Here is a 112,897-nt window from a genome sequence, read left to right on the forward strand (position 1 = left end):
CGAACACCGCGATCGCGATGGCGACACCCAGAATCGTGTCCATCAGGACCGTTTCGAGCGACGAGTGCAACGCGACGGCTGAAGCGATCGTACCCCCGAGAACGAAGCTTCGGACGAACATAGGCGTAGTTCGAACCACCGTTATATAAACGGAGATCCTCTTTTTCAGTCGCTGGGAGAGGGGGCGTACAGAATCGGGGCGTTGAAACGGACCTGCCCCCAACGGAGAGACGAGCATGGACGCCGACCGACGTATCGTCGACACCGAGGCCGTTCCCGACGACGGCACCGTGCTGTTCACCATCGTCGACGGGAGCGAACGGAGCGAGGGGATCTTACTGCGACTGTCCGACGGCATCGTCGCCTTCGAGAACTACTGCCCACACTGGCGAGACGTGCGTCTCGACAAGGGGTCGGGGGCGACGCTACGGGGTGCCGAACTCGTCTGTGAGAAACACGGCGCGACCTTCGAGACCGACACGGGCTACTGTAACTTCGGTCCCTGTGAGGGCGCGACACTCAGCGAGGTCGACGTGACCGTCGCGGACGGCGGTGTCTACCTCACCGAAGACGGCTGCGAGTTCGGCGGACTGGGGCCGGCCGACGACGGTGACCTGTCCTCGGGGAGTCGGATCGGCTTCTCGGGGAACTGAAGCCGTCGGGAACCGGTCACTCGATGCGATAGGCGGGCTCGGAGATCGCCTCGCTCTTGCACTCGGGGCACCTGCTGGGCCGGTTGGTCAGATCGTCGAAATCGTCGAATCCACACTCTTCGCAGGCCGGCGGTGCGACGAGCAACTGCTCGTCTGTCGACTCCAGCGAGCGAGCGATGTGTTCGACGTGATCGAGCGCGTCGCTGGTCCGTATTTCGAACTCTCGAGCGATCGCGCCCGCGGCGAGCGCCTCGGCCCGGAGTCGGTCGGCGATGCGCTGGCGCGTCGTCCGACTTGCCTCGCGCATGGTATTCTTTGGCACACTATCGGTAAAATACTTTTTGTCTCCGGAATCGCCCGGCGACGACGGTTCCGACACCGCAGTTGTACTGTGATTGTTACGAGAGGCCGCGCTTCCGGTGGGAGCGGGCAACACAGACGAACCGCGCGCAGTGCCAGCCGACGACGCTGTCCTCCCGAAACCCCCAGCGGAGCACCCCGGGAGTCCCAGCTACCCGAAGTTCTCGATCTTGGCGTCGTCGGTCGTCCCGCCGGCATCCTCGACGGCGGCCGTCGCCGCGTCGATGAAGTCGGCGAACCCGTAGACGAACAGCTGGCCGCCGTCTTCGAGCGCCGCGGCGGTGGCGTCGGTCAGGTCCTCGTCGGCGTCCAGGAGTCGCACGAAGGCACCGGCGTCGTCGAGCGCCGCCAGTCGCTCCTCGTGAACCGGCTCGTCGTCCCGGTAGACGATCGCCGCGTCGTTACCCTCGGCCAGCGCACGCTCGGCGATTCCGACGGCGGGGCCGACACCGGGACCGCCGGCCAGCACGACCGCTCGTGACTCGTCCTCGTAGTAGTCGCTGCCGAAGGGACCGGCCACGGTGACGGTGTCGCCGGCCGTCAGATCGCCAAGCAGCGGTCCGACCGTTCCGTCGGGATCGATCCCGACCGTGATCTCGAACGTCTCGGTCACCTCGGGCGAGGAGATCGTGTAGAATCGCGGTTCGGTCTCGCCGTCGACTTCGAAGGTGAGCTTGACGAACTGTCCCGGTCGAGCCGAGAAGTCCGCTGGCGTCTCGATGTCGATCGCCACCGTGTCGGGGCCGACCGCTCGGACGGCCGCGACGCGACAGTCGGTGTCGTCCATGGGGTCGCTTGGTGGATCGGCGGCAAGCCGGTTTCGATCCCGGCGACGCAACGTGTGACGAAAATTGTGACTCGGAATCGTGTATATATCCCCGACGCTACGATTGCAGAATCGCTCCACCCGATAGTCGACGGTTTACAGAAGGTTTTTCCTTTGGCGACGGGTACCCGAGGCTAGAATGCCCGAAGACCTCAACTGGGCCATCGGCGGCGAAGCCGGCGATGGAATCGACTCTACCGGGAAAATCTTCGCCCAGGCACTCTCACGGGCAGGTCGACACGTCTTCACGTCCAAGGACTTCGCGTCGCGTATCCGCGGTGGGTACACGGCCTACAAGGTCCGGACGGCTGTCGACCGCGTCGAGAGTGTCGTCGACAGACTGGACGTACTCATCGCACTGACAGAACGTACCATCGACGAGAACATGAACGAGCTCCACGAGGGCTCGGTCATCATCTACGACGGGGAGCGGACGACGATGCAGAACGTCGAGATCCCCGACGAGATGATCGGTCTCGAAGTGCCGCTCAAGCGACTCGCCGAGGAGGCCGGCGGCGCGATCATGGCCAACGTCGTCGCGCTCGGTGCCGCCTGTGAAGTGACCGGCTTCCCCATCGAGAACTTAGACGAGTCCCTGGAGAAGCGCTTCGGCGACAAAGGCGAGGCGATCGTCGAGAACAACAAGAAGGCAGCCCGCGCCGGCCAGGAGTTCGTCCAGGCGGAGTACGACCACGACTTTGGCTACTCGCTGGAGACGACGGACAACGACTACGTGCTTCTCAACGGCGACGAGGCCATCGGCATGGGCGCGATCGCCGCCGGCTGTCGGTTCTACTCCGGCTACCCGATCACGCCCGCGACGGACGTGATGGAGTACATGACCGGCCGCGTCGACCAGTTCGGTGGCAAGGTCGTCCAGGCCGAGGACGAACTCGCCGCGATCAACATGGCGCTTGGCGCTGCCCGTGCCGGCGCGCGTGCGATGACGGCCACATCCGGCCCCGGGATCGACCTGATGACCGAGACCTTCGGGCTCGTCGCGACCACCGAGACGCCGCTGGTGATCTGTGACGTGATGCGCTCTGGCCCCTCCACGGGGATGCCGACCAAACAAGAACAGGGCGACCTCAACATGGCGCTGTACGGCGGCCACGGCGAGATTCCGCGGTTCGTCGTCACGCCGACGAACATCTCGGAGTGTTTCTGGAAGACCGTCGAGGCGTTCAACCTCGCCGAGAAGTACCAGACGCCGGTCTTCCTCGTGTCCGACCTCGCGCTGGCAGTGACCGAACAGACGTTCGCACCCGAGACCTTCGACATGGACGAGGTCGAGATCGAGCGCGGGAAGGTCGTCGACGAGGACGACATCGACGGCTGGCAAAACGAGAAGGATCAGTTCCAGCCACACTTCCCCAGCGCCGACGGCGTCTCGCCGCGGACGTTCCCCGGAACGAGCGGCGGCGCACACATGACGACCGGCCTCGAACACGACGCGCTCGGTCGCCGGACCGAAGATACCGAGGTCCGCGAGGAACAGGTCGAGAAGCGCGAACGCAAGGTCGAGACCGCCCGCGAACAGGAAGACTGGGACTACCGCGAGTTCGGCGATCCCGACGCCGACACGCTGGTCGTCTCGTGGGGCTCGAACGAGGGCGCGATGCGGGAAGGACTGGAGATGCTCGCCGACGAGGGCCTCGACGTGCGCTTCATCTCGGTGCCCTACATCTTCCCGCGACCCGACCTCAGCGAGGAGATCGAGGCCGCAGAGCAGACGATCGTCGTCGAGTGTAACGCCACCGGGCAGTTCGCCGACGTGATCGAACACGACGTGCTCGAACGCGTCGACCGCGTCAACAAGTACGACGGCGTCCGCTTCAAGGCCGACGAACTGGCCGAAGAGATCAAAGACGCCGTCGCCGCAGAGACGGAGGTGTCAGCATGAGCTCAGACATTCGCTTTACCGACTTCAAGTCCGACAAGCAACCGACCTGGTGTCCCGGCTGCGGTGACTTCGGCACCATGAACGGCATGATGAAGGCGCTGGCCGAAACGGGTAACGACCCCGACAACACCTTCGTCGTCGCCGGCATCGGTTGTTCGGGCAAGATCGGAACGTACATGCACAGCTACGCGCTCCACGGCGTCCACGGGCGCGCGCTCCCGGTCGGCATCGGCGTCAAGCTCGCCAACCCCGACCTCGAAGTGATGGTCGCTGGCGGCGACGGCGACGGCTACTCCATCGGTGCCGGCCACTTCATCCACGCCGTCCGCCGGAACGTCGACATGACCTACGTGGTCATGGACAACCGTATCTACGGGCTGACCAAGGGCCAGGCCTCGCCGACCTCGCGCGAGGACTTCGAGACCTCGACCTCGCCGGACGGTCCGAACCAGCCGCCGGTCAATCCCAAGGCCCTCGCGCTCTCGGCGGGCGCGACGTTCATCGCTCAGTCGTTCTCTTCGAACTCCCAGCGCCACGCCCAGCTGGTCCAGGAAGCGATCGAACACGACGGCTTCGGCTTCGTCAACGTCTACTCGCCGTGTGTGACGTTCAACGACGTCGACACCTACGACTACTTCCGCGACACCATCCAGGACTTGGAGGAGACCGACCACGACGAGACCGACGCCGATCAGGCCAAAGACAAGATCCTCGACGGCGACAAAGAGTACATGGGCGTGCTCTACCGCGACGACGACTCCGTGCCCTTCGACGAGCGCGAAGGGTTCGACCAGAACATGAGCGAGATCCCAGACGGCGCACCCGACGGTGCGATGGACCTCGTTCGAGAGTTTTACTAGACCACCTTTTTCCGCTTCGGGTTCGCGCTTCGCGCGAACCGCTCGCGCAAAAACGTGGGCGAAAAAGGCGCGAATCGCCGACGGCGATTCGCGTGAACCGGGCGACCTACCGGGTTCTTCGAACCGCTCGGTCGCCCGGATGCTGACCGTATAGCAATGGTCGGTTCAGGCCAACAACGACTCATTCTGCGTCGGCGTCCGCGCCCATCGCCGCGAAAGGGCGGACTACACGACGTCGTTGCCGAGACCGATCACGAGATCGACAGCCGACGGACCGACGAACAGGGATTCACCTACGCCTACGTCTACGACGGGCCGATGAGCACGGTCCACATCGACTATGACTGCAGTACCCACCGGGAGAAGGGGATGCGAGGCGTGATCGCAGTGGGCGACGGTGCGAAGCTGTAGCGTCGCTTGATCGTGCTCAGGGTTTGCCCGGCAGTACGTCGGGTTCTCCAGACCGATAGATGTCCTGGCAACCACCTTTTTCGTGGTCGGGTTGTTCGCCCCGTCTGCTCACGGGCCGCAGGCCCGTTCGCATGGTATGCGGGACCGCTGGTCCCGCACTACTCACAACCGCTCCCCGAAAAACGTGGGCGAAAAAGCGGGATTCGCGCACGACGCGAATCCCGTGGCTCAGGGCTTGCCGGGGAGTACTTCTGGGTCACCAGACCGATAGATGTACTCCACAGCCACGCCGGTCAGCGGCGAGTCGACGGCGGTCGCGTACTCCTTGGCCAGATCGAGGTACTGTTCGGTGATGTCGACGACCCGGCGGTAGGCCGCCTCGTCGTCGGGTGCCAGCAGGTACTCGGCGGTGACCGGCGTCAACTGTCCCTCACGACGGTCGTCGGCGTAGTCGTCCACGTCGTCGAGCCAGATCTGTGCGCCGACGATCGCGAGCACGATGGCGCGGGCGAACTCGTCTTCGACGTCGAGGCCGGCGAGTCGGTACAGGTCGAGCATCCCGTCGTACAGCACGCCGACGCGGGCGTACTGAGTCTTCATGTACGGAAGTTCTCGTTCGGCCTCCGAGAACAGTTCGGCGACGTCGTCGTCGGTGAACGCGGCGAACTTGTACTCGTCGCGAACGTCCGCGAGTGCCGCGTCGTCGCCGTCTTCGGCGGCGTCCATGAGGTCGCGAAAGTGGGCGTCCCGGTCCTGGTGGGCCTCGCTGTAGTCGACGGCCCACTGGTAGCGCTGGGCGACGATCGGCGGGAGCCCGTCGAGGATCTCGTCGAGGTGGTCCTGGAGCGCGCCCTGTGCGACCTCGGCGACGCGGCGCATCTCGTCGGGCTCGAAGTCGACGGCGAAGTCCGCGAACTCGGCGTCGTTGATCGCATCGCGCATGTCGCCGTCGATCAGCGCCTCGATGGAGAGGCGGGTCATCTGCTCGGCCCGAACGACCATCTCACGGGGCGACAGCTCCTGTGCGGGGCCGGCCTGGAGCGCCGTCTCGTCGACGTCGGGGACGCCGCTGGCGATCTCGTCGGTCACGGGGTCCTCGCCGGCCCGCTGGCGCGCACGGCGGTAGACGTAGCCAAGCGTCAGCTGTGCGGGCAACACGAGCTTCGTGTCGTACTCGAAGCTGACGCTGTCGCGGTCGAACGCCTCCGCGAGGGCGTCCTCGACGAGCGCGAACACGTCGTCGATCATCCGCTCGGTCCGATCGTCGATCTCGCCTTTCAGCGACAGACTCCCGTAGTCGAAGACGCCAGCGTCGGCGTAGTAGCCAAGCACCGCTCTGACTGCCGTCGGGAGCCGACCGCTGTCGGCGAGTCGCCCTGCACCTGTCTTGAGCATTGAGACCACCTGCGGACGAAATCGCCCGCGCTATCGAAGTGCTGTGCTCGGCGGGGGCTTTACGCTTTCGAGAGACGCGGCGACGACGTTCAGCAAGACTCATTACCGGCACGTCGTATCACAGGATATGAGTGAGCGTTTTGACGTGGTCGTCGCCGGTGCCGGGCCAGCGGGGGCCCAGTGTGCCAGGGACCTGGCTGCGCGGAACTACGACGTTCTCGTCCTCGAAACGGAGCCAGAAGACGGGTTCCCACGTCAAAGCAACAAGTCGACTGCGGGTACCTTCCCCTCGATGATGGCGTCGTTTTCGATCCCCGACGACGTGGTCATGCAGTACACGGACAGCGTCGTCCTCGAATCGCCCAACGATTACTACGTCCAGGACCAGGCCGGCGCGGTGCTCGAATTCGCCGAGTTCAAGCAGTTCCTCGTCGCCGACAGCCGCGAGAAGGGCGCAGAGTATCGCTTCGACTCGCGGGTGACCGCGCCGATCACCGAGGACGGCGAGATCGTCGGCGTCAGCTACAACGGCGATCGGGAGGTCTACGCCGAGATCGTCGTCGACGCGACGGGACCAGCCGCGCCGCTGGCGAAGAAACTCGACGTGTGTGACCTGAAGCGCGAGCACCAGGCCATCGGGATCGAGTACGAGTTCGAGAACGTCGACGTGAACCACCCCGAGTACGCCGACCTCCGGGACGCGATGATGCTCCGGCTGGACCACGACCTCGCACCGGGTGGGTACTCGTGGATCTTCCACACGGGCGGGCGGTCGGCGAAGGTCGGGCTCTGCTACATCCAAAACGACTCCCACAGCCAGCGAGCGAAGGAGGGAATGGGCATCGACGACTATCTCGACTACTGGCTCGACCGCGATCCCCGATTCGACGACGCCGAGAAGCTCGAATCGAAACAACACCGCGGCTCGGCACACATCCAGCGGCCGTCCTCGATGAGTACGGACTCGTTCATGGCGATCGGCGACACCGTCCCGACGATCGATCCGCTGTGGGGCGAGGGGATCCACAAGGGGATGAAGTCGGCCCGGATGGCCGCGATCACCGCCGACGCCTGCCTCACGCCCGAGACGCCAAACACCGACGCCGAGACGATGGCGACCTACGACAAGCTCTGGCACAGCGAGGTCGCACCGCGGGCCCGCGAGCGGCTGTTGATGACGGAACTGCTCTATCTCGTCCCCAACAGCCGCTACGATCAGCTGATGGCCGACCTGAAAGAAGTCGGTGCGGGGACGCTCGCACGCGTCAACGCCGGTGAGAAGCGCGCGATCAGCAAGCTGTTGCACCTCTCGGACCTGCCGACGCTCGTGAAGTACGCCCGTCGGCGACTGAGCGCCTGACTGTCGCGGTCGTTCAGCAGCTTTTTTGCCGGCCACTCGGATGCACTACCAATGAGTTCTGGGGCACCAGTCGTCGGTGTCGTCGGTGAGATCGGCGACGATCTCGTCGACGCAATCGAAGACGCAGGGGGGCAGGTGCGAACCGGCACGGCCGAGGCCGTCGTCGCAGACGCCCCCGACGTAGTGGTCGCTGTCGGTGAGCCTGCGACGCTCGCGGTCGCACGCCAGCGACCGTCGATGGCGGTCGTTCCCGTCGAGGCGGGTCGTGGACTCCGCTCGGTTCCCGGAGACGCCGCCGTCGAGGCGGCCGACTCGATCGTCGCCGGAGAGTGGACGACTGAATCCCACCCGCTCGTCGCCGTCGAGCTAGACGGCGAGCGAGTCGACCGCGCCCTGCTGGACGTGACGCTCGTCACATCGGAGGCCGCCCGGATCTCCGAGTTCGCCGTCACCGCACGGGCGACTCGCGTCGGGCAGTTCCGGGCCGACGGCGTCGTCGTCGCCACGCCGGCCGGAACGCCCGGGTACGCACGGCAGGTCGGCACGCCGGTCGTCGCTGCCGAGACCGGCGTCCTCGCGATCGCTCCGATCGCACCCTTCGCGACCAACCCCGACCACTGGCTCGTGGGCGACGAACGGATCGCCCTCACCGTCGAGCGAGACGAAGCCGACGTGACGCTGTTCGCCGACGATCGGTCCGTCGCCCCGGTCTCGCCCGGAGAGACGGTGGCACTGACGACGGATCGATCGGTCACGGTCGCCGTGCTCCCGGCGAGCCGACCCAGATTCCCGTAGCCCGGACCGAGAATTGGAAAGACACTAATGGGCGTCGGACGGATTTGCTTCTATGGAGCCGTTCGTCAACATCTTCGGGCAGCTGGACACGCTCCACAGTTTTATCGAGCCTGTCCTGCTCGCGCTCGTCGTCGCCAACATGGTGACGCGATACCTCGCCCACAACCGTCACGTCGAACAGTACGAGGACGGCGGTGCGGACGCGATCAGCCGCTTTATTCCTCACGAGGCGACCAACGTGCTGTTGATGCTGGCCTCGTTTTACTACCTCACCGTCAACCACCACGGGGGGATGGTCCTCTCGATGTTCGTGGCGGGACTGTTCATCACCGACCTCTTCGAGTTCGAGTCCCGGAAGGTCGAAGCCCGTCGTGACATCCCGCTGGACCGACCGAAGGCGTCGCTGAGCCTCTGGACGCTGTCGCTTCTGTACCTGGGCTTCCAGATGCTCTTTACCGGGACGCTCGGAACGATCCTCTGAGACGGATTATTGTAGATCTTTACCGGATTGACCGCACACCGTGGTGCGGTCGACCGGGAAAACGGCTACAATAATCCGTATGAGACGGGCCGTCGCCGTCTTCCGGTCAACCCACGTGGCGTGTGGCCGGCCGTGATTGCTACCGATCAGTGGTGGGTCCGACAGTCGTCGCTTCGTCTCCGATCGGCCACACGCACTCGTGGCCACGTTTCTGTTCTGTGATTGGCAGCTCCCGTTTCGACGCCGGCAGCGCGCTCGCCGGCTCGGCGACGACGCGATGCAGTCGGCAGTCACCGTCACGAGCGGGGCGCTACGCTCAATACATCACAGACAGCACAGACAGTGTTACCCGCGTCGCCCGGCCCGCGTACGGGGAAGCGGAGGCACGACGATTGAACGGAAGAGAGCAAAGCAGCTGTCGATCTCACGTGCGGGAGCAGCGAGAACGACGCCGTCGATCAGTTGCTACGCTCGGCCCAGACCTGGCGGCCTTCCTCGACCAGCGGGATCAGGAGCCAGAACGTGAGCGCGCCGATGATGGCGAACCAGAAGAACGCGTCGCCCATGAACAGGGCCACCTGGTCGTAGACCGTCAGTGCCTCTGCGGGGGGCGCTTCGCCGGTCAGCTGTGCGCCTTCGAAGCTCGGAGTCCTGTACCAGCCGGCGACCGTCATCCAGCCGAGACCCCCGATCACGAGGGCAGATAGCCCTTTGATGAACTCGTCAGCCATTACCTGAATCTTCGGCAGCGTCGTCTTTAGACTTTCCCATTTCCTCGGTGCGAAAGCGCGTCGAGAAGGCGTAGACGACGGCACCGAACACAATCAACCCGATCCCGGCGAGTGCCACGATCGGGTCGATTTCCGAGGCCGGGAGCGTCGCTCGTTCCGTCGCTCGGTCGACGAGCACGAAGCCACCGACGACGCCGACGACCGCGAACAGCGTCGAGAACACGGTGACGGTCTTGTACACCCGGAGGGGGACGACCACGTCACGGTCCTGGTCTGTGCCCGCGTCGACCGACTGTTCGTCCGTCATCGACGGCTCTAGGGGCGGCAGCTACTTATATCGGGCGAGACGGCGAGAGAAGAGCGACGGCGAGTTACTTCGGCGGTCGCAGCCGGTAGTAACGGCGGTTGAGGTTGAACATGTACCCCTCTCGCATCGTCCGGAGCGCGGCGTAGGTGATCGCTCCGCAGACGATCGGGAACAGGAAGCTCAGGTCGAGCAGGAGGTCCGACCCCATGGGGATGAGGTTCTGGACCGACAGCGCCGCGATGGTCAGGCTGAAGACCACGCCGGCCATCCCGACGGCCGCCCAGAACGGCTGTTCGACCGGTCGCCGCGCCGAGCCCTTGTTGAGGAAGGGGACGATCGCGACGATGCCGACGACGACGACGTTCGCGATGACGCCGTACATCCGGTCGCTCATCAGCTTCTGGCCGCCGAGGAGACTTATCTCCGGATTCAGACTCTGGATCTTCAGGAGGCCAAAGGACCAGTAGAGATACCAGTCGGGCAGGATGATCGCCGGGGTCTTGTTGGCGTTGGCCGGGTGGGGCATCTCGGGGGGGAGTGCCGCCGAGAGGAACAGGATCATCCCCACGAAGAAGGAGGTGAGCGCGAGGTTGCGCATCATCTCGTGGGGCCAGGCCGGGAACGCCAGCACGTCGCGCTCGACGTAGTCCGACTGCTGGCGCAGGTCCTGGTCTTCACGCCGGGACCGCTCGAAGTACTCGTAGGTCAGGCGGGCAAGTCCCTCGGTTCGTTCCTTGCGCTCTCGCCACGTCGGCGTCTCGTCGTCCGGCGCGACGATGCCTGTACCGGAACCGTCCGTACGAACGTCGTCGTTGGTGTCGTTGTCGCTCATGATTAGTGTGGTTCAGCGATGCCCTGCATCCAGACGATACCGATGTGGACTGCGATGATCGCAGTCGTGATGAACGGCAGGAAGAACACGTGTAGGATGTACATCCGTTGTAACGTGCTCTGTGACAGGGTGAACCCGCCGAACATCAGCTGTGCGACCCACTCGCCGATGAGCGGGATCGACAGCGCCATCTCGACGCCGATCTGGCCGGCCCAGTAGCTCAGCTGGCTCCAGGGCAGCAGGTAGCCCGTGTACCCGAACACGAGCGTCAGCGAGATCAGCACGATGCCGATGATCCAGTTGACCTCACGGGGTTCCTTGTACGCGCCGGTGAAGTAGACCCGGAGCATGTGGAGGAACACGGCGGCAACCATCACCTGCGCGGCCCAGCGGTGGATCGACCGCAGGAGGTACCCGAGGTTGAGCTCGCCCATGATGATCTGGACCGACTCGTAGGCGACCGTCGCTGTCCCGTCGGAGGCGGCCGCAGCCGGTGCGTAGTAGAACCCGAGCAAGGCACCCGAGATCGCCGCGACGACGTAGGAGATCGTCGAGAACGATCCGAGCGCGTACAGCGGGTACCAGTACCAGAACTTGTTGTCGAGGTTGTACTGTTCCGTGTGGCTCTTTGGCATCTGCATGTTGACCTTGTAGTACAGGTCTTCGAGCAGTTCCAGGTAGTCGACGATGCGCAGTCGCTTGTCGAGCCACAGCAGCGCCGTCAGGTAGATGGATTCGAGCGTCGTCAGCTCTCTGGACTCCATCCACCCTTTGTGGTCGTGGTCGTCTTTGCGTTCTAAACTCATTGTTCTATAGTGGCCGCGGCAGCGCGGTGAAGGTCACCTGTGTCGGGCTGAACGGGTCGTACACCGACTGGTGGCACTGGCAGTACACCTTGTCTTCGGCGTTGTACGAAGCAGCGCCCGACAGCGTCTTGTAGCCAGGGTTACAGCAGAAGTGGGTACACTTGTTGACCCAGGCCATGAAGGACTGTTCGGTCGCCTCGGCGAAGTACTGCTGGACCGGGCCCGGAACGCTGGAGTACTTGCCCTCTCCGTTCGCGATCTTGGGGACCTCCGGTGATCGGAGGACCTGAACGGTGATGCTCTGTACGTCACCCTCGGACCGCCAGTTCGCGGTCGCGGGTTTGCCCAGTCCATCGCTCCCGATGTCGTTGCCCCACTCCTCGTAGTTGTCGAACATATCGACGGTGAGGGGGTCGCCGTCGGAGTACTCGGACTGCCAGTCGTAGTCACCGGTCGTCATGGTGAACGTGTTGTTCTGTTCGGCCTGGGGCTGGACGCCCTCGGCCGTCTGGAGCCCGCAGTACTGGAGCATCTGCGAGGAGTAGGGGATCCCGCTCCCGCCGAAGTCGTCCTCGATCGCGATTCCACGCTCGGGGTCGTACTCCGGCCAGAGGCCGTTCAGTTCCCCGTCTTCGATCGTGATCGGGATGATCGGCATGCCGCGTGGAGCCGGACCTGCCGTGTTTTCGATCGCGACGTACGTCGACGAACCGCCACCGACACCGCCCGACGACGTGGTACTGTCGAGGGCTGCTGCGCCGCCAGCACCGACGCTCGACAGCGTCGCGCTCCCGACGACGCCCTTGACGAACCGTCGACGGCCGGATTCGGCCGGATACTTGTCTTCGTCTAGTGGCATAGTTATTTCTTGTAGTAGGGGTAGACCGCTCGCTTGATGCTCTCGATGGGATCGTCGCCGCCGAAGGACTCGCCGTCGACGTCTTCCTCGCGGATATAGAGATCTTCCCACTTGCGACGGCGCTTCTTGACGATCATCACGTCGGGGAGGAACTCCTTGCGATACAGCAGCATGATGAACGCGAGGTCGACGAAGATCACGGTCAACACGCCACCCATGAACATGTTGGCGTTGATGATCCGTGCTGTCAGGGACGGCCCGACGCCCGATGCCCAGCCCGCGAGGATGCCGTAGGTGAACAGGCCGACGAAGACGACCTCGATGATCGTCAGGAGGACGATCCCCAGGGCCGCCGCCGTACTCTCCCGTGGCTGTTCGTAGCGATGAATGTCGCCGTAGTTAGAGCCTGTCGAGGACATTAGTTGTTCCCTCCTTTGGTGTTGGCCGATTCACCGTACTTCAGCAGGTAGAACGTAAAGATCGTCGAGACGACCATCGCGAGACCCGCACCGATACCGACCCAGTGGGGCTGGATGGGCACACCGGCTTCCTCGGGGTCGAGCGTCTCGACGCCACCGCCTTCCCCGCCGCCCGAGCTTTTGGTTTTGTAGTCGGTCCCGACGACGATTGCCCCTTTCATGTTGAGGCTCTTGTGCGGGGAACAGTAGTACGGGTAGATGCCGTCCTCCTCGAAGGTGTGTTCGTACTCGACGCCGGTCGTCTCGACGGCGCTCCCGGAATCGAGTGGGCCTTCACCCTCGGAGACGACGTTGTGTCGACCACCTTCACCGGTCCACTCGAACTTCACGGTCGCGCCGTTGTCGACGTGGATCGCCGGTGGGCCGAAACCGAAGGCACCGCCGTTTGCCTGGGTGCCGACCTTGACGGTCGCCGAATCCTGGCCCGTCGCGTCGACGGTTTCGCCGTCGAAGTTGCTCACGCTGCTTAACCAGTCGCCGTAATCCGGTGGGCCGCCACTGCTGCCGCCATCGCCGCCTTCCTCTTCCTGGGCGACGGCAGCGCCGGTGGCGCTGGCGGCCGCGGAGGCCCCAGCGACACCCCCGGCAGTCCGGACGAACTCCCGCCTATTCATAGACGTGCGAAACTCAGGACCGAATTTGTATAAACCCACCGAATACCGCCAGCAGGCACCGTTATCCTTCGTGTTGCCCGTCCTCACGCTGCCCGGAACCGTCGGGTTCCAGCGCCGGCACGAACTCCGGACGCTCTCCGTCCGAGAGGCCGATGGCCCGGAGCCGATCGCGGTACTCCTCCGAGCGGAACTTGTCCGAGAGGCGGGCGTTGGCGACCACCAGGAAGAGCACGAGTGCGATCGCCAGGAACGCCAGTCCAGCGACGATCAGGAGGACCGGGCTCGCACCGTCACCGCCGATCTGACCGGCGGCGGCCAGGATACCGCCGCCGATCAGCACGAGTCCGGCGAGCAACTGGACACCGGCGATCAACTGGAGCATCCAGTTGCCCAGTTCGTTGCCGCCCTCGGGGACCTCCTCCGGTTCGGGGAGCGGATCGTCGCTGGGCGGTTCCGGCACGTCGTAGTCGTCCATCGAACAGAGCGCGACGGTCGGCTTCACGTCGCGCAGCACCGTCCCGTGTCCCTCGACGGTCCCGTCGGGAAAGACCAGCGCGTACCCCTCGTCGGAGTAGGCGAGCACGCGCTGGGGGTCTGTGTGGCGTTCGACGCGGGCGAACACCTCGCGCGTGGCGACGCGCGAGCGGAGGTCGTCGGCCACCCGATCGAGCAACTCGCCACCGGTGATCCAGCTCTCCTCCTCGAAGGCGACTTCCCACTCTTGGGCGGTCATCTTCGCCATGTCCTCGGGGCCGAAGTCGTCGAAGTCGTACTTCTCCTCGACCTCCGCCCGGAGCGCCTCGACCGACGCTTCGTCGGTTGCTGGCCCGGACGACTGCTCGTCGTCGGCGTCGATCCCGCTGTCGGCTGTCGCCCCCTGCTGGTCGGCTTCGTCTCCCGGCGGCGTCGATTGCGGGTCGGCCATGTGGCGACGCTAGGTCCCAAAGGCTCTTGTGCTTTCTGACATCACCCCTGTCGCCGTCCGGCAACGCGGCCGGGTCTCCGGCACGTTTTAGCGCGGGCTTTCCCTAGGTGGGGTATGCCGGTCTCCGACGCCCTCGTCGCGACGATCGTCTTCCTGGCCGTGACCGCGAGTCTCCCGTGTTTCCTCTACGGCGCGTACTACATCATCGAGACCGAGCCCGTCACCTGGGGCGTCCTGATGCACCACCTGAAGTTCGTCGTCACCGGCCTCGTGTTGACGACGGTGCCGATGCTGGGCTGGATGCTCCCCCGGCTGCCCGACCAGTTCGGCGGGCTCTCGGCGCTGCACGCCGTCCTCGGACTGCAGGCCTACGCGATGCTACTGTTCGGGATGACGGGGATCGTCCGCATCTTCGGGGCGAAGTACGAACACGACCTCTACGAGGAGTACGATCAGGAACTGCTGCTCGACGAGATCGGGGGCGACCGGATGGACCACTGGCGCAGTCGCCTCCGGATCGGCGTCTTCGGCTACGTGATCTTCTGGCTGCTCGCCTACGTGGTCGGCGTCGTTCGCTACGTCATCAGATACCTGCTGTGACGGGCCGACGCGCACTCGATCACGACCAGGGCTCGCCGCTGGCGAGGTCCACGTCGCCGTCGCCCTTCTCGGACGGACAGATGTCGGCCAGCACGCAGTCGCCGCAGTCGGGATTGCGAGCGTCACACACCGCGCGGCCGTGGTCGATCAGCAGGTGCGTGAACTGCTGCCACTCCGACTCGGGGACGACCGGCATCAGGTCTTCCTCGATCGCTTCGGGGCGCTCTTCCTCGGTCAGTCCCAGCCGTCGCGTGATGCGCTGGACGTGCGTGTCGACGACGATCCCTTCGACCACGTCGTGGCCGTGCTGGAGCACGACGTTGGCCGTCTTGCGCCCCACGCCCGGCAGGTCGGTGAGTCCGTCCATCGTATCCGGCACCGCCCCGTCGTACTCCTCGACCATGATCTGGCCGGCCGCCGTGAGGTAGCCGGCCTTGTTGTTGTGGAACGTGATCCCGTAGATGTCCTCGGCCAGTTGCTCCTCGTCGGCCTCGGCGTAGTCACGGGCGGACTGGTACGTCTCGAAGAGGTCCGCGGTCACTTCGTTGACCCGTTCGTCCGTACACTGCGCCGAGAGGACGACGGCGACGAGCAGCTCCAGACGACTGGTGTAGTTCAACGAGATCGCGGAGTCGGGATACTCCTCGTGCAGTCGCTCGATGACTTCCTCGGCCTGTGCCTCCCGCGTCGCGAGCGTCGTGCCCATGGGCGTGGCTCGGTCCGGCGCGGCTTGAGCGATTCGACTCCGGCATTCGTGACGATCCCTGTGACGGCTACGGGTTCGACGAGCGGAACGCCAGTCTCGCTCTCGACAGTTCAGATCGATTCGAGCGCCGCGAGCACGTCGTCGATCGGCGGATCTGGGGCCAGATCGTCTGCGCGCCACGCGAACCGGAGGCGACAGGACCGGTCGACGCCGAACAGCGCGCGCCGGGGCCGCCAGCCGTCGGGCGTCTCCGCGAGGGCGTCGTACCGCTCGGCGAAGAATGCGTTCGGGTCCGCGAGCATCGGGAACGGGAGATCGAGGTCAGTGGCCAGCGCTTCGACAGTGTCGAGGTCCGCGATCCCGACTGCGAGCACCGAAAGCCGGTCGATCGATCGCGACCACTCGACAGCCGCGAGGTCACGAAGGAGCGCCGTCCCGGACTCGTTCGCGCCGAAGAAAGCCACCACGACCGGGGCCTCGTGGGCCGCCGCGGAGAGCCGATAGGTCTCGTCGCCGTCGGCGAGCGGTCGCGGGAGGTCGAAGTCGGGAGCGGGGTCGCCAGCGTCGAGCATACCCCGACGGAGGGGCGACCGGCACAAGAAGGCGCGGTGTGGCAGAAACGCGGTAACACGCACCACACTGGGGAAACACTCAGGTGTGTCTCACCGGTGGGTTGGCGTATGCCCGGCCCAGTGTTCATCGACGGCGACGGCGTCGAGTTGCGGACGATCGAACGCGAAGACCTCGACTTCTGTCGGCGGACGCTGAACGATCCGGCGGTCCGTCCGGGACTCGCCGCGACCGATCCCCTGACCAGCAGCGCCGAAGAGGAGTGGTACGAGCGCCACGTCGTCGAGGGAGACGACGTACACCTGCTGGTCTGTGACGACGGCGAGCCGGTCGGGACCGTCGGCCTCAACGGCGTGAACGAGACCTTCGGCAACGCGGAGCTTGGCTACTGGATCGCCCCCGACTACCACCGGAACGGCTACGCGACGGCGGCGGCCCGAGCGCTCGTCGACTACGCGTTCACCGAGCGGCGGCTCCACAAGGTGTACGCCAACGCCTTCGCGTTCAACGAGGGGTCCCAGCGCGTCCTCCAGAAGGTCGGCTTCGAGCGGGAGGGCGTCCACAGAGAGCAGGCGTTCGTCGACGGCGAGTACGTCGACGTGTACCGCTACGGCCTCCTATCACCCGATCACACGGCACCGTGAGGTTCATGCGCGCGAGCGGAGTACTCCTCGCGTATGATCGAACTGACGGGTGACCACACCACGGCTCGGGTCATGGTCGAGGACGAGTCGCTTGTCGAGGAGAACTGCCTCGACCAGATCCGGACGCTGATCGACCACCCCGCGTTCACCGAACCGGTCCGTGTGATGCCAGACACCCACTGGGGAGCCGGCGCACCGATCGGCTTCACGATGCCGCTCGGCGAGCGCATCGTCCCCAACATCGTCGGCGTCGACGTGGGCTGTGGGATGGCCGCGACGAAGCTGGGTTCGACGCTCCCGCTCTCGGACGCCGAACGCGAGCGCCGCGTGCGCGACGTGATCCCGATGGGGCAGGCCGTCCACGACTACGACGACGCGGTCCACCTGATAGAGGAGTTCCCCTTCGAGCGGGCCAACGAGGTCTTCGAGGCGTTCGCGGCCAGCTTCGAGGAGCGGTTCGGCACCGCGATCGATCCCCTGGAGTTCGACTTCGACGGCTACGACGCCGACTACTTCGAGGGGCTCTGTGAGCGGGTGCTGGCCCAGCAACGCCAGAGCATGGGCTACGTCATCCGGGGCGTCGGGACGCTGGGCGGTGGCAACCACTTCGTGGAGTTCGCTCGCGCCCAGACGACCGGGGACTACTGGCTAATCGTCCACAGCGGCTCGCGATACCTGGGCAAGTCGGTCGCCGAGTACTGGCAGGGCAAGGCGACCGAGCGACGCAACGTCGCGACGATCCGTGACTCGCTCCCCGAGGAGTACTACGACTACCTGAAGTTCGACCCCACAGCGATCTCGGATCGGGACCTCTACGAGTGGGTCACCGGCGGCAAGGGCGAGTCTCACCTCCGGAAAGACGCCATCCGCGAGGCGTTCGACGGCGGCGAGATCGAGGACGTCTTCGACCGCCTCGGCGACCTCCGGCCCGACAGCGGCGACCGCAACACCGATCTCGACTACCTGGAAGGTCGCGAAGGTCACGGCTACTACGTCGACATGCTGTTCGCCCAGCAGTACGCCCGCTGGAACCGCGCGGTCATGTCCGACCGGATCTGTGAGGCTATCGGCGTCGAGCCCGTCGAGCGCTTCCAGTCGATCCACAACTACGTCGACTTCCGCGACCTGACGATCCGCAAGGGCGCGACGCCGGCCCGCGAGGGCCAGCGACTGATCGTCCCCTTCAACATGGCCGAGGGGTCGCTGCTGGCACGCGGGCGGGGCAACGACGAGTGGCACGACACGGCCCCCCACGGCGCTGGCCGCGTGATGGGCCGGGGCGAGGCCCACCGGACCGTCGACATGGCCGACTTCGAGGCGGCGATGGAGGGCGTCTACTCCGAGTCGGTCGTCGAATCGGTGCGCGACGAAGCCCCGATGGCCTACAAGTCCGCCGACGCCATCGCCGACGCCATCGAACCGACCGCCGAGGTCGAAGACTGGCTCGACGCCGTCCACAACCTGAAGGCGAAGTGACTCGGACGCGGTCGGCAGTCACTCCTCGGGGACGAAGACGTACATGTGCCGGATGTCGGCGTCGTAGACCAGCGTCCCCGGCGGGTAGCGCTGGAGTCGCCAGGCGACGTAGAGGTCGCCGGCAGATCCCGCCGTGTTGACGAGGAAGCCGACGAAGGCGGCGAAGGCGAGCATCGGGATCGGAACGAACACCAGCGGGACCAAGAGTACGTCAAGGACGAGTAGGGGCGCGATAGCGACGAGTCGCGTCTCGTCGCGGTGCTGGAACTGGTGGAAGGCCGCCGCGTAGAACGCTCCCATCCGTGGAACGACACCGTACGACACGTCGTAGCCCTGGAACCGCAAGACGATCCCGTGGACGAGTTCGTGGAGCGCGGTCACGACGGCGACGGTCACGACAAACACGACTGTGACGACGACGGGCACCGAGATCGAGAAGCCGTCGGCGGTGGCCTCGTAGCCGAACAGCGCCGGGAGCGCGTCTCCCTGGCCGATGCGTAGCATCGAGACGGATGCGACCAGTGCAGCGGGCGTGAGGACTGCCACGAGAGCGACCACGGCGCTCATCGAATACCGAAACTCGACTGGCAGGGCGTACCCGTCGGGCGTCTCGGGCAGGAGCGTGTCGTCGAGATCGTGTTCGCTCGTGGGCATACGCTTGCGACGACAGGCGTCCGCAAAAAATGCTGTCGTTACAGCCCAAGTTCACGTCCCAGCACGAGCCGCTGGATCTCGCTGGTCCCCTCGCCGATCTCCATCAGCTTGGCGTCCCGGTAGAACCGCTGGGGCGCGAAGTCGGTGGTGTAGCCGTAGCCACCGAGCACCTGGACGGCGTCCTCGGCGACCTCCCGGCAGATCTCGCTGGCGTCGAGCTTGGCCATCGAGGAGAGTCGGCCCACGTCCTCGCCCTGATCGTACTTGGTCGCGGCCTTGTGGGTCAACAGACGGGCGCGCTCGATCTTGCGGTCCATCTCGACGAGCATGTCCCGGACGGCGTCGAACTGGCCGATGGGCTGGCCGAACTGCTCGCGCTCTTTGGCGTATTCGAGGGCGGCTTCGAACGCGCCCTGTGCCAGTCCGACCGAGAGGGCGGCGATGGAGATACGCCCGCCGTCCAGCGTCTTCTTCGTCTGCTCCCAGCCGTCGCCGGGCTCGCCCAGGAGCCGGTCCGCCGGAATCCGGCAGTCGTCGAAGCGGATCTCACAGGTCGGGGACGCGTTCAGCCCCATCTTCTCCCACTCCGTCGTCACTTCGAACCCGTCGTCGGCCTCGGGATCGACGAGAAAGGTCGAGATGCCGTCGTAGCCCGCACCCGGTTCGGTGACGGCCTTGACGACGAGCGAGCCAGCGACCGAGGCGTTGGTGATGAACTGCTTGGTACCGTCGAGCACCCACGCGTCGCCCGCTCTGGTCGCGGTCGTGCTCATGTCGCTGGCGTCGCTCCCGCTCTCTGGCTCGGTCAGCGCCCAGCCCCCCAGGTACTCGCCCTCGGCTAGGGGCCGGAGCCAGCGCTCGCGCTGTTGGTCCGTGCCGAACAACTCGATCGGCTTCGAGGCCAGCGAGACGTGGGCGGCGTAAGAGAGCCCGATCGAGCCGGACACCCGACCCAGTTCCTCGGTCACGAGGGCGTACATGAGCTGGTCGCCGCCCAGTCCGCCCCACTCCTCGTCGATGGGGACCCCCATCACGTCGAGTTCGGCCAGCTGATCGAAGATCTCGGCGGGGAAGCGGTGCTCGTCCTCGATCTCCTGGGCGATGGGTTCGATCTCGGCCGCACAGAACTCCCGGACCGAATCGCGAATCATCCGGTGTTCGTCTGGGAGGGTAAAGTCCATGTCGCCGCCTTCGAGGCGAGCGAACATATAGCATGGTGACGGCTGGCGTCAGAACCGCTTTGAGTGTGGCCCCCCTCAGTACGCTCATGGCGTTTCGACGGTTCCTGCGCGGTCGCGTCCCCTGGGAGACCCTGGAGGGCGTCGCCGGGGAGATGTGCGAGCGGTACGACGAGCCGTCGGTTCGCGTCGAGTTCCTCGACGCGGACAACTGGCTGTCGACCCCGATGGCCGTCGACGATCGCTGGTTCGTGAAGCTGATCACCGAGCAAAACTCCCTGGTCCACGCGCTGTTGACCGCCGGCCGGAACCTCGGGGCCTTCTCCTCGGGGACCGAAGGCTTCTTCGAGCACTTCGGGACGCCCTACGAGATGGCCGACCACGAGCTGGCGGCGACCCGAACCATGCGCGAGCTGGGAGTGAACGCGCCCGAGCCGATCGAGGCCTTCGAGTACGAGGGCCACGGGGTGCTCGTACTGGAGTACATCCCCGACTTCGCCGTCCTCGAAGAGCTGTCGGACGAGACCGCGAGCGACCTCGCACCGGCCGTCTTCGACTTCCTCCACCGGATGCACGACGCGGGGCTCGCACACGGGGACTTCCGAGCCGAGAACGTCCTCGTCGCCGACGGCGAACTGTACTTCATCGACGCGACGAACGTCCGTGACGGTGCGATCGACGACGCCCGATCCTACGATCTCGCGTGTGCCCTGGGTGCGTTGACGCCCCTGACCGGCGGGCGGCGGGCCGTCGACGCGGCCGCCGACCACTACACGCCCGCAGAGTTGCTCGCGGCCCGCGAGTTCCTCGATTTCGTCAACATCCGACCGGACCACGACTTCGAGGCCGCCGGACTCAAAGGTGAGATCGAGAAACTCGCAGAGCAGTAGCGGCGATCACTCCGACGACCGCGCGGTCAGCGTGATCCCGGCCAGGACGACCGCTCCGCCCGCGACGGTCCACGACGACGGCACTTCCGTGAGCAAGAGCAACGCCAAGAGCGCGCTGCCCAGCGGTTCGCCAAGCAGTGTCACGCTGACCAAGCTCGATTCGACGTGGGCCAGCGACCAGTTCACGAGCGTGTGCCCGAGGATGCCGGGACCGACGGCCATGCCGAGAAAGAGGAGCCACTCCCGGCTCTCGTAGCCCGTCAGCGGGAGGCCCTGTGCGAGGACGACCGCCAGCAGCGCCAGCGCGGCGACGCCGTAGACGACGGTGACGTAGGGGAGCAGGGGGAGTCGCTGCCGCAGCGACCGGCCGGCGAGGACGTAGCCGGCGGCCATCAGCCCGCCGACCAGCGCGAGGGCGTTGCCGTACAGCGGTCGTGGGCCGACGGCCGTCCCGCCCAGCAGGTCCCCGAGCGACATGACGACGATCCCGCCGATCGCGACGACGACTCCCAGAACCGTCCGCCCGGTCACGCGCTCGTTCAGGAGGAGCCACGCGCCCGTGACGACGAAGATCGGCTGGGACTGGACGAGCGTGACGCTGGCGGCGACGCTAGTCCACGAGAGACTCTCGAACCAGGTCGCGAAGTGCGCGGCCAGCGCCACCCCGGTGAGGCCGGCGGCCAGCAGGTGCCGTCCGGAGAGGTCGCCGAGCGCGTCGGCGTGGCGAGCGAGCAAGAGGGGAGCCAGCAGCGCGGTCGTCAGCAGAACCCGGTAGAACGCGGCGACGACCGGCGGGGCCGTACTCCAGCGGACCAGGATCGCGCTCGTGCTGATCGCGACGACCGCGACGGCGAGCGCGAGACGCGGCCGGGCAACACTGTCGCTCACGGCCGTACGTGGAACAGCGATGGCTTGAACGCTGGGAAGTCGGCGAGACGGTACCCGGCCGTTACTCGGCGTCGGCCGGCACGTCGAAGTCGTGGAAGTGCTCGCCTTTCTCTTTCGAGAGGATGTTCAGCGCCGCCGCCGCGCCGTCGCCAGCCGAGATGACCGCCTGCCACTCTTCCGCTCGGACCATCGCGCCGGTGGCGTAGGCGTCTTCGATGCTGGTCTCCATCGAGACCGTCACGTCGACGGTGTCCTCGTCGGTGAACGCACAGCCCAGCGAGTCGGCCAGCGACCGGTCCGCGCCGGTCGCGAGCACGAGGTAGCGCCCTTCGACGGTCTGGTCGCCCCCGGTCTGGTCGCCGGCCTCGCCGGCCTCGGACACCGCTTCGGTCGTCACCGCGAACCCCTCGGCGGTCTCTTCGACGGCCGTCACTGCCTCGTCTCGCAGCGTGACGCCGAACTCCTCGACCTGCTCGCGAGACTGGGCGACGAACTCGGAGCCGTCCATCGAGTCGATGCCGAGGTAGTTGAACAGGTGTGCCTTGTGCATCCACGTCTCGTCGGTGTCGAAGACCACAGTGTCGAGACCGTTCTTCTCGGTGAACAGGGCACCACTCAGGCCGGCGGGGCCGCCGCCGACGATGACAACGTCGTGCATAGGCAGGAGTTCGCAACAGTGACATAAATAACTCCGGCGACACCGGCGTAACCGGGTGTGCTGAGAGAAACGGTCGGAAACGACCCGCCCGATTATTGGCGCTGATAGCGCGGCCACATCGTTTTTGCTGTCATCTCCCCACGGTCAGCTATGGCGGACATCGCAGCGGGGCCAGACCAGAACCACAGTCGACGAAGTTGGGGAGCGACGCTCCGAGAGTTCGTCGAGTACATTCCGAGCGGCGACACGATTCCCGACGAAACGTGGCGTGGACGCCACCGAAACATCCTCCTCTTGCTGGTGGCACACGTGCCCTTCCTGCTGGCACTCGGTCTCGCCGACGGAACGGAGTCGATGGTGACGGGCGCGCAGTTGCCCGAGATCCCAGTGACGAACGTCCTCGCGGAAGTCGGCGTCGTCGTCACGCTGGCGATCGTGGCGTGGCTGCCGCTGTTCAAGCGGCGAACTCGGACCGCGCTCGCGACGCTGGGGCTCGTGACGACCTCGGGATTCCTGGTCCACTTCTCGGGAGGGTACATCGAGGCGCACTTCCACTTTTTCGTCGTGATGGCCGTCGTGGCCGTCTACGAGGACTGGCTCCCCTTCGTCCTGGGGATCGGTTACGTCACACTCCAGCACGGCTACTTCGGCATGATCGATCCGAGCCGGGTGTACAACCACGCTGCCGCGATCAACAACCCGTGGGCCTGGGCGTTCATCCACGCCGCGTTCGTCCTGGGCCTGGCCGGCGCGCTGATGGCACACTGGTACTCGACCGAGCGGTCCCGAGAGCAGGCCCAGGAGCAGCTTCAACAGGCCCGCGCCAAGACCGAAGAGGTCGAGGATCTGGAGGCCAAGCAGGCGGAGATCGAGCGTGCGAAAGCCGAGGCCGAGGAGGCGAAAGCCGAGGCAGAGGCCAAACGCGAAGAGGTCGAACAGCTGTACGAGCGACTGGAGGCCGACGCCGACGACTGCAGCGCAGCGATGGCACGAGCGGCAAACGGCGACCTCACCGTGCGCCTCGAAACCGACAGCGACAGCGAAGCGATGGCCCAGATCGCGGCGTCGTTCAACGAGATGATCGCAGAGACGGAAGCGACGATGCAGGAGATCCAGTCGTTCGCCCAGGAAGTCGCGGACGCCAGCATGCAAGCAAACGCCAGCGCCGACGAGGTCAAACAGGCCAGCGAGGGCATGAGCGGTTCGATACAGGAGATTGCGAGCGGCGCGAGCGAACAACGCGAGCGGCTCGCAAGCGTCGCCGACGAGATGACCGACCTCTCGGCGACGGTCGAGGAGGTGGCCGCGTCGGCCGAGACGGTCGCCGACAGATCGCGCGAGACCGCCGAGATCGCCGAGGCTGGTGAGACGACCGCACAGCAGGCGATCGAGAACGCACGCGAAGTTCAGGCCGCCATCGACGAGACGGTCGACAACGTCGAACTCCTCGACGAGCAGATGGCCGAGATCAGCGAGATCGTCGAGCTGATCGGCGACATCGCCGAGCAGACGAACATGCTGGCGCTCAACGCCAACATCGAGGCTGCTCGTGCCGGCGGCGAGAGCGGGACCGGTGGCGGCGAGGGGTTCGCCGTCGTCGCCAACGAGGTCAAGCAACTGGCCGAGGAGACCCAGGAGTCGGCCGCCGAGATCGAACAGCGGATCGAGCGGACCCAGAGCCAGACCGACGCGACCGTCGAAACGGCCCGCAGCGCCGAAGCGGACATGCAGGCGGAGGTCGAGGCCGTCGAAGCTGTCGCCGACTCGTTCCGGCAGGTCGCCGAAAACGCCGAGAAGACCGACGACGGCATCCAGCAGATCAGCGAGACGGCTGACGATCAGGCGGCAAGCACCGAGGAAGCCGTCTCGATGGTCGAAGCGGTCGCAGACATCAGCGAGTCGACGGCAGACGAGACCGAGAGCGCGTCCGCGGCGGCCCAGCAACAGGCCGCGTCGATGAACCAGGTCAGCACCAGCGTCGAGGCCCTCAGCGAGCAGGCCGAGCGCCTCCAGACGCTCCTGGCGAAGTTCGAGGTGAACGCGACGGCGACGGACGGCGGGGCCGACCCAGGAACGGGCGACTGCGATCGCGACGCTGGCCGCCGCTGACGCGGGCACTCCGTTCGAGAGCGATCTGCGGCGGCTACTCTAACAGCTGCTTCGTGGTCCGGTGTCGGTACCGGAACATCGGCTCGAAGCCGACGTAGGCGAAGGGACCGATCGCTTTGCCGAGCGGGCCACCGGGGAACTGGTACTCGATCCGATCGTGGACCAGCGTCGCGTCGCCCTCCGCGACGAACCGGTGGGTGTGCAGCCAGTGGGCGAAGGGTCCCTCGGTCATGTGGTCGCGGAACATCGCGTGCTCGTCGCTCTCTTCGCGGGCGACGATCTCGGAGGTCCAGGTCTGGCGCGGTCCGACACCCAGCGGCCGGACCGACGAGACGATGACGGACCCTTCCGTGAGCACGTCGGGGTCCGGTTCGCCGTCGGGGCCGCGTGACTCCTCGATGACGAGGTTCATCCAGTCCGGCGTCAGGGCTTCCAGCCCGTCCCCGGTCGAGTGAAACTCCCACACGTCTGCCAGTGGCGCATCGACGCGAACCGATCGCTCGTAGACGCTCATGTGATGCCCTAGGCGGGCAGTAGTGAAAAGCGAGTGGTCCGAGACAGCCCTCAGGGCCAGGTCCCGGCTTCCGTGGCCGCGCGGTGGACCCGCTCGATAGCGACGGCGTACATCGCGGTCCGCAGCGTCGGCGCGTCGGTCGCCTCGTGTCGCTCGATCAGGGCATCGAACGCCGACGTGATCACGGTCTCCAGTTCGTCGTTGACCCGCTCCAGCGACCACGAGAAGCGCTGTCGGTTCTGGACCCACTCGAAGTACGACACCGTGACGCCGCCAGCGTTGGCGAGGATGTCGGGGAAAACGGCGACCTCGCGGTCTGCCAGTACGTCGTCGGCGTCGGGGGTCAGCGGACCGTTCGCGGCCTCGACAATCACGTCTGCGCGTACGTCACGCGCGATGGCGGCGTCGATGGCGTTTTCCAGGGCCGCCGGCACGAGCAGATCCACGTCCAGCGTGAGCAACTCGCGGTTGCTCAGCTCCTCGCTGGCTCCCTCGAAGCCCGTCACCGAGCCGGTTTCGCGCTTGAACGACTTGGCCGCGCTGGTGTCGATCCCCGACGAGTCGTACACCGCCCCCGAGGAGTCAGAGACCGCGACGACGGTCCCGCCCTGCTGGGCGATCAGTTCGGCCGCGACGGAGCCCGCGTTGCCGTAGCCCTGGACCGCGACGGTGGCGTCGGCAATGTCCCCGCCGAGGTAGTCGAAGGCCTCGCGAGCGACGATCGCGACCGACCGGCCCGTCGCCTCGACGCGGCCCTCGCTGCCGCCGGACTCGATCGCCTTGCCGGTGACGACGCCGGGCGCAGTCGTGTTCTCCAGGGTCTCGTAGGTGTCTTTGAGCCAGTTCATCTCGCGCTGGCCCGTGTTCACGTCGGGCGCTGGCACGTCCCGGTCCTCGCCGATCAGCGGCCGCAGTTCCGTCGCGAACGCGCGGGTGATGCGCTCGACCTCGCTGTCGGAGTAGTCGCTGGGATCGAAGGCGATCCCGCCCTTGCCGCCGCCGTAGGGGATGTCGACGGCGGCGCATTTGTACACCATCCACCCCGAGAGGGCCGTGACCTCCTCGCGAGAGACCTGCGGGTGATAGCGGATTCCGCCCTTGTACGGGCCGCGGTCGCCGTTGAACTGCGACCGGAAGGCGCGAAACGTCTCGATCGAGCCGTCGTCCAGCTCGACCGACAGCGTCGTTTCGAGGACTCGTTCCGGCCGCTTGAGGCGTTCGAGCGCGTCGTCGGGGACCGCGACGAACGCCGCGGCGTCGTCGATCTGCTCCTGGAGGCTCTCGAAGGGATTGACCTCGGACATGCCGAGAGTGACGGCCAGTAGGCGCAAAAGTGTGACGGCAGTTGACGCGCCACACACCTCACCTGGCGGTGCCAGCCGACGGGATCACTCCGCTGCCCGCGCCAGGATGCGCTCGGCCTGGCGAACCTGTGGCGCGTCGATCATCTCACCGTCGACGACGAACACGCCACGCCCCCGCTCGTCGGCCGCCTCGCTGGCCTCGATGATCCGGCGCGCCCAGGCGATGGCCTCGTCGTCCGGCGTGAACGCCGCGTTGACGACCGGGACCTGCGCCGGATGAATCACCATCTTGCCGTCGTAGCCCAGCCGTCGGGCCTCCGTGGCCGCCTCGCGCAGTCCCGCCTCGTCCTCGTACGCCGGGTAGTGGGTGTCGATCGCGTCGACGCCCGCCGCACGTGCCGCCAGTAGTGCGTGCTGGCGCGCGTGGGCGACCTCGCGACCGCTCTCGGTCCGGGTCGCTCCGAGATCGCCCGCCAGATCCTCGGCACCGAACAGGAGCGCGTCGGTCGCGTCGGCGGCGGCGATCGCCTCGGCGTGGAGGACGCCAGCGGCCGACTCGACGAGTGCCAGGACCGGGACGCTCGCGTCGCGTTCGGCGAGCATCCCGGCCAGCGTCTCGACGGCGTTGGCGTCCGGGACCTTCGGAGCCATCACGCTGTCGGGCTCGCCACCCGACAGGACGACCGAGAGATCCCTGGCCGCGCCGTCGTCGACCGGGTTGACCCGCACGCACAGTTCACACGTCGACTCGACCGTCGCCAGCACGTCACGGACCGCCTCCCGTGCGGCCTGCTTCCGGTCGGGAACGACGGCGTCTTCCAGATCGAAGACGACGACATCGGCCTCGCTGTCGGCCGCCTTCCGTAGTTTCTCGGGCTGGTCACCGGGGGCAAAGAGGACGCTCCGTCGAGCCATATCGACGCTTCGACGGCCAGCCACGTAACTGTCTGGCACGCTGTCGGAGCGCCACCGAACTTAGTCGCTGCTCGTAGACCACCAGAAAAAGACCGCTCGCTCCGCCGTCAGGGCGTCTCGACGTCGAGCGAGACCACGTCCGACAGGCGGAGTTCGTCGCCGGGACCGATCGGCTCTCGATCGCCCTTCGACAGCCGAGTGCCGTTGAGTTCGGTGGGATTGTCGCCGAGATCGACCACGTAGAACTGGTCGTCTTCGCGCACGAAGCGGACGTGTTCGCGGTGGATCAGCACGGACGTGTCGTCGTCCTCCCCGGCGTCGGCCAGCAGCGACCGGATCTCTCGACCGACGGTCTCGTCGTCGCCGACGACGACGGACTGCCCGTACGCAGAGAGTGCGAGTCGAGACGGGGCGACGGTCCCGCTCGCGTCGCTCCCGCGGTGGGCGTCCAGGTCCTCGCCACACGACGCACAGAAGGCGTCGTCGGGCTCGACGTCGCTCCCACAGCCGGGACAGGCGTCGAGGGTCGTCTCGTCTGCGCCGCGGTGGGCGTCCAGATCCTCGCCACACGACGCACAGAAGGCGTCGTCGGGACCCACGTCGCCGCCACACTCCGGACAGGCGTCGAGGGTCGTCTCGTCCTCGTCTTCGTCTTCGTCGGCGGTGCGGTGGGCGTCCAGATCCGCACCACAGCCCGGACAGAAGGCGTCGGACGGATCGACGGCGGTGTCACACTCGGGGCAGCTTCCCAGCGTCGCCGTCTCGTCGAGCTCGCTCGTCTCCGCGTCCTCCTCGTCGACGGCGTCGTCCACGGTGTCGGCGGGCTCGCTCGTCTCCGCATCCTCCTCGTCGACGGCGTCGTCCACGGTGTCGGCGGGCTCGCTCGTCTCCGCATCCCCCTCGTCGACGGCGTCGTCCGGTTCCGGCGCGTCGTCGGCGTCCTCGGCGCTCGGGCGCCCTGGCTCGTCTGTCGCCGTGTCGGTCGGCTCGTCCGCGGTGTCTGCGGACTCGCTCGCCGCGTCGTCGTCGCCCAGCGGCGAGTCGTCCGGCTCGGCGTCTGGCTGGGAGTCGGTCGGATCTTCGAGATCCAGCTCGTCGTCGTCACCGAACAGCGGGTTGTCGCTGACGGCGTCGCCCTCCGGGTCGTCCTCCCCCGTCTCGGCCTCGGGCTCGTCGTCCGTGGCCGCCTCGATCTCCCCGTCGTACTGCCACTCGCCACACTCCGAGTTGGTACACCACCCCCCTGCAGCGGTCGGATCGAACGCTTCGCCACACAGCGGACATTCGACCGACCTACTGGTACTTTCTGACATACGTGTTCGATCAGTCTACCTACGGATAAAAAATAGTTTTCCTCAGGGCGTTTCTCCTTCCTCCGGGAGCAGAACCGTCTCACGGTCCTCGACGGGTTCCGTCGCCAGCGCGCGGGTCAGCGGTCGATGCTCCGGTGTCGCCGGGAGCGCCGGGTCCTGCAAGAACAGCGTCGAGAGGTTGTCCTTCCCGCCCCGGTCGTTGGCCATCTCGACGAGCGCCTCGCTGGCCGCGGCCAGCGACTCCGCCGTCAGGACGTACTCTCTGATCTCCTCGTCCGTGACGACGGCGTCGAGGACGCGCTGGGCCGCCGCCTCCGAGCGGTCCGACTCGACGTACTCGTCGTACAGTTCCGGGGCGTCGGTCTGGGCGTCGATGAGCCCGTCGCTGGTGACCAGCAACACGTCCTCGGCGTACAGCGGGACGACGTTGCTGTCGACCGCGACCGTCGCAGCGTCCGGGTCCTGGTCGGCCCCGCCGCCCAGTGCGCGAGTGATCTCGTTGCCGCGAGGGTGGACGTGGGCAGCCACGTCGTCGATCTCGCCGCGATCGCGGAGTTCGGCGACGACACCGTGGTCCCTGGTCAGCAGTTCGATCGTCTCACGCGCCTCGTTGAGCAGGTACGCGCGGCTGTCGCCGACCCAGGCGTAGTAACACCGACCGCCGAAACAGAGGCCGGCGACGACGGTCGTGTACGCTCGGTTGCCGGTCTCGTTCGTGTAGCGGACGATCTCGCGGTGGGCAGTCGTGATGGCCGCCTCCAGCGCGCTCTGGATCTCGGCCGGCGTCGGCGGGTCGGTCGCGACCGCATCGGGCAGGGTCACGTCGAACGCCGCCGGGTTGCTCCGGAGGGCACGACTCGCAACTGCCTGCAGTTCGGTCGTGATCGTCGTCGTGGCGATGTAAGAAGCCACGTCGCCGGCCTCGTACCCGCCCGCACCGTCGGCGAGGACGAAGGTAGCGACGCTGCGGTTCCGTGGCTCCGATCGCTCCTCGGACGCCACTCCCGTCTCGTCGCTTGCCGCCTCGGCGTCGGTGCCGTCGTGGGCATCGTCCGGCCGGCCGTCGACCTCCTCCGAGCGGTCGACGAGGCCGTCGCGGTGGCCCTGTTCGATCACGTCGACCGCGAGACTGTCCTCGTTGATCCCGCTGGACCGCTTGCGTTCGCCGATGTCGTAGTTCGTCGCGTAGATCATGTCTGAGAGACGTTGAACTCGAATGTCGTCCCGTAGCTCGGGTGGACGAGCGCGATGAGGTCGCCATCCCCGAGCGCGTGCTCGCTGGGCGGGTCCTCGCCGTTTCGGTCGGTCGGATCGCCGCCACGCGCTTCCAGTAGCTCTTTGCCGCCGGGCTGGAGGAGTCGCTGCCAGCCGGTCTGAGTGTTGACGTAGGTCCCGTTGAGGCTGTGATCCTCCAGTCGCCAGATCGCCTCGTCGTTGCTCGTATCGAAGCGAACGTGGATCGGCGAGACGTGCTCGTCGGCGTCTTCGAGCGTGATCGACGGCGTCGTCGCGCCGCCGTCCCGGCCGATCGTGTCGCCGGGGTGGATGGTGAACGACCGGTCTTCGCCCAGCGCCTCCAGGCTCGCCTGTGGCGGCGGGCTGGGGTCTTTGGCCTCTAGCACGTACTTCATCGAGGTCGCGTTGGGGTAGCGGTCCCGGTAGTCGGTCTGTGTCGCGCGAGCGATGATCTCCGCGAGGTACGTCGGGCAGTCGACGCCGAAGTCCCGGGGGTCGACGCCGTCTTTCTTCGGGACGGTTCCCTTCAGCAAGAACAGGAGGATCTTCCCGATCGAGTACACGTCCGACCACGGACCCTGTCCGTCCTCGGCGTCGCTGGCTTCGGCGATCTCTCGGGGTTTGTACGGTCCGAGAATCGTCGTTCCGGCGTCGTCGGCGTCGGTCCCGTCGAACCCCGTCGCCGTGTTGAAGTCGATCAGGATCGGGTGGTCCTGTCCGGCGAGCATGATGTTGTCGGGCTTGAGGTCCCGGTAGACGATGTCGTTCTCGTGGAGGAAGCTCATCGCGTCACAGAGCCCGATCCCGACCCGCCGGACCTCCGCGGGATCGAGCGGCCCGACCTGGTCGATGGCGTCGTCCAGTTCGTAACCGTCGACGAACTGGACGACCAGCACCGGGGTGTCGCCCTCGTCGGTGCGCTCGATCAGGTCCATCACGTTGTCGTTGCCTCCCGCCGCCCGGACGGTTTCGAGCGCGTCGGCCTCTTTCAGGAAGTACTGCTCGATCACGTCACGGTCGTTGCTGGAGCCGGCGTAGTTTGGGACCTTCACCGCGACCGTGTCGCCGCTGTCCTCGTCGATCGCCTCGTAGGCGACCGCGAAGCCGCCGCTGCCGGCCTCGCCCTGAACGCGATACTGGCCGGCGACGAGGTCGCCCGCCTCGAACGTCGTCATCGAGTCTCACCGCCGACGCGGGCCATCACTGGATGCCGTCGTCGCTGTCGACGATCTGGGTCGCCTGGCTCTGTTCGGCACGACCGCCCTCTTTGACGATCTCGGTCTGGCGCTCGGCCTCTTCGACGGCGTCGGCGTCCTCGCCGTGGATCACCGTCATCTGCTCGACTTTCGTCTCGGCGGCCTCGACGTTGCCCTTGCCAAGCTCCGTCCGGATGACGGTCTGTTTGTGGTCGATGTCGACGGACTCGTTGTGCTCGGCCAATTTCTCCTGTTCGTCCGTGTACTCGACGGCGATCTGGTCGCTCGCAGTGTCGCCGCGGGCCGAGAGCTGTACGTCTGCGAGCACCTCCTCGCTGCCGGGCTCGCGGGGCGGCGCGTGGATCTTGAGGACGACCCGCTGGCTCTCCCGTTCGATCAGGTCGGGGAGCTTGATGCGGGTGGCGTTTGCCTCCCACTCGGGCGAGACTTCCTGGGCCTGCGGGAGCGCGCGATACACCTCGCTGACCTCGACGCCGGGAGCAACGTCGAGATCGAGGTGGGCGTCCGGCGCGACGACCGAGCCGGCCTGCTCGACGGCCTCGCCGAAGAAGTCCTCGATGTCGCCGGGCGCTTCGAGGTGAGTCCACGTCCCGCGCCCGACCGTCCCGAGCGTCCGGATCGTGTCCTCGTTGTAGTCGGTCCCGATCCCGGCCGACTGGATCCGGATCCCGGCGTCGTCGATGGCTTCGGCCAGTCCCTCGAACTCGTCGGGCGTGCGTTCGTTGTCCTTGCCGTCCGAGAGCAAGAGGAGTCGCTTGACCGTGTCGGGGCCGGTCGCGGAGGACGACAGCGTCTCCTTGGCGGCCTTGAGCCCGTTGTACATGTCGGTGCCGCCGCCGGCAGTCAGCTCCTCGACGTGGTCCATCGCGGTCTGGCGATCGAGATCCGACCACCGTGTCGCGGGCAGGATCACCGTCGCCTCAGTGTCGAACGCGACGATACTCACGTAGTCCTCGTCGGCCAGCAGCCCGAAGACCCACGCAGCGCCGTCGCGAGCGCGTTTGATGTTGTCTCCCTCCATCGACCCGCTCGTGTCGATACAGAGAGCGATGTGGCGTCGCACGTCGGTCTCCTGTTCCCCCGGCTCGACGTCGATTTCGGCGGTCACGGTCGTGCCGTCGGCCGGCACGTTCGGCCGATTGACGCTCGTATCGATAGATGCCATGGGTGACAGTAGCTCGCGACTCGTATGTATAAATTGTGCCTGTCGGCCGACAAAACAATAGCTAATCGCCGGCCGTCGCGTCGGGAACCAGTCCGCGGACGGTCGCGCCGAGGGGCGCGGCGACGACCGGTACGACCACCGGCACGAGGCCGAGGACACCCATTCGGAGCGTGGCCACGAGCGAGCCGCCGAGCGCGAGTTCGAACGCGAAGAGGGCGACGACCGCGATCCCGAAGCCGAGTCCGGCGAGGACGGCACGCCGGAGCGTCGGCCACGCCAGACCCACGAGAGCCCCGCCCGCGAGGAGACCGCTCCAGTGGACCGTCGCGAGCAACGCCCCCACCGTCCCCGCGAGCACCGTCGCACGCCAGCGGTCCGTCGGGTCCGTCTGGAGCCGCCAGAGCCGATCCGGGAGCCCGGGGACACCGCCGTCGTCACGCACTGTCGCCACCTCCCGGCCGGAATCGAATCGAGGGCGATCCCGTCAGACTGGGAGTCAGCGGCGAGTACTCGCCGTCGGCCCACGCACGGAGCTGGTCGGCGTAGTGATCCGAGAAGTAGTCGCCGTCGTTGCCCCCCGGCAGCACCGACAGCGAGCGCTCGCCGTCGAACCGCGCGAGCAGTCGGTAGCTGCTGCCGACGCCCGACTCGACGCGGACGTTCCGCAGCGTCGCGGGCGATCCGTCGGTGGGGTATTCGGGGTAGTTCAGGAAGCCCAGATCGAAGGGGTGGTCGATCGCCGTTCGGTTGTAGTCGCCGTATCGTTCGTACCCTTCGGCGTCGATCTCGGCGGCGGTGTCGGCCACGGCAGCGGCGAGGAGCGACTCGCGTTCGCGGGGCTCGCCGATCGGCGGATCACGGAACCACGGATCGTCGGCGTCGAGGTGCAACAGGACCCAGTCGTTCGGAACGAGTTCTCGGTCGAGCCCAGCAGCGTCGAAGAGCGGCCCGAACACCCGCTGGCGGTAGTGATCGAGAAAGAGCGCGAAGACCAGCGCCGCCCGCGAGTCCCGGACCATGCGGAAGTCCCAGTCGACGAGTTCGTCGGCCAGCGAGCGGGCACGGTCGGTCATAGCCGGCCGTGCGGCCAGGATCTCTGGGACGAAGAGCGCCGCCCGGCGGTCGTAGCTGTCGAGCTGGAGCGCCCGGCTGTCGGCCGGGGTCAGGGGTGTGTCGGCCGCCACGAGTTCGTCGAGCTGATCGTAGAGCCGCTGGCCGCGCCAGGGTGCGGAATACCCATCCGAGAGGTAGTACTCGCTGGCGGCGTCGGCGACGACGCGCTGGTTCGCCGTCGCCAGCAGTGCGGGGTCGTCGGCGTGGGGTTTGTCTTCGAAGGGGATCCAGCCGTCGCTCTCGAAGTCGGGCTGACCGTAGGGTTCGTAGCCCGCCCACTCGCCCTCCTGTGCGGACCCGTCGAAGATCCTGTCTCCGGCGACCGCTTCGCCGTCGGTCCGCCTGATCGGCACCAGGCCGGTGACGTGATAGTGAGTGTTCCCGTCCCGGTCGGCGTAGACGGCGTTCTGGGTGGGCTGGTCGAACATCGAGAGGGCCGCGACGGCCTCGTCCCGGCCGTCGCTCCGGTTGAGGCCGCGGACGGCCCTCGCGGTTCGGCCGGCCGTGAGTCCGGTCCAGGCGACGCCGACGCGCTGGCCCCGCCGTTCGAGGAGCGGCCCGTGGACCGTCTTCCTGACGGTCACCTCGCGGTCCCTGCCGCCACTGACCGCGACGGTCTCGGTGCGGGTGTCGAACGACCGCCACTCGTCGCCGTAGCGGTACTGTTCGCCGTCGATCTCGTAGTCGTACACGTCAAGCACGTCCAGACCGGCGTTGGTGAACCCCCACGCGCCCGCGTCGTTCTCGCCGATGACGACGAACGGCTGACCGGGGAACGTGACGCCGCTGACGGAGTGGTCCGGCAGTTCGTGGTGCATCTCGTACCACACGGGCGGCGCGAGCAGTGTCAGGTGCGGGTCGTTGGCCAGCAGGGGCAGCCCGCTCTCGGTGTGTTCGCCGCCGACGACCCAGCTGTTCGAGCCGACGCCGTCGGGCCACTCGAACCCCGCGAGCCAGCCGGCGAGATCGCCCGCACCGCTCCCTCCGGCGGACCCGGCTGTCCCGTCGGCGAAGGACACGTCGGGCCGGCGCGAGCGGAGGATCGCGGCGTCGTGATCGTACCGACGCGGGGCGATACGGTCGGCCGTCTCGGCCCCGAACGCGTCGGCGATCGTCGCCCGCCGGAGCGACGTGAAGTCGCCAGTCAGCCCCCACGAGATCTGTTTCTGAATCAGCATGCTGTCGACGGGCGTCCAGGGTTCGGGCTCGTAGCCCAGCAGCCGGAATTCGAGCGGGTCGGATCGACGCCGCCGGAACGCGTTCACGCCCGCCGCGTGGGCCGCTACCGCCTCGCCCGCCGGCGTTCCCGACAGCAACTCCCAGTTGGCCTCGGCCGCGGCGGCGAAGTCCATCTGTCGATGGAACAGGTCGCTCTCGACGGTCTGTTCGCCGACGGCGGCCGACAGTTCGCCCCGCATCCGACGGCGGATCAGATCCATCTGGAAGAGTCGATCCGCCGCGTGGACGTAGCCCACCGCGAAGTAGAGGCTGTCCTCGTCGTCGGCCGCGATCGTCGGGACACCCTGGTCGTCGTACCGTACCGTCGCTTCCCCGTACGGTGTCGCGACGGTCTCCGGAACCGAGTCGGTCGCCGCGTCCCAGACATCGCCGCTCAGCGGTGCGAACCGGTCGAGGCCGCTCCGGAGCGGCTCGACGACCGACGCACCGACGCCACCGGCGAGCAGGGCCGCGACGAGTGTGCGTCTCGTTGGCACGGCCGTACAACGTGAGCGACTGGTAAGAACTTTGCCGCGAGGCCGGACGGCAGCCGCCGCGGCGCTCGGTAGTGTCCCGCTCGACACGTGCAACTAGCGGCAAATTTTATGGGAAAGTGGCGAGAAGTTCCGGACAGAGGGCGGTATGTATGCACACACCACAGCCGAACGGCGAGGGCGGACCAGAGGCCCGAGAGACCACCGCGTCGGGAGCGTCTAGCCCCGGGGAACACGCCGCCTGTGGGCTGGTGGCGCTCCTCGTCGTAGGGGTTGTGACACTCTATCTGTACCCCGCACTGGTGGTCGCCACGCGACCCCTGCTGTTGCTGTCCTCGACGGTGATCGTCGTCGCGCTCCTCTGGGTGTGGCTCTCCGTCTGGCTGAGTATCGAGATCGTCCTGGAGTGGCAGACGACACGGGCTCGCACACAGTGAGGGACGCGGTGGCCGTCGCCGCGACGACGAGAACGGCCGGCAGCGCCGAAACCTCCAAATCCTCGGGCCGCCCAACACGACCGTGGCAGACATCACGACCCGCGTCGTCGAGACCGTCGCCGAAGCGGCCGACAGCGACGGCTGGTGTTCGCACGACCAGATCGTGGCGCTGATGACACAACGAGGTGTCGACCGAATGGAGATTCGACGGGCGCTCCAGCGCGGCGTCGACGAGTCGCGACTCGAACGAGACGGCGACCGGTACCGGCGACGCTAAGATGCCTGCGCCAGACGAGGACGGCCGAGAGCGACCCGGTGGCCGTCGACCCAGCGACCTGTCTCTGCGGTCGGGCGAGCCACGCATCGGCGGGCGACTGGTCGCCGCACTCGCGGAGGGGCTGGGGTTGACCCTCGTGGCCAACGGCTTCTACCTCCCGCTGTCGGGTCCCGACAGCACGTGGGGCCACCTCGCACTGGCCGCGTTCGGCGGCGTCGTCGTCCTCGCTGGCGTGATCGCCCACCGCGGCGACACCCCGTGGCTCGCGACACCGTTTCCGCTGGTCGGGCTCGCCTTGCTCGCGACGACGCCGGGGTTCGGCGTCGGATCGCTGTCGGTGACGGCGTGGGCGAACCTCGCCGCGCTCGCGACCATCGGTGCGCTCCCGCTCGTGTGGTACCTCCGCCAGCGAGCCACGGCGCGCCACCGGGCCAGAAAGCGCGTGTAATCGCCCTGCCCAGCCGACAGTCAGCAGACTTTTCTCCCGTCCCGGTACAACGGAGCACATGACCGACACGGCCCTCCGACAACGACTGGACGCCGCCCTCGTCCTCCTGGCTGCGAACTTCCTCCTCCTGCTGGTGGTCGCGTTCGAGGTCCACCCGCCGGGCGCAGTCGGCGCGCTCGTCCTGACGCTGCTGGTCGCCTACGCTCACTTCCGCGGGTCGTAGCGAGTCTGCGATTCGCCGCGAGCGCGCCCTCAGGGGACGCTCGCGGTTTTTACCCACGTTTTTGCGCGAGCGGTTCGCGCGAAGCGCGAACCCGAAGCGGAAAAAGGTGGGTTACATGTAGCCGAGGTCGCGCAGGCGCTCCATCAGGTCCTCTTTGTCCTGGGCGCGGCCCGCGCGCTCGGTCGTCGAGTCGAGGTCCTGCTGCCAGGCGGGTTCCTCGGCTGCCTTGTCGGTCGAGACTTCGGAGCCGAGCGAACGGAACCCGGCGAAGTACTTCGGCGAGACAGGGATGTCGTCCTGCTCGATGCCGTCGGGCAGGTCGTCGTCGGTCTCGGGGACGTAGCCCTCCTCGGGGAAGTCTTCGACGGTGTCGGGGACGACGAAGTTCCAGAAGGCGTCCCAGACGGCGGCCTCGTCGAACTGGAGGATCGTCTGGATGCGGTCGTGGGGCGGGTAGATGTCCGGGTCGTGGCGCGGCGAGAAGAACGTCTCCTCGGCGCGGGACTCCTGCTCGTCCCAGCGGATGCCCGAGATGATGCCGTCGACGTCGTGGGCCTCGATGGCGTCGTTGAGCGCGACCGTCTTCAGCAGGTGGTTGCCGACGTAGGTATCGAGCAGGAATGGGAAGCTGTCCTCCTCGTACTCGAGGATCTCGCGGACGTGGTGCTGGTTGTGCTCCGAGAGGGCGTCGATCGGGATGTCGTCGCCCGGATCGAGTCCGTTCTCCTCGACGTAGTCACCCACGTCGGTGTTGCGCGCCCAGATGACTTCGAGGTCCCACTCGTCGGCCCAGTGCTCGACGAACTCGATGAGTTCGTCGAAGTGCTGGTAATGGTCGATGAAGACGACCGGCGGGACTTCGAGGTCGAAGCGGTCGGCGACCTCCTTGACGAAGTACAGCGTCAGCGTCGAGTCCTTGCCGCCGGTCCACATGACGACCGGGTTCTCGTACGCTTCGAGGCCTTCCTTGGTGACCTCGATGGCCTTCTCGATCTTGTGGTTGATCGACGGGTAGTCCTCCGGCGTCTCGCCCTCGCCGTCGGTGTAGTCGACGTCGAGGTAGTCGGGGAAGTCTGCCATTGGTAATGAGATATAATTAGATGGGCTGTAAGTACTTTTTGGAGTTCGAGTGGGCGCGTGACTCGGACACACACGACACGTGTCGCACCACGGTTCGGACGCCGACAGCGAACACCGACCGCTGGCCGGGATGGGAGGGCCTGAGAGACGGATTCTGCTGGCAGGGAAACGGAGCGTTAGCTGATGAACTCGTTGTTTCGCCAGTCGACGCTCTCGTTGTCGGCGTCGTCGCGTGGCTCTTCGACGACGTTGATCGTCGCGGGGAGTTCCTCGCCGTCGACGATTCGAACCGCTTCGAGTTCCTCGTCGACGCAGACGATCGCCGTAAGCGTCCCCTTCTCGGCGTTTTTCGCGACCTCACAGAGGACCTGGAACATCGGATACTGCAGGGCCGTGTTCTGGAGCACCGTTTCGAGATCGCCCTTGAAACAGGCGTACTCGACGAGTTCGGAGGGGATCTCTTCTTCCTCCTCCTCGAAGGACCCCCACTGTGGACTGCCACCACCGCTGTTGGGACCGGGGCCGGGTCCGTCCATCTCTTCGGGATCTTCCTCGTAGACCCGATTCTCCGTGACGCTGGCCTTCAGCTGGGCCGTCGGCGTGTACTTGCTGATCGTGTCGTCGGCCGAGACGGCGCTGATGATCAGCGTGTTGTTCCGCCGCGTGATCTCCACGTCTTCGATCTCCGGGGGAAGGTCGGGTTCCTCGAAGAGGTCGTACGTGTCTTCGAGTGGCAGTTCGAGTGTCGAATGAAGTCTGTATACACGGCTGGTCATGATTGTGCAGGTGTGGCAGTCTCCGACGGCTGACCCCTGGCGCGGGTCTGCAACGACTCGATTCAATGTAGGAGCCACTCGCTTATATGATCTGTCCTTCTCGAAAGCGCGTGGTAACGTCTCTGAGATCGACAGAACGTGGACGAGGGGGGGTTCGAGATTCAGTTCCGTGATTCTTTCTGTCTCGGACGAAGGAATTAATACGCTCAGTCGTCGGCAGCCGCCTGTTCATCGCCGGCCGCGTCGGCCGAGACCTCCGACTCGATGCTGGGCGGGTACTTCCCGCGGTCGAGTTTGAGGTCCGAAGCCGGCCGCGCCATACAGGTCAGCGCGTAGCGTTCCCGCTCTGCCTCGGTGAGTCCTCGTGCGGCGGGCTGGACGACGTCGCCGTCGACGATCTCTGCCGAACAGGCCAGACACATCCCCACGCGACAGGAGTACTCCTGTGCGATCCCCGCTTCGAGACACCGGCTCAGGATCGTCTCCTTCTCCGAGACCGTGATCTCTTCGCCGGTCCCCACGAACTCCACGGTGTACTCGGTCATGTCCCGGCGTTCGGAACCGCTCGGCAAAACTCTTGTTATCGGACGAGTCGGCGCTGTCTGGCAGTTGGCGTCCGAGAGACGATCTCGCGCCGGGCGTGGCATCGACCACGACAGAGCGTCGCGGGATCGTACACGTCGCGGCGCTGGATCCTGGCCGAGACCATGGCGAACCGACAGATACCGGCGTCGTCGGGATAAAGAGTTTTCTCCCTCGGGAGATAGGTCCCGTCCATGACCACCCACGAGTACGACGTGGCCGTCGTCGGTGCGGGCACGTCGGGCTGTTACGCCGCGGCGACGCTCGCCCACGAGGGCTACGACGTCGTCATCGCCGAGCGAAAGGACGCCCAGGAGGCGGGCCACATCGCCTGTGGCGACGCGCTGAAGGGGGCCTCGAACTTCCCGACGGCGATCCCGAAGTCCCAGATCGAGGGCGCGTTCACGAACACCGGCGTCGACCACGGCCGATTCGAGATCCCCGAAGAGGACACGGTCCTGGAGATCCCGGTCCCCGGCGAACTGGCCGTCATCGATCGCTGGGAGTACGGCCGACTGCTCATCGAGGGTGCCGAGCAGGCCGGCGTCGAATTCCACTACGACACCGTCGTCCAGGACGTGCGGCAGGAAGACGACGGCCGCGTGACCGGGCTGGAGGCGAACCGGAAGGGCGACCACGCGAGCTACGAGGCCGAGCTGGTCATCGACGCCGCTGGCGCGCTGTCGATCATCCAGGAGAAGGCGACGCTCGATTCGGCGACCTTCGACACGAACGTCACGTACTCACAGTTCTGTTCGGCCTACCGTGAGATCGTCGAGACCGAAGAGCCGGTCCCGTGGGACGACGCCCTCGTGTTCAAGCCGGCAAAGCGCGCGGCGGGGTACGTCTGGTACTTCCCGCGAACAGACACCGAGATCAACGTCGGGCTGGGGTTCCAGATGACCGAGGAACCGATGGAGCTCGTCGACGACCTCAAGCAGGACCTCCAGGGCCGTTCGGAGTTCGAGAACGCCGAGGTCCAGGACAAGCTCGGGGCCGCGTTGCCGACCCGCCGACCGTACGACTCGGCGGTCGCGCCGGGCTTTATGGCCGTCGGAGACGCCGCTGGCCACGTCAATCCGACGACCGGCGGCGGCATCGCCGGTGCGGCCTACGCCGGCCAGTACGCCGGTGAGCAGGCCATTGAGGCCATCGAGGACGGTCGGGTCGACGAGGAGGCGGCGCTGTGGGAGTACAACGAGCGCGTGATGGACCACTTCGGGGCCCGCTACGCCGCGCTGGACGTGTACAACATCTTCACGACGGCCTACGACGTGGACGATCTGATGGGGCTGCTCGCCGCGATGCCGGCCAACAAGATCGCCGACGCGCTGTACTCGGGCTCGGCCGACATGGGACTGGGGCTGAAGCTCAAGACCGCGGTCAAGAGCTTCGGCCACTGGGGGACGATCTACGACCTCTACAAGACCAAGCAGCTGGCCGACCGGCTCCTCGAACACTACGAGTCGTACCCGTCGAGCCCCGCCGGGTTCGACCGCTGGCAGTCCGAGCGCGACGACCTGATGGACGAGATCTACGCCGTCACCGGTGCGGATCCGAAGTACTGACCGTTCAGTCGTCTTCCTCTGCGATCTCGCACACCGTCTCCGAGAGCCAGTCGACGCCGATCGCCAGCGACGGCTCGTCCACGTCGAACGTCGCGGTGTGGTGGCCGCCGGGGTGGTCGGTGCCGACACCGACGTAGGCCGCGGTGCCGCCCGTCTCCTGGACGCGTCGCATGAGCACCGTCGCGTCCTCGCTGCCGCCCAGCGACGCGGTGCGGAGCCGCGAGTCGACGCCGGGGATCCCCTCGGCGACCTCGTAGCCCAGTGAGACGAGTTCCTCGTCGTTGGTCGCGCTGGGCGCTTCGCCGGTGCGCTCGACCGCGTACTCACAGCCGTGCATGCCCGCGGCGTGTTCGAGCACGTCGTTCGCGCGCTCGCGCATGTACGTCATCAGTTCTGTCGTCTCTCCTCTGACCTCGCCCTCGATGCTCGCGTGTTCGGGGATGATGTTCGAGGCCGTCCCGCCCTCGACGACGCCCGCGTTGATCCGCGTCGGGCCGTCTTCGTTGCGCGGGATGGCGTAGAGGTTCTGTACGGCCGCCGCCATCGCCTGCACGGCGTTTTCCCCCTGTGCGGGGTGGCCACCCGCGTGGGCCGGCTCGCCCGTGAACTCGGCGTGGAACTGGCTGACCGCCAGGAAGTCCGTCACGCCAGCGACGACCTCGCCGGTCGGATGGTCGAGCCCGATGTGTCCCGCCAGCAGCGCGTCGATGTCGTCGAGGTGCCGGTGACTGATGGCTTTGGCACCGCCGATGATCTCCTCTGCGGGCTGGAAGAGCACCTTCAGCGTCCCGGTGAAGTCGCTGTCGGCGATCGCCTCGAAGACGCCGACGCCGATGGCAGCGTGGGCGTCGTGGCCGCAGGCGTGCATCGCACCGGTCTCCGATCGGAACCCCTCGGCGACGGGTTCGTGGTCGGGATCGTCCGACTCCTCGCGGGGGAGGCCGTCGATGTCGACCCGCAGCCCGACCGTCGGCCCCTCGCCACGCTCCAGGACGGCCATGAGCCCGGTCTGTCCGTCTTCGAGGTGCTCGACCGTCTCGGGGTCTGCGCCGGCATCGAGGGCGCGTTCGCGCCACTCGGCCAGCGTCGTCTCCTCGGGAACGCTCAGACGGTCGTCGGCGTCGAGAAAGTCGGGCCCGACGACCAGTTCGTCCGCGGTGGGTTCCAGTTCCTCGACGAGGCGGGCCGTCGTGTAGAACTCCCGCCAGGCGGGCTCTGGGTGTCGGTGGAGGTCGCGTCGCAACGTCCTGAGTCGCTCGTACTGCGAGTCGTCCATACTGACCGGGAACGGCCCCAACGTCTTACTGGTGTCGGAGCCCACCAGAGCTGCCGGCGCTCACCGCGGCGACGCCCTACACGAACCGGAAGGTCTCCAGGTTCTTCGGGGCGAACGTCCGGAGGTTGTGGTCGTGGTACAGCGCAGACGAGAGGTCCTGTGTCGCGGACTCGTCGCCGTGGACACAGAGGACCTTCTCGGGGCTGGGGTTCATCGTCCGGACGAAGTTCTCCAGTCCCTGTCGGTCGGCGTGGCCCGAGAAACCGTCGACGGTCTCGACGCGCATGTCGAGGGACACGGTCTCGCCGCCGTCGCCGATCGGGAGGTCGTCCCAGCCGTTCCGGATGCGACGGCCGAGCGTGCCACTGGCCTGGTAGCCAAGCATCGCCAGCGTCGAGTCATCGTCACCCGCGAGGTGTTCGAGCCACGAGTGGACCGGCCCGCCGGTGACCATCCCGTCGGGTGCGAGGACGATCCCGGGCTCGTCGTCGGCCAGTGCGGCCCGATCGGCGTCGCCGTCGACGGGCTCGAAGGCGTCCGCGAGGAAGGGGTTGTCCGCCTCGTCGAAGATGCGGTCGCGCAGGTCCTCGCGCAGGAACTCGGGGTAGGTGGTGTGGACTGCCGTCGCCTCCCAGATCATCCCGTCGAGGTAGATCGGCATCTCGGGGATGTCGCCGGCCCGCATCGCGGCTTCGAGGACGAGCATGAGCTCCTGGGAGCGGCCGACTGCTGGTGAGGGGACGACGACCGTCCCGTCTCGGTCGTGGGTCTCCCGGACGAGGTCGAGGAGCTTGCGCTCGGCGTCCTCTCGGTCGGTCTGGTAGTCGTTGCGACCGCCGTAGGTCGACTCCAGGACGAGCGTCTCCACGCGGGGGAACTCGTTGGTCGCGCCCTCGAACAGGCGCGTGTCGTCGTAGTGGATGTCCCCCGAAAAGGCGACGTTGTAGAGCCCGTCGCCGATGTGGAAGTGCGTGACGGCCGACCCGAGCACGTGGCCGGCGTCGTGCAGCGTCAGCTTGATGTCGGGTGCGATGTCGGTCACGTCGCCGTACTCGAGCGTGATGGTGTGCTTGATGGCGTCTCGAACGCGCTCGGAGTCGTAGGGCGGCGCGTGGCCCTCCCCCGTCGTCGTGTCGAGCGCGTCGAGGGTCAACAGGCCGAGCAGATCACGGGTCGGCTCGGTACAGTAGATCGGGCCGTCGTAGCCGTACTCGAACAGCAGCGGGACGAGCCCGGAGTGATCGAGGTGCGCGTGGGTCAGCACGACCGCGTCGATGCCGTTCGCGCCGGCACCGAACGCTTCCGGAATCTCCAGATACGGCTGTTCGTCGGAACCGGGCACGTCGCCGCAGTCGACCAGGACGCGCGACTCGGGCGTCGAGAGGATGAAGGCGTTGCGGCCGACCTCTCGACAGCCTCCGAGCATCGTGATCCGGACGTACTCGTCGTCGGACATCGGCTCGCGGTGGATCTGTCGACCAACGCGTTCGAGCACGTCTCGACGCTCGTCACGTTCCTGCTGGAGGAGGTTCCGGACGTTCTGGACCGTCGCCGACTCGATCGGCGGGGTCCGGACGACCTCGGGGGTCCAGCCGACCCGCTGGGTGATCTTCCGGAGGGTCTCGCCGCTCTGGCCGATGACGACGCCCGGCTTCGTCGCCTTGATCAGGACCTCGCCGGTGTCGGCGTGGAAGTCCAGCTCCGAGATCTCGGCTTCGTCGGGCACGGCCTTCCTGATCGCCTCTTCGGCGCGGGACGGCGGCGTCAGCACGTCCGGGTCCGGCCGGACGGAGATTCGCTTTCGAAGCTCGCTGGCCAGTCGGCGCACCAGATCGCCGTTGCGCGCGAACTGCTTTGGATCGCGGGTGTAGATGACCAGTTCGGGCCCCTCGTAGGTCACGTCGGAGATCGTGATCTCGCGAGGAACGACTTCGTCGATCGTTTCACGCACCGTTTCGAGTTGCTTGTCTACCGTACTCATAGCTCAGAGAGTGCCCCCGGCGTCGTGGGCGGTCGGCGTACGCCGGGACGGACGCTGTGTAGTAACATAGTTCACGTAATCGGCGACCGTCGAACGCTACAGGCCGGAACCGACGGCCGGAAAACCGATCCTACCTCAGCGTATTCCCCACAGGTAATAAAAGCCTTCGCAATGCGGAAGGGTCGGATTCACACTGTCGGCTGGAAGGTCGTGACGGTGTTCCCCACCTCGGGGTGGGAAGTCGGTCACAGAGGGACAGCCGACGGCGTCACCACGCAATCCGGCACGATGGCGGTCGTGTCTTCGACGGGACACAGCGACGAGAGAGTCCCGCTCACTCCCGACGGACGGACAGTCCTTCGAGGTGGTAGATCGACTCGACCTTCGCAGCCGTGTGCTGATCCGCGTGTGACTCACCGGCGAATCCGACCGACGGCGTCACCTGAAACTGGTACACCGTCCCCGCCGTCGCAGTGAACTGGACCTCGACGGTGTACGGGTCGAGTGCCGTCGTGAGGAACGACCCCGCCGTCGGGTCGCGCCGCTCCAGGTCGATTGCCCAGTTGATGACCGCTCTGGCGATCAAGCTCCCAACGACCCCGACGTAGGGGGCGACGAGTCGGTACGCGAGAAATTCGAGCAGCTGTTCGGCCGCCCTTGTCTGGAGCCCTCTGTTGGCACGCTGTAGATCCGGACGCGTCTGATGAGCCACAGTCCGGTCGTTCGTGAGGACGGCCAGGTTCGTCTCCGAACAGAGCGTGTAGTCACGGTTGCGGTTCTCTCGGGGCGCGTACTCGTAGGCACCGTTGCCCCAGTAGCTCGCGGTCAACGTGTAGGTCCCGCTCTCGGGAGCCCGCCAGTACGTGCGGAACGCTGCACTGGCGTTCATCCCCAGTGTCCCCGTCCCGACCAGCGCGCCATCGACGGTCAGGTGTGCCTCGGAGTCGTTGGAGACCGAAGCCCGGTTGGTCAGAGCGTGGGTCTGATCGTCGCCGGTAATCCCGCTCGACTGCGGTTCGGCCGGCAGCTGTTCGGTCTCGTGAATCGGAACCGACCCGATCGTCGACACTGGCTCGATTCGTCGTGGCGTCGCCGTCCGGGTCTCGGCCTCCGTGCTTGTTCGTGTCGCGGTCGGCGTCTCCGTCCGGGTGGGAGTTCGCGTCTCCGCCCGAGTGGGAGTCCGGGTCTCGGTGTGCGTAGCGGTGGCGCTCTCGGTCGGCGATCGACGTGTCGCCGTTCGAGACGGATCAGTTGACCCGTCCGCGACATCGTCGGAACAGCCGGCGAGACTACTCGAAAGGGCAGTCAGGCTGACCGCTGCGGACTTGAGTACGCCACGCCGATCGACGTACCGACGGAGCGTCTCGGCCTCCGATGGTCCCTGATCGGGCATACATCTCGTCACACGAGGTCGCATCAAAAATATCCCCGTCCACACGAGAGTCGCGTATCGACACGACGGCGAGACACAAGTGTGGGGCGTGTGTGAGAGCGAACGATGAACGTGACACCCGAGACGGTCAGACGCGAACGCGACTGGGTTCGAGAGCGTGCGGACGTGATCGTCCCGCTGCTCAACGAGACGAGAGCACAGCTCGGCGATGCGTTCGAGGTCGCCGTCGAGCCCGTCGACGAAGCGGCGTACCTGGCCGCCGTCGACGAACTGTTCGCCGACGGCGACCGCGCGGTCAACGTCGCCGCGCTGATCGGCCTGCTGCGCGATCTGGACGTGACCGACGACTATCCCGGCTTCGTCGTCGACGAGCTACTGGGTCGCGAACTGGCCGCGATGATCGCCGGAGACCAGCCCTTGCGACTGCTCGCAGAGGCGACCTTCCACTACGCGGACGTGACGACACACGGCACCGCAGACGATCCCGCGGGTGCCGACGACCTCGACGCCGCGCTGGCCGCGGGCTTCCAGACGCGACTCCCCGGGTGGCCGTGGCGAGAGACGGACAGTCCCTTCGCGGTCGGGGATTCGTGAGAGGGGAGTTGGCCATACTCTTTTGAAACACGGCTTCGTGGGGGCGATTATGGATACGATCGGGGTCATCTGTGAGCCGGACGACGCCGTCTTCGGACGGGCGGCCGAGCGGCTCGCCGCCAGGGGGTTCGACGTGGAGTTCCTGCCGCCCGGTGAGCCGATCCGACCCGAGGACATCGACGCGCTCGACGCGCTGGCGAACAGAACTATCTGTCGGCAGGCCTTCGACGCCCTCTCGTATGCGGACCGCAACGGCGTCGAGACGCTGAACGGCTTCTTCCCGACGACGGCGCTGTCCTGTCGACTCGTCGTCCTCAACGCGCTGGAACAGATCGGGTATCGCGTGCCCGCGATCGCGTTCAAGAAGCCCGACGCCGACTACGTCGGGAAGAACCGCTTTCGGTGGGACGGGCCGGCGGGGGTCGACGCCGATCCGGAGTTCTACCAGCAGGCGGTCGGTACCGAGCCGTCGATCGAACGCTACTACGCGCTCGACGACGGGATCGAGACGCACTTGCAGGCGCTGACGATCAGGACGAAGCTGACCGAACGGCGGCCGGTGCTCGAAGAGACGACCGTCCGCGTCCAGCTGGCGACACGCATCCGCGAGCTGCTCGATCGGTTCGACGCGCGCGCTATCGGGGTCGACTTCGTCGTCGACGAGCACGACGAGTGTTACGCCGTCGACATCAGCCCGGTGCCGAGCTTCGACGGGGCCGGGATGGAACGACGGCTCGCGGACTCGCTGGCGTCGCTGACGACGATCGGTGCGTAGCTCCGGGGACCGACGACAAGACGGGCAGTGGCGGCGACCGTGGAAACACAGCGCGTTTATCCCCCCGGTGTCAGAGTGTTCGGTATGAGCGAAGAGCAGGAACTCGGGATTACGGAGAGCAAGGAACACAGTCCCGGCGAGTGGTACGCGGAGGTCGTCCAGAAGGCCGGTCTCGCGGACTACGCGCCGATGGGCGGGTTCATCATCACGCGTCCGCGAGGGTACGCCATCTGGGAGCAGATCCAGGACCACCTCGACGGGTGGTTCAAGGACACCGGCGTTCAGAACGCCTACTTCCCGATGTTCATCCCCGAGAGCTACCTCGAACGGGAGAAAGACGTAGTCGAAGGGTTCGACCCCGAGGTCGCGTGGGTCACCCACGGCGGCCACGAGGAACTCGAAGAGCGACTCGCCGTGCGCCCGACGAGCGAGTCCATCATCGCCCCCTTCCTCGCCCAGTGGACGCGCTCGCACCGCGACCTGCCGCTGCGGATCAACCAGTGGTGTTCGGTCGTCCGGTGGGAGGCCACCGAGACCAAGCCGTTCTTCCGCACCAAGGAGTTCCTGTGGCAGGAGGGCCACACCGCCCACCGCGACGAGGACGACGCCTGGGAGGAGACGATGACGCGGCTCGAACAGTACGAGAAGCTGTACGAGGACGTCCTGGCGATGCCGCCGCTGAAGGGCCGCAAGCCCGAACACGACAAGTTCCCCGGCGCACACACCACGACGACGGTCGAGACGCTGATGCCCGACGGCAAGTCGGTCCAGGCTGCGACCTCCCACTACCTCGGGACGAGCTTCGCCGAGGCGTTCGACATCACCTACGTCGACGAGGACGAGGACGAGGAGACGGCCCACACGACCTCGTGGGGGCTGTCCTGGCGCGCGATGGGCGCGCTCATCATGACCCACTCGGACGATCAGGGGCTCGTCCTGCCGCCGACGCTCGCGCCCAAGCAGGTCGTCGTCGTGCCGATCTGGCAGGAAGACACCAAAGACGAGGTCCTGGAGTACGCCGCCGACGTGGCCGCCGAACTCGACGAGGCGGGCGTTCGCGTCCACTTCGACGACCGCGACCACCGCAACCCCGGCTTCAAGTACAACGACTGGGAGCTCAAGGGCGTGCCGCTGCGCGTCGAGATCGGCCCCAACGAGGTCGAAGACGAGGAACTCACGCTCTCGCATCGCCCCGACGGCGAGTCGATCACCGAGAGCCGCGAGGACCTCGAAACCACCGTTCGAGACCACCTCGACGAGGTCTTCGCGAAGCTGTACGCCAGCGCCGAGGAGACGCTGGAAGGCGAGATTCGCGAGGCCACCTCTCGCGAGGAGATCCTCGGCACGATCGGCCAGCACGGCGGCTACGTCAAGTGTGGCTGGTGTGGCGACGAGGACTGCGAAGAGCCCATCAAAGAGGCCATCGCCGCCGAGATCGTGATGGTCCCCCTCGACCGCGACGAGGAACCGATCCACGAGGAGTGTGCCATCTGCAGCGAGGAGGCCGAGGAGACCGCCTACTTCGCGAAGTCGTACTAGCATACCGCGCCTCTGGCGCGGTTTCACCGGTCCGAACGGGGCGAGGCGCACCGCAGGTGGGTCTCGAATGCGAACGGGGAACTGTGTGACCCGTGAGCGGAGAGAGGACCGGATTTTTCGCCGACGTTTTTGCGCGAGTGGTGCCCGCAGCGAGCGAAGCGAGCGAGGACACCCGAAGCGGAAAAAGGTCGGTGTACGGCGTACTTCGCGAAGAGCTACTAGCATACCGCGCCTCTGGCGCGGTTTCACCGGTCCGAACGGGGCGAGGCGCACCGCAGGTGGGTCTCGAATGCGAACGGGGAACTGTGTGACCCGTGAGCGGAGTGAGGGGCGGATTTTTCGCCGACGTTTTTGCGCGAGTGGTGCCCGCAGCGAGCGAAGTGAGCGAGGACATCCGAAGCGGAAAAAGGTCGGTGTACGGCCTACTTCGCGAAGAGCTACTAGCATACCGCGCCTCTGGCGCGGTTTCACCGATCCGAACGGGGCGAGGCGCACCGCAGGTGGGTCTCGAATGCGAACGGGGAACTGTGTGACCCGTGAGCGGAGTGAGGACCGGATTTTTCGCCGACGTTTTTGCGCGAGTGGTGCCCGCAGCGAGCGAAGCGACTGCCAGACTGGACTACAGACGTACGCCACCAATTTTTATGTCGAACTAGCTCGTGAGAAACGGTAGCTGACCGGCCTCCGGGGGTGGTGTGGGGCCGATCGGACACAGGGGACCATGGGACACAGCAACAGCACGCACAGGGGTGTGGTTCTCGTCGTCCTGGCACTGGTAGTCGCAGCCGGGGTGCCGGGCGTCGTCGGGGGCCAGACCGCGAGTATCGACGAGTGTCGGACGATCGAACAGAGCGGGACCTACGAGCTGTCGGACACGATCGAGGCGACCGACGTGGATCGCTGTCTCGAAATCCGGAGCGACGGCGTCGTCATCGACGGCAACGGCCACACGCTGGCCGGCGGTGACCGGGACGAGGGGACGGTCGGGATCCACGTCGGCGGGAGCGAGAACGTCCAGATCCAGAACGTCGTCGTCACGGGATGGGGCACCGGCCTCCAGGCGGCGGCCGCGGACGGCGCGACGATCAGCGGCGTCACCGCCGTCGAGAACACGGACGGGATCGAGGTCGTCGGCAGCGACGGCGTGACCCTCAACGGCCCGACCGCTCGGGCGAACGCACAGCGGGGACTCTCACTCGGGCGCGGAACGACGAACGCCGTCGTCCGCGGCGGAGTCGCGGCCGACAACGGGGAGGACCTCGCCGTCGCGGGCGGCGACGGAAACCGAGTCCGCTCGCTCTCGCTGGGCGAATCGACGGCCGCAGAGACGAGACTCTCCGCGACGCCGATCAGGAACGCCTCGATCCGGAGCGTCGAGTCGATCCCGGACGCCCCGGACGGACAGCAGTCGGCCGGTCGGGCCGCCGCGATCACGGCGCGTGGCAGCGACACCGAACTCTCGCTTGCCCTCCACTACGAGGACGGTGACGTCGACGACGAGTCGGCGCTGTCGATCTGGAGCTACGGGGCCGAGAGCTGGGCGACGGTCGGCGGCAGCGTGGACGCAGAGCAAAACAGAGTCAGCGCGTCGATCGACCGGTCGGCGTTCCCGACACGGACGACGCGATTCGCCGCCCTGTCCGGCGACGGGAGCCTGACACGCCAGACGGCGACGGAGACGCCAACGGAGACGCCGACCAGCACGCCGGTGTCGACCGAGGCGACGGACACGGCGACGCCGACAGCGGAGAGCGAAGACGCGACTGCGACACCGGCGGACGGTGACGACGACGCGACGCCGAGCGACGAGCGCGAGTCGACCGACACGGCGAAGCCGACCCGAGAGGGCGACGAGTCGGCTGCCGGCGATGGGACAGCCGCGAACGCGAGCGCCGACGGCGCGGCCGACACCGAGGGCACGGGCGGCGAGCAAACCGGCGCGACGACGACCGACGGAGGCGCTGGCGAGAGCGGCGGCGGACTGTTGATCTATCTGCTGGCGATCCCGCTCCTCGGACTCGTCGTCGGCGGTGTCGTCACCGGAGGACTCCTCGTCCGACGATCCGATCGAGTCGGCGAGTGGCTGGCCGGTGGCGAGCAAGACGACGAGAGCGACGCGGAGGAGGACGACGATGCGAAAGCGGAGCGCGAGGACCAGACGACCGGCGACGCCGTCCGTGGCGTTCGAGATCTGACCAACTGTGGAGACTGCGGCGAGATCGTCGGAACGAACGAACGGTTCTGTAGCCAGTGCGGTGCGAGACTCCGCGAGAACGCCGTCGACGACCCCGAGGAGCCAGTTCCGACGACGCTGACGCTGTCGGTCGGCGGCCGCGAGATCGCGGTCGGAGACGGAACGACCGTCGACGAACAACTCCGCTCGCTGTTGCGCGACGGTGGGAAGCCAGCACAGACCAAGTGGATCGACGACGAGCATCTCGTGTTCCAGCGAACGGACGACGGATTCGTTCTCAGGACCCGTGGCGACAACCTGACCAGAGTGAACGGCGAGCGAGTGCGCCCCGGCGATGCGGAGCCGATTGCGCCCGGCGACGAGATCGAAGTATCGGGACTGCTCGCGCTCTCGGTCGGGCAGTAGCACGCCGCCCGCTACTGTTCCGAGAGTCCGTTTCTGTCGACTGACCTGACAGAGGGTCAGCTCACGGAATCGGAGCCGCCGCTGTCGGCGACGCGGTCTGTCACGTGAGAGTGACCGAGCAGCGACAGTGACGAAACGAAGATGGGGTCGAGGGAGCGTGTGACATTCTCCGGTGCCCCCGGGAGAGAGTGGCGGATGGTCCACCATAAAAGGGCGTCAGACTGTCGTGTGACAAACGACAGACTGAGGGGAGAAGTCGGATCTTGTTGCCGCCAGACTGTCCAATCTCCGCCTTGTACGTCATATGGCCACATACAAGGTATATCGGTACCACCAAACAATACCTATTCACCAGAAGAATATTACCTCATGTTTTTATATTGGGGGATTATGCACTCTGTATCGTTTCGTTATCTTTTAAGGTCGGTGTACAAACATTCAGTTATGGCAGACGTAAACCCGTTCGAGAGTTTCCAGGAGCAGGTAGACGATGCGGCAGCGTACCTCGACGTCGACGAGGGGATGCTCGACCGTCTCAAGAACCCGGAGCGCATTCTGGAGACGAACCTCGCCGTCGAGATGGACGACGGCTCCATCAAGGTGTTCCGCGCGTACCGCTCGCAGTTCAACGGCGACCGCGGTCCGTACAAGGGCGGGATTCGCTATCACCCGAACGTCTCTCGCGAAGAAGTGAAGGCACTGTCGGGCTGGATGGCTTACAAGACGGCGACGGTCGACATCCCGCTGGGCGGCGGGAAGGGCGGTATCATCATCGACCCCAGCGACTACTCCGAGAGCGAACTCGAACGCGTCACCCGCGCGTTCGCGAAGGAGCTGACGCCGCTGATCGGCGAGGACCGGGACGTGCCCGCGCCGGACGTGAACACGGGCCAGCGCGAGATGAACTGGATCAAAGACACCTACGAGACGATCGAGCGCACCACCGAACCCGGCGTCATCACCGGGAAGGACCTCGCGAGCGGCGGCAGCGAGGGCCGCGTCGAGGCGACCGGTCGCTCGACGGTCATCGCCGCCCGCGAGGCCTTCGACTACCTCGGCGAGGACATCGCCGACGCCACCGTCGCGATCCAGGGCTACGGGAACGCGGGCTGGATCACCGCCAAGCTCGTCGAGCAGATGGGTGCGACGGTCGTCGCCGTCTCGGACTCCAGCGGTGGGATCTACAGCGAGGACGGCTTCGACGCCGTCGCAGCGAAAGACCACAAGCGCGAGACCGGCTCCGTCGTCGGCTTCCACGGTGCCGACGAGGAGATCACGAACGAGGAGCTCCTCCAGCTCGACGTGGATCTGCTGGTCCCGGCCGCACTGGAGAACGCGATCGACGCAGAGATCGCCGAGGGCGTCCAGGCGGACGTGATCTCGGAGGCAGCCAACGGCCCGATCACGCCCGACGGCGACGACGTACTCGAACAGAAGGACGTGCTCATCGTCCCCGACATCCTCGCCAACGCCGGTGGCGTCACGGTGTCGTACTTCGAGTGGGTCCAGAACCGCCAGCGCTTCTACTGGGACGAGGAGACTGTCAACGAGCGGCTCGAAGACATCATCGTCGAGCAGTTCGACACGCTCGTCGACGCCTACGAGGAACACGACCTCCCGAACATGCGCATCGCGGCCTACGTCGTCGCCATCGAGCGTGTGCTGACCGCAGCCGAGCAGTCCGGCACCTGGCCATAGATCGGCGCTGGGTTCGTCGTCGACACGCCTGTCGCTGCGTTCCCGTTCGCATCGGCGACGCTACCGTCGCTAGCGACGAGCGGAGAGACAGCAGAACTGCCTTTTTTGCCGTGTAGCGGCCGGTCGTACCGACGATATCGGAGATCCTCATGGTCGATCCGCACAAATCCTTATATGTTAATAATACTCATGCAAATGTGTATAGTGTACCCTTATTGTATCAGGGACACCCTCTTGTGGGGGAACCCCTATGCTCGGATCACACATGGTTGAGCGACAGCAGAGTGACCGATCCGGGAGCGCCGCAGGGCTCGCGGACCCGACCGATACTCGGTCGAACTGCGGTGTCGGGGTCGTCATGGATCTCGACGGCGGGTCACACGACTGGGTGGTACAGGACGGACTCGAACTACTGGCGAACCTCGAACACCGCGGGACCACCGGTGCCGAAGAAGACACCGGCGACGGCGCAGGTATCATGCTGCAGATCCCCCACGAGTTCTTCGTGGACGAACTCGACGTCGATCTCCCCGAGCCCGGCGCGTACGCCGTCGGGACGCTCTTTCTCCCGCAGGACGACGACGAGGCCGCCGCACTGAAAGATCTCGTCGAATCGACGCTGACCGAAGAAGGGCTCGACGTGCTGGCCTGGCGGTCGGTGCCGACGGACAACGAGGACCTCGGCGCGACGGCACTCGAATCGGAACCGGACGTGACACAGGTCGTCGTCACGTCGGCCACCGGCGCGACCGGCGACGCCTTCTCGCGACAGCTCTACGTCGGTCGCCGCGTGCTGGAGAACGAAATCGAGTCGACGGAGCCGGCGGGCCACGAACGGTTCTACGTCTGCTCGCTGGACCACGAGACGATCGTCTACAAGGGTCTCCTGAAGGCAGAACAGCTGTCGGGCTACTACCCCGATCTGAGCGACGAGCGGTTCGAATCGACGTTCGCACTGGTCCACGCCCGTTTCTCGACGAACACGCTCGGCGCGTGGCACCTCGCTCACCCGTATCGGAACATCATCCACAACGGCGAGTTCAACACGATCCAGGGCAACATCAACTGGATGCGCGCCCGCGAGACCGACATCGAGAGCGACGCGTTCGACGACGGCGAGCAGAGCGGGCAGTCGGACATCGAGAAGATCAAGCCGATCATCGACGATCCCGACCAGTCCGACACCGCCAGCGTCGACAACGCGCTCGAACTCCTCTTGCAGGACGGGCGAGACCTCCCCCACGCGCTCCGGATGCTCATTCCGGAGGCCTGGCGCGGCGAGATGAACGACGTACAGGGCGACCGGCGGGACTTCTACGACTACCACGCCTCGCTCGTCGAACCGTGGGACGGACCGGCCCTCGTCGCCGCGACCGACGGTGACCGCGTCGGCGCAGTGCTCGACCGCAACGGCCTGCGCCCCTGCCGGTACGACATCCTGCAGGACAACACGCTGGTGATGTCCTCAGAGGCCGGCGCGCTCGATCACACCGCCGACGAGATCGAGGAACGCGGCCGTCTCCAGCCGGGACAGTGCTTCCTCGCCGATCCCGAAGAGGGTCGCGTCATCCCCGACGAAGAGGTGTTCGAGGACATCAGCGACGAGAAGTACGGCGAGTGGGTCGAACAAGAACAGGTCGACATCGACGACATCGCCAGCCGAGAGTCCGACGCGCCGATCGGCGACGTGGACGGCCTCCGGAGCCACCAGGCGATGTACGGCTACACCTACGACGAGGTCGACCACCTCATCCAGCCGATGGCCGAGAAGGGGAAAGACCCCGTCGGCTCGATGGGCGACGACACGCCGCTGTCGGTGCTCTCTCAGTTCAACCGACCGCTGTTTACCTACTTCAAGCAGCTGTTCGCGCAGGTGACGAACCCACCACTGGACTACATCCGCGAAGAGCTCGTCACCTCGCTGGAGTCGCGGCTGGGCTACCAGCGGAATCTGCTGGCCGAGACACAGGAACACGCCCGCCAGCTCGTGCTCGACTCGCCGATCCTCAGCGACGAAGAGACGGCGGCGATCAAGGAGCTGGGCTCGTCTGACGACCGCGACGGGAACGGGATGTCGTCGACCGTCCTCGATATCACCTACGAGAGCGGGACCGACCTCCGGGAGGCGATCGAGGACGTTCGCGACGAGGCGACTGCGGCCGCGACCGACGCCGACGTGCTCGTGCTCTCGGACCGCGCCGCGGGCGAAGACCGCGTCCCGATCCCGAGCCTGCTCGCGGTCGGCGGCATCCACCACCACCTCGTCCGCAACGGGCTGCGCAACCACGTCGGACTCGTCGTAGAGTCCGGTGACCCGCGGGCGGTGCATCACTTCGCGACGCTGATCGGGTACGGCGCGGGCGCAGTCAACCCCTACCTCGCCTACCAGACAATCGACGACCTCGTCGCCGGACCGGACGGTGCGGACCTGGAGGCGGCGATCGGCGCGTACATCACCGCCGTCGAGGACGGACTGCTGAAGACGATGGCCAAGATGGGCATCTCGACGGTCGAGTCCTACCAGGGAGCCCAGATCTTCGAAGCCGTCGGGCTGGGCTCGGACTTCGTCGCCGAGTACTTCGAGGGGACGACCTGCCGCACGGAGGGGGTCGGCATCGACGAGATCGAGGCCGACCTGCTCCAGCGCCACGACGTCGCCTGGAGCGAAGAAGAGCCGGACATGCCCCGACAGGGCGAGTACGAGTTCCGGTCGGACGGAATCCACCACCAGTGGAACCCCGACACGGTGGGCAAACTCCAGCAGGCGGTCCGGATGGGCGACTACGAGACCTACAAGGAGTTCGCAGCGGAGATCAACGACCAACAGCAGACCCTCCAGACGCTGCGGGGCCTGCTGGAGTTCGACGACGAGGCCCGCGAGTCGATCCCGGTCGACGACGTGGAACCGGTCTCGGAGATCGTCGAACGCTTCGAGACGGCGGCCATGAGCCTCGGGTCGCTGTCGCCGGAGATGCACGAGAACAACGCGATCGCGATGAACCGAATCGGTGCCAACGCCAACACCGGCGAGGGCGGCGAGCCCCCGGAGCGGTTCGGGACCGAGAAAGAGTGTACGACAAAGCAGGTCGCCTCCGGGCGCTTCGGCGTCACGAGCGACTACCTCGCCTCGGCCGAGGAGATCCAGATCAAGATGGCCCAGGGCTCCAAACCCGGCGAAGGCGGCCACCTGCCCGGCAAGAAGGTCAACGAGATGATCGCCCACGTCCGGTACGCGACGCCGGGCGTCGGCCTCATCTCCCCGCCGCCGCTGCACGACATCTACTCCATCGAGGACCTCAAGCAGCTGATCCACGACCTGAAGGCGGCCAACCCCGACGCCGACATCAACGTCAAGCTCGTCGCCGAGGACGGCATCGGGACGATCGCGGCCGGCGTCGCGAAGGCAAACGCCGACGTGGTCCACATCTCGGGCCACTCTGGCGGGACCGGCGCGTCGCCGAAGACGTCGATCAAGAACGCCGGCCTCCCCTGGGAGCTGGGACTGGCCGAAGCAAACCAGATGCTGAGTGGGACGGAGCTGCGCGACCGGATCAGAGTCACCTCCGACGGGGGGATGAAGACCGGCCGCGACGTGGCCGTCGCCGCGCTGCTTGGCTCGGAAGGGTACATCTTCGGCACCGCGTCGATGGTCACCTCGGGTTGTGTGATGGCCCGGCAGTGTCACGAGAACACCTGCCCGGTCGGTGTCGCCACCCAGAACGAGAAGCTGCGAGACCGCTTCCCGGGCGAGCCCCAGCACGTGGTCAACTACATGACCTTCATCGCCCAGGAGCTGCGCGAGATCATGGCCGAACTTGGCTTCGAGACCATCGACGAGATGGTCGGCCGAGCGGAGCTGCTCCGACAGCGCGACGACATCGAGAACCCCAAGGCCGAGAAGCTGGACCTCTCCGGACTCGTCGCCGAGCCCGAGGGCGACCAGCGCATCAAGACCCGCGAGCAGGACCACGACATCGACGAGCAACTCGACTGGGAGCTCATCGAGGCCGCCGAGCCGGCCCTCGAAGACCGCGAGCCGGTCGCGATCGAGACGGAGATCGACAACGTCCACCGCGCGGTCGGCGCGACTCTCTCGAACCGCATCAGCCAGGCCTACGGCACCGAGGGGCTGGCCGACGACACCATCCGCGTCGACCTCGACGGGACGGCGGGCCAGTCGTTCGGTGCCTTCCTCCAGGGTGGCGTGACCATGGCGCTGGACGGGACCGCCAACGACTACGTCGGCAAGGGGCTCTCCGGCGGGAAGGTGATCGTCGAGACGCCACAGACGGCCGCCTTCGATCCCGCCGAGAACATCGTCGTCGGCAACGTCGCGCTGTACGGCGCGACCCAGGGCGAGGCCTACGTCAACGGGATGGCCGGCGAGCGCTTCGCCGTCCGCAACTCCGGGGTCAAGGGCGTCGTCGAGGGCGTCGGCGACCACGGCTGTGAGTACATGACCGGCGGCGCGATCGTCGTCCTGGGCGAGACGGGCAAGAACTTCGCGGCCGGGATGTCCGGCGGCGTCGCCTACGTCTACGATCCCGACGGCGACTTCGAGCAGCGAGCCAACACCGGGATGGTCTCGCTGTCTCGCTCGCTGGAAGGGAAAGACGAGCAGATGATCACCCGACTGGTCGAGAACCACGCCGCCTACACTGACTCGGAGCGCGCGAAGGCGCTGCTCGACGAGTGGGACGCGGCGCTCGACGACTTCGTGAAGGTGATGCCCGACGCCTACGCCGAGGTCATCGAAGAGCGCGACCGCGACGACGTGCGCAACGAACCGCCCGCGTCGGCCACGCCCGAAGCCGGCGCGGTCGACAGCGGGATCGCGACCAGCGACGACTGAAGCTGGGAGTCACAACCATCTCGTTTTCGTCGACCCGGCGAGAGGGCACGCGGAATATTTGTTTATTTGTGCCGACAAGTGGGAAACGGGTAGATTATAATGGGTGAGTTTGTCCTCGACGACGAATACGAATCACGGGGAGAGCGAGTCTCGTTGCACGTCGACGACCGCGGCCGTGTCACGATTCCGAAGCGTGTCCGCGATCGACTGGGCATCGAACCGGGGTCAGATGTTTCTGCGTGGCTCTCTGGCTCGGTGCTGACAGTCGATCCTGCGCCGAGTTCGCAGATCGAAACAGCGAGTGCAGACCGGAAGCAATGGAAAGCGTCGACACCGACCGACGCAGGTGCGTCGCTATTCGGTCCGATGGACGAGGACGACGCCTGATCGATGAGCGAGACGATCCCGCGCGGTGTCAAGATTCTCACCGACGTGAACGTGCTGGCAATTGGATTAACCGACGATCATCCAGCTCACGAGTACGTCTGGCCGTGGATTCGTGACGCACTCGACGGGCCGAACGTGTTGCTGATATTCGACTACTATCCGTTTCGCGCTCAGTACATCATGACTCGCCAGTTCGGCGTCGGTGAGACCGACGCCCGCAACGCCGTGCAATCCCTCGTCCAGAGTCCAGCCCGACTCGTTGGGGCCAGCGAAGGGACGATACTCGACGCCTACGAGGTCAGCGCCGAACAGAATTACGACGTGTACGACTCGTTCATCGTCGCGCTGGCACGGGAACACGATGCTGACTACCTCGTGACGACCGATACCGAATTCGTGGACCTGTGTGCCGACGTGGCTGTCGAATGTACCAATCCGGTTCCCGAGGACGAACTCGACGTACTGTCGCTCACTGACGGATGACGCTCGATGCACCACGCGAATCCCAGACGATCAGGCTCCCGGCCGAAACGCTGTCGTCGATGCGCGAGTGGGCCGTTGCAGGCACCGGTCTCACTGCGGCGGCGCGCGTTCGCGATCCGAACGGCCGGACCGCCTTCGTCAAGAACGACTGGTCTGATGGGTGGGTCCTCCCGGGCGGGGCGGTCGAGCGAGACGAGTCCCTCGCTGGTGGGGCCCGGCGGGAAGTCCGCGAGGAGACGACACTCGACGCCGACATCGTCGCGCCGCTGGTCGTGTTCGAACAGTCCTACGTCGACGAGAGCGACGGGAAGACCGCCTTCACCGCGCAGTACGTCGTCTACGACGCGCGCGCCGACGGTGAGATTCCCGACGCGGACCGACTCGGAGAGACCGACGACGAGATCCGTGCCGCGCGATGGTTCCAGACGCCGCCCGACGCGCTCCACGACGGTGATCTCCTGGGGCAGTATCTCGAGTGACCAACCGTTTTCCCGTCGCCGACCGAGAGAGCCACTATGGACTCAGTTCTGGTCGTCGGCGGGACGCGCTTCATCGGCCGAGCGACGGTCGAGGAGTTCCGCGAGCACGGCTACGACGTGACGATCTGTAACCGCGGGAACCACGCCAATCCCTTCGCAGACGATCCCGGCGTCGCACACGTCGCGGGCGACCGACGCGATCGCGACGATCTCGAAGCGGTTCGCGAGCGGGTCGACCCCGACGCCGTGATCGACTGCGTGGCCTACTTCCCCGAGGACGTGCGCGAGGCGACCGACGTGTTCGCCGACTGCGACGCGTACGTCTACGTCTCCAGTGGCGCGTCCTACGGCGTCGAACGCGTCCCCAAGCGCGAAGACGAGACCCCCCTGTGTGAGTGTACGGACGAGCAGGCGACCACGGAGGGGGCGGCGACCTACGGGCCGCGAAAGGCCGAGGGCGACCGGGAAGTGTTCGCGGCCGCCGAGCGCGGCGTCAAGGCGATGAGCGTCCGTCCCACCGTCGTCTACGGCCCTCACGACTACACCGAGCGGTTCGACTACTGGATCGATCGCGTGGACACCCACGACCGCGTCGCCGTGCCGGGCGACGGGCTGAGCCTCTGGCAACTGGTCTACGTCGAAGACGTCGCCAGCGCGCTCCGGGTCGTCGCCGAGTCGGGCACTGCCGGCGAGGCGTACAACGTCGGCGACGACCACGTCCCGACGCTGGGCGAGTGGGTCGAGCTGCTGGCAGAGGCCTGCGACACGACGGTCGAACGAGTGGACGTGAGCGAGCGGGAACTGAGTCGTGCGGGACTCGAATCGACGGCGTTCCCGCTGTATCGGCCCTCGCCACACGTGCTCTCGACGGCGAAGCTGCGCTCGCTGGGCTGGTCGTCGACGCCACACGAGACGGCGCTGGCGGCGACGGTCGACGAACACCGCGAGAGCGAGCGCACGGGGCGCGACGAGGGGCCCGACCGAGCGGACGAGACGGCGCTGTTGGCGTCGCTCGACGAGTGAGTCGGCGACAGCGCCGAGCGCCTCACCTTATACTGTCGGCTGTACGTCTGTCACGGATTTCGCGACCCCGTAGTCGCGAATATCGTGAAACAGTGACAGCCGGCAGTATTACACCCACTGGTCCAGGCAGTCCGTCGAGCAAAACGTCAGATCCACGTCCGAGTCGGCGTCGTCGACGTGGGCTCTGAGCGTGTACGCCCGAGTGTCGGTGTCGCAGTTCACACAGGACATGACACCCGTTCTTCGCGGCCCAGACGGATTGTTATAGAGTGTTTACCAGTTCGTCGCCGAGTCGCTACCAGAGCGGCCCCGGTTCGAAGAGGAACACGACCGCCTCACTGGCGACGAGCAGTGACGCGTACGCGAGCGCCGGAACGAGCAGCGAGTCCGTCCGCTCGTAGGTGTAGGCGGCCACTCCGAGCGTCGCCACGTTGGCGAGGCCGTACAGTCCCGCAGCGATGGAGTCGATCGAGGCGACCCACTGGACCCCAGAGAGGACGACGAACAGCACCGCGGGAACGGCGGCGACGGCCCAGATCCACCTGGCGTCGAAGCGTCTCCAGGAGACGTGGACAGCGAGCGAGGCGAGCGCGAACAGCCCGACGCCGACGTACTTCGAGGTCTCACCGATGCCGCCCACCAGTCCCTGATCGCCCAGTACGAACGCACCCAGCAGCGTCGTCAGGGCGATCGCGGTGTCACTGCTCGTGATCGATCGAAAGCTCCCCTGAACGAGGACCTGGTTGAGCACCAGCGCCAGCGGGACGGCGACGAACACCCTGGCGAGCGTCGTGCCGGCGGCGAAGGTGACCGACGCCCGCTCGGCGTAGGCCGTGAGCACGAGCGTCTTGAACGGGACGCTCGTGACGTTGCCGACGAGGTCCGTCACGCCGATCAGGACGAGCGGCGTGGCGACGGCCAGCGCAACCATCGCCAGATCCGATCGACCCGGAAGCGCCGTGCCGACGGGCACGTTTCGGGCACGGACGTAGACGGCCGCGATGACGACGACGCTCGCGACCAGCGGCCCGCTGTAGACGAACGAACTCGCGAGGAAGGCACCGAGGCCGTCGACACCGAGCGCGTCGGCCAGCGAGAGACTCCGGACGGCGGGACCGACCACCCGCTGCCACAGCGTCCCGGTCCACAGCTGGACCGCCAGCAGCGCCGCCACGACGATCAGCAGTTCCGTGGCCAGCGGGCGGCGACTCTCGTCGAGTGAGCCCGTCGTTGCCATGTCCGTTCAGTTCTGTCCCACTCGGTAAAAAACGGGGTGACGATCGACGAGTGCGCGCGTCGGTCACGCGACCGACCTGCCGTCCTTGGCCGATCGCCGGCCACGACAAGTGTTTTCACGCCTGGCTGACCACCCACGGGTATGTTCGACAAAACGAGCTGGATCAGGCTCCCCCACAACGTGGTGGTGGGCCACGGCGTCCTCGACCAGACCGTCGCGGCCGTCGAGGACATCCACCTCTCCGGGCGGCCGCTGATCGTCGCCAGCCCGACGCCGTACAGCGTGGCCGGCGAGCGCGTCGTCGCGCAGTTCGAGGACGCCGACGCAGATCCGGCCGAGGTGATCGTCGAGGAAGCCAGCTTCGGTGCCGTCGAGTCGGTCATCGAGACCGCTCGCTCGGTCGACGCCGGCTACCTGCTGGGTGTCGGCGGCGGGAAGGCCATCGACATCGCGAAGATGGCCGCCGACGAGCTGAACCTGGGCTTCGTCTCCGTGCCGACCGCCGCCAGTCACGACGGCATCGTCTCCGGACGCGGCTCGGTCCCAGAGGGGGATACGCGCCACAGCGTCGCCTCTGAGCCGCCCCTGGCCGTCGTCGCCGACACCGAGATCCTCGCCGAGGCCCCCTGGCGGCTGACCACCGCGGGCTGTGCCGACATCATCTCGAACTACACCGCCGTCCGGGACTGGCAGCTGGCGCACCGACTGAAAAACGTGGAGTACTCGGAGTACGCGGGCGAGCTGGCCCGGATGACCGCGGAGATGCTCGTCGAGAACGCGGGCTCGATCAAGCAGGGGCTCGAAGAGTCGTCGTGGATCGTCGTCAAGGCGCTGGTCTCCTCCGGCGTCGCCATGTCGATCGCTGACTCCTCGCGGCCCGCCTCCGGCGCTGAACACCTCTTTTCCCACCAGCTCGACCGAATCGCGCCCGACGCCGCGCTCCACGGCCACCAGGTCGGCGTCGGCTCGATCATGACCGAGTACCTCCACAGCGGCGCGAAAGGGCAGTGGATCGACGTTCGCGACGCGCTGGCCTCGATCGGCGCGCCCACGACGGCCGACGAGCTGGGGATCGACGACGACACCGTCCTGGAAGCGCTGACGACCGCCCACGAGATCCGCGACCGCTACACGATCCTGGGCGACGGGATGAGCGAGCCCGCCGCCCGCGAGGCCGCGACCGTCACCGGCGTTATCTAGATCCCACCAGTTTGCGCTTCGGGTGGCCCGCCATGCTCGCCACCACTCGCGCAAAAAGCGCGTCTGCCGGCGACCCACTGGGTCCGCCGGACCGCTCGGTCGTCCGGATGCGACAACAAACGTTTGGTCAGTGTAGGCGATACACGGATCACCAGCATCCGCGCGAGCGAAGCGAGCGCAGTTCATCGACGGCGAGACCGGTGGTCGAGCCGTCGGCCTTTTTCACCGACGTTTTTCGAGGAGCGGTTCCCGCAACGAGCGCAGCGAGTGAGGAAACCCGACGCAGAAAAAGGTCGATGCCCACACAGACGTACCGAGAGCCTGCTACTGCGGACAGACTGGACCGAAGAATCGTCCGTGTGACGACGGCTACACGAATTCGGGAATCGCCGACTCGGCTGTCCAGACGCCCCGCTCGGTCTGGCCGCCGTCGTACACCGCGTCGACGAGGACGAGCAGTCGGTACACGGTCTCGGCGTCGGTGTCCTCGGCGTTGCGGACGCCGGCAATCGTCACGCGGACGATCTCGTCGATCGTACAGTCGACGCCGGTCGCGTCCGCGACGGCGTCGCGCGCCCGCTCGGTGAGGGACTTCTCGCTGCCGCCGACACAGCGCGGGACCCGTTTGCGGTCCTCGCTCTGGACGTGCAACACCTCGCCGTCGTCGTTCTCCACCCGGACGTACACGTCCGCGAACCCGTCGCGCGCGCGTTCGGCGGCGTCGCGATACGCCGCCGGTGAGAGGCTGAGCGTCGTCTGGTTGACCGGGAAGGGACCGTGGCGCTGCTGGAGCGACTCGATCCCGTCGCCGATCACGTCTGGAGACCGACTCACCATTCTCGTACCAGTTACTGTGCGTCCGGTCAGATAAAACCGGTCAGTCGTTGTCTCCTTTTGAGAAAGCCGTAGCAGTATCAATGCCAGGCATCAACGGTAGAACCTAACCAACATTATAGTAACAATTGAAACGATTGACACACCGATCGCACTGCTGTCGTGCGATCGGGTGTGCATTGATTTTCAATGGCTACTATAGTAAAAAGCCCCTGACACTACCGGCTGTAAGTCTGCGAGTGATTTCGCCACCCCGGGGTGGCGAAGATCTTCACGAAGTGACAGCCGGTAGTATGAGACCCAGGGATTGCCAGTACAGATGAAGGGGCAGATGGAATCCCGAGAGTGGAAAATATGTCGAGAAAAGAGAGGAACAAGTGGGGTGTTAAAGAAAACACAAACACGAATGCGATGAATCTTAGCGACGAAACACAAGAACCAACCCATATCATGACTAACCCACCAACCGCAGTTGTTCCGACTCTCCCTCAAGACTCCGAATGATGCAAAAGGAAGTAGACAGATATGTCAAATACTCGTCATAAATTGAATAATATATGGTTCCTAGTACCAGACGTACCGTACTATACAGTATACCTGCAGTAATGGTCGGTACCAGTGGCTGTCTCTCCTCGGGCAAATCTTCCGGACACACACAAGATACATCGACAGAAATTATTAATAAGGGTCAAGAAAAGCGCACGAACACCGTCAACATCTTGAGCGACAGCGGAAACCAGACGGTATTTCGAGGAACCCTGTCGGCGGAGCTTCCACCCTGTGAAATCGTCTGTGTTCCCTATTCGAGCGCTGGTGACGAACAGCGGTCGTCGAGACTCGAAATGACGGCGCGCTCGAAAAACAGTGGAGAGCAACAGTATCGGTACTACGAATACGAGACGACGATCAAGTGGAACGAGCGACCGTCGAAGGTCTACACCCTCCACGCCGGTCCGGACGGAGGAGTTATCGGTCAGGGAGGGCAGCGGATGTTCGAGGATACAGAAGACGGCTACGTGGACTCCTGAGATCCTCGCACAATGGTGTGAATTTTAACACTATGCATACTCGTGGTACCAGACGTGTCGTACTGTGTGGCATACCTTCGGTCATGGTCGGTACCAGTGGATGCCTCTCCGGAGCGGGCCCGCGGGATACACGCAGGACGCAGCGACTGAGGTCATCCATGAGAGACCGGAGTCCTCGTCGTTCATGTCGGCTCAGAGGGCGAATTTATTACTGATGGGTGGACGTTTGAAGAGTCCGGTGACGGGTACGTCGAAAGCTGACAATCAGCAGTAGCGAAGACGCTGGCGAAGCAGTCTCACACGTGTTCGTCGAGGAACTCGACGACCTGCGTGTAGGCCTCGATTCGGTTCTCGCGCTTGCCGATCCCGTGGCCCTCGTCGTCGAAGACCAGCAGTTCGACCGGGACGTCCTGCTCGTGGACCGCGTCGACGATCTGTTCGGCCTCGCCGACCGGGACGCGGGGATCGTTCTCGCCGTGGATGACGAACAGCGGCGCGGCGATCTGGTCCGCGCTGTGGATCGGCGAGACGGATTCGAGGAACTCGCGGTCGTCGTCCAGAGAGCCGTACTCGGCTTCGCGCAACGACCGTCGCCAGTCGCCGGTGTTTTCGAGGAAGGTGACGAAGTTCGCGATGCCGACCACGTCGACGCCCGCGGCCCACAGGTCGGGGTACTCCGTCATCGCGGCAAGCACCATGAACCCGCCGTAGGAGCCGCCCTTGGCCACCAGTCGGTCGGGGTCGACCGCCGGATGATCGTGGAGCCAGTCGACGCCGGCACGGATGTCGCGGACGCTGTCCATCCGGTGCTCCACATCGTCCAGTTGCATGTAGTCGGTCCCGTAGCCGCTCGACCCCCGGACGTTGGGCTCGAACAGGGCGTAGCCACGCGAGAGGAAGTACTGCTGGAGGCCGGAGAAGGAGGGGCGGCGCTGGCTCTCGGGACCGCCGTGGATGTCGACGATCACCGGGACGCCGTCGTCGTCTCTGCCCTCGGCCGGCGGCAGCGAGAAGAACGCCGGAATCTCCCGGCCGTCGAAGGTCTCGTAGTGGACCAGCTCCGGCGAGACGAACGTCGAGTCGGGAATGCCGGCCGTCGAGGCGTGCGTCCAGCGCGTGGCCTCGCCCGTTTCGGTCTCGACGACGAAGACGTTCCTGTTGACCGTCCGGCCGGTGACCGTCACCGCGAACCGATCGGCGTCGGGTCCCCACGAGACGCCGCCAGCGATCCCGCCGGGCAGGTCCGGCGTGGGGAACGCCTCGATCGTGGTCTCGTCGGTCAACCGTCCGACGGTCAGGTCCGTGTAGCCGTCGACGTTCCGAGAGTAGGCGAGCCGTCCGGTATCGACGTCGACGGACACGCCGTCGACGTTCCAGTCGTCGTCCGAGACGACCTCGCGGAGCGTCCCGTCGAGATCGAGGCGGGCCAGCCAGCGCAGGTCCGCATCGCTGTCGGTGACGAGATAGACGCCGTCGCCGTCGGGTGCCCACTGGGCGCTCCCGTAGCGCACATCGCCGTCGTGGGGCGTGAGGTGCTCGAAGTCGCCGGATTCGAGATCGAGCACGGAGAGGTCCTGGTCGACGTTCGAGTGGGCCTCCCCGACGAGGAGCTTCGAGTCGTCGGGCGACCAGCCACCGACGGTGAGCCAGCCTCCGCCCTCGTGGACCAGTGTGGCCTCGTCGTCGTCCCGACCCTGCACGTAGATGTCGAAGACGCTCTCGTCGCGGCGATTCGAGGCGAAGGCGAACCGCTCGCCGTCGTGGCTCCAGCCGCCCCATCGGTGCTTGGCGTCCGGCCGGTCGGTGAGTGGCGTGCTCTGGCCGTCCGCGTCGAGCCGGAACAGCTGCAGCCGCTCGTTGCCACCCTCGTCCTTGCCGAAGATCAGCTCCGGCCGTTCGGGCGAGTACGAGGCGAAGGACACGGAGTCGTCGTAGAAGGTGCGCTGCTGGGGCCAGCCGCCCGGTTCGTCGACGCTCCAGAGCTGGAACGTGCCGGTCGTGTTCATCCGGAAGGCGAGCTGTCCGTCGGGCCCGAGCGTCGCCCCGGTCGCAGATCTGATGTTGAGATAGCGTTCGAGATCGTACACGTCAGATGTCTTGGCGAGCGCGAGTAAAACGGTTTGGCGCTCGCTGAGCGCGGTGCAGTATTGAGAGTATATATGTCTACAGGTTAGAAATAAAATAATAGATATGTGATCTAGAAGTATTTTATAGTCACCAGCTGTCGATGAAACTGCAATGCCAAACCGAAGGACATTCCTCCTCACTGCGGGTTCGCTCGCGACTGTCGGAGCTACTGGTGCTGTCACTGCACAGCGACAGTCACAGAAACCGACGACCGACGTAGTCGGCGAGGCGTTCCACCAGGGACTGGTGCGAAACGGGTCCGAGGGCGCGACTCGCGCACTCGAAGGCTTCCGGCTAGAGCCGTCGGTCGAGGCGACACGGGACTTCCAGGTCAACGAAGACGTGCGAGCGGAAGTCGCGGCAGAGACGAACGATTCCACCACCGAACAGGACGTGGAACCGGAGTACACGTACAACGATCCGGAAAACTCGGACTCGGAACTGGTCGTCGGCGTCAGCGACGCGGGCGGCGACGAGGTGTGGGTCGCGGTCGGGATGACACTGGAGGGGCTCAACCGCACCATCCGGAACTCCTGGTGGTGTGACGACGCCATCGGAATCGGGTACATCAACGGCGACTGGGCCCCTGTCGGAGAGCCAAGCGTCAGCGCGACGGAACGTCACTCGGCGAAGTTCACCTCCGACGACGTCGCACAGGACGCCCTCGCGGGGACGGTCGATATCGTCAATCACAACGACTTCGGTGCCGCGGCCGGGGACTCGCTGCCGAGTGCGTCCGCGAGCCTGACCGCGAAGTTCCGACTGCGCGACGACGGCGAACCGAGCACGATCTGGGGCTCGTACACGCACACCTTCGCCGGCTCGCCGACCTCGTCGATACAGGGCATCTCCGGCGGTGCCGGTGGCCTCTCGGTCAATCTGAGTCTGGGTGCTGCGAACGCGTGGAGTATCGCACACCCGACCGACCCAGCAGACAAACTGTAACGTCGAGCCCCTAGGCCAGCCCGATCACGAACAACAGGAGCGCGACGATGCCGGCGACGACGGCCGCCCCGCCTCGGGAGACGTTCCGGCCGCGTTCGAGCCCGAACACCCAGATGACGGCACCCCAAAGCGAACCGACGGCGTTGAGCGCCAGCGCGATCGGCACCCACTCGTTGATCCGGCCAAGCAGCATCGATTGGAAGGTGGCGGGCTCCATCCCCGTGGTGATGGTCACGGGATCCATCGTCACCCACAGTGCCGCGATCGCCAGGGGCATCGTCACCAGTGTCGGGGCGAACCCCCAGGCGGCGACCGTCAGCGTGTTGCCGAACGACCCCCGGCCGCCGGCCAGCGCCGTCCCGAGATGGAGCAGTCCGGCGACGACGAACAGGAAGACTGGAGCGCCAACGAGGACCGGGCCGTAGAACTGCCCCATCGCTTCGTCGATGATCACGTCGATGTTACGCTCGATCTCGGCCGGTTCGTCACAGCCGAAGGTCGTGTTCGTCTCCGAGAAGCTCTCGTTCATCCGCCCGTCACAGAACTGCTCGGACGGGCGATCTGGGTTGTCGACCATCACGGTGCCGTCGATTTTCGCGGTGAAGACCGCACCGAGTCCGGCCACCATCACGAGCGTGCCGACCACGACCAGCGCAGCGACGACCAGACCGCGATCGAACGTCGGCTCGTGGTCTGCGAAGTATCTATCCGGACGGAGGAGGGGCGTTAGCGGGGCCATGTACGGACGGCTGCAGAGACGAATCAAATGCTTTGTGGATTTCGGCAAGAGAGCGCACGTCTCGGGACCGACGGACGCCCCGGCAACGGTTGGATTTTTCACGGGCCACGTTGACCGTCAGGTATGCGCGTCGCGTTCGTCGCCATGGAGACGACCCACCACCGGGACACCGAGGGGGCCCGCCGACTCGAACGCGTCGCCAAGCAGCTAACCGAGCGGGGCCACGAGGTGACGATCTACTGCGCTCGCTGGTGGGACAGCGACCAGCGGACCTTCGAGCCCGAGGACATCACCTACCGCGCAGTGACGGCGACGCCGAACGCGGCAGCGTTCGCGACGCGCCTGCCCGTTCGCCTCGCTCGTCACCCGCCGGACGTGATCCACGCCAGTCCGCGCCCGCCCGGTGGCGTCGTGGGGGCCAGCGTCGGCGGGACGATCACGCGTGCCCCCGTACTGGTCGACTGGTTCGGCGACGAGGCGATCGGTGCCAGTCGACTGGTCGACCGCGCGGCAAAGAGCCCGGACTGCGTGGTCACGCCCTCAGAGATGGTCCGGACGACCGTCCGAGAACACGGGGCCAGCAGCGACCAGACGGCGATCGTCCCCGAGAGCATCGACATGGCACAGATCCGGGACACCGAGCCCGCGGCGACCGTCGACGTGGCCTTCGCTCACCCGTTAGACGAGAGCGCCAACGTCGAGAGCCTCCTGCTCGGGCTGGCAGAGCTCCGGGAACGGGACTGGTCTGCGAAGATCGTCGGCGACGGACCCTACCGCGAGGACTACGAGCGACAGGTCCGCGACCTGCGCATCGAGGACCGCGTCGAGTTCGTCGGTGCCTGTGACCGCGAGGAGCGAATCAGTATCTACCGGGGCGCACACGTCTTCGTCCAGACGGCCTACCGGGAGTACTTCGCCAGCGAGTTGCTGTGGGCACTCGCCTGTGGCTGTATCGGGATCGTCGAGTATCAGGCCCGCTCTAGCGCCCACGAACTGATCGAACACCGCGAGCGCAGCTTCCGGGTCACGAGCACCCAGCAGATGGCAGACGCCATCGTCGCGAGCGGCGACTACCCCCACGAGACGATCGACGAATCGCTGGCCGAGTACGACCACGACGCCGTCCGCGAGCAGTATCTCGAACACTACCGGCGGCTGATCGAGGCCCACGGCCTGCTGTGAGACGGCGCGTCGTCGACCGGGAAACGGCGCGAGAATCCGCATGCGTCGCCCGCGGCAGTGACACAAGGTGTTTACTCGTCGGGCCGATACCCATCCCCAGTGACCACAGAGGACGACGCCGAGGCCGGCGGTGACGACGCGGGCGACCAGCCCGAGACGCTGACCGTCGCCGACGTGTACGACGCTATCGACGCGGTCGGCAAACCACACCTCACCCCAGCGGAAGTGGCCGGCAAGACCGGGCTCACTACCGACGCGGCTCGCGAGGCACTGGCGCGACTGAGCGAGGACGCCGAGCTGGAACGACAGGACGTGGCTGATGCCGAAGCGGTCTACTACCCGCCGGACCTGGACGCGGTGACCGACCGCGAGCGGGTGATTCTCTTTCCGGACCGCCACGAGATCGTCGTGGAACACGCAGACCAGTTCACCCGCGCACAGCTCTCGCAGTTCGCCCACCTCGTCGACACGAACCGCTCCGGCGGCGCGATCTACGAGATCCGCGAAGAGGACGTGTGGCAGGCCCCCTACGAGTCGCTCTCGGACCTGCTTGCGACGATTCACGACGTGGTCGGCGAGCGCTCCGAACACCTGCAGGAGTGGGTCCGCAGCCAGTGGGAACGCGCCCGGAAGTTCAGGCTCGTGACCCACGAGGACGGCTACACCGTCCTCGAAGCCGAGAACGACGACCTGATGGGCAACGTCGCCCGCCAGAAGCTCGCCGACGACGTGTTGCGCGCGCCGATCTCGGACTCGGAGTCGTGGGTCAACGAGGAGCAGACCGCCCAGCTCAAGCGCACGCTGTACGAGGCGGGCTATCCGGTCCGGGACGACCGCGACCTCGAAGACGGCGACGCGCTGTCGGTCGAACTCGGCCTGCCGCTGCGGGACTACCAGGCCGACTGGGTACAGCGCTTCCAGGAGCAAGGGTCGGGAGTGTTCGTCGGCCCGCCGGGATCGGGCAAGACCGTCGCGACGATGGGCGTGATGGAAGCCCTCGGCGGCGAGACGCTGATTCTCGTCCCCTCCCGAGAGCTGGCGAGCCAGTGGCGCGAGGAACTGCTCAGACACACCGACTTGGACGAGAGCCAGATCGGCGAGTACCACGGCGGCGAGAAGACGATCCGGCCGGTGACGATCGCCACCTACCGGACCGCCGGGATGGACCGCCACCGCAAGCTGTTCGACGAACGGCGCTGGGGCCTGATCGTCTACGACGAGGTCCAGCACATCCCCGCAGACGTGGCCCGCCGCAGCGCCCGCCTGCAGGGCAAGCACCGCCTGGGACTGACCGCGACGCCGGTTCGAGAAGACGACAGAGAAGAGGAGATCTTCACGCTCGTGGGGCCGCCCATCGGCACCGACTGGTCGGCGCTGTTCGACGCCGGCTTCGTCCAGGAGCCGGAGGTCCAGATCCGCCTCGTCCCCTGGAGCGACGACGCGACCGCCGACGAGTACGTCTCCGCCGTGGGCCACGGCCGCCGCCAGACCGCCGCGACGAACCCGGCGAAGATCGAAGAACTGCGCTACCTGCTGGCCGAACACCCCCACGCGAAGGCGCTGGTCTTCGTCGAGTACCTCGACCAGGGCGAGGCCATCGCCGACGAACTCGACGTGCCCTTCATCAGCGGCGAGACCCGCCACGCCGAGCGCGAACGGCTGTTCGACGACTTCCGCCGGAACGAGCGCGACACCCTGGTGATCTCTCGGGTCGGCGACGAGGGGATCGACCTCCCCGACGCCGAGCTGGCGATCGTCGCCTCCGGCCTCGGCGGATCGCGCCGACAGGGGGCACAGCGGGCCGGCCGGACGATGCGACCCGTCGGCGACGCACAGCTCTACCTGCTCGCGACGCGGGGCACCGAGGAGGAAGACTTCGTCCGCCAGCAGATGCGCCACCTCGCCTCCAAGGGGATCCGCGTGACCGAGCAAGACGCCGAGGCGGTCGGGGAGCGCGACGAGCGGGATCTCCCGGCTGGGGAGGATGCAAAGTAGCTCACAGTCGTTTCTTGCACCCCACACTCGACCGGAAACGTGATTTCCTCCTTGGCGAATCGTTGGTGCATGAACGAAGAGCGATCCGTTTCGAGCGCACTGCTGGGTACCTTGGCCCTCGGCATCGTGTTGATAGCAGGGAACATCGCGTTCCATCGCCTGGGTGAAATACCGCTCCTGTCGGGTGTTATCGAGCTCGGTTCGGTCTACCTGTTTCTGTCGGCACTGGTCCTCGGCTTCGTGCTCTTGGCCGGCGAACGGCGAGTACTGACGATCAAATCGAGTGTCCTTTTGGCCATCCTGGCCAGTCTCGGATACGGTGCGTTCACGGCAGCCGTGGGCTTCCATCACGGTCCAGTACCCGGGCAATTCTCTCTCGTGGCCCATTGGCGAGGGGTGCTCACTCTGGCGGCAGGTGGATTGGCGATGGCCGCGATGCTCGTCGTCGGTATGGGATTCGGAGCCCGCTCGATCCTCGGACTGATCAGTGGTATCGGACTAGTCGTGCTTTCCCTGGTCGTCTGGGGTGCGCTCCTGGAGATCTACCGATCGTCCTTGCTGACAGCCGGGTTCCAGATGGCACGAGGATTCGTGTTAGCGATGGTCATGGGCGTACCACTGTCGGCGATCGGATATTCCCACAGTGGCCGATCCGCAAAAAAGTGAGCTGCCAGGAGCCGGCGACTCGCGTCGGCCGTGCCGGTGCGGGTCGCAGTGACTGGTGTCGACCTACGCCCGCCCCCAGAACACCGAGAACCCGTCCGATTCGACCTCGGGCAGGCGCTCGTCGACGATCTCGAAGCCCGCCGTCTCGACGATCTCGCGGCTCTTTGCGGGGCCGAAGTAGCTCCACTCCATCGCCGTCCCGGTGTCGAGCCAGTCGTCGTTGCGGCCCTCCCACCCCTCGATGGCACCCATCGACACGAGCAGGTCGCCGCCGGGTCGGAGAACGCGGTGGAACTCCGAGAGGACGCGCTCGTGTTCTTCCTTCGGGACGTGGATGATCGCGTAGAACGAGCAGAGCGCGTCGAAGGCGTCGTCGGCGAAGGGCAATCGAGCGAGATCGCCTCGGACCAGGTCGGCCGCCGGGACGTGCTCGCGGGCCAGTTCGAGCTGGCTCGTCGCGATGTCCAGCCCGACCGACTCGTGGGCGCGGTCCAGACGCTCCAGTACGGGCCGACCAGCGCCACAGCCGGCGTCGAGTACGCGACTGCCATCGGCCAGCGACGCGAAGCAGTCCGCACCGATCCCGTCGTCGAGGGCCGGCGGCGTCTCCGTCTCCCGGTACTCGTCGTAGGCGGTGGCGATCTCCTCGTACCCGCCCCGGACCACGTCGCGTTGCTCCATGCCAGCGGTCGCGGCGGCGAGGAGCATGGCTTTTGTGGTCGTCTGGAAACCGTTCTCGTGGTACTGTGTCGACCGTGTCGTAACAGTACTCTTGGCGGTATCCGTCGACCGCCCGGTATGTACGTCACAGAACTGACCACCGACGAGCAGTGGGACGCGACCGTCCCGATCCTCCGGCAACGTACGTCGCGCTAGCGTGCCCGCGGGACAACGACGATGGGCTGGCGTTCTACGACAGCGAAGGGCTGGAGCAGTGGGGGTACGTGGTGGAGACGGAACTGGACGGCGACGGGAACTGAACGGTCTCACTCTCGATACGACGCGAACGCTGCCAACTGAACGCCCTCGCCCCGCTCGACGGTGCTGTGCGAGCTATTCTCGCTACGCTCGGATAGTGCCCTCACAGCACCGTCGAGTGCGTCTCGCCGGTTCGGCCACCAGGACCGCACAGCACGGCACCGCAGCCACGCACCTCCCCACCCGATTCGCTCCTTTCAGTCGCTCATCCCTCGCACAGTGATCGCTCGCGATGGAACGCGAGCGAGCGCGCGCCGCCCTCGATTTCCGTCTCAGTTCTCCTCGACGAACGACTCGGGATCGTCAGCGGCTTCGACGACGTTCACCGCGCGGACCGCTTCGGGCACGTCGTGGACGCGGACGATGTCGGCCCCTCGTTCGGCGGCCAGCGTCGTGCCGGCGATGGTGGCGTCCAGACAGTCCCCGGCCTCGGCTCCGACGAGTTCGAACATCGACTTGTGGGAGTGGCCGACCAGGATCGGACAACCGAGCGACTGGAACTCTTCGAGTCGGCCCAGCAGTTCGAAGCTCTCGGCGGCCGTCTTTCCGAATCCCAGCCCCGGATCGACCACGATCTGCTCGCGGTCGAGCCCCGCTTTCTCGGCCAGCAGGACGCGTTCGGTCAGCTGGTCGATGCAGTCCTCGACCACGTCGTCGTAGTCGACGGCGCTGTCGGGGTCGACCGGCACCTCGATGCTGTGCATCACGACGACGGGTACGTCGTAGTCGGCGGCGACGAGGCGCATCTCGGGATCTTCGAGCCCAGACACGTCGTTGAGAATGTCCGCCCCGGCGTCCAGTGCGGCGCGGGCGACCGGTGCCTTGCGGGTGTCGACGGCGACGGCGGCGTCGAGGTCGGCGAGGCGCTCGATCACCGGGACGATGCGCTCGATCTCCTCTTCGACGGGGACCTCGTCCGCACCGGGGCGGGTGGACTCGCCGCCGACGTCGAGGACGTCGACGCCGGCCGCGACCATCGACTCGGCGCGGGCGACGGCGTCCTCGACGGCGTCGTACTCACCGCCGTCGTGGAAGGAGTCCGGCGTGATGTTACAGATCCCCATGACTGCGGTGCCGTCTTCCCAGGGATAGCCGCGGTCTCGATCGGGCTGCTGGATGTCCAGCGCGGTCCGGAGTTCGTCGGCCAGCGACGCGAGGCCGTACGGTTGGCCGTCGAGTTTGTCCGTCAGGCGGCGGAACTGGGCCATCGTCCCCATCAGGAGTACGTCGAGCATCTCCTCGTCCTGGTCGTTCAGCCCCGAGATCGCACAGTCCCCGCCCAGCGAGAGCAGTTCTTCTTTGAGGTACTGTGCCTGTCGGGGCTGGACGCGCGTCTTGAGGAGGCGATGGACTGCCTTGCCGCGCATGCGCCACGCACCAGCGTCGGTGACGTGAGCGGCGTCGATGGTCTCGCGTGCCGCCGCCACGCCGTCGACCTGCTTGGGGATCGTCGGCCGGATCCAGCGCTGGCGAGCCTCCGCGACGGCGTAGAGCGAGCCCGTGACCAGCACACAGTCGTCCTCGCCGGCCCCGTCGAGGGCCACGTCGAACGCGCCGGCCACGTCGCTGCGCGTCTCGACGCTGGCTGCGGTCTCGTCTCGGAACGCCTTCGCGACGACCTGCTCGTCTTCTGCGCGGTCTCGGTCGGGCTCGCAGGCGACGACGTGGTCGGCCCCGTCGAGTGCCCCCGCGATGGCACGCAGGTCCTTGTCGACCATCGAGCCCGCGACGACGTGGAGGTCGTCGTAGTCGAACGTGGCAAGCGTCTCGACGACCCGTTCGACGCCGCCGGGGTTGTGCGCGCCGTCCAGTACCACCAGCGGGTCCCGTCCCATGATCTCGAAGCGACCGGGCCAGTGGGCGTTTCGCAGGCCGCGTTCGATCGTCGCCTCGTCGACGGCCGCGACCTGGCGACACAGCGTCGCGGCGATCCCGGCGTTGATCGCCTGGTGAGCGCCAAGCAGCGGGAGGTTCGTCTCGACGCGCCAGTCGTCGCCCGCGATCGACACCGACCCCTCCAGTCCTTCGCGGCCGTTGTCGGTGACCGTCACGTCGCCGCTGGTGTCAGCGACGGTGACCACGTCCCCGGCCACGTCCCGGACGGCGTCGAGCGCGTCGCCCTCGGTGGCGGTCACGAGCGGGCGGTCCGCGGGCGCGACGTGTGCCTTGTCTCGGGCGATCTCTGCGACCGTGTCGCCCAGGATGTCCGTGTGTTCGAGCGTCACCGTCGTCACCGCGCTGGCGACGGGGTCGACGACGCTGGTGGCGTCGAGCTTGCCGCCGATGCCGACCTCGACGACCGCCACGTCGACCGACTGGCGCTCGAACTCCCAGTAGGCCAGTGCCGTCAGCGTCTCGAAGAGGGTCGGAGAGGTGCCGTCGGCCGCCCGATCGGTGACGTACGGCTCGACGGACTCGACGAACTCGACGACCGCCGACTCGGTGATCTTCCGGCCGTTGACCCGGATGCGTTCGCGAACGTCGTCCAGGTGTGGCGAGGTGTACAGGCCCACGTCGAGCCCCGCCTCCCTGAGCGTGCGTTCGACCATGCGAGCCGTGCTTCCCTTGCCGTTCGAGCCGGCGATCTGCACGCAATCCAGCGAGTCGTGCGGGTCGCCCAGCTGGGCCAGCAGCGACCGAGTGGCCTCCGTGCCCGGTCGGAGCGCGAATCGGCGGAGATCGAAGAGGAAGTTCGCCGCCTCGTGGAACTTCATGCCCAAAGCAATCCGGTGGGCGCGCTTTAGACTGGCGGTTACGGGAGCCGTCGAACGTCGAGCCACGCCTCACACGACGGCACTGCGATGGACGGGAAACAGCGACAATTAACCTCTGAATCGAACCAGCCGTTTCTCGCCGCCGGCCTTCGCGTCGCGGACCGGTCAGCGCTCGGGTTCGTCGGGCCGCTGGACGCGGCGCAACACGGCACCTCCGAGCGAGAGCAGGGCCATTCCGACCAGCGGCGCGGCGTCGACCGTCTCCTCGTCGGCCGGCGACCCAGATCGCTCGGGGCTCGGCTCGTCGCCGTCGCCAAAGGGCCCCGGAAGCGTCCCCACCTCCGGGATCGGAACGTCGTCGGGCACCGGAACGTCAGGCAGCGTCTCGCCGGACCGCCGACGGTACACCACCACTGCGACCACCGTCAGCAGCGCCACCACTGCGGTGCCGAGCGCGGCCATCAGGAGCGTCCGACGCCCGCCGTCGCTCTCCTCGGGACTGTCCTCGGGGGCGACCGGATCGCCGGCACCGGGTGGCGGCGTCTCGCCGACGCGTGGCCCGGTTCGCTCTCGTTGGGCTGTGCTCGCGCGTTCGTCGTCGGTCTCGTCGCGCTCGAACGCCGTTGACACGGACGGCTCGACGCCGAGCGATTCGAGGAGGGCGCGCATCGCCTCGGCGTCGACGTCGAAGCGAAACACGCTGAACTCGTCGGTCATACGACTACCGACGGCGGGCCGCGGTATAAAATCAGCGCGCTACTCGGCGTCGGATTCGAGTTCGGTACTGGAGGGTGCGCTGTCGGCCGCTGTTCGGGTCGTCCGCTGCTCCTCGCCAGCGGCGAGGTCGGCCTCGATCTCGTCTCCGGCCGACGCGGCCGCGTCGTCGTCGGCCTCGGCCAGTAGTGCCTGCAACTGGCGCTCGTACTCGACCTCCGTGATATCGCCGTCGACGTAGCGCTCTTTCAGCCGCTCGCGCTTGGTCTCCGTCGAGACGGCGAAGCGGTCGGCGAGTCCCAGTCGAGACAGCGGTGGGACGAGTCGCTCGGCGCGTTCGAACCCGTCGGCGACACGGTCGTTCTCGGGCAGAGAGGGCAGCGACGCCCGGCGTGCCAGGGTGACCAGAAAGGCCAGTGCGAACGCGACGTCTGCGGCGACCAGGAGGGCAGCGATCGACAACACGAGTGCCATATCGCCCAGCACGGCACCGAGACCGGCACCGCCGGCCAGTCCGGCGAGGACCGCGACCAGTCCCACACCGACGGTCCCGACCGCGAGGACCGTCGTCACCGCGACGAGCGCGAGCAACAGCCAGTGGCGATTGCGGCTGAACCAGGACACGGGCAGGCTTGGAGCGGCGGCGATAAAAACGCGCGGTGATCGAGCGCGACACCCACTCATTCCGCGTCGGGCTCGTCGTCGAACAGCTGTCGCATGACCCGCTGTTGGCCCAGCCGGAGGTGGCGGTTGACGGTCGGCTGTGACACGTCGAGCATCGCTGCGAGCTCCTGGCCGGTCGTGTCGCGCGGCCAGTTGAAGAATCCCGAGAAGTAGCCCGTCCGGAGGACCTCCCGCTGGCGATCCGTCAGCGCTTCCAGGATCGTCTCGGCGAGCGCGGGGTCGGACTCCGCGGCGCGCGCTCGTTCGCGTCGGCTGACCAGTTCGACCGTTCCGTCGTCGGTGAGCGTCTGGACGAACGATCGCACGTCCACCGAGGTCGGCACGTCGACCTCGACGTCGATACCGGACTCCTCGGCGGCGATCTTTCGCACTCGCCCGCCCTGGCGGACGAGTCGAGCGATGACCGTCTCGCCCTGGATCGTCACCTCGAACACGCCGCCGTCCTCGCTCTCGGAGACGAGGTGGTGGTCGGCGATCGTATGCCGGTCGGCCAGCAGCTCCGAGACGGTCGCGGGATCGCAGCCACTCACCCGGACGAACAGTCGTGTCTCGTCGGCGGAAACGGTGCCCACGCCCTCGTAGGTGACCGTACAGCCGCTCCCGAACGCGATGTCGAGCAACGGGTCCGTCGTGTCCTCGACGCGCAGTTCGAGCGCGGTCAGCGTGTCGGCGTTGAGCGCCTGCCGGGTCGTGATGCTCGTGATCGCGTTGGCGATGCTCGTCCCCAGCTCCGCGAACACGGCGGTCTCGAACTCGCCGAACACGTCCGGCTCGTCGGCGTACACCGTCAGCACGCCGTACTGGTAGTCGTCGAGCGAGACGGGGACCGCGAGCGCCGACTGGTGACCCACGGCCAGTGCCGCCTGTCGCCACGCCGCCTGCTGGACGTTCTGGGCGATGTTCGAGACGGCGACCGGCTCGTCGTCGAGCGCCGCCGAGACGGCCGGGTCCGAGTGCGTCGCCGAGCGGTCGAACGACGGCGTGTCGAGATACGATTCCCCCTCACCGGCCCAGGCACGAGCCTGGAGCGTCTCGCCGCCGGGATCGAACGACCCGATCCAGGCGAAAGAGATGTCCTCGTCGTCGACCAGTCGCTCGCACACCGCCGCTTCGAGCTGGTCTCGGTCGGTCGCACCGATGAGGGTCTGATCGACGGAACGGATCGTCTCGTTGGCCCGGATCTGGCGTCTGAGTCGGTCGTTCTGGGCCTCGATCTCGGCCTCGTGCTCGCGCAGCGTGGCCTCGCTTTCGAGTCGCTCGAAGGCGGCCGCCGCGGTCGCGACCAGCGTCTCGACGAGGGAGCGATCCCTCTCACCGATCTCGCCTGCCTCGTCGAGTGCGGCGAAGACGCCGTGGCTCCCGATCGGCACCACGATGCCGGTGTCGACCGCGTCGACGAAGGGGCCCGACTCGCCGCTGGTGTCGACGCCTTCGAGGACGCTCTGGGTCCCGGTGACGTAGGCGTGCCAGAGGAACGACTCCGTCCCTGGTCCGACGGCACCCGGCTCGCCGCCACAGAGCGCTTCGAAGCCCGGAGACACCGAGGCGGGTTCGAGCAGGTTCGTCGTCTCGTCGTACAGGTAGATCCCGACGGCGGCCTGGTCGAGCAGCGACGCGGCCGTGTCGACGATCAACCGGGTGGCGTCGTCGATCGACTCCGTCCTCAACAGACCGCGCGCCGAGTCGTGGAGCGACTCCAGCGCGAGTTCGCGTTGCTTCTGTGCGGTGATGTCCTGGACCGACCCTCTGATCTCGACGACAGTGCCGTCTTCGAGGACCGGCTCTCCGATGGTGTGGACCCACCGCTGGGTGCCGTCGGGAGTGTCGAGTCGCAGTTCCTGCTCCCACCCGATCCCGTGGTCGAGCGCGCGCTCGATGGCGCTGCGGTGTCGCTCCCGGTCGTCGGGGTGGTAGAACTGGGGCATCGCCTCCACCGGGCGGGCCTCGTCGTCGGCCAGTCCGAAGATGTCGAACAGTTTGTCGGTCCACTTGGTGTCGACGGCCGCGCCGTCCTCGACGACCGCTGCCCAGCCGCCGATCGCCGCCATCTCTTCGGCGCGGGAAAGCAGGTCCGTCGTGCGTTCGAGCTGGCGCTCCCGGCGCTTTCGCTCGCTGATGTCTCGCCCGATCCCCGCGACGAGCTGGTTCCCGTCGGGGTCTTCGAGAGCGACGGCGACGAACTCGTGGGGGACCCGCTCGCCGTCTTTGGTCAGGTAAGGAATCTCGACCACCGCGTCACCCGTCGCTTTCGTCTCCTCGATCGCTGCCTCGATCTGGTCCCGGTGTTCGGGCGCGAAGAAGTCCGTCGCGTGCATCGATTCGATCTCCGCGTCCGAGTAGCCCGTCACCTGGGTGTGTGCGCTGTTCCAGCGCTGGAGGGAGCCGTCCTCGTCGAGGACGTAGAACACGTCGTCGACGGCGTCGAGGATGTCCTCGGTGAACTCCCGGTAGCGGTCGAGTTCACGCTGGTGTTCCCGGAGCTGGCGCTCCTGGCACTTGCGCTCCGTGATGTCCTCCATGACGGCCATGATCCCGGTGATCTCGCCGTCGACATCTCGCAGCGGGGCCGCCGAGAGGCTCACGTCGATCAGCGTCCCGTCCTTGCGGCGTCGTCGCGTCTCGACGCTGTTGATCGACTCGCCGGACAGCAGGCGGTCCCGGAACGCGTCGAACTCTGAGGCTCTGTCGGCCGGGACGAACGGCAGCGTGTCGCCGACGACCTCCGACTCGCTCCAGCCGAAGATGCGCTCGGCAGCGGGGTTCCACAGCTCGACGACGCCGTCGGTGTCGATCAGAACGAGGGCGTCGGGCGAGGCGTCGATCAGCGTGTTGAGCCGCTCGTTGGTCCGGCGAAGCTCGCGCTCCTGAGCCTTGCGATCGGTCACGTCGGTGATGACCCCCTCCAGCGCCTGGACGGTCCCGTCGTCGTAGACGCCGACACCGCGTTCCCACAGCCACCGACGCTGCCCGTCAGCGGTCTCGATCGGGTAGGTGACCTGGAACTGTTCGTGGTCGTCGACGGCGCGCTGGACCGTCTCCCACAGCTCGTCGTTGTCGCCGACGATGACGTCTTCGCCCCAGTTGACCGCCCCGCTGCGAATCGTCGCTGGGTCGTAGCCCGTCAGCTCCCGGCACCCGTCGCTGACGAACTCGAACGGCCAGTCGGGTTCGTTTCGGCAGCGATACACCATCCCCGGGAGGTTGCTCATCAGCGTCGCCAGTTCGCGCTTTCGCTCACGGAGCTTTCGTTCGCGTGCCTGTCGCTCGGTGATGTCCTTGCTGATCCCCATGACGCCGATGATCTCGCCCGACTCGTCACGATACGGGTACTTGTTGTCGAGGAAGGTCCGGCGCTCGCCGTCGATCTCCACCGTCGTCGTCGTCGTCACGGTTTCGCCCGACGACAGGACGTGGCGGTCCTCCGAGACGAGCGTCTCGGCGGTCCCGCCGTCGAAGAGTTCGTCGTCTCGTTTGCCCAGGATCTCCGTGGGCTCGCGGTCGAACAGCGCCGCAGTCGCCTCGTTGACGAACTGGTAGACGCCCTCGGAGTCCTTGATGTAGATCTGGTTGGTCGTGTTCTCGACGATCGCCTCCAGCTTCCGCTCGTGTTCCTTTCGCTCGGTGACGTACTGCGTGACGCCGATGAGGCCCCGGATCTCGCCGTCGGGTCCCCGCCAGGGCACCTTGGACGTGACTACCCACTCCTTCGCCACGGGATCGTACTCCTCTTGCCCGATGATCGGCTCGCCCGACTCGATGACCTGCATGTCGTCGGCGTAGGTCCGTTCGGCCAACGCCTCGTCGTAGATGTCGAGGTCGGTCTTGCCGCGGTACCACTCCTCGTCCTCGGGGAACTCGGTCACACGGTCGGAGACCGACTTGCGGACGTGTCTGCCCGCCTCGTCTTTGACGTACAGGGAGACGGGCAACTCCTCGAACAGGGAATCGAGCATCGAGGCGTGTCGTTCCAGGGTCTCCATCCGCTCGCGGCGCTCGACCGTCTGGCTGCTCCACCGCCCCATGAGATCGACGAAGGCCTTCTCGGCGTGGCTGAACGGCCGCTCTCGGGGCTCCGAGCCGGCGAAACAGAGCGTCCCGTACAGTTCGCCATCGACGAGCAGCTTCGAGCCGATGTAGCTGCGCACGTCCGAGTCCGCGTACTCGGCGTCGTCGAGGTCGCTCGCCGCGGCCGTGTCGGCGATGCCGAGCACGTCGTCGGACGTGATCGTCCGCTGACAGAGCGTCTCGGAGAGGTCGAACACGCTCCCCTCGGCGACGAGCGGACCGGTCGCCCGCTCGATCTCGTACCGGTCGTCGGCTTCGTCGATCTGTGCGATGAAGCCGGTCTCGACCCCGAGTCGCTCACAGCCCAGTTCGAGCAGTCGGTCGAGTTTCGCCTCGTCGTCGAGCGCCGGATCGCTCGTGATCTCGTAGAGCGAACGGCGAAACGCCTCGTCGGTTTGGTCCTCGGCGTCGGTCGCCGCGACGAGATCGCCGATCGCGTCGTACAGCGCACCGATCTCGTCGTCGCGGTCGGTCGTGAACGAGACGTCGTCCGCGCCGGCCGCCACGCGACGCACCTTCTCGGTCAACTGTGCGATCGGATCGTCGGCGTCGCCCCGGACCGCCAGCCCGACCAGTCCGGTCAGCGCGAACGCGATCGAGAACGTGCCAAAGCCCGTTGCACCGCTGGAGACCGAGACGAACCACTCCCCGCTGGCCGCCCCGACGAACGGGGCCACGTCGTGCCAGAGTGAGATCATGTGTCTGAGTTAACAACGGACGATAATGACTTGCAGGGGTCGCACGGACGAGCCCGCGCGTCACAGTCGAATCGAGGTAGTCGCGCAATACTGGCAATGAAACCACACGACGGAGTCGCGGCGACGGTGAGACGCTATATGTATAGCCCAGAGACGCCCCCGGGACGAATACAGTTCTAGGGGAAGCCAAAGGAGACAGCGGGCTACGTTTCAATCAGAAATGACGACCACATCCGTGAAACGCCACTCGCAAACACCGTCGCTGCGCGTCGTCGAGGCAGTTGCAGCCGAAACCGACACCGATCCGACCGAACTCACGCCGCTTGGCACAGTCGTCGACACGGACGCGCTCGACGCACTCGTCTCGTCTGCTGGCGATCTCTCCGTGAACTTCGAGTACGAAGGCTACCGAGTCTCGATCGGCAGCGACGACCAGCTCGCGCTCGAACCGCTGACGGGGGGAATCTGAGGATGTCGACGAACGAATCCACTCGGGCCGACGACGACCAGATCCGCGAAACCTACGAGGAGTACGTCATCCGCGGCGAGAGCGTCGCGATGATCGCGGATCCCGAGCGCACGCACGCCTGGATCCAGTCGGACCTGACCGTCGAAATCGAGCAGTGAACGCCCCACCGCCGTGTCGGCCCACCCAGTCCCGATCGAACGATCCGCCAATGGACACGACCATCGAGACGACGCCAGTTCGCCCCACGAGCGCGCGACCGGCGACGGTCCTCTGTGTCGACGCCGACCGCGAGTACCTGTCGGCGATCGAACGAGCCTTCGAGGATCGCGACGACCTACAGATTCGCGTCGAGACCGATCCGTCGGCGGTGCCCGACCGGCTCGACGGCGTCGACTGTCTGGTCAGCGCCGCCCGACTCGACGGCTCTGACGGGCTCTCGCTGCTGAGAGCGGTCCGTGAAGTGGCCCCGAACGTCCCGTTCTTGCTTCACTCGGCCGTCCCCTTCGAAGAGATCGATCGGGACACCCTGTGGGACGGCCCGACAGATTACCTCGAAAAAGCGTCTGGGGACTCCCACATGGCACTCCTTGCGTATCGCATCGGCCGACTCGTCGGGCGACACCGTCTGACGACGAGCGCACGGCGCTGTCACGAGGCTCTCGAAGCGAGTCGCGAGGCCACGCTGATCGTCACGCCAGACGGGACAGTGGCCTTCACCAACAACCGGCTCGCGACGGAGCTGTCCGCGTCGCCGGCCGAGTTGCGAGGCCGAGAGTGGACAGAGCTACTGGAGGCGGCGTCCGTCCGGCGACTCCGGACCGAGGCGTTCCCCGTCGCCGCCGACGGCTGGAGCTGGACCGGACAGACGACGCTCGCTACCGACGCAGACGACCCCAGCAGTTCACGGACGACGCTGTCGACGCTCGACGACGGGAGCGCGATTCTGGTCTTTCACGAACTGGACCGGACCGACGAGTAGTGGCAGACGGTCCGTGCGGAGGACCGTGACCGGATCGCGCGAACAACGGGCGAGACGCTCACCGAGCCATCGCGACACCCGTCCGTCTCATACTACCGGCTGTACATCTGTGAGCGATTTCGCCACCCCAGGGTGGCGAAGATCCTCACGAAGTGACAGCCGGCAGTATCAGTCGTGTCGGAACGACCGCTGGCCGGTGAAGACCATCGCCACGTCGTGCTCGTTGGCGGCCTCGATGACCATGTCGTCGTTCTTCGAGCCGCCCGGCTGGATGACCGCCTCGATGCCCGCCTCGGCAGCCGCTTCGAGACCGTCTGGGAACGGGAAGAAGGCGTCGCTTGCCATCACGGCACCCTCGGCGTCCTTGCCTTCGGCGTGCTCGTCGGCTTTCATCGCGGCGAGTCGGACGGCGTCGACCCGAGAGACCTGACCCATGCCGATCCCGACCGTCTCGGTCCCCTTCGCGAAGAGGATGCCGTTGGACTTGACGTGCTTGAGCGTGTGCCAGGCGAACAGCATCGACTCGATCTGTTCGTCGGTCGGCTCGCGGTCGGTGACCACTTCGAGGTCGTCGGCGGTGAGGTGCTGCTGGTCACGTTCCTGCACGAGTCGGCCGCCGACGAGGGGCTTCTCGGTGAGTTCCTCGGTCACGTCGTAGTTGTCGTTGACATCCAAGACACGCAGGTTCTCCTTCTCGAAGAGCACGTCCAGTGCGTCGTCGGTGTAGCCCGGCGCGACGACGACCTCCTTGAACGAGTCGACGATCTGCTCGGCCGTGGCCGCGTCACACTCGCGGTTCAGTGCGACGATGCCGCCGAAGGCGCTCATCGGATCCGTCGAGAGGGCGCGCTCGTAGGCCTCGGCGACGGAGTCGGCGGTCGCACAGCCCGCGGGATTGGTGTGTTTGATGACCGCCGCCGCCGGCTCGTCGAACTCCTTGATGAGGTTCAGCGCGCCGTCGGCGTCGTTGTAGTTGTTGTAGGAGAGTCCCTTCGCGCCCTCGTTGAGCTGGTCGGCGTGGACGACGCTGGCCTCGTCGGTGGTGCGGTCGGCGTAGACCGCGGCGTCCTGATGGGGGTTCTCTCCGTAGCGCAGGTCCGCGGCGCGGTCGTTGCTAGCGAGGCGACGGCTCGGGAACGCGCCACCGTCGTCGCCGTCGATCTCGACAGTCTCTGACTCCCAGTCGACGGTGACGCGATCCTCGGCGAACCACTCGACCGCACGGGGGTAGGCGGTGAACTCGGCGTCGTAGAGGACGCGCTCTTTGAGCGCCGCCAGGTCGTCGTCCTCGTAGACGGGGACGGGTTCTTGGGTGACGATGGGACCGTCGTCGACGCTCTCGTCGACCACGTGGACGGTACAGCCGGTGGTCTTGACGCCGGCGTCGAGCACCTGCTCGTGGGCGTCCATCCCCGGGAACGCCGGCAGCAGCGACGGGTGGACGTTCAGCGTCGTCGGCACCTCGTCGAGGAACGTCTCGGTGAGCACGCGCATGTAGCCGTCCAGACAGACCAGATCGAAGTCGTACGCCTCGATGGCGTCCAGGACGCGCAGTTCGTGTGCCGCCCGCTCCTGGTCGTCGGGGCGCTCGACGACCTCGGTGGGGATGTCGCGCTCGGCGGCGGCCTCCAGAACGGGCGCGTCGGCGTCGTTCGTGAGCACGACCGCGATCTCGGCCCCGCCGGGCGCGCGGTCGGCGATGTTCATCAGGTTTCGGCCACGGTTGCTGGCCAGACCGGCGATTTTCATGGTCGAGAGGGCGCGGCGGGCGCGCAAAGTAATTGCGGTGTCGGAATGACACAATCGACACGGTTCGGCTCGACAGTAACGCTTTCAGGGGCCGCCGCCCAGCGACGAGGTATGACCGAAGCTGAGCGCCCGTGGGCACAGCTGGCGCTCGTCGTCGGCGGCCTCTGCTGGATCGGCTGGAGTCTGGCGACGATCGTCACCGGATCCGCCGACGGCTCCGTCCGGCTCCTCGTCGGCGCGTCCGGGTTCGTCCTGGCGGTCGGACTGCTCGGCGTCGTCCTCCGGCTCCCCTGGATCTACCAGTTCCCCGGCGGCGAGGGATGCGGGTTCGCGCTGCTGGGCGGCCTCGCCTTCGCCGTCGGTCAGTGGTCGACGGTGCTGCTGGGCGGGACCGGGTGGTTCGCCGAGGGCATCGTCGCGCTGGGCGTCCTCGGACTGGCCGTCGGGACCGTCCTGCTGGCCGCCGGTGTCGTCCGGGCCCGCCGAGTCCCGCCCTGGCTCGGCGTCGCCCTGTTCGTCGGGACCGTACTGTTTCTCGGGTTCGGGAACGGGGACGGGCTGCGTGCGTGGCTCGCACCGCCGCTCGGCCTGGCGTGGCTCGCGCTCGGGGGCCACCTCCTCCGGTACCCGGAGCAGCCCTCGGGCCACCTGGAACCCAGCGCGGTCAGCCGGTGACCCCGTCCGGCGAAAGACACTCCACGGAGGCCGGTGATAGCCGAGCCATGCCAGACCGCGATCCCGTACAGGATGGACTCCCCGGCGAAGACCTCTACGACGTCGCCGAGTGGGACGCACGGTCGCTGTTAGATCGATTCTCGGTGGCGCTGTACGGCCTCTTGCACACGAGTCGTCGCTGGGCCCTGCTGGTCGTCGCGCTTTTCCTGTTCGTCGTCCAGCTCGGGTTCGCCGGCCTGCTCGTCGTGCGCGAACCGAACCTCGGCGTCCTGGCGCTGCTGTCTGCCGTCCCGGCGGTCGCGCTCGTCGCGTACGTCTGGTACGGCGACCCGACCAGGCGGGAACCGATCGACACGCTGGCGATCACGTTCGTCCTCGCGGTCGTCTTCGCGGCGATCGCAGCACTGGTCAACACGCTGTTGAGCGGCGTCTTCGAACTGATCCCGGTCGTCGGGACGGCGCTCTTTTTCTTCCTCGTGGTCGGCCCCATCGAGGAGACCGTCAAGTGGCTCGCGATCCGGACCTACGCCTACGAGACCGAGAGCTTCGACGCCGTCGTCGACGGGGCGGTGTACGGTGCCGTCGCCGGCCTCGGGTTCGCGACGATCGAGAACGCGCTCTACATCGCGCAGGGCTACCTGCAGGCCGCCGACCTCAGCCAGATGGCACAGCTCCAGCAGGCGATCGGCACCTCGCTGAGCCGGGCGCTCGTCGGTCCGGGCCACGTGCTGTACTCCGCGTTCGCGGGCTACTACCTCGGGCTGGCGAAGTTCAACCCCGACGACCGCGGCCCGATCGTGGTCAAGGGGATCGTCGTGGCGGCGCTGATCCACGGGGCGTACAACACGCTCGTGTCGGTCCTCCCGTCAGTGCTGTCGTTCTGGAACGTCCTGACGCTGCTTGCCTTCGTCGTCGTCTTCGATGGCGTCGTCGGCTACGCGCTGTACCGGAAACTGTCGCGCTATCGGTCGTACTACGCCCGGGCGAGCGAGGCGACGGACGCGGCGACCGAGACGGGCGACGGTCCCGCCGAACCCTGATCGACACGCTTTTTCGCCGGCCTCGCACATCCCTCGGTATGACTGACCGGGGTCCGCTCGACGCCGTCTCGCCGCTCGACGGCCGCTACGCTCGTTACACGGAACCGCTCGTGCCTTACGCCAGCGAGCGCGCACTGATGCGTGCTCGCGTCCGGGTCGAAGTCGAGTACCTGCTCGCGCTGGCCGATCTCGACGCGACGCCGCTGACGATCGACCCGGCCCAGCGCGACCACCTGCGGAACTGCTACGAGGCGTTCGACGAGGAAGACGCGGCCGTCGTCAAGCAACTCGAAACGGAGGGGTACGGCGAGTACGCCGCGACCAACCACGACGTGAAGGCCGTCGAGTACTTCGTTCGCCTCCACCTCCCCGACGGACTGGACGCGGCCAACTGGATCCACTTCGGGCTCACCAGCGAGGACGTGAACAACCTCGCTCACCGGCTGCTGGTCGGTCCGGCCGTCGAGGACGTGCTCGTCCCGGAGCTGCGCGCCGTCCGGGACCGCCTAGTCGCGTTCGCTCACGACTACGGCGACCTCCCGATGCTGGCCCGCACCCACGGCCAGCCCGCGACGCCGACGACCTTCGGCAAGGAGATGGCCGTCTACGCCTCGCGGCTGGGGAGAGCCATCGCTCGGATCGAAGCCGCGGCCGACGACCTCTCGGGCAAGCTGGCCGGCGCGTCCGGCACCTACGCCGCTCACCACGCCGCGTATCCGGACGTCGACTGGCCCGCCGTCTCAGAGGCGTTCGTCACGGACCTCGGGCTGGAACACGAACCACTGACGACGCAGGTCAACCCCTGTGACGACCTCGAAGCCGTCTTCGACGCCGTCCGCGGAGCCAACAACGTCCTCCGGGACCTCGACCTCGATATGTGGCTCTACGTCTCCGATCGCTACCTCGGGCAGGAGGCCGTCGAGGGCGAGACCGGCTCCTCGACGATGCCCCACAAGGTGAATCCGATCGACTTCGAGAACAGCGAGGGCAACCTCACGAAAGCGAACTCGGATCTGGTCTTTCTCGGCGACTACGTCACCACCTCGCGCCTCCAGCGGGACCTCTCGGACTCGACGGTCAAGCGCAACATCGGGTCGGCCTTTGCCTACTGTCTGATCGCCTACCAGAAGTGCCAGAACGGCCTGGACAAGGTCGTCCCCAACGAGCAGGTCATGCGCGAGGAACTCGACGATACCCCCGAGATCATCGGCGAAGCCGTCCAGACCATCCTCCGCCGGGAGGGCCACGACGACGCCTACGAGCAGGTCAAGAAGGCCACGCGGGGCAAGTCCGTCACCATCGAGGACTTCCAGGAGATGATCGAGGACCTCGACGTGAGCGAGTCCGTCCGCGAGGAACTGCTCGCCGTGACCCCCACGGGCTACACCGGCGTCGCCGACGAACTGGCCGACGGCGTGTAGGGCACGAGCGCGGTTCTCCGATCACCGCACACGCACAGCGCCCAAGACGCTGGTCGCTGGCGTCGACTGGCGCTGGGCGGTCGTGTGATCAGTCCTCGGCCGTCGCACCGCGGCTCTCGTAGTCCACGTCGGGGCGGGTCTCCAGATTCTCGATGGCTTCGATCCGGTCGGTCCGCTCCATCTGCTCGTAGACGCTGCGCCAGACCGCGGCCTCCTCGTACATGCTGACCGCTTTCAGGAGAGCGATCCCGTCACCGGTGACGGCGTAGAACGTCGTCGGCGGATCGTCGATCGTCTGGGCGCGTGGGACCGGGATCTTCTCGACGACGTTCCGGTCGACCAGTTGCCGGAGGTGATACCGGAGATTCTCCTCGCTCGTCTCGGGATTCCGGTAGACGAGTTCCTCGACGGAGAGGACGCCGTCTGGCTGGGCGAGAATCTGGTGGAGGATCGTCAGCCGCGTCTCGTCCAGGACGAAGCGCCGCCGCTCCAGTTTCTCGCCGAAGCCGTTCGGTCGCTCGCCGCGGTCTTGCGTGGCCATGTCTAGTCGATGCCGCTTCTAGCCGATAAACGTTCGGGTCGATACTAAACCGCTTTAGTCGCCACTTTGCTAATTTAGTTATCACTATTGTGGCCACGCCCGTCGACGACCGGACCAGCCACGATTATATACCGCCCCCGCGACCGCGGAACTATGAGTGGGCCGAGCTTCGACGGGCAGGAGGTCCTCGACGACACGCTGTCCTTCCTCGGGACACTCCCGCCCGGACAGATCGCGGCGATGCGGGACGTGGTGTACGGCGACCTCGACCGGTTCGCCGACGCCGAGAGGACCTACTTCGTGCTGGGTAACTACGACGAGTACGAGAAGGAGCGCGTCGAATCCGTCCGGGACGCCCTGACAGATCGGGCTGCAGACCGGGTCGCGTTCACGCTGGAGGACGTCGACCCCGACGTGGACGTCTGGCGGAACTTCTACGTGAAGTTCCGGGTGTTCGCCCGGCGGGCCGACCACGTCGTCCTCGTCGCCGAAGACAACGACGGTGGGCACGAACTGGAACTGGGCGAGGTGGATCACGAGCGGCTGTACGTCCTCAAGCGGGACTACGACGGGGCGTCGCTCGATCCGCCGGCCGACGACGAACGATCGGCCGCCGACCCGGCGTTTGGCGACCTCGACTACGAGCGCTTCGACGCGATGATGCTGACGCTGTTCGCCCACCTCGACGAGGAGGGCCGACTGTTCACATGGGCCAGTGAGGGCGAACTGGCGAGCGCCGTCGACCGCGTGATCGCCGCGACCGCCTGACAGTCGAGCACAATCCTCACGGGGTTCGGGACCGACTGGGTGGTAGATGGTACTGGACACGGACGGTCGCGTCCTGACGCTCGCGTTCGCGCGGATGGCCGACGCGCTGGGCAACTCCTTCCTGATCATCGTCCTGCCGCTGTACATCGCCAGCGGCCAGATCTCGCTGTCGGGCATCGCCGGCACGGAGATTCTCGGGTTCGTCCTGCGCGAGGAGACCCTGATCGGGCTCGTGCTCTCCCTGTTCGGTCTGCTGAACAGCTTCGGCCAGCCGTTCACCGGGCGGCTCTCCGACCGGACCGGGCGGCGGCGCGTGTTCGTCCTGACGGGACTGGCGATCTTCGCCGTCGGCAGCGCGACCTACCCGTTCGTCACGAGCTACTGGTCGGTGCTCGGGGCCCGTGCTCTCCAGGGGATCGGCGCGGCCTTCACCGTGCCGGCCACGGTCGCGCTGGTCAACGACTACGCGGCCAGCGACCGCGAACGGGGCGGCAACTTCGGCGTGTTCAACACCTTCCGGCTGATTGGCTTCGGGTTCGGGCCGATCGTCGCCGGCATCGTCATCACGGGCGGGCTGGCGGCCGAGACCGTCGTCAGCTACGCGCTCCCGGCCTGGCTCGGCCCCCTGGCCGGCTACACGTTCTCCGGGTTCGTCGCCGCCTTCGCCGTCGCCGTCCTCGGAGCGGTCGTCAGTTTCGTGCTCGTCGTCGCTCTGATCGAGGACCCGCCGAAAGTCGTCGGCGGAGCGGGCAAAGACCTCTCGATCGCGGTACGCCACCGCGACGGGAACGGGCTCGATCCCGTCTTCGTCCTCGGCGTCGGGACCTTCTTCATGGCCACGACGATCGCGCTGTTTGCCACGCTCGAAGGGCCGATCCGCGCGCGACTGGACGAGACGACGTTCCTCTTTTCCGTGCAGTTTGCCGCCGTCGTCATCGCCAACGTCGTCTTCCAGATCCCCATCGGGCGCGCCTCGGACGTGTACGGCCGTCGGCCGTTCATCATCGCGGGCTTCGTCGTCCTGATCCCCGCCGTGTTCGCCCAGGGCGTCGTCACGGGACCGTGGACGATGCTCGGGGCCAGACTGCTCCAGGGGGTCGCCGTCGCGCTCGTGTTCGCGCCGTCGCTCGCGCTGGCGGGCGACCTCGCCGGGGACCGCGGGTCGGGGACGACGCTATCGGTGCTGACGATGGCGTTCGGACTCGGCGTCGCACTCGGGCCACTCGCTTCCGGCGTGCTGTACAATCTCGGCGGTCTCGTCGCGCCGTTTACCTTCGGTGCCGTACTGGCCGTCCTCGCGCTGGTCCTGACCTACTTCGAAGTCGAGGACACTCTGGAGCGTGGTCAGGCCGCCGAGCCAGCCCCACGGGAGTGACACCACGCGGACGGCCACGGAACGCCAGTCGCTCCACGGACTCCGACGACGTGAGTGTCGTCGATGCCGACTCTACGTATAAACTACCGCATAGGTCCGGGAAAACTGCCAGTCGGACGGGCAGCCAACGATCTGGCAATGGCTGAATCCGCGGCTGTGACACGAGATGACGGGAGACGCGACGACCCCACGACGACGATCTCGCTGAGCGGCGGTCGTCGGCTCAGGTACGCGGAGTACGGCTGTTCCGACGGGACACCTGTGCTGTTCTTGCACGGGACGCCCGGCTCCCACCGGCTCGGTTCGCTGTTCGAGACGGCCGCACGAGAACGCGGTGTCAGACTCCTCGCGCCCGATCGGCCGGGCTACGGCGGTTCGACGCCGTGGTCGGAGCGATCGATCGGCGACGCCGACCAGTACCTCCGTGCGGTCCTCGACGACGCGAACGTCCAGCGAGCCGGACTAGTGGCGTTTTCCGGCGGCGCGCCACACGCACTGGCGATGGCCACGCGGTGTCCCGACGCCGTCTCGCGGGTCGATCTCGTCGCCGGGGCGACACCGCCGGACGTGTCCGGCGAGACACCCGCGACACAGCGGCTCCTCGGCGGGCTGGCGACCAGAGCGCCGACGCTGCTCGGTGGCCTCCTGCGCGGACAGGCGTGGCTCGCCGAGCGCCTCGACCCGTCGTTCGTCGTCGCACAGTACACCGCGGGCGACGCCGACGAGTCGGTCTCCGAGGAAGTGGCGACGACCGTCGAAGCCGACTTCCTCGAAGCGCTCGCCCACACCACGAGCGGCACCGTCACGGAGCTCCGGACCGCGGCCACGGAGTGGGCGCTCGACTACGAGTCCCTCGCCGCCGACGTGTGTCTCTGGCACGGGACCGCGGACACGAACGTCCCGATAGCGAGCGTGCGGGCGTTCGAGGACCGACTCCCGACCGCGACGATCGAGACGGTCGACGGTGCCGACCACCTGCGGACGCTCCTTCGAGCGGTGCCGGCGGCGCTCGAAGAGTATCGATGACCCCGGCGGGCGTCGTCCGGGCGGCCGCGTGAGGTCTTTATGCCGGACGGACGAACGGCGGCCAACGGCCGCATGAAACGGATCCAGTTCTCGGTCACGTACCCCGACCGGCTCCGCCATCCCCTCCAGCGCCACCTCGAAGACGACGAGGCGCTCACGCGAGCCGAGCTGTTGCTGTGGAGCCCGACGGCGGACGCGACGACGCTGTGCTGGTTCGACGGCGAGCCGGCGGCCGCCGAGCGCGCGGTCGCGACGATCGATTCCATAGAGACGGCCAACCACGTCCGGGACGGCGACGGCACCTACGTGTTCCTCCAGCAGGACGGGTTCGAGTTTCCCGACGTGGTGCTCGATCTGATCGCCGACGCCGCGGTGATCTTCCGCCCGCCGGTGGTGTTTCGCGACGACGGGACGATCTCGTTCGAGGCCGTCGGCGAGACGAGCGCCCTCAGTGCCTTTCACGACGCACTCGCGTCGGTCGGCGATCTCGCGATCGAGCGGGTCCGATCGTTCGATCGCGCCAGTCGCCCGTCACAGCTCACCGACCGACAGCGAGCGGCCATCGAAGCGGCGGTGGCGGTCGGGTACTACGAGATTCCGCGCGAGGGGACGATCGAGGACGTGGCGGCGCGACTCGACTGCGCGACCAGTACGGCGGGCGAACTCGTCCGGAAGGCCGAGGCCGCGGTCGTCGAGGGCGTCGTCGAGGGCCAGTCGCGATCGGCACCACACCCTAACGGCAGGCTCCCGTAGTCGTCCGTATGTTCCGCGACCGCACCGACGCCGGCCGGCAGCTGGCCGAGTCGATGGCCGACCGCGGCGTCAGCCCGGAGCTCGTCCTCGCGATTCCACGCGGTGGCCTGCCACCGGGCCGGGTCGTCGCCGACCGCTTCGACGCGCCGCTGGACGTGATCGTCGCCAGGAAGCTCGGCGCACCGAACAACCCCGAGCTGGCCCTCGCCGCCGTCGCCGAGGACGGGAGCGTCTGGCGCAACGACGAGCTGATCGCGCGACTCGACGTGACCGACGAGTACGTCGACGCCGAACGCGTCCGCGTCGGCGACGAGGCACGCGAGAAGGCCGAGCAGTACCGGACCGGCTCCTTCCCGTCGCTACGGGATCGGCGCGTCGCCGTCGTCGACGACGGGATCGCGACGGGCGCGACGATGCGGGCCTGTCTCGCTCGGGTGCGTGTCGCCGAACCCGCATCGATCGCGGTCGGCGTCCCCGTCGGTCCGGCGGAGACGATCGACGACCTCGCGGCGAGTGCCGACACCGTCGTCTGCGTCGAGACACCGGCGGCCTTCCGGGCGGTCGGGGCCTACTACGAGCGCTTCGATCAGGTCAGCGACGAGGAAGCGATGGCGACGCTGCGGTCCCGGTAGCGGACCGAGCGCCCAGAGATCCGGACGGATCAGAGCAGCCGTTCGACGGTCGCCTCGACCGCTCTCGCAGCTTCGTGGATCTCGCTGCGACGGACGTACTCGCGTTCGCTGTGAGCGACCGCACCCTCCTCGTCGGCCAGCACGCCCGGCCCGAAGACGACCGTCGGTGCGTCGGGCGCGAAGTGTGCGGCCTCCGTCGCGGCACCGAACGGGCGGATCGCACCGTCGCTCTCCGCGGCGAGCGTCTGGACGAGCGTCGCTTCCCGGTCGGTCTCGAACGCCTCGGGGAACGGCGTGTCGGGCCGGACGAGCGACACGTCCAGAGACATGCCCTCCGGGAGCCACTGCCGGAGGTGTGCTTCGAGCCGTTCGGGGAACTCGTCGCTGGTCTCCGGGGGGACGCTGCGGCGGTCGAAGGTGATCGTACACTCGGCGGGCACCTGGTTGGGTGCCTCGCCGCCCTCGATCATGGAGGGGGTGAGCGTCGGACGACCGAGGGTCTCGTGTGCCGGCGTCGCCGCCGCGTCTCGAGGCTCGGTGTGTTCACCGTCCGACTCGGCGGCGGAGAGCGCCTCGCGCTCGTCGTAGCTCTCCATGGCCTGCATGATCGGTGCGGCGGCCCGGATCGCGTTCGCGCCGTCGGCGGGGTCGGAGGCGTGGGCGCTCTCGCCGTGGATCGTGACTCGGCCCTCGAACTGGCCGCGGGCCGCGGTACACACGTCCAGGTCGGTCGGCTCGCCGACGACGTACCCGTCCGCCGACAGCGTCTCTTCGAGGTGGCCTGCACCGGTCTGGTGGGTCTCTTCGTCGGGCGTGACGGCGAGGGTGAGCCGACCGGTCGACAGCTCGGCCCGGAGGAAGGCGGCGAGCAGCGCTGCCAGTGGCCCCTTGGCGTCACAGGCCCCGCGGCCCCGGACCACGTCGCCCGCCGTCGAGGACCCGTCGGCGGCCTCGTAGGGGACGTGTGGCGGGACGGTATCGATGTGCGTGTTCAGGACGAGGTGTGGACCTTCGTCGTCCGCCTCGCGGCTGGCCAGCACGTTCCCGGCCTCGTCGACGGTGGCCTCGTGGCCGTCGGCGGCGAGGGTGTCGACGAGCAGATCGCGCATCTCGTCGACAGAGTCGTGAGACGGCGTCTCGACGGCCTCGCGGTGGAAGGCGTCGACGTCGAACGTCGGGGCGTCGGCCATCGATTACTCTCCGGCCTCGTCCTCGACACGAACCACGTCTGCCATCGTCTCGCGGCGGCGGACCACCCGCTCGTCGCCGTCCTCGATGGCGACTTCGGCCGGGCGGGGCTGGGAGTGGAACTGGTTGGCCAGTTCGTAGCCGTAGGCTCCGGCGTTACCGATCGCCAGCAGGTCCGTCCGCTCGGGACGGGCGATCGGACGGTCCGTCGCGAACACGTCCGCACTCGTACAGCACGGGCCGCCGATCGAGACGGGGTGTGGGTCTCGGTCGGGGGCAGAGACGTTCCGGATCGGGTGATAGGAGTCGAACATCGCCGGGCGGATCAGCGTCGCCAGCGAGGCGTCGACGCCGACGACCGTCGTCGCTGGCGTCTCCTTGACCGTGTTGACCGTCGTGAGGATCAGCTCGGCGTCGGCCACGACGTAGCGGCCCGGCTCCAGTTTGATCTGAGCCGAGATGTCACCGACCGCCTCGCGGACCCGCTCGCCGACGGTCGCCACGTCCAGGGGTTCGGTCTCCTCGCGGTAGGGCACGCCGAAGCCGCCGCCGAAGTCGACGAACTGCAGTTCGTCGTCCCCGACCGTGCGAGCGAGGTCCGCGACCTTCGCGATGGCCCGACAGTGGTCGTCGAGGTCGTCGCGCAGGACGCCGCTGCCCGCGTGGGCGTGCAGCCCCACGAGGTCGAACCGGTCGCGCAGCGCCGCGGCCAGCTCGGGCACATCGTCGTAGGGGATGCCGAACTTCGCGTCCTTGCCGGTCGCGACCTTCTCGTGGTGGCCCGTCCCGATACCGGGGTTGATCCGGATGGCGACGCGACCGTCGTAGCCGCGATCTTCCAGGCGGTCGAACGTGTCCTCGGCACCCGCGGTGATCGTCAGTCCGGGGTACTCGTCGGCGAGCTCGACCGCGTAGTCGAGGTCGCCCGCAGGCGGGTTGACGGCGGTGTACTGCAGCGTGTTGGGGTCTGCGCCCGCATCGATCGCCCGCTGGAGTTCGCCGGCAGCGGCACACTCGATGTCCGCGCCCGCTTCGAGGAGTCCCGAGAGGACGGCACGGCCGGTGTGGGCCTTCGCGGCGTACATCACGTGCGCGTCGGGGAAGGCCGCGGCGAAGCGTCGGTAGTTCGCCGCGACGCGGTCTACGTCCAGCACGTACAGCGGCGTCCCGTGTTCCTCGGCCAGCCGGGCGAGACGGTCGTGGTCCCAGTCCGCCAGTCGACGGACTGGAGGCGAGTCGCTACTCATTGGGGAGTAGACGGCGCGGACGAGTAACAAGGGTTCCGTTTCACACCGTCCACCGGCGATCGACCGGCCGCCCCGCATCCAGAGCCGACGCTGCCGGGGTCGGACTCCGACATTCGATGGGTGTACCAGATCGTACATGGCGACGCGCGTGCAACGACAGCCCATGCGACGACGGACCTTCCTGGCGACTATAGGCGTCGTCGGTACGGGTGCCGGCACGGCCGGCTGTCTCGGTGGGGTGGGCGCGAGCGACCGCCACCCCGACGTCGTCCTGCCCGAGCCAGACCGAGAGTTCGACAGCAGCGAGCTTCCGTATCCGGCGTGGGGACAGCGAGTCCCGGCAGAGACAGTGCCCGCGGCACTGAGTTCCCAGCGTGTCTCGTTTCGGACGGTCGGCGAGCCGTCGCTGATCACGTTCTTCTACAGCCACTGTCAGACGATCTGTCCCGTCCTGATCTCGACGCTGCGCAACGTTCGCGCCCACGCCAGAAACAACGGCTACGCCGGAGACGTCTCCTTCTTGCCGGTGACATTCGATCCGGCCCGCGACACCGCCAAGCGGCTGCGGACCTACGCCGAGGAGATGAACGTCGCCGCCGACGGCGACGGCTGGCGGTTCCTCCGGCCACAGTCGGGCGAGCGGGCGACCGAGGTCGTACAGGCGGCGTTCGGCGTCCACTTCGAGCGGACGGAGCCCGAAGAGATGGACGAGTACATGTTCTCACACGCGTCGATGACGCTGCTGGTCAACGGCGACGGCTTCGTCGAGCGCGCGTACCGCACCAAGTCCCCCGACGAAGACCAGATCGTCGAGGACCTGACGGCGGTGAGAACGGCGTGAAGCGACGCCGTCTGCTCGCGGCGCTGGCCGGGACCGGACTCGCCGGTGCCAGCCTGTGGGCCGCCCAGAACGGGATACCGGGCGTCGACACCGAGGCGGCGCTGCCCCGGCGCGTCGAGACGCTTTCGGCCGCGGGCTCCGAGGCGGGCGAGGCGACGGTTCCGACGCCGGACACCGTGACGCTCGTGGATCTGTTCGCCACCTGGTGTGATCCCTGTGACGAACAGATCGAGATTCTCGGGGCGATCCGGCCCGACTACGACGACGTGTCGTTCGTCTCGGTGACCAACGAGCGCCCGAGCGAGACGCTCACGCGTGCAGAGATCGCCGACTGGTGGGACCGGAACGGCGGTCGCTGGACCGTCGGGATCGATCCCGGCAGTGATCTCTTGACCGCGTTCGGTGCCGACGGACTCCCGTACGTCGCTATCGCCGACGCCGACGGGACGATCAGCTACCGCCAGAGCGGTCTCGCTGGCGAGAGCGAACTCCGCGAGCAACTGGATCGGCTGGTCTGAGATGAGCGACATCGCCGTCGCCGGTGTGCTCGCGTTCGCCGCGGGTGCCGGAATCTCGACGTTTTTCGCTCCCTGTGCGTTCCCGCTGTTGCCGGGCTACGTGGGGTACTACGTACAGCGCCGCGAGGGGTCCGGGCCGACGGTGGCGGCGGCCGCCGTCGCCGGCCTCGGAGCACTCGGATCGCTCTCGGTCGTCGCTGCGCTCGTCCTCGCAGTCGGGGAGCCGATCAAACGGACCCTGCCAGTGTTCGAGCCGCTGGTCGGCGTCGCACTGGTCGGCTTCGGCGCGACGGCACTGCTCGGTCGTGGTCCGGAACTGCGGATCGGGCTCCCGCGGCGACCGCGCTCGCTGCTGGGCTTCGGGCTCTTCGGCGCGATCTACGCCGTCGCCGCTGCGGGCTGTGTGGTCCCGCTGCTCGTCGGTGTCGTGACCCAGGCACTCGCCTTCGAGAGCGCGATCAGCGTCCTCGTGGTCGCGGTGTACGCGCTGGGCGTGACGCTCCCGCTGGTCGGCGTGACGCTGCTTGCCGGCGTCGGCGTCGATCTCTGGCACGCCCTGGGTACCCACACCGGTCGGATACAGCAGGCCGCGGCCGTCGTGATGATTCTCGCGGGCCTCGGACAGCTCGCGCTCGGCGTCTCCGAAGTCGGCGTCGTGTAGCGCCGTGTCGGGACGGAGTCACGAGGAGCGTCGACCGACGACAGAGCATCCCGAGACGAGGTGACCGATCGTTACCCGCTCTCCTCGTCGCCGGGGACTTCCGTCTCGGTCTCGTCGCCGGGGACTTCTGTCTCGGTCTCGTCGCCTGGGACTTCCGTCTCGGTCTCGTCGCCGGGGACTTCCGTCTCGGTCTCGTCGCCGGGCGTGTCGGTCTCCTCGCCCGGTGGTTCCTCCATCTCTTCGGCCATGAACGGCTGGATCGCCGACAGTACGTCCGGGATGGGGAGCGCCGGATCGTACGCGTTCGGGAAGGGCGACTCGCCGACGAGTGCGTTGAGCACCGCGGCGTGGCGCGCCTCGACGCTGTGGATCGACAGCGCCGCCGAGAGGATGTCCGGACTCTCGATGCGCGGTGCTACACCGGCGTAGGCGGCGACGCCGGTGTTTTCCAGCACCTGTGCGGTCTCGATGAACGCACTGGCAGCGTCGAGGTCGAACTCGAACTCGGGGGGTTCGGCGGGCGTCGCTCCGAGCGTCTCGATGACGCGGGCCAGCTGCTCGGTGTGGGACTGTTCCTGTGCGCTGATATCCTCGAAGAAGGTGACCAGCAGATCCGCCGGCACTTCGAGCGCGCTCGCGCTCGCCAGTTCGTCGCCGCCGAACTGTTCGAGTCCCGCGTCGTAGAACGCGTCTTCGAGGTATTCGAGCGTCAGCGCGTAGTTGAGCACGTCCACGTCCGTGTCGGGCTGATCGAACTGGGGCGGGATCTCCGCAGGCTGGTTGCCAGCCGCGTCGTCCTCCTGGGCCGTCGCGGCCGTCCCGACCAGCCCCGCACCGATCACTGCGCCCGTGCCCGCGAGTACGTCGCGGCGCGAACGCATCGTCTGTCGAAGGTCTTCCATCGTCGGCAATACTGTGCTGTCGTCGGTTCGTTGTCTGTCTGTCATGTGTGTGTCCTGCCAGCGCCGTGGCGTCTCTCGCTTACGGAGATGGACGGTTTGTTATGCGCAGAGATTTCCAGCCGGCGCTCGATACGGCCGCGTTACTCCGTCGTGGGGCGTTCGATCTGGGACGGTCGCGTTGCCACTCCCGGTGACGACAGAGAGCGAGGGCGTCTGTGGCCGGCGTCGGCGACAATTCTACAGAGTAATGCGAGACAGTGTTCGGATGGGGTCGGCTTACCGCCGTGTGGCGGCCAGTCGTTCACTCCCGTAGCGCGTCCTCTCGTTCCGTCGCCTCCAGCGTCTCCGCTTCCACGTCGGTCGCGACGACGGCGGGCTTGTACGCGCCGCCGTCGAAGAGCTCGTGGTCGCTCACGCTGGACTCGACGAAGCGGGTGAACGCGCGCCGTTCGGGGGGCAACTCGCCGTAGATAATCTCCTCTTCGACGAGGTCGTAGATCGGGATGCGAGGCGTCAGCAGCGTGTTCTCCCCGACGATGCTGTTCTCCCCGACGACGAAGCCGCTGGTGACCCGACAGCCCGCACCCAGTGAGACGCCGTCCTCGACGACGACCGGCGTGCTCTCGACCGGTTCGAGGACGCCACCGATCAGCGTGTTCGCGCCGAGTTTGACGTCGTCGCCGATCTGGGCGGCAGAGCCGACGGTGTCACACGAGTCGACGAGCGTGCCGTCGCCGACGTGTGCGCCGATGTTGACGAACGCGGGCGACATGAGGATGGCGTCGCCGCCGACGTAGGCACCGCGCCGGATGACCGTCCCGTCGGGCGTGTTGCGACTCCCCCGTTCGTGCAGGTCGTCGGTCTCGCGAAGCGGGAGCACGTCGTGGTAGGTAACGTCGCCATACTGGCGGGCGACGGTCTCGCGGAGGCCGAAGTTCAGGAGGATCCCCTGCTTGACCCACGCGTTGGCCTCCCACTCCCCGCCGCGTTTCTCGGCGGCTCTGATGTCGCCGGCTTCGAGCGAGGCGAGAAAGTCGTCGAGGACGGCCAGGTGGTCGTCGGTCGCGCCCGCGGCCGTCAGTCCGTCCTGTTTGCGCTCCCAGAGGTCGCGTACGTCTGCTTCGAGACTCATTGAGACGGGATTGCTCCTCCTCGGATATACGTCTCTGGGTTTCCGACCGGAGCCAATTGCCACGGCTCGACGATGCGGTAAGTGACGATTTCCGACGAAGAGGCGTGCGGGCGGTCGCGTACGGTCGAACTAACAATGTGTTCGTCGGCCCACCGTCGGCCCACGACAGATGAGAGCCGACAGCAATCCAACGAGCGAGACGAGTGCCAGGAATCATAACAGAGACAGAACGGCCGCGGCGACGACACGCGAGCGGGGCCGATAGGTGACAGAGCTATGAATCGCGTGACAGTCGACGAGGTCACGGCGACCGACACGACGCTGCGAGCGACGGTGACGACGAGTGGCCGCGTCGGGCGCTTCGTCACCGACGAGCCCTTCGTCGCCGACTACGGCGTCGACGTCGCCGCCGTGCCGGAGTCGCTGCTCGTGCTTCCGGTGCTCGCACACGTCTGTCCCGTCGCCTGGGCGACGGGGGCGACGGTCGCAGTCGATCGCGTCGACGCCGCGTTCCTCGACTCGCTCAGACACGTCGGCCAGCGCCTCTGTGTGATGTACCCGTCCTTCATGCAGGGAGGACGGATCGTCTGTGGGGAGAGCGTCGACGGGAGCCACGACCCGGGCGAGCGCGCGGGCAGCGCGTTGCTGTTTACCGGCGGCGTCGACTCGACGGCGACGTACGTCCGCCACGAGTCCGAACAGCCCGACCTGATCAGCGTCAGAGGGTGGGTGATGCGAGACCGGGACCGCTGGCAGCGCAACCGCGAGTTCTTCGCCGACTTCGCAGCCGAGCGGGGCCTCGACGCGCACTTCGTCGAGTCGAACATGCTGTCGTTCCTCGCGACGCCGCTGTTGCAGGCCCACTTCCAGCGGTACCTCGACGGCGCGTGGTACAGCTCCGTCGGCCACGGACTGGGGTTGCTCGGCCTGTGTGCGCCACTGACGGCAGCCGCGGACATCGGTCGGCTGTACATCGCAGCGACCCACACCGAGGAGTGGACCCGTCCGTGGGGCTCGCACCCGACGATCGACGACCACGTCCGGTGGAGCGGCACGGCGGCGACTCACGACGGCTACGAGTCGACTCGCCAGGAGAAGATCGAGACTATCGCCGACTACGTGGACAGTCACTCCCGAGAGATCACGCTCCGGACGTGCGTCCACGCCGAGGGGCCGCAGAACTGTAGCCACTGCGAGAAGTGTTACCGGACGATCGTCGGACTCCTGCTGGCCGGCCTCGATCCGAACGACCACGGGTACGACTACGACGCCGCGACGGTCGCGGCGATCAGAGACACCTTCGACTCCGGCGAGAAACACCTCTCGGCACAGAAGCGCTACCACTGGGAGACGTTACAGGACGCCGCCCGCGAGTTCGAGGCGATCGAGGTACCCGGCGGCGCAGAGCTGCTCGGGTGGCTCCGCGACGCCGACTTCGGGGCGTCGGTCGAGCAGTCGGCTCGACCGCTCGGCCAGCGCCTCCTGCAGGCGACGGCTCGCCAGGTCCCGACGAGCGTCTACGCGACGCTGTACCCGGTCTATCGACGGCTGGCCGCCGGTCGGTGATCCCGAGTCGAGACGACAGCGTGCGAACCCGCTCGGTGTCGCGACGAGGCCGCGTCAGGCGTCGTCGACGACCGCCCCGAAGTCGTACCACCCGGGCTCGCGGCCGACGAGCCACTGGGCCGCGTCGAGCGCGCCAGCGGCGAAGACGCCACGATCCTCGGCGCGATGGGACAGCGAGAGCACCTCGTCGTTGCCCGCCAGCAGCAGCTCGTGCTCGCCGCGGATGTCGCCGGCCCGGCGGGCGAAGACGCCGATCTCGTCGTCGTCACGGGGCGCGTGGCCCTCGCGGCCGTACACCGGCTCCACGTCGCGCTCCTCCTGGACGGTTTCGAGGATCGTGTTGGCCGTTCCGGAGGGCGCGTCGAGCTTCCCGTTGTGGTGGCTCTCCAGCAGTTCGAGGTCGTAGTCGTCCAGCGCGCCGACGGCCTCGCGGACCGTCCGCAGGAGAGCCTGGATGCCCCGCGAGAAGTTCGTCGCCTTCAGGACCGGGATCTCGTCGGCGGCTTCCCGGAGCCGTGTCAGTTCGTCCTCGTCGAAGCCAGTCGTCGCGACCGCGAGTGCGACGCCGTTGTCGAGACAGCCCGCGAGCACGTCCATCGTCGCTTCGGGGGTCGAGAAGTCCACGACGGCGTCCACGTCGTACTCGTCGAGGACCGTGCCGGCCTCGCTGGCGGGACGCAGTGGCAGGCCGTCCGTCTCGTCGGTCGTGCTGGCGAAGCCGGCGACGATCTCCACGTCGTCACGTGCTCGTCCGGCCTCGACGACCGCGGCCCCGGACCGGCCGGTCGCGCCACAGACGGCGATCCGCGTCATCGCTCGGCCTCCTCGTACTCGGCTTCGAGGTCCTCGTCGGCGAGGTCGGCGAGGACGGCTTCGAGCCGGTCGACGTGTTCGCTGGCGAGCCGAGAGAGAGGCTGGCGGAGGTGGGCCGGTCCGTATCCCCGAATTCGCATCGCCTCCTTGACCGGAATCGGGTTCGTCTCGACGAACAGCGCGCGGAAGAGCGGTCCGAGTTCGTGGTGGATCGCGCGGGCACGCTCGTAGTCACCGGCGACGGCCGCGCCGACCATGGCACAGGTGCGTTCGGGTTCGACGTTGGCGGCGACGCTGATACAGCCGTCCGCGCCGATCGAGAGCATCGGCAGGGTCATGCCGTCGTCGCCCGACAGCACCGAAAAGTCCTCGTCGCGGGTCCGCTCGACGATCTCGGAGATCTGATTCATGTCGCCGCTGGCGGCCTTGAACCCCGCGACGTTCTCGTGGCTGGCCAGTTCGACGGCGGTGTCGGGCTCGATGTTCTGGCCGGTCCGAGAGGGGACGTTGTAGACGATCTGGGGACAGTCGACGGCGTCGGCGATGGTCCGGTAGTGGTCGACGAGACCGCGCTGCTCGGGCTTGTTGTAGTACGGCGAGATGAGCAAGAGAGCGTCGGCACCGGCGTCGGCCGCTCGCTGGGACAGCGACAGCGCCTCGCGGGTGTTGTTGCTCCCCGTCCCGGCGATGACCGGGACGTCGTCGACGGCGTCGACGACCGCCTCGACGACCTCGATGTGTTCGTCGTGGGTCATCGTCGCCGACTCGCCGGTCGAGCCGGCCGGGACGAGGCCGTCGACGCCTGCCGCTTCGAGGCGCTGTGCGTCGCGTCGGAGTGTTTCGAAGTCGATGCTGCGGTCGTCGTCGTCGTGGAACGGCGTGGGAATCGCAGGGAACACGCCGGTGAGGTCGATCTGTGTCATTGCTGTCGTGTGTCGGTGGTGGTCGAGGCGTCGATACCCGGCAAAAGAGCGACCGGCCCGAGACGGGAGCGCCACGCCCGCAGCGAGCCGTCAGAAGGGGCGCTTGCGCTTTTTCGGCGGCGTGGACGCACTGCTTGCCACCCTGTCGAGACGGAGTCGTGCGTCCCGTCGCATACTGCACACGGGTCGGGCGACGGACTTATGCGTTGTGTTTGCCGGTTCTCGGACGGCGGTCGACGACGGCGTCCACCGCCGGAGATCGGAGTCGCCTGGTAAATACCCTATAACAATGCCAGTATCGAGCGTCCGTGGAACCGCAACACAGATGGTAGCGATGTTACAAACAGGAGTCTGCCGGACGCTGGCGAGGGGGCTACCGGTATCGACCGTGACGGAACCGACCAGACACGGCCCGAGAGGAAGCGATGTCTGACTGGGTACCCGGAGACGCCGAGTTCGCACTCTGTCTCACTCACGACGTGGATCGACCGTACAAGACCTACCAGTCGCTGTACTACACTGTCGCCGAGCGCGATCCCTCACACCTGCTGGACCTGCTGCCGTGGCGCAACCCCTACTGGACGTTCGAAGACATCGTCTCACTGGAGGGGTCGCTGGGCGTCAGGTCGGCGTTCTACTTCCTGTCCGAACAGTCGCTGTTCCGGGATCGCTCGGTCAGCGAGTGGACCGACGCGGAGAGCTGGCGGCTCTACGCCGGCCGGTACGACCTCGGCGATCCCGACATCGCGCAGCTGATGTCGTCGCTGGACGACCAGGGCTGGGAGGTGGGGTTACACGGTTCCTACGAGTCCTACCGGGAGCCGTCGATGCTGGAGCGAGAGAAGCAGTGGCTCGAAGAGACTCTCGGACGGGCCGTGCGTGGCGGCCGCCAGCACTACCTCAACCTGGAGCGGCCGACGACGTGGCGCTACCAGCGTTCGATGGGCCTCCAGTACGACGCCTCGCCCGGCTCGTCCGCCGAGTTCGGGTTCCAGGACGGTTACCTCCCGTTCCGGCCGTTCGACGACCACTTCGTCGTGTTCCCGACGGTGCTCATGGAGTGTGCGCTACCGAACCCCGGCGAGGAGTACGAACGCGCCTGGGCGGCCTGCCGGCGACTCCTCGACGAGGCGTGCGACCACGAGGGCGTGATGACGGTGCTGTGGCATCCGCGCTACTTCAGCTCCGACTACGACGGGTACACCGAGCTCTACCGAGAGCTGATCGAGTGCGCGCTCGATATGGGTGCGTGGGTCGGACCGCCGGGGCAGCTCTACGAGCACTGGCAGGACGACAGAGCGCAGGTCCCGACGCCGGAGAGCGAACGAGCGACCCAGTGACTGGCGTAGGAGGTCGATAACAAAGCCCGAACGGACGGGTTCTCCGGTGAGAGATGGAGATCGAACGACTCGATATCGACGAGTGGGGCGAGGCGGTTCCGGACTCGGGGATCGAACTCTTCCACCAGCCCGAGGCCCTCGAAGTACTCGCAGACCACGTCGACGGCGACCTCGAACTGTACGGCGGGTTCAAGGGCCAGCAGGCGATCGGACTGCTCCCGGTGGTCACCGACTCGAAGCTGGTCGGGACGACAGTGACGTCGCCGCCGCCGTCGATGAACGTCCCGCGGCTCGGTCCCGTGGTGATGCCGACCAGCCCCAAGCAACGCAAGATCGAATCGGTCAACTCGAAGTTCACCGAGGCGGTGCTGGAGACGATCGACACCGGCGGCTCGCTGTCGCTGTTCCGGATGGTCTGTAACAGCCAGTACCTCGATCCCCGGCCCTACGTCTGGGCGGAGTACGACCTCACGACGCAGTTCACCTACCGCCTCGACCTCGCGGACGCGACGACCGACGAGACGATGGCGGGCTTCTCCAGTAGCCTCCGCAGAGAGATCCGCTCGGCCAGAGAGCTGGACGTGAGCGTGAGCGTCGAGGGCCTGGACGGTGCCCGAGCGATCTACGAGGCCACCCGCGAACGCTACGCCGAGCAGGATCGGTCCTTTCCCATCGAGTGGTCGTACGTCCGCGATCTCGTGGCGGCGCTCGACGACCGGGCACGTCCCTACGTCGCTCGCGGACCCGACGGATCCTTTCTCGGCGGGATCACGGCGCTGTACTCGCCCGACGACGCGTACTTCTGGCAGGGCGGAACGCGGAGCACCTACGGGGGCGTCAGCATCAACAGTCTCGTCCACTGGCAGATCATCGCCGACATCGTCGCGGACGACGCACTCTCGTCGGTGACCGGCTACGACCTGATGGGCGCGAACACCGAGCGACTCTGCCGGTACAAGTCCAAGTTCGGCGCTGACCTGGTTCCCTACTACGTCGTCGAGTCCGACGGGATCGGGATGGACATCGCCAAGGCGACCTACAGCACGCTGAAACGGTGACCCCGTTGGGTGAGCATGGGGAAACGATCTCCGAAATTACCGTTTTCGGCGCGCATTCGTTCTCTAATGGGAAAATCAGAGTGTCGGGCCGACAGAACTACGTGGGTGCAATTGAGACAGTATCACCATGTCTCTGCCAGACGTGGCCGAACTCGATCTCGCCACGAAAGTCGGACAGCTGTTCGTCGTCGGCTTCGAGGGACCGGAGCCGACGGACGACCTCCGCGAACTCCTCACCGACTATCGCTGTGGCAACGTCATCTACTTCAGCCGGAACATCGACTCGCCCGAGCAGGTCGCCGAGCTCAGTCGCGAGCTACAGACCATCGCCACCGAAGCGGGGCCCGAGATCCCGCTGTTCGTGACGGCCGACCAGGAGGGCGGCGTCGTCTCACGGACCGACTGGGGGACCGAACCCCCGAGCCAGATGAGCATCGGTGCGGGCCGGGACGCCGACCTCGCCCGTTCGGTGGGCGGCGCTGTCGGAGCGGAACTCGCGTCGATCGGCGTCAACTTCGATCTGACGCCGGTGCTTGACGTGAACAACAACCCGGACAACCCCGTCATCGGCGTCCGGTCGTTCGGCGAGGAGCCCGAACTCGTCGGCGACCTCGGCGCGGCGATGGCCGACGGCATGCAGGCCGAGGGCGTGCTGGCCTGTGGGAAGCACTTCCCCGGCCACGGCGACACCAGCGCCGACTCGCACCACTCACTGCCGGTCGTCGACCACGACCGCGAGCGCCTCGACGCCGTCGAACTCGCCCCCTTCCGCCGGGCGATCGACGACGGGATCGACGCGATCATGACGACACACGTCTCGTTCCCGACGATCACCGGTGACGACGAACTCCCGGCGACCGTCTCCCGAGACGTACAGACCGGACTCCTCCGCGAGGAGTTAGGGTTCGACGGCCTGGTCGTCACCGACGGGATGGAGATGAACGCCATCGCCGACGAGATGGGGACGCCGGAAGGGTGTGTCCAGGCCGTGGAAGCGGGCTGTGATCTCCTCCTGGTCTGTCACACCCCCGAGGTCCAGAAGGCCGCCGTCGACGCCGTCGTCGACGCCGTCGAGTCCGGCCGCATCGACGAGTCGCGGATCGACGACGCTGTCGAGCGCATCCTCGACTACAAGGAGCGACGCGAGGTCGGCGAGGAGACGCCCTCGCTCGACCGCTGGGAGGCGACGAGCGAGCGCTCCCGCGACGTGGGCCACGAGGTCGCGGCGGCCGGCATCACGGTCCCACGGGATCGAAACGAGACGATCCCCTTCGACACCGGACGACCGCTGCACCTCGTCGGCTTCCCCGGCGGACGCGCCTCGCCGGCAGAGGACGACCGCTACGAGCCGACACTGGTCGCCGACGCACTCGAAGCCGGCGGCTTCGACGTGGAACTGCACGTGGTCGAGACCGCCGACGCCCTGCCGTCGTTCGAGGGCGACGAGCAGGTCGTGCTGGCGACCTACAACGCCGCTGGCGACGACGAACAGGTGCGAGCGGTCGAGCAACTGGACGAGGCCGTCGACGCCTTCGCCGCGCTGGTGGTGCGCAACCCCTACGACCTCGCTCGCTTCCCCGACGTGTCGACGGCGGTGTCGACCTACGACTACACGCCCGCGACCCTGTCGGTGACCGGCGAGATCTTGGCCGGCCAGCGCCGGGCCAGCGGTCGGCTGCCCGTGACGATCGCGGGCTTCGAAGCGGAAGACTGAGACGGACGGTCGTCGTCGTTTTCCCGGTCGATCCCACGCCCTCCCAGAGTCCCTCCGAGACAGAGCGACAGGACTCCGTGCGAGGCGACGGGCGTCGTGGTGGCACAGATTCGGCCAGCTCGCCAGTTTGTATTTTTATTCTGATATCGAAATTTCGCACGCCTCAGGGTATCTCGTGGATACTTCACCGCCTCGTCCGCCTGTTTTGGGGACGAACTTATATACCTAGAAAATAATTATATCCACATCCCAATGGTTTCAGAACCAGATCCAGACGGCGAATCGACGGCAGTCGACAAGCGGGGAGACTCCGGCACACCGATCAACCGACGCGACGTGCTCCGGTCGGGAGCGGCGGTCGCTATCACCGGCGGCCTCGCCGGCTGTCTGACCGGCGACAGTGGCGGTGACGGCGGCGATGGTGACAGCGACGGCGAGATGGAGACGGACACGACCGAGAGTGGCGGCGGGACGACGAACATCGCGATCGTCTCCAGTTCCGCCGGCTTCGGCGACCGCGCGTTCAACGACCTCGCACTGGAGGGGCTGGAAAACGCCGCCGAGGAGTACGACATCGAGCTCCAGCAGGTCGAAGAGACCAACCAGTCAAACTACGGGACCGTCCAGTCCCGCCTCGCAGAGAGCCAGAACCCCGACTACGACCTGATCGTCCTGGTCGGCTACCAGCACACCCAGGCACTGGAGACCAACGCCGAGGAGTACTCCGACCAGCGCTGGATGCTGATCAACGACCACGTCGAACGGCCAAACGTCGGCGGCTACATCTGGGCCAACCACGAGATGTCGTTCCAGGCGGGCGTCCTCGCCGGGACAATGACGACCCGAGAGCTCACGCACGAAGGGAACGCCAACGACCCCGACGGGACCACCGTCGGCTTCGTGGGCGGCGTCGACGGGGCGCTGATCAACGCGTTCGAACGCGCCTACGTCGCTGGCGTCGAGTGGGTCAACGAGGACGTAGACGTACGCGTCGGCTACATCGGTAACTACGAGGACACACAGACGGCGGCCAACATCGCCTCCTCGCAGTACGACGCCGGGGCGGACATCGTCTACCAGGCCGCGGCGGCCGCCGGACAGGGCGTCTTCCAGGCCGCCCAGGAAGCGAACCGCTTCGCCATCGGCGTCGACGCCGACCAGTCGGTGACGCTGCCGGACTACCAGGACGTGATCATCGGCTCGGCGATCAAGCGCATCAACGAAGGGACGTACCGGGTCGCGGAGGGCATCGTCCAGGACAACTGGGACGAAGTCAGCGGTCGAAACGTCCTCGGCCTCGACCAGGACGCCGTCGCGGTCGTGCTGGGCCAGGCCATCGGCTCGAAGCTGCCCGACGCCGTGAGCCAGAACCTCGAAGAGTCGAAGCAGGCCATCGTCGACGGCGACGTGACCGTCCCCTGTACGGCCGCCGGCTGTCAGGACTGAAGCTACAGCCACCATCGCACTTTATGAGACACGACACCACCACCACACAGCCATGAGCGGGAGCGGGGCACCAGCCGTCGAACTCGACGGCATCACCAAACGCTTCGGGGATGTCGTCGCCAACGACGGCGTCGACCTCACACTCGAACGCGGGACGGTCCACGCGCTCGTCGGCGAGAACGGGGCGGGCAAGACGACGCTGATGAGCGTCCTCTACGGGCTCTACGAACCCGACGGGGGAACGATCCGCGTCGACGGACAGCCCCGGACGTTCGACTCGCCGCGAGACGCGATCGACGCCGGGGTCGGCATGATCCACCAGCACTTCCAGCTCGTGGATACGATGACCGTCCTCCAGAACGTCGTCCTGGGACACGAGCCGACCGACAACGGGCTCGTCGACGAGGCCAGCGCGCGGGCGACGATCGACGAGGTCTGTTCGACCTACGGCTTCGACGTCGACCAGCACCTGGAGACGCGAATCGAGGATCTCGGCGTCGGCGTCCAGCAACGCGTCGAGATCGTCAAGAGCCTCTACCGGGGGGCAGACACGCTGATCCTCGACGAGCCCACCGCGGTGTTGACTCCCCAGGAGGTCGCGGAACTGTTCGACGTGATGGAAGCGCTGACCGAGCGCGGCCAGTCGCTGATCTTCATCACCCACAAGCTCGACGAGGCGATGGCCGTCGCCGACGATATCACCGTCCTCCGGGACGGCGAGTCGGTCGGGACCGTCGACGGAGCGACGACGAGCGAGCAGGAACTCGCGCGCATGATGGTCGGCCGGGACGTGCTCTTCGAGGGACAGGAGCGCACGACTGAGCCCGGTTCGGTCACCCTCGACGTGGCGGATCTGCGCGTCCAGGACGACCGCGGGCTCGAACAGGTCAGCGGGATCGACCTCTCGGTGCGGTCCGGCGAGGTGCTGGGGATCGCGGGCGTCGACGGCAACGGGCAGGCAGAACTCGTGGAAGCGATCACCGGACTGCGGCCGATCGAGTCCGGGACGGTCACCTTCGAGGGGCGGGACATCACCGAGACGAGCCGGCGCGACCGCATCGAGTCGGGCATCGCCTACATCCCGGAAGACCGCCAGACCGAGGGGCTCGTCCAGGAGTACGACCTCGTCCGGAACGCCCTGCTCGGGAACCAGACCATCGAGCCGTTCGTCGAGAACGGCTTCGTCGACTGGGATCTCGTCCGCGAACACGCGGCGGAGATCGTCGCCGAGTACGACGTGCAACCGCCCCACGTCGAAGCCGACGCCGGGTCGCTCTCGGGTGGGAACCAGCAGAAGTTCGTCGTCGGACGCGAACTCAGACACGAGCCGGACCTGGTGGTCGCCTCACATCCGACTCGGGGGGTCGACATCGGTTCGATCGAGTTCATCCACGGTCGACTCCACGAAATGCGCGACGAGGGAATGGCGATTCTGCTGGTCTCCTCGAAGCTCGACGAGGTCCAGAAGCTCTCGGATCGCCTCGCGGTGATCCACGAGGGCGAGTTCGTCGACGTGGTCGATCCAGACTCCGTGACCGAGGAGGAACTCGGCCTGCTGATGGCCGGGCAAGAGCGGGCGGCCGCCGACGGAGGTGTCGGGCGGTGAGCACGGCCAGCGACCGAGCGCGAGCCGTCCTCGATCGAGCGGCCGACCGGATGCTGCGAGCGAGCGTCCTCGAACGGTTCGCGCTGGCAGTCGTCTCGACGCTGCTGGCGTTGCTGATCGGCTCGGTGATCGTCTGGGCGACCGGCTACGACGCCGTGGAGTTCGTCACGTCGCTGCTGTACGGCGCGGTCGGGAACCTCTCGAACGTCGCGTTCACGCTGCGTCAGTCGACGATGCTGATTCTGACCGGCGTCGCCGTCGCCGTGGCCTTCCGGGCCGGCGTGTTCAACATCGGCGTGCAGGGACAGTTCGTCGTCGGCGGGTTCGCGACCGCGCTGACGATCCTCTTTCTCGCGCCGCTGTTGCCCGGCGGCCCCGTCGGGGGCGTCGTGTTGATGGTCCTCGGGACGATCACGGCGATCGTCGCGGGCGGTGCCTACGGGGCGCTGCCGGGCCTGATGAAAGCCTACGCCGACGCCAACGAAGTGATCACCACGATCATGCTGAACTTCATCGCGTCGGGCGTCGTCTACTTCCTCATCGACGCGTACCTCCGACCGTCGGGGACCTCCGCACCGAACACGGAGTCGTTCCCCGACTACGTCGACCTGCCCGGTTTCGCGTTCGGGAGCGGCTCGTTCTCGGTCATCGGGCTGGGGGTCGCGCTGGCGACTGCGATCGGCGTCTACGTGGTCATGGCCCGCACGAGCTTCGGCTACGACCTCGTGACCAGCGGCTACCAGGAGTCTGCGGCGGCCTACTCCGGAGTCGACCCGAAGCGGACGGTCGTGACGACGATGACGTTCTCGGGGATGGTCGCTGGCGTCGCCGGTGCGATGTTCGCGATCATGGTCCTGGGGTACTACAGCGACCCGAGCACGTTCCCGAGCTTCGGGTTCGACGCCATCGCCGTGAGCCTGCTGGCGGCGAACAACCCGCTGGGCGTGATCCCGGCCGGCCTGCTCTTTGGCGGTCTCGACGCGGGCGGCCAGTACATCGGGTTCACGCTCGACGTGCCCTCGGAGCTCGTCGACGGCGTCATCGGTCTCATCGTGCTGTTCGTCGCCGCCCCGGAGCTGTTCCGAATGAGTGCTCGTCGCTTCGGACTCGGAGGTGACGAGCGATGAGTGTCGCCGACTACGCGGCCGAGCACCGACTCGCCGTCGGCGGCGGGCTCGCCGCGCTCGCTGCCGTCGCGGCGATCACGCTGCTGGAGCTGCCCGGCGCGGCGCTGCTGACCGTCGGAGCCGCGGAGCGATCACTTCAGGCCGCGATGCCGATCGCGCTGGCCGCGATCGGTGGACTGTACGCCGAGAAGAGCGGCGTGTTCAACATCGGTCTGGAGGGGTTCATGATCTTCGGGGCCTTGACCGCCGCCGCCGCGGCGTGGCTCATCTCCGGCGAAAGCGCGATCACGCAGGGCGATCTCTGGCTGGCCATCCTCGTGGCAGTCGTGTTCTGTGCCCTGCTGACGGTGGCCTTCGCCGTCCTGACGATCCGGTACGAGGCAGACCAGATCGTCGCCGGGCTGGCGGTGTGGTTCATCGGGCTGGGCTTTGGCCCCTTCGGCGCGACGGTTCTGTGGGGTGGCGTCTCCAGCCCGACGCTGCCAAACGTGAACGACGTCGTGATTCCGGGTCTCGCCGAGGTGCCGGTCCTCGGACCGCTGCTGTTCGACGCGTCCCCGCTGGTCCTGCTGACGCTCGTGCTGACGGCCCTCGCGTGGGTCGTCCTCTATCGCACGCGCTACGGCTACTGGATCCAGGCAGCCGGCGAGAACCCCGAGGCGCTGGACACGGCCGGCGTCGACGTGAACCGTGTTCGCTACGCCACCGTGATCTTCTCGGGGGCGATGGCGGGCCTGGCCGGCGCGACGCTGTCGATCGGCATCGGGAGCGGGTTCACCGGCACCGGCGTCACGATGGTCGACGGACGGGGCTGGATCGCCATCGTCGCCTACCTCTTTGGCAACTACAACCCGATCGGAGCCTTCCTCGCGTCGCTGCTCTTTGGCGCGATGGACATGCTCCAGATCCAGCTCCAGACGGTCGGCATCGCGCTGCCCGGATCGATCACCGGACTGTTCCCCTACGTCGCCGTGCTCGTCGTGCTCACGCTGGTGGGGTACACGCGCGTGCCCGCCGCGGTCGGCGAGGCCTACGAGACGGAGTCTGAGTAGCTCCGCCGACCACTGCGAGCCCCAAGAGCTATTCCCGCCGCTTCCTCACACGAGTACATGGTCGTTTCACATCCGGGGCAACGTGTCGGCGTGCTCGCCGACGCCCAGAATCTCTATCACACCGCCCGGAGTCTCCACTCGCGCAACATCGACTACGAATCGCTGCTCGACGAGGCCGTCCAGGGCCGAGCCCTCACTCGCGCCATCGCCTACGTGATCCGGGCCAACTCCCCGGAAGAGGAGAGCTTCTTCGAGGCGCTAGAAGACATCGGCTTCGAGACCCGCATCAAGGACATCAAGACCTTCGGCGACGGCTCGAAGAAGGCCGACTGGGACGTGGGGATGAGCCTCGACGCCGTGTCGCTGGCCCCACACGTCGACACGGTCGTGCTCATCACCGGCGACGGTGACTTCGCTCGTCTCTGTCGGTATCTCCGCCACGAGGGCGTCAAAGTCGAGACGATGGGCTTCGAGGAATCGACCGCAGAGGAACTGGTCGAGGCCGCAGACCACTTCCGGAACCTCAGCGACGACGCCGAACAGTATCTGTTGTAGAAGGTCGAAAGCGAGCTCAGACCGGACGCTTCTCTTCGGAAGTGC

At 66.8% G+C, this 112,897-nt stretch carries 109 protein-coding genes (2 of these 109 running past the window's edge); 57 read left to right on the forward strand and 52 right to left on the reverse strand.

Annotated features, from left to right (window positions below):
- A protein-coding gene (locus tag IL252_RS03480; RefSeq protein WP_208626704.1) for a hypothetical protein crosses the window boundary here: on the reverse strand, nt 1-121 show its 5' portion. It extends 59 nt beyond the left edge of the window; the window shows 121 of its 180 coding nt (coding positions 1-121); it begins with the start codon at nt 119-121; the stop codon falls past the left edge of the window.
- A gap of 115 nt (nt 122-236) precedes the next feature.
- Between IL252_RS03480 and IL252_RS03485 the strand changes: the two genes are divergently transcribed.
- Complete coding sequence (locus IL252_RS03485) at nt 237-653, forward strand: Rieske (2Fe-2S) protein (protein WP_153554004.1); 417 nt, start codon at nt 237-239, stop codon at nt 651-653.
- 16 nt (nt 654-669) lie between these two features.
- Here IL252_RS03485 and IL252_RS03490 read toward each other — a convergent pair whose 3' ends face one another.
- The gene (locus IL252_RS03490) at nt 670-960 is read right to left on the reverse strand and encodes a transcriptional regulator (RefSeq protein WP_015764032.1); all 291 of its coding nucleotides are present in this window, start codon (nt 958-960) and stop codon (nt 670-672) included.
- 204 nt (nt 961-1,164) lie between these two features.
- Nucleotides 1,165-1,800 (reverse strand): FAD-dependent oxidoreductase, encoded by a 636-nt coding sequence (locus IL252_RS03495; RefSeq protein ID WP_208626706.1) that lies wholly within the window; start codon nt 1,798-1,800, stop codon nt 1,165-1,167.
- A 178-nt stretch (nt 1,801-1,978) separates the two neighbouring features.
- On the opposite strand from IL252_RS03495, the gene IL252_RS03500 reads away from it, so the two are divergent.
- The 3 genes from IL252_RS03500 to IL252_RS03510 all read left to right on the forward strand — a co-directional run bounded on the left by IL252_RS03500 (nt 1,979) and on the right by IL252_RS03510 (nt 5,013).
- Nucleotides 1,979-3,742: a 2-oxoacid:acceptor oxidoreductase subunit alpha gene (locus IL252_RS03500; RefSeq protein WP_208626707.1), complete on the forward strand. Its 1,764-nt coding sequence runs from the start codon at nt 1,979-1,981 to the stop codon at nt 3,740-3,742.
- Nucleotides 3,739-4,602 carry a 2-oxoacid:ferredoxin oxidoreductase subunit beta gene (locus IL252_RS03505; RefSeq protein WP_208626708.1) on the forward strand — a complete coding sequence of 288 codons (864 nt, stop codon included), beginning with the start codon at nt 3,739-3,741 and terminating at the stop codon, nt 4,600-4,602. Before IL252_RS03500 ends, IL252_RS03505 begins: the two co-directional genes overlap by 4 nt.
- A 156-nt stretch (nt 4,603-4,758) precedes the next feature.
- Nucleotides 4,759-5,013 carry a hypothetical protein gene (locus IL252_RS03510; RefSeq protein ID WP_208626709.1) on the forward strand — a complete coding sequence of 85 codons (255 nt, stop codon included), beginning with the start codon at nt 4,759-4,761 and terminating at the stop codon, nt 5,011-5,013.
- 228 nt (nt 5,014-5,241) lie between these two features.
- Here the strand turns inward: IL252_RS03510 and IL252_RS03515 are convergent, their stop codons facing one another.
- A complete protein-coding gene (locus IL252_RS03515) occupies nt 5,242-6,408 on the reverse strand; it encodes a hypothetical protein (protein ID WP_208626710.1) in 1,167 nt (388 codons plus the stop codon).
- 127 nt (nt 6,409-6,535) lie between these two features.
- On the opposite strand from IL252_RS03515, the gene IL252_RS03520 reads away from it, so the two are divergent.
- The 3 genes from IL252_RS03520 to IL252_RS03530 are packed head-to-tail and all read left to right on the forward strand — an operon-like array spanning nt 6,536 to nt 9,044.
- Nucleotides 6,536-7,768, forward strand: coding sequence for a digeranylgeranylglycerophospholipid reductase (locus IL252_RS03520; protein ID WP_153554088.1), 1,233 nt, complete (start codon nt 6,536-6,538; stop codon nt 7,766-7,768).
- 51 nt (nt 7,769-7,819) lie between these two features.
- Nucleotides 7,820-8,563 (forward strand): NAD(+)/NADH kinase, encoded by a 744-nt coding sequence (locus IL252_RS03525; RefSeq protein ID WP_208626711.1) that lies wholly within the window; start codon nt 7,820-7,822, stop codon nt 8,561-8,563.
- A gap of 52 nt (nt 8,564-8,615) precedes the next feature.
- Complete coding sequence (locus tag IL252_RS03530; RefSeq protein ID WP_208626712.1) at nt 8,616-9,044, forward strand: hypothetical protein; 429 nt, start codon at nt 8,616-8,618, stop codon at nt 9,042-9,044.
- Between the two features lie 458 nt (nt 9,045-9,502).
- Here IL252_RS03530 and IL252_RS03535 read toward each other — a convergent pair whose 3' ends face one another.
- From IL252_RS03535 to IL252_RS03570, 8 genes are all read right to left on the reverse strand, one after another.
- Complete coding sequence (locus IL252_RS03535; RefSeq protein ID WP_170095073.1) at nt 9,503-9,775, reverse strand: hypothetical protein; 273 nt, start codon at nt 9,773-9,775, stop codon at nt 9,503-9,505.
- Nucleotides 9,768-10,082, reverse strand: coding sequence for a hypothetical protein (locus IL252_RS03540; protein WP_153554092.1), 315 nt, complete (start codon nt 10,080-10,082; stop codon nt 9,768-9,770). Before IL252_RS03540 ends, IL252_RS03535 begins: the two co-directional genes overlap by 8 nt.
- Nucleotides 10,083-10,146: 64 nt before the next feature.
- Nucleotides 10,147-10,914, reverse strand: a complete 768-nt coding sequence (locus IL252_RS03545) for a cytochrome bc complex cytochrome b subunit (protein ID WP_170095074.1) — start codon at nt 10,912-10,914, stop codon at nt 10,147-10,149.
- Nucleotides 10,915-10,916: 2 nt separating this feature from the next.
- Nucleotides 10,917-11,720 (reverse strand): cytochrome bc complex cytochrome b subunit, encoded by an 804-nt coding sequence (locus tag IL252_RS03550; protein WP_170095075.1) that lies wholly within the window; start codon nt 11,718-11,720, stop codon nt 10,917-10,919.
- Nucleotides 11,721-11,724: 4 nt separating this feature from the next.
- Nucleotides 11,725-12,579 carry a Rieske 2Fe-2S domain-containing protein gene (locus IL252_RS03555; RefSeq protein ID WP_208626713.1) on the reverse strand — a complete coding sequence of 285 codons (855 nt, stop codon included), beginning with the start codon at nt 12,577-12,579 and terminating at the stop codon, nt 11,725-11,727.
- A gap of 2 nt (nt 12,580-12,581) precedes the next feature.
- A complete protein-coding gene (locus IL252_RS03560) occupies nt 12,582-12,998 on the reverse strand; it encodes a hypothetical protein (RefSeq protein ID WP_208626714.1) in 417 nt (138 codons plus the stop codon).
- The gene (locus IL252_RS03565; RefSeq protein WP_208626716.1) at nt 12,998-13,672 is read right to left on the reverse strand and encodes a halocyanin domain-containing protein; all 675 of its coding nucleotides are present in this window, start codon (nt 13,670-13,672) and stop codon (nt 12,998-13,000) included. The genes IL252_RS03560 and IL252_RS03565 overlap by 1 nt, the downstream gene beginning before the upstream one ends.
- A 61-nt stretch (nt 13,673-13,733) precedes the next feature.
- The gene (locus IL252_RS03570; protein ID WP_208626718.1) at nt 13,734-14,597 is read right to left on the reverse strand and encodes a hypothetical protein; all 864 of its coding nucleotides are present in this window, start codon (nt 14,595-14,597) and stop codon (nt 13,734-13,736) included.
- Between the two features lie 114 nt (nt 14,598-14,711).
- Here IL252_RS03570 and IL252_RS03575 point away from each other — a divergent pair, with 114 nt between their 5' ends.
- Entirely contained in the window at nt 14,712-15,197 is a 486-nt protein-coding gene (locus IL252_RS03575) for a hypothetical protein (RefSeq protein WP_153554099.1), read from the forward strand.
- A gap of 19 nt (nt 15,198-15,216) precedes the next feature.
- On the opposite strand, the gene nth is transcribed toward IL252_RS03575, so the two are convergent.
- A complete protein-coding gene (gene nth, locus IL252_RS03580; protein ID WP_153554100.1) occupies nt 15,217-15,903 on the reverse strand; it encodes an endonuclease III in 687 nt (228 codons plus the stop codon).
- Between the two features lie 110 nt (nt 15,904-16,013).
- Nucleotides 16,014-16,475, reverse strand: coding sequence for a redoxin domain-containing protein (locus IL252_RS03585; RefSeq protein WP_208626719.1), 462 nt, complete (start codon nt 16,473-16,475; stop codon nt 16,014-16,016).
- A 108-nt stretch (nt 16,476-16,583) separates the two neighbouring features.
- Here IL252_RS03585 and IL252_RS03590 point away from each other — a divergent pair, with 108 nt between their 5' ends.
- Both IL252_RS03590 and IL252_RS03595 read left to right on the forward strand, forming a co-directional pair.
- Entirely contained in the window at nt 16,584-17,117 is a 534-nt protein-coding gene (locus tag IL252_RS03590; protein ID WP_208626721.1) for a GNAT family N-acetyltransferase, read from the forward strand.
- 33 nt (nt 17,118-17,150) lie between these two features.
- Entirely contained in the window at nt 17,151-18,593 is a 1,443-nt protein-coding gene (locus IL252_RS03595) for an RtcB family protein (protein ID WP_208626723.1), read from the forward strand.
- Between the two features lie 18 nt (nt 18,594-18,611).
- Here IL252_RS03595 and IL252_RS03600 read toward each other — a convergent pair whose 3' ends face one another.
- Both IL252_RS03600 and IL252_RS03605 read right to left on the reverse strand, forming a co-directional pair.
- Complete coding sequence (locus tag IL252_RS03600; RefSeq protein ID WP_208626724.1) at nt 18,612-19,247, reverse strand: DUF3267 domain-containing protein; 636 nt, start codon at nt 19,245-19,247, stop codon at nt 18,612-18,614.
- Nucleotides 19,248-19,285: 38 nt separating this feature from the next.
- Complete coding sequence (locus IL252_RS03605; protein WP_208627368.1) at nt 19,286-20,428, reverse strand: acyl-CoA dehydrogenase family protein; 1,143 nt, start codon at nt 20,426-20,428, stop codon at nt 19,286-19,288.
- Between the two features lie 86 nt (nt 20,429-20,514).
- Between IL252_RS03605 and IL252_RS03610 the strand changes: the two genes are divergently transcribed.
- Nucleotides 20,515-21,315: an RIO1 family regulatory kinase/ATPase gene (locus tag IL252_RS03610; RefSeq protein WP_208626726.1), complete on the forward strand. Its 801-nt coding sequence runs from the start codon at nt 20,515-20,517 to the stop codon at nt 21,313-21,315.
- Nucleotides 21,316-21,321: 6 nt separating this feature from the next.
- On the opposite strand, the gene IL252_RS03615 is transcribed toward IL252_RS03610, so the two are convergent.
- Entirely contained in the window at nt 21,322-22,203 is an 882-nt protein-coding gene (locus IL252_RS03615; RefSeq protein ID WP_208626727.1) for a DMT family transporter, read from the reverse strand.
- 61 nt (nt 22,204-22,264) lie between these two features.
- Nucleotides 22,265-22,861 carry an NAD(P)/FAD-dependent oxidoreductase gene (locus tag IL252_RS03620; protein ID WP_208626728.1) on the reverse strand — a complete coding sequence of 199 codons (597 nt, stop codon included), beginning with the start codon at nt 22,859-22,861 and terminating at the stop codon, nt 22,265-22,267.
- A 150-nt stretch (nt 22,862-23,011) separates the two neighbouring features.
- On the opposite strand from IL252_RS03620, the gene IL252_RS03625 reads away from it, so the two are divergent.
- Nucleotides 23,012-24,970, forward strand: coding sequence for a methyl-accepting chemotaxis protein (locus tag IL252_RS03625; RefSeq protein ID WP_208626729.1), 1,959 nt, complete (start codon nt 23,012-23,014; stop codon nt 24,968-24,970).
- 34 nt (nt 24,971-25,004) lie between these two features.
- On the opposite strand, the gene IL252_RS03630 is transcribed toward IL252_RS03625, so the two are convergent.
- The 9 genes from IL252_RS03630 to IL252_RS03670 all read right to left on the reverse strand — a co-directional run bounded on the left by IL252_RS03630 (nt 25,005) and on the right by IL252_RS03670 (nt 35,462).
- Complete coding sequence (locus tag IL252_RS03630) at nt 25,005-25,484, reverse strand: SRPBCC family protein (RefSeq protein WP_208626730.1); 480 nt, start codon at nt 25,482-25,484, stop codon at nt 25,005-25,007.
- Nucleotides 25,485-25,534: 50 nt separating this feature from the next.
- On the reverse strand, nt 25,535-26,788 hold the full coding sequence (locus IL252_RS03635; protein ID WP_208626731.1) for a Glu/Leu/Phe/Val dehydrogenase: 1,254 nt from the start codon (nt 26,786-26,788) through the stop codon (nt 25,535-25,537).
- 84 nt (nt 26,789-26,872) lie between these two features.
- A complete protein-coding gene (locus tag IL252_RS03640; protein WP_208626732.1) occupies nt 26,873-27,703 on the reverse strand; it encodes a CoA ester lyase in 831 nt (276 codons plus the stop codon).
- Between the two features lie 107 nt (nt 27,704-27,810).
- Nucleotides 27,811-29,016 (reverse strand): zinc ribbon domain-containing protein, encoded by a 1,206-nt coding sequence (locus IL252_RS03645; RefSeq protein ID WP_208626733.1) that lies wholly within the window; start codon nt 29,014-29,016, stop codon nt 27,811-27,813.
- Between the two features lie 42 nt (nt 29,017-29,058).
- Nucleotides 29,059-30,210 carry a PP2C family serine/threonine-protein phosphatase gene (locus IL252_RS03650; protein ID WP_208626735.1) on the reverse strand — a complete coding sequence of 384 codons (1,152 nt, stop codon included), beginning with the start codon at nt 30,208-30,210 and terminating at the stop codon, nt 29,059-29,061.
- On the reverse strand, nt 30,207-31,427 hold the full coding sequence (locus IL252_RS03655) for an FHA domain-containing serine/threonine-protein kinase (RefSeq protein WP_208626737.1): 1,221 nt from the start codon (nt 31,425-31,427) through the stop codon (nt 30,207-30,209). Before IL252_RS03655 ends, IL252_RS03650 begins: the two co-directional genes overlap by 4 nt.
- A gap of 25 nt (nt 31,428-31,452) precedes the next feature.
- A complete protein-coding gene (locus IL252_RS03660; protein WP_153554117.1) occupies nt 31,453-32,634 on the reverse strand; it encodes a VWA domain-containing protein in 1,182 nt (393 codons plus the stop codon).
- Nucleotides 32,635-32,695: 61 nt separating this feature from the next.
- A complete protein-coding gene (locus tag IL252_RS03665) occupies nt 32,696-33,076 on the reverse strand; it encodes a hypothetical protein (RefSeq protein ID WP_208626739.1) in 381 nt (126 codons plus the stop codon).
- Nucleotides 33,069-35,462: a penicillin acylase family protein gene (locus IL252_RS03670; protein ID WP_208626741.1), complete on the reverse strand. Its 2,394-nt coding sequence runs from the start codon at nt 35,460-35,462 to the stop codon at nt 33,069-33,071. Before IL252_RS03670 ends, IL252_RS03665 begins: the two co-directional genes overlap by 8 nt.
- A 149-nt stretch (nt 35,463-35,611) precedes the next feature.
- Between IL252_RS03670 and IL252_RS03675 the strand changes: the two genes are divergently transcribed.
- The 4 genes from IL252_RS03675 to IL252_RS03690 all read left to right on the forward strand — a co-directional run bounded on the left by IL252_RS03675 (nt 35,612) and on the right by IL252_RS03690 (nt 36,844).
- Nucleotides 35,612-35,896, forward strand: coding sequence for a hypothetical protein (locus IL252_RS03675; protein ID WP_170095098.1), 285 nt, complete (start codon nt 35,612-35,614; stop codon nt 35,894-35,896).
- An 82-nt stretch (nt 35,897-35,978) separates the two neighbouring features.
- Nucleotides 35,979-36,173 (forward strand): hypothetical protein, encoded by a 195-nt coding sequence (locus tag IL252_RS03680; RefSeq protein WP_170095099.1) that lies wholly within the window; start codon nt 35,979-35,981, stop codon nt 36,171-36,173.
- A gap of 1 nt (nt 36,174) precedes the next feature.
- Nucleotides 36,175-36,621, forward strand: a complete 447-nt coding sequence (locus tag IL252_RS03685; RefSeq protein WP_208626743.1) for a hypothetical protein — start codon at nt 36,175-36,177, stop codon at nt 36,619-36,621.
- A gap of 58 nt (nt 36,622-36,679) precedes the next feature.
- Nucleotides 36,680-36,844 (forward strand): hypothetical protein, encoded by a 165-nt coding sequence (locus IL252_RS03690; protein ID WP_208626745.1) that lies wholly within the window; start codon nt 36,680-36,682, stop codon nt 36,842-36,844.
- A 111-nt stretch (nt 36,845-36,955) separates the two neighbouring features.
- Here the strand turns inward: IL252_RS03690 and IL252_RS03695 are convergent, their stop codons facing one another.
- The 4 genes from IL252_RS03695 to IL252_RS17715 form a co-directional block, all read right to left on the reverse strand.
- Nucleotides 36,956-37,924, reverse strand: a complete 969-nt coding sequence (locus IL252_RS03695; RefSeq protein WP_208626747.1) for a phosphoadenosine phosphosulfate reductase family protein — start codon at nt 37,922-37,924, stop codon at nt 36,956-36,958.
- Nucleotides 37,925-38,100: 176 nt separating this feature from the next.
- Complete coding sequence (locus tag IL252_RS03700) at nt 38,101-38,700, reverse strand: hypothetical protein (RefSeq protein ID WP_208626749.1); 600 nt, start codon at nt 38,698-38,700, stop codon at nt 38,101-38,103.
- A gap of 206 nt (nt 38,701-38,906) precedes the next feature.
- Nucleotides 38,907-39,245 (reverse strand): 2Fe-2S iron-sulfur cluster binding domain-containing protein, encoded by a 339-nt coding sequence (locus IL252_RS03705; RefSeq protein ID WP_153554125.1) that lies wholly within the window; start codon nt 39,243-39,245, stop codon nt 38,907-38,909.
- Between the two features lie 35 nt (nt 39,246-39,280).
- On the reverse strand, nt 39,281-39,409 hold the full coding sequence (locus IL252_RS17715; protein ID WP_279634269.1) for a hypothetical protein: 129 nt from the start codon (nt 39,407-39,409) through the stop codon (nt 39,281-39,283).
- A 67-nt stretch (nt 39,410-39,476) separates the two neighbouring features.
- Here IL252_RS17715 and IL252_RS03710 point away from each other — a divergent pair, with 67 nt between their 5' ends.
- Nucleotides 39,477-40,850: a geranylgeranyl reductase family protein gene (locus tag IL252_RS03710; RefSeq protein WP_208626751.1), complete on the forward strand. Its 1,374-nt coding sequence runs from the start codon at nt 39,477-39,479 to the stop codon at nt 40,848-40,850.
- A gap of 4 nt (nt 40,851-40,854) precedes the next feature.
- Here the strand turns inward: IL252_RS03710 and IL252_RS03715 are convergent, their stop codons facing one another.
- The 3 genes from IL252_RS03715 to IL252_RS03725 all read right to left on the reverse strand — a co-directional run bounded on the left by IL252_RS03715 (nt 40,855) and on the right by IL252_RS03725 (nt 45,500).
- Nucleotides 40,855-42,126, reverse strand: coding sequence for an amidohydrolase (locus IL252_RS03715; protein WP_208626753.1), 1,272 nt, complete (start codon nt 42,124-42,126; stop codon nt 40,855-40,857).
- 76 nt (nt 42,127-42,202) lie between these two features.
- Nucleotides 42,203-44,107: a beta-CASP ribonuclease aCPSF1 gene (locus tag IL252_RS03720; protein WP_208626755.1), complete on the reverse strand. Its 1,905-nt coding sequence runs from the start codon at nt 44,105-44,107 to the stop codon at nt 42,203-42,205.
- Nucleotides 44,108-44,441: 334 nt separating this feature from the next.
- Nucleotides 44,442-45,500: a hypothetical protein gene (locus tag IL252_RS03725; RefSeq protein ID WP_208626757.1), complete on the reverse strand. Its 1,059-nt coding sequence runs from the start codon at nt 45,498-45,500 to the stop codon at nt 44,442-44,444.
- 105 nt (nt 45,501-45,605) lie between these two features.
- Here IL252_RS03725 and IL252_RS03730 point away from each other — a divergent pair, with 105 nt between their 5' ends.
- The 10 genes from IL252_RS03730 (at nt 45,606) to IL252_RS03775 (ending at nt 59,929) form a co-directional block, all read left to right on the forward strand.
- Nucleotides 45,606-46,094 carry a hypothetical protein gene (locus IL252_RS03730; protein ID WP_208626759.1) on the forward strand — a complete coding sequence of 163 codons (489 nt, stop codon included), beginning with the start codon at nt 45,606-45,608 and terminating at the stop codon, nt 46,092-46,094.
- A 49-nt stretch (nt 46,095-46,143) separates the two neighbouring features.
- Complete coding sequence (locus IL252_RS03735) at nt 46,144-46,869, forward strand: hypothetical protein (protein ID WP_208626761.1); 726 nt, start codon at nt 46,144-46,146, stop codon at nt 46,867-46,869.
- Between the two features lie 84 nt (nt 46,870-46,953).
- Entirely contained in the window at nt 46,954-48,408 is a 1,455-nt protein-coding gene (proS, locus tag IL252_RS03740) for a proline--tRNA ligase (protein WP_208626763.1), read from the forward strand.
- Nucleotides 48,409-49,129: 721 nt separating this feature from the next.
- Nucleotides 49,130-51,007 carry a right-handed parallel beta-helix repeat-containing protein gene (locus tag IL252_RS03745; protein ID WP_208626765.1) on the forward strand — a complete coding sequence of 626 codons (1,878 nt, stop codon included), beginning with the start codon at nt 49,130-49,132 and terminating at the stop codon, nt 51,005-51,007.
- 444 nt (nt 51,008-51,451) lie between these two features.
- On the forward strand, nt 51,452-52,705 hold the full coding sequence (locus IL252_RS03750; RefSeq protein ID WP_208626767.1) for a Glu/Leu/Phe/Val dehydrogenase: 1,254 nt from the start codon (nt 51,452-51,454) through the stop codon (nt 52,703-52,705).
- Between the two features lie 265 nt (nt 52,706-52,970).
- Nucleotides 52,971-57,557: a glutamate synthase large subunit gene (gene gltB, locus IL252_RS03755; protein WP_208626769.1), complete on the forward strand. Its 4,587-nt coding sequence runs from the start codon at nt 52,971-52,973 to the stop codon at nt 57,555-57,557.
- Between the two features lie 99 nt (nt 57,558-57,656).
- Entirely contained in the window at nt 57,657-57,944 is a 288-nt protein-coding gene (locus IL252_RS03760) for an AbrB/MazE/SpoVT family DNA-binding domain-containing protein (protein ID WP_208626771.1), read from the forward strand.
- A gap of 3 nt (nt 57,945-57,947) precedes the next feature.
- Nucleotides 57,948-58,427, forward strand: a complete 480-nt coding sequence (locus tag IL252_RS03765; RefSeq protein WP_208626773.1) for a PIN domain-containing protein — start codon at nt 57,948-57,950, stop codon at nt 58,425-58,427.
- A complete protein-coding gene (locus IL252_RS03770; RefSeq protein ID WP_208626774.1) occupies nt 58,424-58,906 on the forward strand; it encodes an NUDIX hydrolase in 483 nt (160 codons plus the stop codon). The genes IL252_RS03765 and IL252_RS03770 overlap by 4 nt, the downstream gene beginning before the upstream one ends.
- 36 nt (nt 58,907-58,942) lie before the next feature.
- Nucleotides 58,943-59,929, forward strand: coding sequence for an NAD-dependent epimerase/dehydratase family protein (locus IL252_RS03775; RefSeq protein WP_208626776.1), 987 nt, complete (start codon nt 58,943-58,945; stop codon nt 59,927-59,929).
- Between the two features lie 295 nt (nt 59,930-60,224).
- Here the strand turns inward: IL252_RS03775 and IL252_RS03780 are convergent, their stop codons facing one another.
- Nucleotides 60,225-61,166 carry a hypothetical protein gene (locus IL252_RS03780; RefSeq protein ID WP_208626778.1) on the reverse strand — a complete coding sequence of 314 codons (942 nt, stop codon included), beginning with the start codon at nt 61,164-61,166 and terminating at the stop codon, nt 60,225-60,227.
- A 141-nt stretch (nt 61,167-61,307) separates the two neighbouring features.
- Here IL252_RS03780 and IL252_RS03785 point away from each other — a divergent pair, with 141 nt between their 5' ends.
- Nucleotides 61,308-62,366: an NAD(P)-dependent glycerol-1-phosphate dehydrogenase gene (locus IL252_RS03785; protein WP_170095117.1), complete on the forward strand. Its 1,059-nt coding sequence runs from the start codon at nt 61,308-61,310 to the stop codon at nt 62,364-62,366.
- Nucleotides 62,367-62,735: 369 nt separating this feature from the next.
- Here IL252_RS03785 and IL252_RS03790 read toward each other — a convergent pair whose 3' ends face one another.
- The gene (locus IL252_RS03790) at nt 62,736-63,203 is read right to left on the reverse strand and encodes a hypothetical protein (protein ID WP_208626780.1); all 468 of its coding nucleotides are present in this window, start codon (nt 63,201-63,203) and stop codon (nt 62,736-62,738) included.
- Between the two features lie 839 nt (nt 63,204-64,042).
- Between IL252_RS03790 and IL252_RS03795 the strand changes: the two genes are divergently transcribed.
- Nucleotides 64,043-64,228 (forward strand): hypothetical protein, encoded by a 186-nt coding sequence (locus IL252_RS03795; protein ID WP_208626782.1) that lies wholly within the window; start codon nt 64,043-64,045, stop codon nt 64,226-64,228.
- Between the two features lie 296 nt (nt 64,229-64,524).
- Here the strand turns inward: IL252_RS03795 and IL252_RS03800 are convergent, their stop codons facing one another.
- On the reverse strand, nt 64,525-66,315 hold the full coding sequence (locus IL252_RS03800) for a S9 family peptidase (RefSeq protein WP_208626784.1): 1,791 nt from the start codon (nt 66,313-66,315) through the stop codon (nt 64,525-64,527).
- A gap of 151 nt (nt 66,316-66,466) precedes the next feature.
- Between IL252_RS03800 and IL252_RS03805 the strand changes: the two genes are divergently transcribed.
- Nucleotides 66,467-67,300, forward strand: coding sequence for a hypothetical protein (locus IL252_RS03805; protein ID WP_170095122.1), 834 nt, complete (start codon nt 66,467-66,469; stop codon nt 67,298-67,300).
- A 10-nt stretch (nt 67,301-67,310) separates the two neighbouring features.
- On the opposite strand, the gene IL252_RS03810 is transcribed toward IL252_RS03805, so the two are convergent.
- Nucleotides 67,311-68,039 carry a Yip1 family protein gene (locus tag IL252_RS03810; protein ID WP_208626785.1) on the reverse strand — a complete coding sequence of 243 codons (729 nt, stop codon included), beginning with the start codon at nt 68,037-68,039 and terminating at the stop codon, nt 67,311-67,313.
- Between the two features lie 123 nt (nt 68,040-68,162).
- Between IL252_RS03810 and IL252_RS03815 the strand changes: the two genes are divergently transcribed.
- The 3 genes from IL252_RS03815 to IL252_RS03825 all read left to right on the forward strand — a co-directional run bounded on the left by IL252_RS03815 (nt 68,163) and on the right by IL252_RS03825 (nt 71,882).
- Nucleotides 68,163-69,221, forward strand: coding sequence for a glycosyltransferase (locus IL252_RS03815; protein ID WP_153554146.1), 1,059 nt, complete (start codon nt 68,163-68,165; stop codon nt 69,219-69,221).
- Between the two features lie 99 nt (nt 69,222-69,320).
- On the forward strand, nt 69,321-71,216 hold the full coding sequence (locus IL252_RS03820; RefSeq protein WP_208626787.1) for a DEAD/DEAH box helicase: 1,896 nt from the start codon (nt 69,321-69,323) through the stop codon (nt 71,214-71,216).
- Nucleotides 71,217-71,285: 69 nt separating this feature from the next.
- Nucleotides 71,286-71,882: a hypothetical protein gene (locus IL252_RS03825; protein WP_208626789.1), complete on the forward strand. Its 597-nt coding sequence runs from the start codon at nt 71,286-71,288 to the stop codon at nt 71,880-71,882.
- Nucleotides 71,883-71,945: 63 nt separating this feature from the next.
- On the opposite strand, the gene IL252_RS03830 is transcribed toward IL252_RS03825, so the two are convergent.
- Entirely contained in the window at nt 71,946-72,590 is a 645-nt protein-coding gene (locus IL252_RS03830) for a class I SAM-dependent methyltransferase (RefSeq protein WP_244256744.1), read from the reverse strand.
- A gap of 122 nt (nt 72,591-72,712) precedes the next feature.
- On the opposite strand from IL252_RS03830, the gene IL252_RS03835 reads away from it, so the two are divergent.
- Nucleotides 72,713-72,862, forward strand: coding sequence for a hypothetical protein (locus IL252_RS03835; protein WP_208626790.1), 150 nt, complete (start codon nt 72,713-72,715; stop codon nt 72,860-72,862).
- A gap of 270 nt (nt 72,863-73,132) precedes the next feature.
- Here the strand turns inward: IL252_RS03835 and folP are convergent, their stop codons facing one another.
- From folP to IL252_RS03855, 4 genes are all read right to left on the reverse strand, one after another.
- On the reverse strand, nt 73,133-75,574 hold the full coding sequence (gene folP / locus IL252_RS03840; protein WP_208626792.1) for a dihydropteroate synthase: 2,442 nt from the start codon (nt 75,572-75,574) through the stop codon (nt 73,133-73,135).
- A 165-nt stretch (nt 75,575-75,739) separates the two neighbouring features.
- Nucleotides 75,740-76,291: a hypothetical protein gene (locus tag IL252_RS03845; RefSeq protein WP_208626794.1), complete on the reverse strand. Its 552-nt coding sequence runs from the start codon at nt 76,289-76,291 to the stop codon at nt 75,740-75,742.
- Nucleotides 76,292-76,330: 39 nt separating this feature from the next.
- A complete protein-coding gene (locus IL252_RS03850) occupies nt 76,331-76,912 on the reverse strand; it encodes an SHOCT domain-containing protein (protein ID WP_208626795.1) in 582 nt (193 codons plus the stop codon).
- Between the two features lie 56 nt (nt 76,913-76,968).
- Nucleotides 76,969-81,735, reverse strand: a complete 4,767-nt coding sequence (locus IL252_RS03855; RefSeq protein ID WP_208626797.1) for a PAS domain S-box protein — start codon at nt 81,733-81,735, stop codon at nt 76,969-76,971.
- 235 nt (nt 81,736-81,970) lie between these two features.
- Here IL252_RS03855 and IL252_RS03860 point away from each other — a divergent pair, with 235 nt between their 5' ends.
- The 3 genes from IL252_RS03860 to IL252_RS03870 are packed head-to-tail and all read left to right on the forward strand — an operon-like array spanning nt 81,971 to nt 83,183.
- Nucleotides 81,971-82,204: a HalOD1 output domain-containing protein gene (locus IL252_RS03860; protein WP_244256752.1), complete on the forward strand. Its 234-nt coding sequence runs from the start codon at nt 81,971-81,973 to the stop codon at nt 82,202-82,204.
- Nucleotides 82,205-82,206: 2 nt separating this feature from the next.
- Nucleotides 82,207-82,362, forward strand: a complete 156-nt coding sequence (locus tag IL252_RS03865; RefSeq protein ID WP_170095132.1) for a hypothetical protein — start codon at nt 82,207-82,209, stop codon at nt 82,360-82,362.
- A gap of 50 nt (nt 82,363-82,412) precedes the next feature.
- Entirely contained in the window at nt 82,413-83,183 is a 771-nt protein-coding gene (locus IL252_RS03870) for a response regulator (protein WP_208626800.1), read from the forward strand.
- A 168-nt stretch (nt 83,184-83,351) separates the two neighbouring features.
- Here the strand turns inward: IL252_RS03870 and purH are convergent, their stop codons facing one another.
- On the reverse strand, nt 83,352-84,932 hold the full coding sequence (gene purH / locus IL252_RS03875; protein ID WP_208626802.1) for a bifunctional phosphoribosylaminoimidazolecarboxamide formyltransferase/IMP cyclohydrolase: 1,581 nt from the start codon (nt 84,930-84,932) through the stop codon (nt 83,352-83,354).
- 111 nt (nt 84,933-85,043) lie between these two features.
- Between purH and IL252_RS03880 the strand changes: the two genes are divergently transcribed.
- Genes IL252_RS03880 through purB form a run of 3 tightly spaced genes read left to right on the forward strand, consistent with a single transcriptional unit; the run spans nt 85,044 to nt 88,068 of the window.
- Nucleotides 85,044-85,607 (forward strand): hypothetical protein, encoded by a 564-nt coding sequence (locus IL252_RS03880; protein ID WP_208626803.1) that lies wholly within the window; start codon nt 85,044-85,046, stop codon nt 85,605-85,607.
- Between the two features lie 47 nt (nt 85,608-85,654).
- Complete coding sequence (locus IL252_RS03885; RefSeq protein ID WP_208626805.1) at nt 85,655-86,647, forward strand: PrsW family intramembrane metalloprotease; 993 nt, start codon at nt 85,655-85,657, stop codon at nt 86,645-86,647.
- Between the two features lie 38 nt (nt 86,648-86,685).
- Nucleotides 86,686-88,068: an adenylosuccinate lyase gene (purB, locus tag IL252_RS03890; RefSeq protein ID WP_208626807.1), complete on the forward strand. Its 1,383-nt coding sequence runs from the start codon at nt 86,686-86,688 to the stop codon at nt 88,066-88,068.
- Between the two features lie 88 nt (nt 88,069-88,156).
- Here the strand turns inward: purB and IL252_RS03895 are convergent, their stop codons facing one another.
- Nucleotides 88,157-88,609 carry a helix-turn-helix domain-containing protein gene (locus tag IL252_RS03895; protein ID WP_208626808.1) on the reverse strand — a complete coding sequence of 151 codons (453 nt, stop codon included), beginning with the start codon at nt 88,607-88,609 and terminating at the stop codon, nt 88,157-88,159.
- Between the two features lie 153 nt (nt 88,610-88,762).
- On the opposite strand from IL252_RS03895, the gene IL252_RS03900 reads away from it, so the two are divergent.
- The 5 genes from IL252_RS03900 to IL252_RS03920 all read left to right on the forward strand — a co-directional run bounded on the left by IL252_RS03900 (nt 88,763) and on the right by IL252_RS03920 (nt 93,163).
- A complete protein-coding gene (locus IL252_RS03900; protein WP_208626810.1) occupies nt 88,763-89,377 on the forward strand; it encodes a hypothetical protein in 615 nt (204 codons plus the stop codon).
- A gap of 46 nt (nt 89,378-89,423) precedes the next feature.
- On the forward strand, nt 89,424-90,752 hold the full coding sequence (locus IL252_RS03905; protein ID WP_208626812.1) for an MFS transporter: 1,329 nt from the start codon (nt 89,424-89,426) through the stop codon (nt 90,750-90,752).
- 156 nt (nt 90,753-90,908) lie between these two features.
- The gene (locus IL252_RS03910) at nt 90,909-91,778 is read left to right on the forward strand and encodes an alpha/beta fold hydrolase (protein WP_244256754.1); all 870 of its coding nucleotides are present in this window, start codon (nt 90,909-90,911) and stop codon (nt 91,776-91,778) included.
- Between the two features lie 72 nt (nt 91,779-91,850).
- Nucleotides 91,851-92,531 (forward strand): helix-turn-helix domain-containing protein, encoded by a 681-nt coding sequence (locus IL252_RS03915; RefSeq protein WP_208627369.1) that lies wholly within the window; start codon nt 91,851-91,853, stop codon nt 92,529-92,531.
- A gap of 8 nt (nt 92,532-92,539) precedes the next feature.
- Complete coding sequence (locus tag IL252_RS03920) at nt 92,540-93,163, forward strand: phosphoribosyltransferase (RefSeq protein ID WP_208626815.1); 624 nt, start codon at nt 92,540-92,542, stop codon at nt 93,161-93,163.
- A gap of 29 nt (nt 93,164-93,192) precedes the next feature.
- Here IL252_RS03920 and IL252_RS03925 read toward each other — a convergent pair whose 3' ends face one another.
- The gene (locus tag IL252_RS03925; protein WP_208626817.1) at nt 93,193-94,353 is read right to left on the reverse strand and encodes a M20 family metallopeptidase; all 1,161 of its coding nucleotides are present in this window, start codon (nt 94,351-94,353) and stop codon (nt 93,193-93,195) included.
- 3 nt (nt 94,354-94,356) lie between these two features.
- On the reverse strand, nt 94,357-95,598 hold the full coding sequence (gene lysA, locus IL252_RS03930) for a diaminopimelate decarboxylase (RefSeq protein WP_208626818.1): 1,242 nt from the start codon (nt 95,596-95,598) through the stop codon (nt 94,357-94,359).
- Between the two features lie 163 nt (nt 95,599-95,761).
- On the opposite strand from lysA, the gene IL252_RS03935 reads away from it, so the two are divergent.
- From IL252_RS03935 to IL252_RS03945, 3 genes are read left to right on the forward strand one after another with little or no spacing between them, the layout of a single operon-like run.
- On the forward strand, nt 95,762-96,439 hold the full coding sequence (locus IL252_RS03935) for an SCO family protein (protein ID WP_208626820.1): 678 nt from the start codon (nt 95,762-95,764) through the stop codon (nt 96,437-96,439).
- On the forward strand, nt 96,436-96,957 hold the full coding sequence (locus IL252_RS03940; protein ID WP_208626821.1) for a TlpA disulfide reductase family protein: 522 nt from the start codon (nt 96,436-96,438) through the stop codon (nt 96,955-96,957). The genes IL252_RS03935 and IL252_RS03940 overlap by 4 nt, the downstream gene beginning before the upstream one ends.
- Nucleotide 96,958: 1 nt before the next feature.
- Nucleotides 96,959-97,618, forward strand: coding sequence for a cytochrome c biogenesis CcdA family protein (locus IL252_RS03945; protein ID WP_208626823.1), 660 nt, complete (start codon nt 96,959-96,961; stop codon nt 97,616-97,618).
- A gap of 71 nt (nt 97,619-97,689) precedes the next feature.
- On the opposite strand, the gene IL252_RS03950 is transcribed toward IL252_RS03945, so the two are convergent.
- Entirely contained in the window at nt 97,690-98,565 is an 876-nt protein-coding gene (locus IL252_RS03950) for a ferritin-like domain-containing protein (protein ID WP_244256766.1), read from the reverse strand.
- A 256-nt stretch (nt 98,566-98,821) separates the two neighbouring features.
- A complete protein-coding gene (locus IL252_RS03955) occupies nt 98,822-99,652 on the reverse strand; it encodes a 2,3,4,5-tetrahydropyridine-2,6-dicarboxylate N-succinyltransferase (RefSeq protein ID WP_208626825.1) in 831 nt (276 codons plus the stop codon).
- Between the two features lie 276 nt (nt 99,653-99,928).
- Between IL252_RS03955 and IL252_RS03960 the strand changes: the two genes are divergently transcribed.
- Nucleotides 99,929-101,218, forward strand: a complete 1,290-nt coding sequence (locus IL252_RS03960) for a hypothetical protein (RefSeq protein ID WP_208626827.1) — start codon at nt 99,929-99,931, stop codon at nt 101,216-101,218.
- Nucleotides 101,219-101,272: 54 nt separating this feature from the next.
- Here IL252_RS03960 and dapB read toward each other — a convergent pair whose 3' ends face one another.
- Both dapB and dapA read right to left on the reverse strand, forming a co-directional pair.
- Nucleotides 101,273-102,031: a 4-hydroxy-tetrahydrodipicolinate reductase gene (dapB, locus tag IL252_RS03965; protein WP_208626829.1), complete on the reverse strand. Its 759-nt coding sequence runs from the start codon at nt 102,029-102,031 to the stop codon at nt 101,273-101,275.
- Nucleotides 102,028-102,954, reverse strand: coding sequence for a 4-hydroxy-tetrahydrodipicolinate synthase (dapA, locus tag IL252_RS03970; RefSeq protein ID WP_208626831.1), 927 nt, complete (start codon nt 102,952-102,954; stop codon nt 102,028-102,030). The genes dapB and dapA overlap by 4 nt, the downstream gene beginning before the upstream one ends.
- A gap of 425 nt (nt 102,955-103,379) precedes the next feature.
- Here dapA and IL252_RS03975 point away from each other — a divergent pair, with 425 nt between their 5' ends.
- The 8 genes from IL252_RS03975 (at nt 103,380) to IL252_RS04010 (ending at nt 112,852) form a co-directional block, all read left to right on the forward strand.
- Nucleotides 103,380-104,294 carry a polysaccharide deacetylase family protein gene (locus IL252_RS03975; protein WP_208626833.1) on the forward strand — a complete coding sequence of 305 codons (915 nt, stop codon included), beginning with the start codon at nt 103,380-103,382 and terminating at the stop codon, nt 104,292-104,294.
- Between the two features lie 53 nt (nt 104,295-104,347).
- Nucleotides 104,348-105,352, forward strand: coding sequence for a GNAT family N-acetyltransferase (locus IL252_RS03980; RefSeq protein WP_208626835.1), 1,005 nt, complete (start codon nt 104,348-104,350; stop codon nt 105,350-105,352).
- Nucleotides 105,353-105,479: 127 nt separating this feature from the next.
- Entirely contained in the window at nt 105,480-107,066 is a 1,587-nt protein-coding gene (gene nagZ, locus IL252_RS03985; protein ID WP_208626837.1) for a beta-N-acetylhexosaminidase, read from the forward strand.
- 252 nt (nt 107,067-107,318) lie between these two features.
- Nucleotides 107,319-108,512, forward strand: coding sequence for a BMP family protein (locus tag IL252_RS03990; protein ID WP_208626839.1), 1,194 nt, complete (start codon nt 107,319-107,321; stop codon nt 108,510-108,512).
- Between the two features lie 52 nt (nt 108,513-108,564).
- Nucleotides 108,565-110,118 (forward strand): ABC transporter ATP-binding protein, encoded by a 1,554-nt coding sequence (locus IL252_RS03995; protein ID WP_208626841.1) that lies wholly within the window; start codon nt 108,565-108,567, stop codon nt 110,116-110,118.
- Nucleotides 110,115-111,245, forward strand: coding sequence for an ABC transporter permease (locus IL252_RS04000; RefSeq protein WP_244256774.1), 1,131 nt, complete (start codon nt 110,115-110,117; stop codon nt 111,243-111,245). Before IL252_RS03995 ends, IL252_RS04000 begins: the two co-directional genes overlap by 4 nt.
- Nucleotides 111,242-112,297 (forward strand): ABC transporter permease, encoded by a 1,056-nt coding sequence (locus IL252_RS04005; RefSeq protein ID WP_208626843.1) that lies wholly within the window; start codon nt 111,242-111,244, stop codon nt 112,295-112,297. Before IL252_RS04000 ends, IL252_RS04005 begins: the two co-directional genes overlap by 4 nt.
- A 57-nt stretch (nt 112,298-112,354) precedes the next feature.
- On the forward strand, nt 112,355-112,852 hold the full coding sequence (locus IL252_RS04010) for an NYN domain-containing protein (RefSeq protein ID WP_153554176.1): 498 nt from the start codon (nt 112,355-112,357) through the stop codon (nt 112,850-112,852).
- A 16-nt stretch (nt 112,853-112,868) separates the two neighbouring features.
- Here IL252_RS04010 and IL252_RS04015 read toward each other — a convergent pair whose 3' ends face one another.
- Nucleotides 112,869-112,897, reverse strand: partial view of a hypothetical protein gene (locus IL252_RS04015; RefSeq protein WP_170095159.1) — the 3' end only. It continues 154 nt past the right edge of the window; 29 of the gene's 183 nt are visible here — the last part of the coding sequence; its start codon lies beyond the right edge, outside the window; the stop codon is at nt 112,869-112,871.

Source organism: Halomicrobium sp. IBSBa (assembly GCF_017612575.1).
Lineage (GTDB): Archaea > Halobacteriota > Halobacteria > Halobacteriales > Haloarculaceae > Halomicrobium.

Excerpts from the sequence above, each read along its gene's own strand:
- IL252_RS03750 (WP_208626767.1), top strand. The coding sequence starts at position 51,452 with ATGGCAGACGTAAACCCGTTCGAGAGTTTCCAGGAGCAGGTAGACGAT.
- gltB (WP_208626769.1), top strand. The coding sequence starts at position 52,971 with ATGGTTGAGCGACAGCAGAGTGACCGATCCGGGAGCGCCGCAGGGCTC.
- IL252_RS03990 (WP_208626839.1), top strand. The coding sequence starts at position 107,319 with ATGGTTTCAGAACCAGATCCAGACGGCGAATCGACGGCAGTCGACAAG.
- IL252_RS03630 (WP_208626730.1), bottom strand. The coding sequence starts at position 25,484 with ATGAGCGTCTACGAGCGATCGGTTCGCGTCGATGCGCCACTGGCAGAC.
- purH (WP_208626802.1), bottom strand. The coding sequence starts at position 84,932 with ATGAAAATCGCCGGTCTGGCCAGCAACCGTGGCCGAAACCTGATGAAC.
- purB (WP_208626807.1), top strand. The coding sequence starts at position 86,686 with ATGACTGACCGGGGTCCGCTCGACGCCGTCTCGCCGCTCGACGGCCGC.
- proS (WP_208626763.1), top strand. The coding sequence starts at position 46,954 with ATGAGCGAAGAGCAGGAACTCGGGATTACGGAGAGCAAGGAACACAGT.
- IL252_RS03530 (WP_208626712.1), top strand. The coding sequence starts at position 8,616 with ATGGAGCCGTTCGTCAACATCTTCGGGCAGCTGGACACGCTCCACAGT.
- IL252_RS03915 (WP_208627369.1), top strand. The coding sequence starts at position 91,851 with ATGAAACGGATCCAGTTCTCGGTCACGTACCCCGACCGGCTCCGCCAT.
- IL252_RS03960 (WP_208626827.1), top strand. The coding sequence starts at position 99,929 with ATGAATCGCGTGACAGTCGACGAGGTCACGGCGACCGACACGACGCTG.
- IL252_RS03720 (WP_208626755.1), bottom strand. The coding sequence starts at position 44,107 with ATGAGTACGGTAGACAAGCAACTCGAAACGGTGCGTGAAACGATCGAC.
- IL252_RS03555 (WP_208626713.1), bottom strand. The coding sequence starts at position 12,579 with ATGCCACTAGACGAAGACAAGTATCCGGCCGAATCCGGCCGTCGACGG.
- IL252_RS03595 (WP_208626723.1), top strand. The coding sequence starts at position 17,151 with ATGATCGAACTGACGGGTGACCACACCACGGCTCGGGTCATGGTCGAG.
- IL252_RS03770 (WP_208626774.1), top strand. The coding sequence starts at position 58,424 with ATGACGCTCGATGCACCACGCGAATCCCAGACGATCAGGCTCCCGGCC.
- IL252_RS03690 (WP_208626745.1), top strand. The coding sequence starts at position 36,680 with ATGACCGACACGGCCCTCCGACAACGACTGGACGCCGCCCTCGTCCTC.
- IL252_RS03975 (WP_208626833.1), top strand. The coding sequence starts at position 103,380 with ATGTCTGACTGGGTACCCGGAGACGCCGAGTTCGCACTCTGTCTCACT.
- IL252_RS03565 (WP_208626716.1), bottom strand. The coding sequence starts at position 13,672 with ATGAATAGGCGGGAGTTCGTCCGGACTGCCGGGGGTGTCGCTGGGGCC.
- IL252_RS03825 (WP_208626789.1), top strand. The coding sequence starts at position 71,286 with ATGAACGAAGAGCGATCCGTTTCGAGCGCACTGCTGGGTACCTTGGCC.
- IL252_RS03605 (WP_208627368.1), bottom strand. The coding sequence starts at position 20,428 with ATGGACTTTACCCTCCCAGACGAACACCGGATGATTCGCGATTCGGTC.
- IL252_RS03520 (WP_153554088.1), top strand. The coding sequence starts at position 6,536 with ATGAGTGAGCGTTTTGACGTGGTCGTCGCCGGTGCCGGGCCAGCGGGG.
- IL252_RS03635 (WP_208626731.1), bottom strand. The coding sequence starts at position 26,788 with ATGTCCGAGGTCAATCCCTTCGAGAGCCTCCAGGAGCAGATCGACGAC.
- IL252_RS03585 (WP_208626719.1), bottom strand. The coding sequence starts at position 16,475 with ATGCTCGACGCTGGCGACCCCGCTCCCGACTTCGACCTCCCGCGACCG.
- IL252_RS03505 (WP_208626708.1), top strand. The coding sequence starts at position 3,739 with ATGAGCTCAGACATTCGCTTTACCGACTTCAAGTCCGACAAGCAACCG.
- IL252_RS03675 (WP_170095098.1), top strand. The coding sequence starts at position 35,612 with ATGCACACACCACAGCCGAACGGCGAGGGCGGACCAGAGGCCCGAGAG.
- IL252_RS03895 (WP_208626808.1), bottom strand. The coding sequence starts at position 88,609 with ATGGCCACGCAAGACCGCGGCGAGCGACCGAACGGCTTCGGCGAGAAA.
- IL252_RS03685 (WP_208626743.1), top strand. The coding sequence starts at position 36,175 with ATGCCTGCGCCAGACGAGGACGGCCGAGAGCGACCCGGTGGCCGTCGA.
- IL252_RS03775 (WP_208626776.1), top strand. The coding sequence starts at position 58,943 with ATGGACTCAGTTCTGGTCGTCGGCGGGACGCGCTTCATCGGCCGAGCG.
- IL252_RS03980 (WP_208626835.1), top strand. The coding sequence starts at position 104,348 with ATGGAGATCGAACGACTCGATATCGACGAGTGGGGCGAGGCGGTTCCG.
- IL252_RS03620 (WP_208626728.1), bottom strand. The coding sequence starts at position 22,861 with ATGCACGACGTTGTCATCGTCGGCGGCGGCCCCGCCGGCCTGAGTGGT.
- IL252_RS03695 (WP_208626747.1), bottom strand. The coding sequence starts at position 37,924 with ATGGCAGACTTCCCCGACTACCTCGACGTCGACTACACCGACGGCGAG.
- IL252_RS03805 (WP_170095122.1), top strand. The coding sequence starts at position 66,467 with ATGCCAAACCGAAGGACATTCCTCCTCACTGCGGGTTCGCTCGCGACT.
- IL252_RS03660 (WP_153554117.1), bottom strand. The coding sequence starts at position 32,634 with ATGGCATCTATCGATACGAGCGTCAATCGGCCGAACGTGCCGGCCGAC.
- IL252_RS03550 (WP_170095075.1), bottom strand. The coding sequence starts at position 11,720 with ATGAGTTTAGAACGCAAAGACGACCACGACCACAAAGGGTGGATGGAG.
- IL252_RS03590 (WP_208626721.1), top strand. The coding sequence starts at position 16,584 with ATGCCCGGCCCAGTGTTCATCGACGGCGACGGCGTCGAGTTGCGGACG.
- IL252_RS03745 (WP_208626765.1), top strand. The coding sequence starts at position 49,130 with ATGGGACACAGCAACAGCACGCACAGGGGTGTGGTTCTCGTCGTCCTG.
- IL252_RS03950 (WP_244256766.1), bottom strand. The coding sequence starts at position 98,565 with ATGACAGACAGACAACGAACCGACGACAGCACAGTATTGCCGACGATG.
- IL252_RS03700 (WP_208626749.1), bottom strand. The coding sequence starts at position 38,700 with ATGACCAGCCGTGTATACAGACTTCATTCGACACTCGAACTGCCACTC.
- IL252_RS03645 (WP_208626733.1), bottom strand. The coding sequence starts at position 29,016 with ATGTCAGAAAGTACCAGTAGGTCGGTCGAATGTCCGCTGTGTGGCGAA.
- IL252_RS03815 (WP_153554146.1), top strand. The coding sequence starts at position 68,163 with ATGCGCGTCGCGTTCGTCGCCATGGAGACGACCCACCACCGGGACACC.
- IL252_RS03780 (WP_208626778.1), bottom strand. The coding sequence starts at position 61,166 with ATGGCAACGACGGGCTCACTCGACGAGAGTCGCCGCCCGCTGGCCACG.
- IL252_RS03870 (WP_208626800.1), top strand. The coding sequence starts at position 82,413 with ATGGACACGACCATCGAGACGACGCCAGTTCGCCCCACGAGCGCGCGA.
- IL252_RS03560 (WP_208626714.1), bottom strand. The coding sequence starts at position 12,998 with ATGTCCTCGACAGGCTCTAACTACGGCGACATTCATCGCTACGAACAG.
- IL252_RS03790 (WP_208626780.1), bottom strand. The coding sequence starts at position 63,203 with ATGGTGAGTCGGTCTCCAGACGTGATCGGCGACGGGATCGAGTCGCTC.
- IL252_RS03535 (WP_170095073.1), bottom strand. The coding sequence starts at position 9,775 with ATGGCTGACGAGTTCATCAAAGGGCTATCTGCCCTCGTGATCGGGGGT.
- IL252_RS03705 (WP_153554125.1), bottom strand. The coding sequence starts at position 39,245 with ATGACCGAGTACACCGTGGAGTTCGTGGGGACCGGCGAAGAGATCACG.
- nagZ (WP_208626837.1), top strand. The coding sequence starts at position 105,480 with ATGTCTCTGCCAGACGTGGCCGAACTCGATCTCGCCACGAAAGTCGGA.
- IL252_RS03540 (WP_153554092.1), bottom strand. The coding sequence starts at position 10,082 with ATGACGGACGAACAGTCGGTCGACGCGGGCACAGACCAGGACCGTGAC.
- IL252_RS03905 (WP_208626812.1), top strand. The coding sequence starts at position 89,424 with ATGGTACTGGACACGGACGGTCGCGTCCTGACGCTCGCGTTCGCGCGG.
- dapA (WP_208626831.1), bottom strand. The coding sequence starts at position 102,954 with ATGACACAGATCGACCTCACCGGCGTGTTCCCTGCGATTCCCACGCCG.
- IL252_RS03735 (WP_208626761.1), top strand. The coding sequence starts at position 46,144 with ATGGATACGATCGGGGTCATCTGTGAGCCGGACGACGCCGTCTTCGGA.
- IL252_RS03495 (WP_208626706.1), bottom strand. The coding sequence starts at position 1,800 with ATGGACGACACCGACTGTCGCGTCGCGGCCGTCCGAGCGGTCGGCCCC.
- IL252_RS03625 (WP_208626729.1), top strand. The coding sequence starts at position 23,012 with ATGGCGGACATCGCAGCGGGGCCAGACCAGAACCACAGTCGACGAAGT.
- IL252_RS03810 (WP_208626785.1), bottom strand. The coding sequence starts at position 68,039 with ATGGCCCCGCTAACGCCCCTCCTCCGTCCGGATAGATACTTCGCAGAC.
- IL252_RS03925 (WP_208626817.1), bottom strand. The coding sequence starts at position 94,353 with ATGGCCGACGCCCCGACGTTCGACGTCGACGCCTTCCACCGCGAGGCC.
- IL252_RS03515 (WP_208626710.1), bottom strand. The coding sequence starts at position 6,408 with ATGCTCAAGACAGGTGCAGGGCGACTCGCCGACAGCGGTCGGCTCCCG.
- IL252_RS03545 (WP_170095074.1), bottom strand. The coding sequence starts at position 10,914 with ATGAGCGACAACGACACCAACGACGACGTTCGTACGGACGGTTCCGGT.
- IL252_RS03710 (WP_208626751.1), top strand. The coding sequence starts at position 39,477 with ATGACCACCCACGAGTACGACGTGGCCGTCGTCGGTGCGGGCACGTCG.
- IL252_RS03900 (WP_208626810.1), top strand. The coding sequence starts at position 88,763 with ATGAGTGGGCCGAGCTTCGACGGGCAGGAGGTCCTCGACGACACGCTG.
- IL252_RS03795 (WP_208626782.1), top strand. The coding sequence starts at position 64,043 with ATGACGGCGCGCTCGAAAAACAGTGGAGAGCAACAGTATCGGTACTAC.
- IL252_RS03715 (WP_208626753.1), bottom strand. The coding sequence starts at position 42,126 with ATGGACGACTCGCAGTACGAGCGACTCAGGACGTTGCGACGCGACCTC.
- IL252_RS04010 (WP_153554176.1), top strand. The coding sequence starts at position 112,355 with ATGGTCGTTTCACATCCGGGGCAACGTGTCGGCGTGCTCGCCGACGCC.
- IL252_RS03510 (WP_208626709.1), top strand. The coding sequence starts at position 4,759 with ATGGTCGGTTCAGGCCAACAACGACTCATTCTGCGTCGGCGTCCGCGC.
- IL252_RS03995 (WP_208626841.1), top strand. The coding sequence starts at position 108,565 with ATGAGCGGGAGCGGGGCACCAGCCGTCGAACTCGACGGCATCACCAAA.
- IL252_RS03640 (WP_208626732.1), bottom strand. The coding sequence starts at position 27,703 with ATGGCTCGACGGAGCGTCCTCTTTGCCCCCGGTGACCAGCCCGAGAAA.
- IL252_RS03935 (WP_208626820.1), top strand. The coding sequence starts at position 95,762 with ATGCGACGACGGACCTTCCTGGCGACTATAGGCGTCGTCGGTACGGGT.
- IL252_RS03725 (WP_208626757.1), bottom strand. The coding sequence starts at position 45,500 with ATGCCCGATCAGGGACCATCGGAGGCCGAGACGCTCCGTCGGTACGTC.
- IL252_RS03730 (WP_208626759.1), top strand. The coding sequence starts at position 45,606 with ATGAACGTGACACCCGAGACGGTCAGACGCGAACGCGACTGGGTTCGA.
- IL252_RS03955 (WP_208626825.1), bottom strand. The coding sequence starts at position 99,652 with ATGAGTCTCGAAGCAGACGTACGCGACCTCTGGGAGCGCAAACAGGAC.
- lysA (WP_208626818.1), bottom strand. The coding sequence starts at position 95,598 with ATGAGTAGCGACTCGCCTCCAGTCCGTCGACTGGCGGACTGGGACCAC.
- IL252_RS03945 (WP_208626823.1), top strand. The coding sequence starts at position 96,959 with ATGAGCGACATCGCCGTCGCCGGTGTGCTCGCGTTCGCCGCGGGTGCC.
- IL252_RS03760 (WP_208626771.1), top strand. The coding sequence starts at position 57,657 with ATGGGTGAGTTTGTCCTCGACGACGAATACGAATCACGGGGAGAGCGA.
- IL252_RS03600 (WP_208626724.1), bottom strand. The coding sequence starts at position 19,247 with ATGCCCACGAGCGAACACGATCTCGACGACACGCTCCTGCCCGAGACG.
- IL252_RS03500 (WP_208626707.1), top strand. The coding sequence starts at position 1,979 with ATGCCCGAAGACCTCAACTGGGCCATCGGCGGCGAAGCCGGCGATGGA.
- IL252_RS17715 (WP_279634269.1), bottom strand. The coding sequence starts at position 39,409 with ATGGTCTCGGCCAGGATCCAGCGCCGCGACGTGTACGATCCCGCGACG.
- dapB (WP_208626829.1), bottom strand. The coding sequence starts at position 102,031 with ATGACGCGGATCGCCGTCTGTGGCGCGACCGGCCGGTCCGGGGCCGCG.
- IL252_RS03865 (WP_170095132.1), top strand. The coding sequence starts at position 82,207 with ATGTCGACGAACGAATCCACTCGGGCCGACGACGACCAGATCCGCGAA.
- IL252_RS03845 (WP_208626794.1), bottom strand. The coding sequence starts at position 76,291 with ATGACCGACGAGTTCAGCGTGTTTCGCTTCGACGTCGACGCCGAGGCG.
- IL252_RS03490 (WP_015764032.1), bottom strand. The coding sequence starts at position 960 with ATGCGCGAGGCAAGTCGGACGACGCGCCAGCGCATCGCCGACCGACTC.
- IL252_RS03765 (WP_208626773.1), top strand. The coding sequence starts at position 57,948 with ATGAGCGAGACGATCCCGCGCGGTGTCAAGATTCTCACCGACGTGAAC.
- IL252_RS03785 (WP_170095117.1), top strand. The coding sequence starts at position 61,308 with ATGTTCGACAAAACGAGCTGGATCAGGCTCCCCCACAACGTGGTGGTG.
- IL252_RS03525 (WP_208626711.1), top strand. The coding sequence starts at position 7,820 with ATGAGTTCTGGGGCACCAGTCGTCGGTGTCGTCGGTGAGATCGGCGAC.
- IL252_RS03830 (WP_244256744.1), bottom strand. The coding sequence starts at position 72,590 with ATGCTCCTCGCCGCCGCGACCGCTGGCATGGAGCAACGCGACGTGGTC.
- nth (WP_153554100.1), bottom strand. The coding sequence starts at position 15,903 with ATGGGCACGACGCTCGCGACGCGGGAGGCACAGGCCGAGGAAGTCATC.
- IL252_RS03485 (WP_153554004.1), top strand. The coding sequence starts at position 237 with ATGGACGCCGACCGACGTATCGTCGACACCGAGGCCGTTCCCGACGAC.
- IL252_RS03650 (WP_208626735.1), bottom strand. The coding sequence starts at position 30,210 with ATGATCTACGCGACGAACTACGACATCGGCGAACGCAAGCGGTCCAGC.
- IL252_RS03855 (WP_208626797.1), bottom strand. The coding sequence starts at position 81,735 with ATGATCTCACTCTGGCACGACGTGGCCCCGTTCGTCGGGGCGGCCAGC.
- IL252_RS03575 (WP_153554099.1), top strand. The coding sequence starts at position 14,712 with ATGCCGGTCTCCGACGCCCTCGTCGCGACGATCGTCTTCCTGGCCGTG.
- IL252_RS03880 (WP_208626803.1), top strand. The coding sequence starts at position 85,044 with ATGACCGAAGCTGAGCGCCCGTGGGCACAGCTGGCGCTCGTCGTCGGC.
- IL252_RS04005 (WP_208626843.1), top strand. The coding sequence starts at position 111,242 with ATGAGTGTCGCCGACTACGCGGCCGAGCACCGACTCGCCGTCGGCGGC.
- IL252_RS03885 (WP_208626805.1), top strand. The coding sequence starts at position 85,655 with ATGCCAGACCGCGATCCCGTACAGGATGGACTCCCCGGCGAAGACCTC.
- IL252_RS03655 (WP_208626737.1), bottom strand. The coding sequence starts at position 31,427 with ATGACGACGTTCGAGGCGGGCGACCTCGTCGCCGGCCAGTATCGCGTT.
- folP (WP_208626792.1), bottom strand. The coding sequence starts at position 75,574 with ATGAAGTTCCACGAGGCGGCGAACTTCCTCTTCGATCTCCGCCGATTC.
- IL252_RS03570 (WP_208626718.1), bottom strand. The coding sequence starts at position 14,597 with ATGGCCGACCCGCAATCGACGCCGCCGGGAGACGAAGCCGACCAGCAG.
- IL252_RS03610 (WP_208626726.1), top strand. The coding sequence starts at position 20,515 with ATGGCGTTTCGACGGTTCCTGCGCGGTCGCGTCCCCTGGGAGACCCTG.
- IL252_RS03920 (WP_208626815.1), top strand. The coding sequence starts at position 92,540 with ATGTTCCGCGACCGCACCGACGCCGGCCGGCAGCTGGCCGAGTCGATG.